Annotated in this window: 113 protein-coding genes and 3 pseudogenes (1 of these 116 only partly in view); 37 read left to right on the forward strand and 79 right to left on the reverse strand. The window is 67.9% G+C overall.

The window, feature by feature from the left end:
• Positions 1-363: pseudogene (locus tag ACFWAY_RS13270) on the forward strand (hypothetical protein); the annotation flags it as partial.
• A gap of 44 nt (positions 364-407) precedes the next feature.
• On the opposite strand, the gene ACFWAY_RS13275 reads toward ACFWAY_RS13270, so the two are convergent.
• A complete protein-coding gene (locus tag ACFWAY_RS13275; RefSeq protein WP_378455181.1) occupies positions 408-812 on the reverse strand; it encodes a DUF5997 family protein in 405 nt (134 codons plus the stop codon).
• 58 nt (positions 813-870) lie between these two features.
• Here ACFWAY_RS13275 and ACFWAY_RS13280 point away from each other — a divergent pair, with 58 nt between their 5' ends.
• Positions 871-1620, forward strand: coding sequence for a LysR family substrate-binding domain-containing protein (locus ACFWAY_RS13280; protein WP_378455182.1), 750 nt, complete (start codon positions 871-873; stop codon positions 1618-1620).
• Between the two features lie 9 nt (positions 1621-1629).
• Here ACFWAY_RS13280 and ACFWAY_RS13285 read toward each other — a convergent pair whose 3' ends face one another.
• Positions 1630-2553, reverse strand: a complete 924-nt coding sequence (locus ACFWAY_RS13285; protein WP_378450391.1) for a LysR substrate-binding domain-containing protein — start codon at positions 2551-2553, stop codon at positions 1630-1632.
• A 110-nt stretch (positions 2554-2663) separates the two neighbouring features.
• On the opposite strand from ACFWAY_RS13285, the gene ACFWAY_RS13290 reads away from it, so the two are divergent.
• Complete coding sequence (locus ACFWAY_RS13290) at positions 2664-3344, forward strand: PhzF family phenazine biosynthesis protein (RefSeq protein ID WP_378450390.1); 681 nt, start codon at positions 2664-2666, stop codon at positions 3342-3344.
• Here ACFWAY_RS13290 and ACFWAY_RS13295 read toward each other — a convergent pair.
• Positions 3330-4046 (reverse strand): hypothetical protein, encoded by a 717-nt coding sequence (locus ACFWAY_RS13295; RefSeq protein ID WP_378450389.1) that lies wholly within the window; start codon positions 4044-4046, stop codon positions 3330-3332. The two genes, ACFWAY_RS13290 and ACFWAY_RS13295, sit on opposite strands and share 15 nt — an antisense overlap.
• Before the next feature lie 18 nt (positions 4047-4064).
• Between ACFWAY_RS13295 and ACFWAY_RS13300 the strand changes: the two genes are divergently transcribed.
• On the forward strand, positions 4065-4367 hold the full coding sequence (locus tag ACFWAY_RS13300) for a hypothetical protein (RefSeq protein ID WP_378450388.1): 303 nt from the start codon (positions 4065-4067) through the stop codon (positions 4365-4367).
• Here ACFWAY_RS13300 and ACFWAY_RS13305 read toward each other — a convergent pair.
• Together ACFWAY_RS13305 and ACFWAY_RS13310 are read right to left on the reverse strand one after the other, a co-directional pair.
• Positions 4331-5563 carry an aspartate aminotransferase family protein gene (locus ACFWAY_RS13305; protein WP_378450387.1) on the reverse strand — a complete coding sequence of 411 codons (1233 nt, stop codon included), beginning with the start codon at positions 5561-5563 and terminating at the stop codon, positions 4331-4333. The two genes, ACFWAY_RS13300 and ACFWAY_RS13305, sit on opposite strands and share 37 nt — an antisense overlap.
• Positions 5564-5626: 63 nt before the next feature.
• Positions 5627-6991: an MFS transporter gene (locus ACFWAY_RS13310; RefSeq protein WP_378510911.1), complete on the reverse strand. Its 1365-nt coding sequence runs from the start codon at positions 6989-6991 to the stop codon at positions 5627-5629.
• Positions 6992-7304: 313 nt separating this feature from the next.
• Here ACFWAY_RS13310 and ACFWAY_RS13315 point away from each other — a divergent pair, with 313 nt between their 5' ends.
• Entirely contained in the window at positions 7305-7529 is a 225-nt protein-coding gene (locus ACFWAY_RS13315) for a VOC family protein (protein ID WP_378510912.1), read from the forward strand.
• Here ACFWAY_RS13315 and ACFWAY_RS13320 read toward each other — a convergent pair.
• Both ACFWAY_RS13320 and ACFWAY_RS13325 read right to left on the reverse strand, forming a co-directional pair.
• Positions 7491-8570 carry an alpha/beta fold hydrolase gene (locus tag ACFWAY_RS13320; protein WP_378450384.1) on the reverse strand — a complete coding sequence of 360 codons (1080 nt, stop codon included), beginning with the start codon at positions 8568-8570 and terminating at the stop codon, positions 7491-7493. The genes ACFWAY_RS13315 and ACFWAY_RS13320 overlap by 39 nt on opposite strands.
• Positions 8571-8667: 97 nt before the next feature.
• Positions 8668-9312 carry a Pr6Pr family membrane protein gene (locus ACFWAY_RS13325; RefSeq protein WP_378510913.1) on the reverse strand — a complete coding sequence of 215 codons (645 nt, stop codon included), beginning with the start codon at positions 9310-9312 and terminating at the stop codon, positions 8668-8670.
• Between the two features lie 70 nt (positions 9313-9382).
• Here ACFWAY_RS13325 and hrpA point away from each other — a divergent pair, with 70 nt between their 5' ends.
• Entirely contained in the window at positions 9383-13270 is a 3888-nt protein-coding gene (gene hrpA, locus ACFWAY_RS13330; RefSeq protein ID WP_378510914.1) for an ATP-dependent RNA helicase HrpA, read from the forward strand.
• Positions 13271-13337: 67 nt separating this feature from the next.
• On the opposite strand, the gene nrdR is transcribed toward hrpA, so the two are convergent.
• Positions 13338-13802 carry a transcriptional regulator NrdR gene (nrdR, locus tag ACFWAY_RS13335; protein ID WP_015890458.1) on the reverse strand — a complete coding sequence of 155 codons (465 nt, stop codon included), beginning with the start codon at positions 13800-13802 and terminating at the stop codon, positions 13338-13340.
• A 180-nt stretch (positions 13803-13982) separates the two neighbouring features.
• Positions 13983-14495 (reverse strand): LysM peptidoglycan-binding domain-containing protein, encoded by a 513-nt coding sequence (locus ACFWAY_RS13340; protein WP_378510915.1) that lies wholly within the window; start codon positions 14493-14495, stop codon positions 13983-13985.
• A 292-nt stretch (positions 14496-14787) separates the two neighbouring features.
• Here ACFWAY_RS13340 and lexA point away from each other — a divergent pair, with 292 nt between their 5' ends.
• Entirely contained in the window at positions 14788-15519 is a 732-nt protein-coding gene (gene lexA, locus ACFWAY_RS13345; protein ID WP_378450380.1) for a transcriptional repressor LexA, read from the forward strand.
• Positions 15520-15607: 88 nt separating this feature from the next.
• Here the strand turns inward: lexA and ACFWAY_RS13350 are convergent, their stop codons facing one another.
• The 3 genes from ACFWAY_RS13350 to ptsP form a co-directional block, all read right to left on the reverse strand.
• The gene (locus tag ACFWAY_RS13350; RefSeq protein ID WP_378450379.1) at positions 15608-16750 is read right to left on the reverse strand and encodes an acyl-CoA dehydrogenase family protein; all 1143 of its coding nucleotides are present in this window, start codon (positions 16748-16750) and stop codon (positions 15608-15610) included.
• A gap of 111 nt (positions 16751-16861) precedes the next feature.
• Positions 16862-18178: a uracil-xanthine permease family protein gene (locus ACFWAY_RS13355; RefSeq protein WP_378510916.1), complete on the reverse strand. Its 1317-nt coding sequence runs from the start codon at positions 18176-18178 to the stop codon at positions 16862-16864.
• A 69-nt stretch (positions 18179-18247) separates the two neighbouring features.
• On the reverse strand, positions 18248-19918 hold the full coding sequence (ptsP, locus tag ACFWAY_RS13360) for a phosphoenolpyruvate--protein phosphotransferase (RefSeq protein ID WP_378510917.1): 1671 nt from the start codon (positions 19916-19918) through the stop codon (positions 18248-18250).
• A gap of 196 nt (positions 19919-20114) precedes the next feature.
• On the opposite strand from ptsP, the gene ACFWAY_RS13365 reads away from it, so the two are divergent.
• From ACFWAY_RS13365 to ACFWAY_RS13380, 4 genes are read left to right on the forward strand one after another with little or no spacing between them, the layout of a single operon-like run.
• Complete coding sequence (locus tag ACFWAY_RS13365; protein WP_378450411.1) at positions 20115-20882, forward strand: DeoR/GlpR family DNA-binding transcription regulator; 768 nt, start codon at positions 20115-20117, stop codon at positions 20880-20882.
• Entirely contained in the window at positions 20879-21859 is a 981-nt protein-coding gene (gene pfkB, locus ACFWAY_RS13370; RefSeq protein ID WP_378450376.1) for a 1-phosphofructokinase, read from the forward strand. The genes ACFWAY_RS13365 and pfkB overlap by 4 nt, the downstream gene beginning before the upstream one ends.
• A 16-nt stretch (positions 21860-21875) precedes the next feature.
• Positions 21876-23966, forward strand: coding sequence for a fructose-specific PTS transporter subunit EIIC (locus tag ACFWAY_RS13375; protein ID WP_378510918.1), 2091 nt, complete (start codon positions 21876-21878; stop codon positions 23964-23966).
• A gap of 57 nt (positions 23967-24023) precedes the next feature.
• The gene (locus ACFWAY_RS13380) at positions 24024-24281 is read left to right on the forward strand and encodes an HPr family phosphocarrier protein (RefSeq protein WP_005261132.1); all 258 of its coding nucleotides are present in this window, start codon (positions 24024-24026) and stop codon (positions 24279-24281) included.
• Between the two features lie 13 nt (positions 24282-24294).
• On the opposite strand, the gene ACFWAY_RS13385 is transcribed toward ACFWAY_RS13380, so the two are convergent.
• The 7 genes from ACFWAY_RS13385 to ACFWAY_RS13415 all read right to left on the reverse strand — a co-directional run bounded on the left by ACFWAY_RS13385 (position 24295) and on the right by ACFWAY_RS13415 (position 31724).
• A complete protein-coding gene (locus ACFWAY_RS13385; RefSeq protein WP_378510919.1) occupies positions 24295-25617 on the reverse strand; it encodes an alpha/beta hydrolase in 1323 nt (440 codons plus the stop codon).
• Positions 25618-25685: 68 nt separating this feature from the next.
• Positions 25686-26801 carry a hypothetical protein gene (locus ACFWAY_RS13390; protein ID WP_378450373.1) on the reverse strand — a complete coding sequence of 372 codons (1116 nt, stop codon included), beginning with the start codon at positions 26799-26801 and terminating at the stop codon, positions 25686-25688.
• Positions 26794-28248, reverse strand: coding sequence for a GTPase HflX (hflX, locus tag ACFWAY_RS13395; RefSeq protein WP_378450372.1), 1455 nt, complete (start codon positions 28246-28248; stop codon positions 26794-26796). The genes ACFWAY_RS13390 and hflX overlap by 8 nt, the downstream gene beginning before the upstream one ends.
• 58 nt (positions 28249-28306) lie before the next feature.
• A complete protein-coding gene (dapF, locus tag ACFWAY_RS13400; protein WP_378510920.1) occupies positions 28307-29176 on the reverse strand; it encodes a diaminopimelate epimerase in 870 nt (289 codons plus the stop codon).
• Between the two features lie 60 nt (positions 29177-29236).
• Positions 29237-30085: a TrmH family RNA methyltransferase gene (locus tag ACFWAY_RS13405; RefSeq protein ID WP_378510921.1), complete on the reverse strand. Its 849-nt coding sequence runs from the start codon at positions 30083-30085 to the stop codon at positions 29237-29239.
• Positions 30082-31011, reverse strand: coding sequence for a tRNA (adenosine(37)-N6)-dimethylallyltransferase MiaA (gene miaA, locus ACFWAY_RS13410; RefSeq protein ID WP_378450369.1), 930 nt, complete (start codon positions 31009-31011; stop codon positions 30082-30084). Before miaA ends, ACFWAY_RS13405 begins: the two co-directional genes overlap by 4 nt.
• A complete protein-coding gene (locus ACFWAY_RS13415; RefSeq protein WP_378450368.1) occupies positions 31008-31724 on the reverse strand; it encodes a class III extradiol dioxygenase subunit B-like domain-containing protein in 717 nt (238 codons plus the stop codon). Before ACFWAY_RS13415 ends, miaA begins: the two co-directional genes overlap by 4 nt.
• Positions 31725-31927: 203 nt before the next feature.
• Between ACFWAY_RS13415 and ACFWAY_RS13420 the strand changes: the two genes are divergently transcribed.
• Positions 31928-33313 carry a DUF349 domain-containing protein gene (locus ACFWAY_RS13420; protein ID WP_378450367.1) on the forward strand — a complete coding sequence of 462 codons (1386 nt, stop codon included), beginning with the start codon at positions 31928-31930 and terminating at the stop codon, positions 33311-33313.
• A 6-nt stretch (positions 33314-33319) separates the two neighbouring features.
• Here the strand turns inward: ACFWAY_RS13420 and ACFWAY_RS13425 are convergent, their stop codons facing one another.
• Positions 33320-33940 carry a hypothetical protein gene (locus tag ACFWAY_RS13425; RefSeq protein WP_378510922.1) on the reverse strand — a complete coding sequence of 207 codons (621 nt, stop codon included), beginning with the start codon at positions 33938-33940 and terminating at the stop codon, positions 33320-33322.
• Positions 33937-35454, reverse strand: coding sequence for a tRNA (N6-isopentenyl adenosine(37)-C2)-methylthiotransferase MiaB (miaB, locus tag ACFWAY_RS13430; RefSeq protein WP_378510923.1), 1518 nt, complete (start codon positions 35452-35454; stop codon positions 33937-33939). The genes ACFWAY_RS13425 and miaB overlap by 4 nt, the downstream gene beginning before the upstream one ends.
• Positions 35455-35664: 210 nt before the next feature.
• Between miaB and ACFWAY_RS13435 the strand changes: the two genes are divergently transcribed.
• The 4 genes from ACFWAY_RS13435 (at position 35665) to ACFWAY_RS13450 (ending at position 38977) form a co-directional block, all read left to right on the forward strand.
• Positions 35665-36393 (forward strand): amino acid ABC transporter ATP-binding protein, encoded by a 729-nt coding sequence (locus ACFWAY_RS13435; RefSeq protein ID WP_378450410.1) that lies wholly within the window; start codon positions 35665-35667, stop codon positions 36391-36393.
• Positions 36394-36475: 82 nt separating this feature from the next.
• A complete protein-coding gene (locus ACFWAY_RS13440; protein ID WP_378510924.1) occupies positions 36476-37309 on the forward strand; it encodes a glutamate ABC transporter substrate-binding protein in 834 nt (277 codons plus the stop codon).
• A 91-nt stretch (positions 37310-37400) separates the two neighbouring features.
• Positions 37401-38081 (forward strand): amino acid ABC transporter permease, encoded by a 681-nt coding sequence (locus tag ACFWAY_RS13445; protein WP_005261143.1) that lies wholly within the window; start codon positions 37401-37403, stop codon positions 38079-38081.
• Positions 38078-38977 (forward strand): amino acid ABC transporter permease, encoded by a 900-nt coding sequence (locus tag ACFWAY_RS13450; RefSeq protein WP_378450363.1) that lies wholly within the window; start codon positions 38078-38080, stop codon positions 38975-38977. The genes ACFWAY_RS13445 and ACFWAY_RS13450 overlap by 4 nt, the downstream gene beginning before the upstream one ends.
• 91 nt (positions 38978-39068) lie before the next feature.
• Here the strand turns inward: ACFWAY_RS13450 and recX are convergent, their stop codons facing one another.
• The 13 genes from recX to pgsA form a co-directional block, all read right to left on the reverse strand.
• The gene (recX, locus tag ACFWAY_RS13455) at positions 39069-39584 is read right to left on the reverse strand and encodes a recombination regulator RecX (RefSeq protein ID WP_378510925.1); all 516 of its coding nucleotides are present in this window, start codon (positions 39582-39584) and stop codon (positions 39069-39071) included.
• A 10-nt stretch (positions 39585-39594) separates the two neighbouring features.
• On the reverse strand, positions 39595-40638 hold the full coding sequence (gene recA / locus ACFWAY_RS13460; RefSeq protein ID WP_378450361.1) for a recombinase RecA: 1044 nt from the start codon (positions 40636-40638) through the stop codon (positions 39595-39597).
• A gap of 145 nt (positions 40639-40783) precedes the next feature.
• Complete coding sequence (locus tag ACFWAY_RS13465) at positions 40784-40978, reverse strand: DUF3046 domain-containing protein (RefSeq protein WP_073359969.1); 195 nt, start codon at positions 40976-40978, stop codon at positions 40784-40786.
• A gap of 33 nt (positions 40979-41011) precedes the next feature.
• Complete coding sequence (locus tag ACFWAY_RS13470) at positions 41012-42160, reverse strand: glycosyltransferase (RefSeq protein WP_378510926.1); 1149 nt, start codon at positions 42158-42160, stop codon at positions 41012-41014.
• 27 nt (positions 42161-42187) lie between these two features.
• On the reverse strand, positions 42188-43732 hold the full coding sequence (locus ACFWAY_RS13475; protein WP_378510927.1) for a glycerol-3-phosphate dehydrogenase/oxidase: 1545 nt from the start codon (positions 43730-43732) through the stop codon (positions 42188-42190).
• Positions 43729-44361: a TetR/AcrR family transcriptional regulator gene (locus ACFWAY_RS13480; protein ID WP_378450358.1), complete on the reverse strand. Its 633-nt coding sequence runs from the start codon at positions 44359-44361 to the stop codon at positions 43729-43731. The genes ACFWAY_RS13475 and ACFWAY_RS13480 overlap by 4 nt, the downstream gene beginning before the upstream one ends.
• 236 nt (positions 44362-44597) lie before the next feature.
• Positions 44598-45314 carry a PIG-L deacetylase family protein gene (locus ACFWAY_RS13485; RefSeq protein WP_378450357.1) on the reverse strand — a complete coding sequence of 239 codons (717 nt, stop codon included), beginning with the start codon at positions 45312-45314 and terminating at the stop codon, positions 44598-44600.
• A gap of 16 nt (positions 45315-45330) precedes the next feature.
• Positions 45331-45507, reverse strand: a complete 177-nt coding sequence (locus tag ACFWAY_RS13490; RefSeq protein WP_378450356.1) for a hypothetical protein — start codon at positions 45505-45507, stop codon at positions 45331-45333.
• A 191-nt stretch (positions 45508-45698) separates the two neighbouring features.
• Positions 45699-46529, reverse strand: a complete 831-nt coding sequence (locus ACFWAY_RS13495) for a hypothetical protein (RefSeq protein ID WP_378450355.1) — start codon at positions 46527-46529, stop codon at positions 45699-45701.
• A gap of 15 nt (positions 46530-46544) precedes the next feature.
• Positions 46545-47372 carry a PspA/IM30 family protein gene (locus ACFWAY_RS13500; protein WP_009480014.1) on the reverse strand — a complete coding sequence of 276 codons (828 nt, stop codon included), beginning with the start codon at positions 47370-47372 and terminating at the stop codon, positions 46545-46547.
• Between the two features lie 157 nt (positions 47373-47529).
• Entirely contained in the window at positions 47530-47916 is a 387-nt protein-coding gene (locus ACFWAY_RS13505; RefSeq protein ID WP_378450354.1) for a helix-turn-helix domain-containing protein, read from the reverse strand.
• A gap of 71 nt (positions 47917-47987) precedes the next feature.
• The gene (locus ACFWAY_RS13510) at positions 47988-48488 is read right to left on the reverse strand and encodes a CinA family protein (protein WP_378510928.1); all 501 of its coding nucleotides are present in this window, start codon (positions 48486-48488) and stop codon (positions 47988-47990) included.
• The gene (gene pgsA / locus ACFWAY_RS13515) at positions 48485-49147 is read right to left on the reverse strand and encodes a CDP-diacylglycerol--glycerol-3-phosphate 3-phosphatidyltransferase (RefSeq protein WP_378450352.1); all 663 of its coding nucleotides are present in this window, start codon (positions 49145-49147) and stop codon (positions 48485-48487) included. Before pgsA ends, ACFWAY_RS13510 begins: the two co-directional genes overlap by 4 nt.
• Positions 49148-49264: 117 nt before the next feature.
• Between pgsA and ACFWAY_RS13520 the strand changes: the two genes are divergently transcribed.
• Both ACFWAY_RS13520 and ACFWAY_RS13525 read left to right on the forward strand, forming a co-directional pair.
• The gene (locus ACFWAY_RS13520; RefSeq protein WP_005240737.1) at positions 49265-49789 is read left to right on the forward strand and encodes an amino-acid N-acetyltransferase; all 525 of its coding nucleotides are present in this window, start codon (positions 49265-49267) and stop codon (positions 49787-49789) included.
• Positions 49790-49863: 74 nt separating this feature from the next.
• Positions 49864-50148 carry a YciI family protein gene (locus ACFWAY_RS13525; protein WP_005240736.1) on the forward strand — a complete coding sequence of 95 codons (285 nt, stop codon included), beginning with the start codon at positions 49864-49866 and terminating at the stop codon, positions 50146-50148.
• 43 nt (positions 50149-50191) lie between these two features.
• Here the strand turns inward: ACFWAY_RS13525 and ACFWAY_RS13530 are convergent, their stop codons facing one another.
• The 6 genes from ACFWAY_RS13530 to thyX all read right to left on the reverse strand — a co-directional run bounded on the left by ACFWAY_RS13530 (position 50192) and on the right by thyX (position 58392).
• Positions 50192-51175: a TerC family protein gene (locus tag ACFWAY_RS13530; protein WP_378510929.1), complete on the reverse strand. Its 984-nt coding sequence runs from the start codon at positions 51173-51175 to the stop codon at positions 50192-50194.
• 209 nt (positions 51176-51384) lie between these two features.
• Positions 51385-53955: a DNA translocase FtsK gene (locus ACFWAY_RS13535; RefSeq protein ID WP_378510930.1), complete on the reverse strand. Its 2571-nt coding sequence runs from the start codon at positions 53953-53955 to the stop codon at positions 51385-51387.
• Between the two features lie 80 nt (positions 53956-54035).
• A complete protein-coding gene (locus tag ACFWAY_RS13540) occupies positions 54036-54659 on the reverse strand; it encodes a TIGR03085 family metal-binding protein (RefSeq protein WP_378510931.1) in 624 nt (207 codons plus the stop codon).
• Positions 54660-54684: 25 nt separating this feature from the next.
• Entirely contained in the window at positions 54685-56691 is a 2007-nt protein-coding gene (locus tag ACFWAY_RS13545) for an RNase J family beta-CASP ribonuclease (protein ID WP_378510932.1), read from the reverse strand.
• The gene (dapA, locus tag ACFWAY_RS13550) at positions 56688-57596 is read right to left on the reverse strand and encodes a 4-hydroxy-tetrahydrodipicolinate synthase (protein WP_378450347.1); all 909 of its coding nucleotides are present in this window, start codon (positions 57594-57596) and stop codon (positions 56688-56690) included. Before dapA ends, ACFWAY_RS13545 begins: the two co-directional genes overlap by 4 nt.
• 43 nt (positions 57597-57639) lie before the next feature.
• Positions 57640-58392, reverse strand: coding sequence for an FAD-dependent thymidylate synthase (gene thyX / locus ACFWAY_RS13555; RefSeq protein WP_378450346.1), 753 nt, complete (start codon positions 58390-58392; stop codon positions 57640-57642).
• 193 nt (positions 58393-58585) lie between these two features.
• On the opposite strand from thyX, the gene ACFWAY_RS13560 reads away from it, so the two are divergent.
• The 3 genes from ACFWAY_RS13560 to ACFWAY_RS13570 all read left to right on the forward strand — a co-directional run bounded on the left by ACFWAY_RS13560 (position 58586) and on the right by ACFWAY_RS13570 (position 60439).
• Positions 58586-59398 (forward strand): tyrosine-protein phosphatase, encoded by an 813-nt coding sequence (locus ACFWAY_RS13560; RefSeq protein ID WP_378510933.1) that lies wholly within the window; start codon positions 58586-58588, stop codon positions 59396-59398.
• A 27-nt stretch (positions 59399-59425) separates the two neighbouring features.
• On the forward strand, positions 59426-59902 hold the full coding sequence (locus ACFWAY_RS13565) for a toxin-antitoxin system HicB family antitoxin (RefSeq protein ID WP_378510934.1): 477 nt from the start codon (positions 59426-59428) through the stop codon (positions 59900-59902).
• Positions 59903-60004: 102 nt separating this feature from the next.
• A complete protein-coding gene (locus tag ACFWAY_RS13570; RefSeq protein ID WP_073359988.1) occupies positions 60005-60439 on the forward strand; it encodes an SRPBCC family protein in 435 nt (144 codons plus the stop codon).
• A gap of 4 nt (positions 60440-60443) precedes the next feature.
• On the opposite strand, the gene ACFWAY_RS13575 is transcribed toward ACFWAY_RS13570, so the two are convergent.
• The 5 genes from ACFWAY_RS13575 to ACFWAY_RS13595 form a co-directional block, all read right to left on the reverse strand.
• Positions 60444-61676, reverse strand: a complete 1233-nt coding sequence (locus tag ACFWAY_RS13575; RefSeq protein ID WP_378510935.1) for a winged helix-turn-helix domain-containing protein — start codon at positions 61674-61676, stop codon at positions 60444-60446.
• Positions 61677-61721: 45 nt separating this feature from the next.
• Positions 61722-62180 carry a flavodoxin family protein gene (locus ACFWAY_RS13580; RefSeq protein WP_378450342.1) on the reverse strand — a complete coding sequence of 153 codons (459 nt, stop codon included), beginning with the start codon at positions 62178-62180 and terminating at the stop codon, positions 61722-61724.
• A 29-nt stretch (positions 62181-62209) separates the two neighbouring features.
• Positions 62210-62689, reverse strand: coding sequence for a hypothetical protein (locus tag ACFWAY_RS13585; protein ID WP_378510936.1), 480 nt, complete (start codon positions 62687-62689; stop codon positions 62210-62212).
• Complete coding sequence (dapB, locus tag ACFWAY_RS13590; protein WP_378450340.1) at positions 62686-63444, reverse strand: 4-hydroxy-tetrahydrodipicolinate reductase; 759 nt, start codon at positions 63442-63444, stop codon at positions 62686-62688. Before dapB ends, ACFWAY_RS13585 begins: the two co-directional genes overlap by 4 nt.
• Before the next feature lie 103 nt (positions 63445-63547).
• Entirely contained in the window at positions 63548-64165 is a 618-nt protein-coding gene (locus ACFWAY_RS13595) for a TIGR03086 family metal-binding protein (protein WP_378510937.1), read from the reverse strand.
• A gap of 90 nt (positions 64166-64255) precedes the next feature.
• Here ACFWAY_RS13595 and ACFWAY_RS13600 point away from each other — a divergent pair, with 90 nt between their 5' ends.
• A complete protein-coding gene (locus ACFWAY_RS13600) occupies positions 64256-64741 on the forward strand; it encodes a MarR family winged helix-turn-helix transcriptional regulator (protein WP_378450338.1) in 486 nt (161 codons plus the stop codon).
• 14 nt (positions 64742-64755) lie between these two features.
• Here ACFWAY_RS13600 and ACFWAY_RS13605 read toward each other — a convergent pair whose 3' ends face one another.
• From ACFWAY_RS13605 to ACFWAY_RS13620, 4 genes are all read right to left on the reverse strand, one after another.
• Positions 64756-65862: a zinc-binding dehydrogenase gene (locus ACFWAY_RS13605; protein ID WP_378450337.1), complete on the reverse strand. Its 1107-nt coding sequence runs from the start codon at positions 65860-65862 to the stop codon at positions 64756-64758.
• A 34-nt stretch (positions 65863-65896) separates the two neighbouring features.
• Positions 65897-67243 carry a M16 family metallopeptidase gene (locus ACFWAY_RS13610; RefSeq protein WP_378450336.1) on the reverse strand — a complete coding sequence of 449 codons (1347 nt, stop codon included), beginning with the start codon at positions 67241-67243 and terminating at the stop codon, positions 65897-65899.
• Positions 67244-67316: 73 nt separating this feature from the next.
• Positions 67317-67445, reverse strand: coding sequence for a hypothetical protein (locus ACFWAY_RS13615; RefSeq protein WP_378450335.1), 129 nt, complete (start codon positions 67443-67445; stop codon positions 67317-67319).
• Between the two features lie 69 nt (positions 67446-67514).
• Positions 67515-68186: a HemK2/MTQ2 family protein methyltransferase gene (locus ACFWAY_RS13620; RefSeq protein WP_378510938.1), complete on the reverse strand. Its 672-nt coding sequence runs from the start codon at positions 68184-68186 to the stop codon at positions 67515-67517.
• A gap of 156 nt (positions 68187-68342) precedes the next feature.
• Between ACFWAY_RS13620 and ACFWAY_RS13625 the strand changes: the two genes are divergently transcribed.
• Positions 68343-68738 (forward strand): SRPBCC family protein, encoded by a 396-nt coding sequence (locus ACFWAY_RS13625; RefSeq protein ID WP_378510939.1) that lies wholly within the window; start codon positions 68343-68345, stop codon positions 68736-68738.
• Here the strand turns inward: ACFWAY_RS13625 and ACFWAY_RS13630 are convergent.
• From ACFWAY_RS13630 to ACFWAY_RS13645, 4 genes are all read right to left on the reverse strand, one after another.
• Positions 68735-69991, reverse strand: a complete 1257-nt coding sequence (locus ACFWAY_RS13630; RefSeq protein WP_378450332.1) for a serine hydrolase domain-containing protein — start codon at positions 69989-69991, stop codon at positions 68735-68737. The two genes, ACFWAY_RS13625 and ACFWAY_RS13630, sit on opposite strands and share 4 nt — an antisense overlap.
• A 64-nt stretch (positions 69992-70055) precedes the next feature.
• Positions 70056-70613: a DinB family protein gene (locus ACFWAY_RS13635; protein WP_378510940.1), complete on the reverse strand. Its 558-nt coding sequence runs from the start codon at positions 70611-70613 to the stop codon at positions 70056-70058.
• 49 nt (positions 70614-70662) lie between these two features.
• On the reverse strand, positions 70663-71268 hold the full coding sequence (locus ACFWAY_RS13640) for a YdeI family protein (RefSeq protein ID WP_378450330.1): 606 nt from the start codon (positions 71266-71268) through the stop codon (positions 70663-70665).
• The gene (locus tag ACFWAY_RS13645) at positions 71268-71684 is read right to left on the reverse strand and encodes a VOC family protein (protein WP_378510941.1); all 417 of its coding nucleotides are present in this window, start codon (positions 71682-71684) and stop codon (positions 71268-71270) included. Before ACFWAY_RS13645 ends, ACFWAY_RS13640 begins: the two co-directional genes overlap by 1 nt.
• A gap of 87 nt (positions 71685-71771) precedes the next feature.
• Between ACFWAY_RS13645 and ACFWAY_RS13650 the strand changes: the two genes are divergently transcribed.
• A complete protein-coding gene (locus ACFWAY_RS13650) occupies positions 71772-72734 on the forward strand; it encodes a helix-turn-helix transcriptional regulator (RefSeq protein ID WP_378510942.1) in 963 nt (320 codons plus the stop codon).
• A gap of 7 nt (positions 72735-72741) precedes the next feature.
• Here the strand turns inward: ACFWAY_RS13650 and ACFWAY_RS13655 are convergent, their stop codons facing one another.
• The 8 genes and pseudogenes from ACFWAY_RS13655 to ACFWAY_RS13690 all read right to left on the reverse strand — a co-directional run bounded on the left by ACFWAY_RS13655 (position 72742) and on the right by ACFWAY_RS13690 (position 81538).
• Entirely contained in the window at positions 72742-73038 is a 297-nt protein-coding gene (locus ACFWAY_RS13655) for an MTH1187 family thiamine-binding protein (protein ID WP_378510943.1), read from the reverse strand.
• A gap of 903 nt (positions 73039-73941) precedes the next feature.
• A complete protein-coding gene (locus ACFWAY_RS13660; protein ID WP_378510944.1) occupies positions 73942-75030 on the reverse strand; it encodes a DUF2332 domain-containing protein in 1089 nt (362 codons plus the stop codon).
• Positions 75031-75041: 11 nt separating this feature from the next.
• A complete protein-coding gene (locus tag ACFWAY_RS13665) occupies positions 75042-76232 on the reverse strand; it encodes a hemerythrin domain-containing protein (protein ID WP_378510945.1) in 1191 nt (396 codons plus the stop codon).
• 29 nt (positions 76233-76261) lie between these two features.
• Positions 76262-76921: a TetR/AcrR family transcriptional regulator gene (locus ACFWAY_RS13670; protein ID WP_378450324.1), complete on the reverse strand. Its 660-nt coding sequence runs from the start codon at positions 76919-76921 to the stop codon at positions 76262-76264.
• A 358-nt stretch (positions 76922-77279) separates the two neighbouring features.
• The gene (locus ACFWAY_RS13675) at positions 77280-78158 is read right to left on the reverse strand and encodes an AMP-binding protein (protein ID WP_378510946.1); all 879 of its coding nucleotides are present in this window, start codon (positions 78156-78158) and stop codon (positions 77280-77282) included.
• A gap of 157 nt (positions 78159-78315) precedes the next feature.
• Positions 78316-79875, reverse strand: a pseudogene (locus tag ACFWAY_RS13680) (alpha/beta fold hydrolase); the annotation flags it as partial.
• A complete protein-coding gene (locus tag ACFWAY_RS13685; protein WP_378510947.1) occupies positions 79875-80744 on the reverse strand; it encodes an alpha/beta fold hydrolase in 870 nt (289 codons plus the stop codon). The gene ACFWAY_RS13685 and the pseudogene ACFWAY_RS13680, both read right to left, overlap by 1 nt.
• Positions 80741-81538: an SDR family NAD(P)-dependent oxidoreductase gene (locus ACFWAY_RS13690; RefSeq protein WP_378510948.1), complete on the reverse strand. Its 798-nt coding sequence runs from the start codon at positions 81536-81538 to the stop codon at positions 80741-80743. Before ACFWAY_RS13690 ends, ACFWAY_RS13685 begins: the two co-directional genes overlap by 4 nt.
• 254 nt (positions 81539-81792) lie before the next feature.
• Between ACFWAY_RS13690 and ACFWAY_RS13695 the strand changes: the two genes are divergently transcribed.
• The 7 genes and pseudogenes from ACFWAY_RS13695 (at position 81793) to ACFWAY_RS13725 (ending at position 89436) form a co-directional block, all read left to right on the forward strand.
• On the forward strand, positions 81793-82647 hold the full coding sequence (locus ACFWAY_RS13695; RefSeq protein WP_378450320.1) for a CoA transferase: 855 nt from the start codon (positions 81793-81795) through the stop codon (positions 82645-82647).
• On the forward strand, positions 82644-83819 hold the full coding sequence (locus ACFWAY_RS13700; RefSeq protein WP_378510949.1) for a thiolase family protein: 1176 nt from the start codon (positions 82644-82646) through the stop codon (positions 83817-83819). The genes ACFWAY_RS13695 and ACFWAY_RS13700 overlap by 4 nt, the downstream gene beginning before the upstream one ends.
• Positions 83820-83828: 9 nt before the next feature.
• A complete protein-coding gene (locus ACFWAY_RS13705) occupies positions 83829-85496 on the forward strand; it encodes a long-chain-fatty-acid--CoA ligase (RefSeq protein ID WP_378510950.1) in 1668 nt (555 codons plus the stop codon).
• Positions 85493-86281, forward strand: a complete 789-nt coding sequence (locus ACFWAY_RS13710) for an enoyl-CoA hydratase/isomerase family protein (protein ID WP_378450317.1) — start codon at positions 85493-85495, stop codon at positions 86279-86281. Before ACFWAY_RS13705 ends, ACFWAY_RS13710 begins: the two co-directional genes overlap by 4 nt.
• An 8-nt stretch (positions 86282-86289) precedes the next feature.
• Positions 86290-87450, forward strand: coding sequence for an acyl-CoA dehydrogenase family protein (locus ACFWAY_RS13715; protein ID WP_378450316.1), 1161 nt, complete (start codon positions 86290-86292; stop codon positions 87448-87450).
• Positions 87451-87495: 45 nt separating this feature from the next.
• A complete protein-coding gene (locus ACFWAY_RS13720) occupies positions 87496-88254 on the forward strand; it encodes a 3-hydroxyacyl-CoA dehydrogenase (protein WP_378450315.1) in 759 nt (252 codons plus the stop codon).
• A gap of 28 nt (positions 88255-88282) precedes the next feature.
• A pseudogene (locus tag ACFWAY_RS13725) lies at positions 88283-89436 on the forward strand (acetyl-CoA C-acetyltransferase).
• A gap of 92 nt (positions 89437-89528) precedes the next feature.
• Here ACFWAY_RS13725 and ACFWAY_RS13730 read toward each other — a convergent pair.
• Positions 89529-90146 carry a TetR/AcrR family transcriptional regulator gene (locus tag ACFWAY_RS13730; protein WP_378510951.1) on the reverse strand — a complete coding sequence of 206 codons (618 nt, stop codon included), beginning with the start codon at positions 90144-90146 and terminating at the stop codon, positions 89529-89531.
• A 150-nt stretch (positions 90147-90296) separates the two neighbouring features.
• Here ACFWAY_RS13730 and ACFWAY_RS13735 point away from each other — a divergent pair, with 150 nt between their 5' ends.
• Positions 90297-91022: a class I SAM-dependent methyltransferase gene (locus tag ACFWAY_RS13735; protein ID WP_378450312.1), complete on the forward strand. Its 726-nt coding sequence runs from the start codon at positions 90297-90299 to the stop codon at positions 91020-91022.
• Here the strand turns inward: ACFWAY_RS13735 and ACFWAY_RS13740 are convergent.
• Positions 90988-91194, reverse strand: a complete 207-nt coding sequence (locus ACFWAY_RS13740; RefSeq protein WP_025432377.1) for a hypothetical protein — start codon at positions 91192-91194, stop codon at positions 90988-90990. The genes ACFWAY_RS13735 and ACFWAY_RS13740 overlap by 35 nt on opposite strands.
• Positions 91195-91502: 308 nt before the next feature.
• Positions 91503-93716: a serine/threonine-protein kinase gene (locus ACFWAY_RS13745; RefSeq protein ID WP_378510952.1), complete on the reverse strand. Its 2214-nt coding sequence runs from the start codon at positions 93714-93716 to the stop codon at positions 91503-91505.
• Between the two features lie 320 nt (positions 93717-94036).
• Between ACFWAY_RS13745 and ACFWAY_RS13750 the strand changes: the two genes are divergently transcribed.
• Positions 94037-95392 carry an MCE family protein gene (locus ACFWAY_RS13750; RefSeq protein ID WP_378510953.1) on the forward strand — a complete coding sequence of 452 codons (1356 nt, stop codon included), beginning with the start codon at positions 94037-94039 and terminating at the stop codon, positions 95390-95392.
• Between the two features lie 43 nt (positions 95393-95435).
• On the opposite strand, the gene ACFWAY_RS13755 is transcribed toward ACFWAY_RS13750, so the two are convergent.
• The 4 genes from ACFWAY_RS13755 to ACFWAY_RS13770 all read right to left on the reverse strand — a co-directional run bounded on the left by ACFWAY_RS13755 (position 95436) and on the right by ACFWAY_RS13770 (position 98583).
• Positions 95436-96059, reverse strand: coding sequence for a maleylpyruvate isomerase family mycothiol-dependent enzyme (locus ACFWAY_RS13755; RefSeq protein ID WP_378450309.1), 624 nt, complete (start codon positions 96057-96059; stop codon positions 95436-95438).
• Between the two features lie 105 nt (positions 96060-96164).
• Positions 96165-96620, reverse strand: coding sequence for an SRPBCC family protein (locus ACFWAY_RS13760; protein ID WP_378450409.1), 456 nt, complete (start codon positions 96618-96620; stop codon positions 96165-96167).
• Between the two features lie 427 nt (positions 96621-97047).
• Positions 97048-97194, reverse strand: coding sequence for a hypothetical protein (locus ACFWAY_RS13765; protein WP_378450308.1), 147 nt, complete (start codon positions 97192-97194; stop codon positions 97048-97050).
• 87 nt (positions 97195-97281) lie between these two features.
• On the reverse strand, positions 97282-98583 hold the full coding sequence (locus ACFWAY_RS13770) for an MFS transporter (protein ID WP_378510954.1): 1302 nt from the start codon (positions 98581-98583) through the stop codon (positions 97282-97284).
• An 11-nt stretch (positions 98584-98594) separates the two neighbouring features.
• On the opposite strand from ACFWAY_RS13770, the gene ACFWAY_RS13775 reads away from it, so the two are divergent.
• Genes ACFWAY_RS13775 through ACFWAY_RS13785 form a run of 3 tightly spaced genes read left to right on the forward strand, consistent with a single transcriptional unit; the run spans position 98595 to position 100598 of the window.
• Positions 98595-99509, forward strand: a complete 915-nt coding sequence (locus ACFWAY_RS13775) for a LysR family transcriptional regulator (protein WP_378510955.1) — start codon at positions 98595-98597, stop codon at positions 99507-99509.
• Positions 99506-100144, forward strand: coding sequence for a 2-phosphosulfolactate phosphatase (locus tag ACFWAY_RS13780; RefSeq protein ID WP_378510956.1), 639 nt, complete (start codon positions 99506-99508; stop codon positions 100142-100144). Before ACFWAY_RS13775 ends, ACFWAY_RS13780 begins: the two co-directional genes overlap by 4 nt.
• A gap of 10 nt (positions 100145-100154) precedes the next feature.
• A complete protein-coding gene (locus ACFWAY_RS13785; RefSeq protein ID WP_378510957.1) occupies positions 100155-100598 on the forward strand; it encodes a protein-tyrosine phosphatase family protein in 444 nt (147 codons plus the stop codon).
• Positions 100599-100679: 81 nt separating this feature from the next.
• Here the strand turns inward: ACFWAY_RS13785 and ACFWAY_RS13790 are convergent, their stop codons facing one another.
• The 3 genes from ACFWAY_RS13790 to ACFWAY_RS13800 form a co-directional block, all read right to left on the reverse strand.
• Positions 100680-102953, reverse strand: a complete 2274-nt coding sequence (locus tag ACFWAY_RS13790) for a polyribonucleotide nucleotidyltransferase (RefSeq protein WP_378450303.1) — start codon at positions 102951-102953, stop codon at positions 100680-100682.
• Between the two features lie 312 nt (positions 102954-103265).
• A complete protein-coding gene (gene rpsO, locus ACFWAY_RS13795; protein WP_015890377.1) occupies positions 103266-103535 on the reverse strand; it encodes a 30S ribosomal protein S15 in 270 nt (89 codons plus the stop codon).
• A gap of 110 nt (positions 103536-103645) precedes the next feature.
• Complete coding sequence (locus ACFWAY_RS13800) at positions 103646-104620, reverse strand: bifunctional riboflavin kinase/FAD synthetase (RefSeq protein WP_378510958.1); 975 nt, start codon at positions 104618-104620, stop codon at positions 103646-103648.
• A gap of 176 nt (positions 104621-104796) precedes the next feature.
• On the opposite strand from ACFWAY_RS13800, the gene ACFWAY_RS13805 reads away from it, so the two are divergent.
• Entirely contained in the window at positions 104797-105510 is a 714-nt protein-coding gene (locus ACFWAY_RS13805) for a metal-dependent transcriptional regulator (RefSeq protein WP_378510959.1), read from the forward strand.
• Between the two features lie 4 nt (positions 105511-105514).
• On the opposite strand, the gene truB is transcribed toward ACFWAY_RS13805, so the two are convergent.
• The 8 genes from truB to infB all read right to left on the reverse strand — a co-directional run.
• A complete protein-coding gene (gene truB / locus ACFWAY_RS13810) occupies positions 105515-106432 on the reverse strand; it encodes a tRNA pseudouridine(55) synthase TruB (RefSeq protein WP_378510960.1) in 918 nt (305 codons plus the stop codon).
• 38 nt (positions 106433-106470) lie between these two features.
• Positions 106471-107154 carry a 4'-phosphopantetheinyl transferase Npt gene (gene npt / locus ACFWAY_RS13815; protein WP_378510961.1) on the reverse strand — a complete coding sequence of 228 codons (684 nt, stop codon included), beginning with the start codon at positions 107152-107154 and terminating at the stop codon, positions 106471-106473.
• Positions 107151-108080, reverse strand: coding sequence for a metallophosphoesterase family protein (locus ACFWAY_RS13820; RefSeq protein ID WP_378450298.1), 930 nt, complete (start codon positions 108078-108080; stop codon positions 107151-107153). Before ACFWAY_RS13820 ends, npt begins: the two co-directional genes overlap by 4 nt.
• A gap of 1 nt (position 108081) precedes the next feature.
• On the reverse strand, positions 108082-109470 hold the full coding sequence (locus ACFWAY_RS13825; protein ID WP_378510962.1) for an MATE family efflux transporter: 1389 nt from the start codon (positions 109468-109470) through the stop codon (positions 108082-108084).
• Positions 109471-109482: 12 nt separating this feature from the next.
• Positions 109483-110484: a bifunctional oligoribonuclease/PAP phosphatase NrnA gene (locus tag ACFWAY_RS13830; RefSeq protein WP_378510963.1), complete on the reverse strand. Its 1002-nt coding sequence runs from the start codon at positions 110482-110484 to the stop codon at positions 109483-109485.
• Between the two features lie 11 nt (positions 110485-110495).
• Positions 110496-110984, reverse strand: a complete 489-nt coding sequence (rbfA, locus tag ACFWAY_RS13835; RefSeq protein ID WP_378450295.1) for a 30S ribosome-binding factor RbfA — start codon at positions 110982-110984, stop codon at positions 110496-110498.
• Between the two features lie 114 nt (positions 110985-111098).
• Positions 111099-111389 carry a DUF503 domain-containing protein gene (locus ACFWAY_RS13840; protein WP_072937879.1) on the reverse strand — a complete coding sequence of 97 codons (291 nt, stop codon included), beginning with the start codon at positions 111387-111389 and terminating at the stop codon, positions 111099-111101.
• A 101-nt stretch (positions 111390-111490) separates the two neighbouring features.
• Positions 111491-113955: the 3' portion of a translation initiation factor IF-2 gene (infB, locus tag ACFWAY_RS13845; protein ID WP_378510964.1), read on the reverse strand. Its footprint extends 487 nt past the window's final position; only the last 2465 of its 2952 coding nucleotides appear in the window; its start codon lies off the right edge, out of view — the gene reads right to left on this strand; the stop codon is at positions 111491-111493.

The raw sequence follows: 113955 nt of genomic DNA on the forward strand, positions 1-113955 counted from the left end.
GACACCCTGATCACCCGCCTGCTCACACCCCACGACACACAACGGGAAGCAGCCCTGCACAGCCGCCGAGGCGGTCACCGGCAAACCGCGAAAGGACCCGGCCGTCGCCCCACCCTCACCCTCGCCGACCGAGTCGTGCTCACCCTCATCCACGACCGATTCCGCCTGCCGGTCAAGGCCATCACGAAACTCTTCGACATCGGCCAGACCACCGCCAACAAGGTCATCCGCGACACCCGCCAACTCCTGAACCAGATCGACCACACCATCGACCCCGCAGAACCACTCACCACGCTCGCCGAGTTCACCACCTACATCACCACCACAGGCATCACACCCAACCCGCCAAATGAAACACCGTAATAATTTATCTGCAAGCCCTAACTACGCGGCATTGGGGTTAGCGGTCAGGAACGCGGCCGGCGGGGCTGATCACGCCGCGCCGCGTTCTTCTCCTTGATGCGGACGGTCTCTTTGCGGACCTCGGCCTGGGTGGCGCGTTCCTGCTGCAGCCACTCGGGACGATCCGCCATGAGCGCGTCGATCTGCTCGGTGGTGAGCGCCTCGGTGACGCCGCCTCGGCCGAGGCCCGCGATGGATACCCCCAGCTTCGCCGCGACCACCGGCCGCGGGTGCGGGCCGTTTCGGCGCAGCTCGAGCAGCCACTCCGGCGGATCGCTCTGCAGTGCACTCAGCTCGTCGCGGGAGACGAGACCCTCCTGGAACTCCGCGGGGGTGGCCTCGAGGTACACACCCAGCTTCTTCGCCGCGGTGGCGGGCTTCATAGTCTGAGGGCTCTTGTGCGACGTCATGGTGTCAAGAGTAACGAGCGTGTGCGATGCCGTTGACCAAGGCCGGTAGCCTGACGGAGTGACAGACGCGGATGCATCCCCTTCGTTCCGGCTCGCGTATGTCCCGGGCGTGACCCCCACCAAGTGGGTGAGGATCTGGAACGAACGACTGCCCGACGTCCCGCTCACTCTCGTCCCGGTGGCGGCCGCCGACGCAGCCGTGACGTTGCGCGGCGGCGGCGCGGACGCGGGCCTGGTGCGGCTGCCGATCGACCGGACCGGTCTCAGCGCCATCCCCCTGTACACCGAGATCCCCGTGGTCGTGGCGCCGAAGGACCACGTCGTGGCGGCGGTGGACGAGGTGTCGATCGCGGATCTGGCCGACGAGATCGTGCTGCACCCGCACGACGACGTCCTCGTCTGGGACAGCTTGCCGGGACTGCCCGCCCAGGACCGCCCCGCCACGACGGCCGACGCGATCGAACTGATCGCCGCGGGGATCGGGCTGCTCGTCGTCCCGCAGTCGCTCGCGCGGCTCCACCACCGCAAGGACCTCGTCTACCGGACGGTGTCGGACGGCCCGGAGTCACGGATCGCACTGTCGTGGCCCGAGGACGACACCACCGAACTGGTGGAGGAGTTCATCGGCATCGTTCGAGGCCGGACCGTCAACAGCTCCCGGGGCCGCACCCCGACTCCGGCTCAGCCGAAGAAGAAGCGTCCCGCCGCGGCGGCTGCACGCCAGAAACCGGCCGCGGGGGCCAGGACGTCACGGTCGGGCTCCGGAACGAAGGGCGGCAAGAAGGGCAAACCGCGGCGGCGGTCCTAGGCCCGACCGTCAGGTCGGCGCGCCGACCGACGCCGTCTTCGTGAGCAGGCCGGCGAGTTGCCCGTAGCCGTCCGCGCGGGCACTGGACGAGCGGAACACGAGGCCGATCGTGCGGCCGGGTGCCGGAGCCGCGAAGCGGGCGGTCGCGAGCGGCCCCCGTCCCGTCTCCACCTTGACGGCGCATTCCGGCACCAGGGTCACGCCGAGTCCGCCCGCAACGCACTGCACCACCGTCGACAGCGACGTGGCGCGGGTGTCGCCCGCCACCGGGTGCGCGTCGACGGAGCGGCACAGATCGAGGGTCTGGTCGCGCAGGCAGTGCCCCTCGTCGAGCAGCAGGAGGGGAAGCGCGTCCAGCATCTGCGGCGAGACGTCGGTGCGACCCGCCAGCGCGTGCCCCTCCGGGACGACCATCACGAAATCTTCTGTGTACAAAGGAATGTCGACGAGTCCGCTGACACCGCTCGGCAACGCCAGCACCGCGACGTCGAGCGCGCCCACCCGTAACGCCTCCAGGAGTCGCGCCGTCTGGTCCTCGATGACCTGCGGCTCGAGGGCGGGCATCTCCGCGCGCAGCGCCGGCAGCAGGGCAGGCAGCACGTACGGGGCCACGGTGGGGATCAGCCCGATACGCAGCGGTCCGGCCAACCGGTCGCCGACACCCGCGGCCGTCGCGACGAAACCGTCCGCGGCCTCGAGGATGACCTTGGCCTGACCGAGGAGCCGCTCCCCCGCCGCGGTGACGAGGACGCGACGGGTGCTGCGCTCGATGAGCTGCACGCCGAGCCCGTTCTCCAGGGCGGCCAGCGACTGCGACAGTGTGGGTTGACTCACACTCAATCGTGCTGCTGCCGTGCCGAAATGGCGGTATTCCGCGACCGCAACGAACGCACGCAGCTGCGACAGTGTGGGTTGATAACTCTGATCAGCCATGCCTATCAGTTTAGCGTTATCCATCACCGCCGCCTTTTGACCCGGGGCCGCTGGCGACCACTCCACGGTCGACGCACTTCCTCGAGGTCGACGAGCGATAGGGTGCGTCAATGCCCATCCACGTAGACGTCGTCCGGGTGTTCACCGACGACAAAGGACGCCACGGCAATCCGCTCGGCATCGTCGACTCCTCAGCCGTCCCGCCCGAGGACCGGCAGTCCGTCGCCGCCGCACTCGGATACAGCGAGACGATCTTCGTCGACATCCCCGGATCCGGTGACGAGCACGCGCGCGCGCAGATCTTCACCCCCACCACCGAACTGCCCTTCGCCGGACATCCCACCGTCGGGCTGTCCTGGTGGCTGCACGAGCGCGGCGCGGCGGTCAACACGCTCGACGTGCCCGCGGGCCCCGTCGCCACCCGCCGTTCCGGCGCCATCACCTGGGTGCGTGCCCGGCCCGAGTGGGCACCCGAGTTCTCGCTGTACCCCATGAACAGCGTGCGCGAGGTTCAGGCAGCCGACCCGAAGAAGTTCGGTGCCGGACACCACTATCTGTGGGCCTGGACCGACAAGGTCGAGCATTCGATCCGGTCGCGAATGTTCGCCCCGGACATGGGCATCACCGAGGACGAGGCCACCGGAGCCGCCGCCGTCCGGATCACCGCACACCTTCGGCACGCACTCCTGATCACCCAGGGCAAGGGATCCGAGCTGCGCACCACCTACGATCCCGCCGGCTGGATCGAGGTCGGCGGACGGGTCGTCCCCGAGAAGTCACGCACCCTCTGACGACGGCCGCCGGCCTCGCCCCGCGGTGAGGTCGGCTTCGCTCAGGGTCACCTCGATCTCCCGGCCCAGCGTCACCCCCGGAGCGAGGGGGAGCCTGTCGCCGCTCCAGAACTTGCCGGGGTCGTACCAATTGGTGCGCCTGCGCCCGCTGATCAGACCCATCTCCTCGTACGTCTGCGCGACCACCTCGGCGCAATAGGCGCTTTCGAGGCTGCCCGACTTCTCGTGCCGGCGCCCCGTCCCCGGCAGGCGCCCGCCGAACCACCGTGACGCGAGTTTCGCGGTGGACGGGAACGGGGTTCCGTCGAGCCGCGCGATCGTCCGCAGCAACGCGTCCTCCTGCTGCGACGTCGCGGGTTCGGCGAGCTGGCGCAGCCATCCCCGCTGCCCGTACCGCGCACCCCACACCTGGACCGCGGCGCGCAGGTCGTGGAGTTGCACACCGCGCTGGAAGCGTCCCGTCCACATGTCCTGCAGCGAATGTCCGAGTTCGGCGTGCCACATGAGCGGCGGGAGGTCCTCGAGGACCACCGACATGCCGACGTGGTTGACCGGACTGTTCGTCAGCGTCTGAATCGCCCTGTCCGCCGGAGACTCTCCGCGGAAGATCCAGATGTCGCCGGTGCGGGTGACCTCGACCGCGGTGTCGAGGTCGATGGTGGAACCGTGTCGTCGTGCGTCCGTGTGCCGTGGCGCGTCCATGGGCCCTAGCCTAGAAGGATGCGACCTCGTGGCAGGCAATGGTGGAAACTTCTCGGACTTGCCGGTGTGGTGGGTGTCGCCGCGACCGGGGTCGTCGCGGTGCGGGCGGATCGGCAACGCAAGGCGTACACGCCCGACGAGGTTCGGGCGCGTCTCCACGAGCGCTACACCCGCGCGTACGCGGCGCACGACGGGCAGAAGGAGATCGATCTGACCCCGCCCACCTGGCGGGACCGGGTCACCGGTGCCGTGCGCCGCTTTCGCAGGCGGGGCACCGGGACCGATCAGCCCAGGGCCCGGCGGATCCCGTCCGCGAGCTGAGCGACCTGCTCGTCCGTCATCACGAACGCCGGCGAGATCTGCATGGCGCCCTGACCGGCGGCGCGCCCCGAGATCCCGTGTTCACGCAACGTGTTCACGAACGGGAGCGCTTCCGCCGGATCGGCCAGCTGCACCGCCGCGACCGCACCGAGACCGCTGCGCACCTCCTCGACCCGCGGGTGGTCGGCGAGGGGTGCGAGGTGCTCGTGCAGTGACGACTCGAGCCGCTTCGACTCCGCCAGCAGGTTCTCGCGCTCGATGATGTCGAGGTTGGCGAGAGCCGCCGCGGCGGCACCCGCGTGCCCACCGTAGGTGTAGCCGTGTCGCCACCAGACCCCGCCGGCGAAGAACGGCTCGGCCACGCGCGGGGCGATGAACACCGCACCCATCGGGACGTACCCGGAGGTGAGCCCCTTCGCGGTCGTCATCATGTCGGGCTGCAGATCGAATCGCGTCGACGCGAACCACTCGCCACCGATGCGGCCGAATCCCGTGACCACTTCGTCGACGACGAACAGGATGTCGTGCTCGCGGCAGATGTCGCGGACCTCCGCGAGGTAACCCTCCGGCGGCAGGTAGACCCCGCCCGCACCGATGACGGGCTCGCAGAAGAACGCGGCGATCGTGTCGGCACCGATCTTCTCGATCAGTTCGAGCAGGCTCTTGGCATCGTTCCAGGCGACGGTGGCGGCGTCGGCCATCAACTCACCGTAACCCTCACGGTTAGCGGGAATTCCCGCCAGCGCGGTGCCCGCCACGTGCATCCCGTGATAGGCCTTCTGGCGGCCGACCACGATCGTCTTGGACGGCTTGCCCATCTCGTGCCAGTAGCGGCGGGCGAGCTTGGCCGCCGTGTCCACGGAATCCGAACCACCGGATGTGAAGAAAATCTTGCTGCCCGGCACCGGCGCGATGGTCGCGAGACGATCTGCCAGGGTCGCGGTGGTCTCGGGTACGAAGTCACCGAAGTTCGAGAAATGGGCCATTGTCCGCAACTGCTGCGCGACGGCGTCCGCGATCTCAGCACGACCGTGCCCCACGTTGGTGAACCACAGACCGGCCGTCGCATCGAGGTAACGGTTGCCTCGATCGTCCCAGATGTACGCGCCCTCGCCGCGGGACACCACGAAGGCACCCTTCTGTTCCACCGCACCCATGTCCGCGAATCCGTGCCACAGTGCCGACGCCATGCTCATCCCTTCGTGAAACCCCGCCCGAAGGCGACTATGCCACGACGCCTCGCAGAGGATCGTGCCGCGTCACTTCTCCGCCAGGGCGGTGGGGTGTGGCTGGGTGTCGATTCCCGGTATCCCGCGACCGCGGATGGACGCGCCCGCCGTCTCGGCCACGAAATACAGCGCGACGAGGCCGATCGCGCACGCAGCCATCATGTAGAACGCCGGCATCAGTGTGTTGCCGGTCCATTCGATGAGTAGTTCGTTGACTGCGGGGGCCGTGCCACCGAACAGCGACGTCGACACGTTGTACGCGATGGCGAAACCCGCAAACCGCACATGCGTCGGGAACATTGCCGGGAACGTCGCCGAAATCGTGGACAGCTGCAGGACGTACAGCAACCCGAGCACCGAGAATGCGAGGACTGCCCATCCGAAACCCTGACGCATCAGCAGGTACATCGGGACGGCGAGCACGATCAATCCCACAAGCGAGCCGTACCACAACGGTTTTCGGCCCACCCGGTCCGACAACCCGCCTGCGAACGGAATGACCGCCATCATGACGAGCTGTCCGACGATGAACAGGGTCAGCGACGCGGTGGACGTCAGGCCGATCTGTGTCTCCAGATACGTCGGCATGTAACTGAGCAGGGTGTAATTGGTGACGTTCAACGCGATGACGAGGCCGCCGAGCAGCAGCAACGGCTTCCAGTACTCGGTCACCAGGTCCTTGAACTCGTGGGTCGTCCCCGGCTCAACCTCGCCCTCCGCGTCCAATTCCCGGAACACGGGTGTCTCCTCGAGCTTGGTGCGCAGATAGAGGCCGATCAGACCCATCGGTCCCGCGATCAGGAACGGGATACGCCAGCCCCAGGTGGACATGAACGGATCGGAGGAAAACGACTCCACCACCAGGACCACGATCGCACCGAGCGCGTAACCGCCGAGGGTGCCGAACTCGAGGAAACTTCCACAGAAACCGCGCTTGCGATCCGGCGAATACTCGGCCATGAACGTTGCCGCGCCGCCGTATTCGCCGCCGGTCGAGAAGCCCTGGATCATGCGCAGCAGCACCAGCAGCAGAGGCGCCCAGAAACCGATGACGTCGTATCCCGGCACGAGGCCGACGCAGAACGTCGCACCCGCCATCAGGATGATCGTCAGTGCCAGAACCTGGCGGCGTCCGAGCCGGTCACCCAGTGGACCCCACACGAGGCCGCCGAGCGGTCGCACGACGAACGACACCGCGAACACGAGCAGGGCGTAGAGGGTGGCCGAACCGGTGTCGCCGGGGAAGAACGCGGCCGAGATGTACGACACGGTGAACGCGTAGACACCGTAGTCGAACCATTCGGTGGCGTTGCCCATCGCCGACGCCGCGATCGCGCGACGGAGAACACCTGGTGGGAGGGCTTCCTGCTCGGCTGGCGAACTCGCAGATGCCATTGATCCCGCCTCCTGGGGCCGGTTTCGCGTTCACTCATTGTGGCCCGAGTGGCACGTGTTGTCGCGCGTTTGCCGTTTACAGACACGGCGCGGAGGCGCGCCCGAGCCGTCCCCGTGACGGTGTGCGATCACCGGCGCGCGGGTATCCGCAACCCATGACCAGCCGAATCATCGCCATCGGCATCGACTGCCGTGACGCGGAGTTGCTGGCACGATTCTGGGGCGACGCCCTGGGCTATCCGTCGACCCGCCGATGGAAGGACTCGTACGGGCTCGAGTACGTCGAATCGAACGCACCGGGTCCCCGTGACTGGTGTTTCAGCCCGTCGACGACCCGAAGTCCGGGAAGAACCGCCTGCACCTCGACATCGCGCCGTCGTCCGGATCCCGGGACGAGGAGGTCCGGCGGCTTCTCTCGCTCGGCGCCCGCCGGCTGGGCGACGACCCGAACGTCCCCTGGGTGGTTCTCGCCGACCCCGAGGGCAACGAATTCTGCGTGCTACCGGAACGTGGGGCCGACGACGGGACGATTGCGTGAGCCTCGCCACCAGGCGGCGGGCCCGCCGTGGGCGATCCAGTGCCGTGCGTGGTCGACGTAGTCGGTGATCGCTCGGACCCACTCGTTCCAGGCACTCGGTGTGGGAAGAGTTTCGACGGAGCGGGTCAGGAGACGATCGATCGCATCCGAGACGAGGTCTGCGCGTTCCAACTGCACCATGTGCCCAGCGCCTGGCACCTTCACCAGTTCCGTGTCCGGCAACTCCCCGGCGATAGCCTTCGAATACCGGAATGGGGTCAGGAGGTCACGATCGCCGCACACGATCAGTGTCTCGATCGGTGCCAGCAACGGCACGGCCGCCGTCTCGTCGTGATTCTTGAACGACGGCAGGAAATCGACGAGTGTCTTGAGGGACGTGTCGTTGATCATCTGCTCGGAATGCCACATGATGGCCGGGCTGATCCTGCGGTCGCCGAAGGACGCCGACCTCAGGATCGGCGCCAGCACCCTCTTGCTCGCGCCGCGACCGCTCTGCACCACGCGCGGCAGGTGCCGGGCCGCGGTGCTGAATCCGGCGACGACCGGCGTGTTGAGGGTACGCGCGAGTCCCACGTCCCCCAGCTTCTCCGCGGCGGTGGCGATCAGGCCCACCCCGACGATGCGGGAACCGATCAGATCGGGATGCTGCCCGACGTACGAGAGGACGGCCATGCCGCCCATGGAGTGGCCGACCAGCACGATCGGCCCCTCGGGCACGAGCGCCCGGATCACGGCGTCCACGTCCCGCGCGAGATGCGGGATCGTGCACGTGTCGCGGCGCGGCACCCCGGAATTGCCGTGCCCCCGTAGGTCGAAGAACACCATGCGGATCGTGGAGCCCCATGTCTCCTCGAGTTGGACCCGCTGGAAGTGCCACCCCGTCATCCGGTTGCAGAAGCCGTGAACGAACACCACCGTTAGGGGGGCGAACGCCGGGCCCACCTCGCGCACCGCGAGGGGCACTCCGTCGTCGGCGGCGACCACACTGCCGCGGTCGCGGCTGAGCAGGTCGAAAGTCTCGCCTGCGAACTCGTCGAACATAATCTCCCAGCCGTTGCCGAAGTCACGGAGGATCCCGCGGACGCCTGTCCAGTGGAGGATAGCGCGGCCCGCGAATCGTACGCGCGCAACTTCACCGCTACCGGTCCTCCCCGTACCGGCAGCGCGCACCGAGACGTCCCACCGCGTTCACGGCGAGCGCCATCAACGCCATCGCCAGCAACAACACGACCGCCGTGACGGCGAGCTGGAGGTACCCCTGCTGTCTGGGATCCAGGAAGGGATACGGGTACCAGCCGACGATCGGACCCCGCATCAGGGAATAGGCGCCGTACACGGCCGGGAACACCAGCCAGCTGAGGCTCTGCGCGTCGGAGATCCGCACCCGGGACGGCGCGATCACCCAGTCGAGCAGCAGGACGAGCGGCAGCAGGCGGTGCAGCGCCGTGTTGATCCAGTCGTCCTGCAGCATCACGTCGATGTTCGCCAGCAGCACCGCGTACACGATTCCGGTGATGACCATGTACAGAGTCGTCGCACCCCGGAACAGCTGCCAGCCCCGCGACTGCGGATTCCGGATCGCGCCGATCAGGAGGACGACGACGGCGAGCATATTGCTCTCGATGGTGAAGTAGCTGAGGTAGTTGGCCAGTGAGAAGTCACCGCTGCCTGCGCTGCGGAGCGGAATCCACAGCAACGCGATCAGTCCGTAGACGGCGAACACCGCCCGCAGAACCCGAACGACCCTGTGACCTCGCAGGTCCGTGACGACGGCAGCGTCCATGCGCCGATATTCGCATACGGGCGGGCGCGGCACAGGGCGATCCACCGGGTTGGCTAGGCTGGGGTCCAGCATGTCCACCACAGCACCCAGCCGGCGGGAACTGAAGAACAGCCTCGGCGAACTCACTCTGCGCGACGAACACCGGCTCCGCCGGCGACTCGACCGTGCGCGCACACCCGAAGCCCTCGCGTCCCTGTCGGACGAGATCGCCGCCGCACGCGGACGCATCACACGAAGACTCGACAGCGTCCCCGTCATCGACTACCCCGACTCGCTGCCGGTCAGCCAGCGCCGCGACGACATCGCGAAGGCGATCGCCGAGAACCAGGTCGTCATCGTCGCCGGCGAGACCGGATCCGGCAAGACGACGCAGATCCCGAAGATCTGCCTCGAACTCGGCCGTGGTGTCCGCGGCCTCATCGGACACACCCAGCCCCGCCGTCTCGCGGCGCGGACCGTCGCCGAACGGATCGCCGAGGAACTCCGCAGCGAACTCGGTGAGACCGTCGGCTACACCGTGCGATTCACCGACCAGGTGTCGGACGGCACGCTGGTGAAGCTGATGACCGACGGAATCCTGCTCGCCGAGATCCAGCGCGACCGGATGCTGCGCCGGTACGACACGCTGATCATCGACGAGGCCCACGAACGCAGCCTCAACATCGACTTCATCCTCGGATACGTGAGGCAGCTCCTCCCCCGCCGGCCCGATCTGAAAGTGATCATCACGTCGGCCACGATCGACCCGGAACGCTTCGCGCAGCACTTCGCCACCGACGGGGTGCCCGCACCGATCGTCGAGGTGTCCGGGCGCACATTCCCCGTCGAGATGCGGTACCGCCCACTCACGGTGGAAGTCGGCGACCAGACCTTCGACCGCGACCCCGTCGACGCGGTGTGTGAGGCAGTCGAGGAGCTCTCCGGCGAGGGCGAGGGCGACATCCTGGTCTTCCTCTCCGGCGAACGGGAGATCCGCGACACCGCCGACGCGCTGCGCGACCGCAGGCTGCGCGGCACCGAGATCGTGCCCCTGTACGCCCGCCTGTCGGCGGCGGAACAGCACAAGGTGTTCACGCCCCACACCGGGCGGAGGGTCGTGCTGTCGACGAACGTCGCGGAAACGTCCCTCACCGTGCCCGGCATCCGGTACGTCGTGGACCCGGGAACCGCCCGCATCTCCCGCTACTCGGTGCGCACCAAGGTGCAGCGTCTGCCGATCGAACCGATTTCGCAGGCGTCCGCCCGCCAGCGTTCGGGACGTTGCGGCCGTGTGGCCGAGGGCATCTGCATCCGGCTCTACTCGGAAGAGGACTTCGAGGCGCGGCCCGCGTTCACCGAACCGGAGATCCTGCGCACCAACCTCGCATCCGTCATCCTGCAGATGACGGCGCTCGGCCTCGGCGACATCGCCGCGTTCCCGTTCCTTCAGCCGCCCGACCCGCGGGCCGTCCGCGACGGCATCGGCCTGCTCGAGGAACTCGGGGCGATCGAGCGGCAAACCCAGAACGAGCAGCCCGTCCTCACCCCGGTCGGACGCGAACTCGCGCAGATCCCCGTCGATCCGCGCATGGCCCGGATGCTCGTCGAGGCGCACCGGAACGGCTGCCTGTCCGAGGTGCTGGTCATCGTCTCCGCCCTCTCGATCCAGGACGTGCGGGAACGTCCCGCCGAGTTCCAGCAGGCGGCGGACGAGAAGCACGCCCGGTTCACCGTGGAGAACTCCGACTTCCTCGCGTTCCTCGAACTGTGGAAGTACCTGCGCGAGCAGCGGAACGATTTGTCGTCCAACCAGTTCCGGAAAATGTGTCGAAACGAGTTCCTGCACTGGCTGCGCATCCGCGAGTGGCAGGACCTGCACGGTCAGCTCCGGCAGATCACCCGCGGACTGGGCTGGGACACCACCGACACCCCGGCAGGCGAGGCGGCGATCCACCAGTCCCTCCTCGCGGGACTGCTGTCGCACATCGGACTGCGCGAGGGTGACAAACGAGACTTCCTCGGGGCCCGCGGAAGCCGATTCGCGATCTTTCCAGGCTCGAGCCTGTTCAAGAAGCCCCCGCGATGGGTCATGGCCGCCGAGCTGGTCGAGACGTCGCGGCTGTGGGCGCGGATGTCGGCCAGGATCGAACCCGAGTGGGCGGAGAAGCTGGCGCCGCACCTCGTGAAACGCACCTACTCCGAGCCGCACTGGTCGTCGAAGCGCGGCGCCGCGATGGCCTACGAACGCGTGACGCTGTACGGGATCCCGCTCGTCGCCCGGCGTGCGGTCACCTACAGCACCATCGACCCCGAGACGTCCCGGGACCTGTTCATCCGCCACGCTCTGGTGCAGGGCGAATGGCAGACGCAGCACAAGTTCTTCCACGCCAACCGCGCACTCCTCGAAGACGTCGAGGAACTCGAGCATCGCGCCCGCAGGCGCGACATCCTCGTGGACGACGACACTCTCTACGACTTCTACGACCAGCGCGTCGGCCCGGAAGCGGTCTCCGCCCGGCATTTCGACTCCTGGTGGAAGGCCGCCCGCCGCAAGAATCCCGACCTGCTCACGTTCACCCAGGCGACGGTCGTCAACGCCGAGTCGGCCGCAGTACTCGGCGGCGAATACCCCGACGCCTGGCGTCAGGGCGACATGCAGTTCCCCCTCACCTACCAGTTCGAGCCCGGCACCGAGGACGACGGCGTCACCGCCCGCATCCCGATCGCGTTGCTGGCAGGCCTGCGCCCGGTCGGCTTCGACTGGCTGGTCCCCGGCATGCGCGTCGAACTGGTTACCGCCCTGATCAAGACACTCCCGAAGACCCTTCGCCGACAGGTGGTTCCGGCACCGGACTACGCGACCGCCGCGCTGGCCGCCGTGAAACCCCGCTCCGAACCGCTCGCCACGGCGATGGCACGCGAATTGTCGCGGCTCGGCGCCTGTCGCATCGACCCCAAGGACTTCGACGTCACCGCGCTCCCTGACCATCTGCGCATGACGTTCGCTGCCGTGGACGAGAAGGGCGCCGTCCTCGGCCGGGACAAGGACCTCGTGTCGCTGCGCAAGTCGCTCGCTCCCCGCGTCCAGGTGGAAGTGGCAAAAGCGGCCTCGAACTCGGAGCGGCCGCCTGCACTCACGTGGACCCCCGCCACCCTCGGTTCGCTCGAGGCCACCGTGACACGCGAACTCGGCGGCCAGAAGGTCACCGGCTACCCCGCCCTGGTCCCGGAGGGTGACGGTGTCGCCGTCCGCGTGCTCAGCACCGCCGCGGCGCAGCGAGGCGCGATGCGCGCCGGAACGCGCCGGCTGCTCCTCGCCGCCGTTCCCACCCAGGCGAAGACGGTCACGTCCGGCCTGAGCAACGCACAGCGATTGGCGCTCGGGCAGAACCCCGACGGCAGCCTCGACGCCCTGATCGACGACTGCCGCAACGCCGCCGCGAACCAGCTGATCGTCGCGCACGGCACTCCGGTGCGCACACCGCAGGAATTCGACGCCCTCGTGGCGACGGCGCGCGCGGCGATGGCCCGGAATGTGGCGGTGCTCCTGCGACTGGTGTCGCCGGTACTCGAGGCGGACCATCGGCTCGCCGTCGTGCTGGACCGTGCCACCGGTGAGGCCGCCGACGACGTGCGGGAACAACGGCAGTCGCTGCTGTTTCCCGGATTCGTCGCCGACATCGGTGCAACACGCCTCCGCGACCTGCCCCGCTACCTCGCCGCCGCGGTGGCACGTCTCGAAGCCCTTCCCGCGAGCGCACCGCGCGACCAGAAGGGGATGGACGTTCTCGACCGGGTGTACGCCGGATACGAACGCATGCTCGCGGGTCTGCCGGAAGAACGACAGCACTCACCCGAGGTCGATGCGATTCACTGGATGATCGAGGAGCTGCGCGTCAGCCTGTTCGCTCAAACGCTCGGGACACCGATCCCGGTCTCGGAGAAGCGCGTGCTCAGTGCCATGGAGAAGGTGCGCTGACGCGCGGGGCCATGGAGAAGGTGCGCTGACGCGCGGGGCCATGGAGAAGGTGCGCTGACGCGCCGGCTCAGGCGTCGTCTCGGGACTCGCGATGTTCGCGTAGCTCTTTGATCTCGCGCGCGAAGTCCTCGGCGGAGCTGAACGACCGGTACACGGACGCGAAGCGCAGGTACGCCACCTCGTCGAGATCACGAAGCGGACCGAGAATGGCGAGGCCCACCTCGTTGCTCGGGATCTCCGCGGACCCCGACGCCCGGACCGCGTCTTCGACCTGCTGGGCAAGAAGATTCAGTGCGTCATTGTCCACCTGCCGGCCCTGGCAGGCGCGTCGCACACCCCGCACCACCTTCTCCCGGCTGAACGGCTCGGTGACACCACTGCGCTTGACCACCGACAGGACGGCGGTCTCGACGGTGGTGAATCGGCGACCACACTCGGGGCACGAACGGCGGCGACGGATGGCCTGTCCTTCGTCGGCTTCTCGCGAATCGACCACACGTGAATCGGGGTGCCGGCAGAACGGGCAGTGCATGGCGATTCCTTCGTCGTAGCCGTCGTGGCCGCAACTGTTCGCCTCCCCCGATGGCGAACCGACGAAAACGGATTCACGCAGCGGATGCACGATCTCGACGCGACCACACGAAGTGGTGGGACTGACAGCATCCGAGACTACTCGGCCGGCCGATGGGACAGTCATGCAGAGCCACCCCCGTCACCGGGTAGAGGACGACGGGACGATCAGACTCTGGCCCGGGTGGAGCGCCGAATTGGACATGGCATTCAGCTCCATGATCCGCTCGACCACCTGTGCCACCGGCAATTCCGGGGAGATCCGCGCCGCGACCGCGGCCAGGCTCTCCCCCTGCTGCACCTGCACGACCTCCGTGGCCGCCGAGTTGCTCACACCGTCGGTGGTGGCCAGCTGAGCCACCCCGACGAGCCCGCACAACACACCCGCGGTGATCACGACGCTCGCGAGCACCATCCGCCAGCCGACGTCGTTCGCCCCGCGCGCGTGATCGGCGCGGGAGACACCGGCGTGGGTGGGCCGGTACGCGACGGCGCCGGACGACGGACGTCGCAGCTCGCCGTCGGTGCGACGCCGAGGCTCGGTCCGGTACGACCGTGCGGCCCCGGAACGGACGACACCCCGTTCGAGTGCCTGCCGGTTCAGCACTGCCTGCCGGTTCAGCACTGCCTGCCGATGGAGAACTGCGTTGCTCATCGGTACCTCCGCTGCTCGTATCCGTTGTCAGATCCGTTGTCTGTCAGATCCGTTGTCGTATCCGCTACCGCCCCGGTCGGCGTCCGACCCCGCCGGGTGTTCGATCACGCGTTCGAAAGAACACATGTTCGATTTCTACCACGGCACTCCGACAATGTCTCTACTTCTCGCGACACGTGTCGAACAGATGTTTGAAACTCCGAGGAAAGCGGGATAGATTCGTGTCACGCGGCACAGCAGTCACATGCGACCCATACCGAGAAGATCCACATACAGACGGAGGCACCTCGCCATGAAGGACGACAGCTCGACCGACGGTTCGACTCCACGTGTGAGCGGTGGCTCCGCCGCCGGGTTGACCGACCGGCAGCGCCGCGTCCTCGAGGTGATTCGCACGTCCGTGAACGAGCGCGGATATCCGCCGAGCATCCGCGAGATCGGCGACGCCGTGGGGCTCACCTCCACGTCCTCCGTCGCTCATCAGCTGCGCACGCTGGAGCGGAAGGGTTTCCTCCGCCGGGATCCCAATCGTCCGCGCGCCGTGGACGTGCGCGGTCTCGACGAGGTGGCGGCGGGAGCGGCAGCGAACGCGAGCGCCGCCGTCGGGCTGGCCGCGGTCAAGTCCGGCGCCGACGGCGCCCCCCTGCCGGAACCCGCGTTCGTCCCGGTTCTCGGCCGGATCGCCGCCGGTGGCCCGATCCTCGCCGAGGAAGCAGTCGAGGACGTCTTCCCCCTACCCCGTGAACTGGTGGGCCAGGGCTCGCTGTTCCTGCTCAAGGTCGTCGGGGAATCGATGATCGATGCCGCGATCTGCGACGGCGACTGGGTCGTGGTCCGTCAGCAGAACGTGGCAGACAACGGAGACATCGTGGCAGCGATGATCGACGGCGAAGCCACCGTCAAGACGTTCAAGCGCACCGAGAACGAGGTGTGGCTGATGCCGCACAATCCCCTGTTCGATCCGATCCCCGGCAACGACGCAGTCATTCTGGGCAAAGTCGTCACGGTCATGCGCAAGATCTAGTCACTGCCGCTTGCAGACACGAGGAGGCCCCACGGCGATTGCCGTGGGGCCTCCTCGCATCCACCCCGGATACGCAGGTCGTGCCTCGTCAGAGATTGAGGCCGCGACCGATGATTTCCTTCATGATCTCGGTGGTACCGCCATAGATGGTCTGGACACGAGAATCCATGTACGCCTTGGCGATCGGGTACTCCTTCATGTATCCGTAGCCGCCGTGCAGCTGCAGGCACCGGTCGATCAGCCGGACCTGCGCCTCGGTGGTCCACCACTTGGCCATCGCCGCTTCCTGGACCGACAGCTTCTCGTCGTTGAGCAGTTCGATGAACTTGTCGACGAGGACTCGGACGGCCGTTGCCTCGGTGGCGAGTTCGGCGAGCACGAAGCGGGTGTTCTGGAAGCTGCCGATCGACTTGCCGAAGGCCTTCCGGTCGCGGCAGTACTGGATCGTCATGTCCAGTGCCGATTCCATTGCGGCCGCGGCCACCACTGCGATCGACAGCCGCTCCTGGGGAAGGTTCTTCATCAGGTAGAGGAAGCCCATCCCCTCCTCGCCGAGAAGGTTGGCGGCGGGAATACGGACGTCGGTGAAGCTGAGTTCCGCGGTGTCCTGCGCCTTCATCCCGATCTTGTCGAGGTTGCGGCCGCGTTCGAAGCCCGGCATGTCCCGTTCGACGACAAGGAGGCTGAATCCCTGCGCCCCCTTGTCGGGATCGGTACACGCGACAACGATGACGAGGTCGGCGTTGATGCCGTTGGTGATGAAGGTCTTGGAACCGTTGAGGACCCAGTCGTCGCCGTCGCGCACGGCGCGCGTCTTGATGCCCTGCAGGTCGCTGCCGGTGCCCGGTTCGGTCATCGCGATGGCCGTGATCAGCTCGCCCGACGCGAAGCCGGGCAGCCAGCGCTGCTTCTGCTCCTCGTTGCTCAGTTCGAGCAGGTACGGCGCGACGACGTCATTGTGCAGGGTGAAGCCGATGCCGCTGTATCCGCCGCGGGTGGTCTCCTCGGTGACGATCGCGTTGTACCGGAAGTCGCGCACGCCGCCGCCGCCGAATTCTTCCGGCACGGCCATACCGAGGTAGCCCTGTTTGCCGGCCTCGACCCACAGGCTGCGGTCGACGATGTTCTGCTCTTCCCACTTGGCGTGGTTCGGCTCGGCGTGCTGTTCGAGAAACTTGCGGTACGACTCCCGGAACAGTTCGTGCTCCGGTTCGAACAGGGTGCGCTCCACGCCGACTCCTCGTATCAACTATCCGGGTACGTCTCGTTCGACGGTAGAGGCGAGGAACTATGTGGTGAATGACCCAGGTGATCGGGATTCGTGACCCATCCGGTCACAGTGTCAGGGCTTGCGGAACCGCGCGAGCGAGCGCATTACCGGGTAGGCGACGAGGATGCCGACCGAACCCCACGCGATGCCACCGAGTTCCACGGATCCGATCGTCAGCGTGAGGTCGCCGATGCCGGCGACGAGCGCCGCGGCGACCACGGTGAGGTTCACGGGGTCGGTGAAATCCACCTCGGCGTCCATCCAGATGCGCACACCGAGGACGCCGATCAGTCCGTACAGCACGAGGGTGGCGCCGCCGATGACCCCGTTCGGCACGGTGAACACGAGAGCTCCGAACTTCGGTGAGAACGCGAGGACTACGGCGGTGCCGGCCGCGACCCAGTAGGCGCTGGTGGAGTAGACCCGCGTCGCGGCCATCACTCCGATGTTCTCGGCGTAGGTGGTGGTTCCGGAGCCGCCGCCGAATCCGGCGAGAGTGGTGGCCAGCCCGTCCGCGACGAGAGCGTCGCCGGCGACGTCGTCGAGCGAACGACCCGTCATGGCAGACACCGCCTTGACGTGGCCGACGTTCTCGGCGATCAGGACGATCACCACCGGGAGGGTCAGCGCGATCACGGACCATTCGAACGTCGGTCCCCGCAGTTCGGGGACGCCGAACCAGGCCGCATCCCGCAGCGCCGTCACCCGCTCCTCGGCGAGCCCGCCGATCACGGCGGCGAACACCCAGCCGACGACGACACCGACGAGGATGCCGAGACGGCCCAGCAGTCCCGGACCGAGCACTGTCACGAGCAGGATCGCCAGCAGCGTCACCCCGGCGATCAGCGGTTGCGATTCGAACGAATCCACCGCGGTGGGTGCGAGATTGAGCCCGATCAGGGCGACCACGGCGCCGGTGACGACGGGCGGCATGACGGCGTCGATGACCCGCGATCCGGCCAGCTTCACCGCGATACCCACCACGAGCAACAACAGACCCGCAGCGGCGACACCGCCGAGTTGCGCGGCGGGACCGGAACTCTGCGACGCCGTCAGCGGCGCGATGAACGCGAACGACGACCCGAGATAGCTGGGGATGCGGCCGCGGGTGATGAGCAGGAACAGGGCCGTCCCGATACCCGAGAACAGCAGTGTCGTCGTGACCGGAAACCCGGTGATCGTCGGCACCAGGAGGGTGGCGCCGAACATCGCGATGACGTGCTGCATCCCGATTCCGACCGTGCGCGGCCAGGTGAGGCGCTCGCCGGGAGCGACCACCTCACCCTCACCGATCCGCCTGCCGTCGCCGTGCAGCGTCCACCCGAACACCCGCGTGGGAGTGGACGGGCCGGCAGAGCCGCCGGGGGCGTCGGTTTCTTCTTTCGTCACAGTTCGCCAATAGTAGGCACGATCTGGGAGGTTCGCGCCTTCGGGACCGGATCCCGTCGCAAACCGGGACTACGCGCCCAGCACCCGTACCGCCGCGGCGCGCGCCTCCGTGGGATCGCTCGTGGCGAGCACGTCCTCGGCGGCACGACGGCAGTCGTCCAGCGTGACCGATTCCACCTTCGCCCCCACACCGGACACGGCAGCACCCGCGCAGGACAGCGACGTGACCCCGAGTCCGATCAGCACGCAGGCGAGCAGCGGGTCGGCGGCCGCCTCGCCGCAGACGCCGACCGGTTTGCCTGCCGCGATGCCCGCCTCGGCCGTGCGGGCGACGAGCGCGAGGACCGCCGGTTGCCAGGGGTCGGTGAGCGACGCCAGATCGGAGGACATCCGATCGGCGGCCATCGTGTACTGCGCGAGGTCGTTCGTGCCGATGGACAGGAAGTCGACGTGGCGCAGGAGACGGTCGGCCAGAAGCGCGGCGGCCGGTACCTCGACCATCACGCCGGGCACGAGTCCACGAGCGCGGACCTCCGCCGCGAAGGATTCGGCCTCGGCGGGAGTCGAAATCATCGGTGCCATCACCCACGGGTGCGACTGCGTCTGCTTCGCCGCGGCGGCGACGGCGTCGAGTTGCCTGCTGAGGATGCCCGGGTTCTGTTCGGCGATCCGGATTCCGCGGACCCCGAGCGCCGGGTTCGCTTCCTCGGCGTGGTTGGCGAAGCGCAGCGGCTTGTCCGATCCCGCGTCGAGGGTTCGGATCACGACTTTCTTTCCGGCGAACGCGTCGAGCACCTCGCCGTAGATCTCGGCCTGCTCGTCGACACCGGGCTCGGAATCTCGGTCCAGGAAGCACAATTCGGTGCGGAACAGTCCCACGCCGGCGGCAGCCGTCGCGCTCGCCGACCGCGCACCGGCCCCGTCCTGAACGTTGGCCAGAATCGATACGGAATGTCCGTCGCTCGTGCGGCCGGGACCCTCCCACGACTGAATGCGGACCCGTTCGGCGCGGCCGTGTTCGACGGCGGCGCGGGCCTCGACGGGGTCCGGTTCCACCACGAGTTCGCCCGCCGAGCCGTCGAGGAGGACGGGGGTGCCCGATACGACGGATTCGAGGTCACGAACCGCGACGACACACGGGATTCCCAGCTGCCGCGAGATGATCGCGGTGTGGCTCGTGGGGCCGCCGAGGACGGTCACGAGTCCGACGATCAGCTCGGGATCGAGACCGGCGGTGTCGGCGGGCGCGAGGTCCTGGGCACACAGGATCGACGGTGTCGTCGGCACGGGGATGCCGGGTTCGGGCAGGCCGAGGAGTTCGGACACGACGCGGTCCCGGATGTCGCGCAGGTCGGTCACCCGTTCGGCCATCAGCCCGCCCATCTTGGTGAACAGGGTGGCGAACTGTTCGGTGGCCTCGGCTGCCGCTTCCTCGGCCGGGGTTCCACCGGCGATCAGCTTCTGCGCGGCACCGAGCCAGCCGCGGTCGGCCGCCATCGCCGCGTTCGCCTGCAGCACCTCGGCTGCGGCGCCGGAGACGCTCGCCGCACGGTCGCGCAGTCGTTGCGACACCACGGCGGCCGCTTCCTCGAAGCGGACCTTCCCCGCGGCGCGCGACGCCTCGTCGATCCGGGCCGATCCGGGTGCGACCTCCGGCCGCGGAGCCGGCCAGATCACCGGCGCGTAGGCAATGCCCGGTACCACCGGCGTACCTCGCACGATTTCACGGTCTTCGGTCATCGGGTCCTCCTGGCCGGCTTGTTCTGCTTCACACAGTCGGAAATGCGAATCGACTATGTGACGGAGATTACTCTCAACTCTTGACATGTCAACACACTCGGGCGTAAAACAACATGACACAACATTTCGTGTGATGCAGACCATAACGGATCACGTCACCGAACACTTCACCGACGAGAACAGGAACGGGGTCACGGTGTATCCGGAAGAACGCCAGCAAGCGGTCACGACGCTGATCTCGCAGCGGGGACGCATGTCGGTCGCCGACCTCTCCGACACGTTCGGCGTCACCACCGAAACCGTGCGCCGTGACCTCGCGCTTCTCGAGCGTCTCGGCCACATCCGCCGCGTGCACGGCGGCGCGGTGCCTGCGGGGTCCCTCACGGTCACCGAGCCCGGCATGACGGAGCGCGATCACACCCGCGCCGAGCAGAAGGACCGGATCGCCAAGCGCGCCGCCGCCTACCTGCCGCCGTCCGGTGGCAGCGTGCTGTTCGACGCGGGAACCACGACGGGGCGCATCATCCCGGAACTCCCGTCCGATCTGGACCTCACCGTCATCACCAACTCCGTGCCGATCGCAGCCCGGCTCGCGGGACTCAATTCGGTGACGCTCCACATGCTGGGCGGCCGGGTGCGCGGCATCACGCAGGCCGCCGTCGGCGAGGAGGCGCTGCGCATCCTCGACGTCCTCCGCGTCGACGTCGCGTTCATCGGCACCAACGCGCTCAGCGTCGGCCACGGCCTGTCCACACCGGACACCGAGGAGGCCGCGGTCAAGCGCGCGATGGTCCGGTGCGCCAACCACGTCGTCGTGGTCGCCGACTCGTCGAAGGTCGGCCGGGAGCACCTCGTGAGCTTCGCCCCCATCCACAGCGTCGACATCCTCGTCACCGACGCCGACATCAGTTCCGCAGACCGAGCCCACTTCCACGACCAGGGAATCGAGGTGGTGATCGCATGATCGTCACGCTGACCGCCAATCCGAGCATCGACCGCACCGTCAACCTGGCGGGGCGCCTCGAACGAGGAACCGTCCTGCGCGCGGCCGCCACCCACAGCGACCCCGGAGGCAAAGGCGTCAACGTCGCCCGCGCGCTCACGTCGGCGGGTGTCGCCGCTGTCGCCGTACTTCCGGGCAACGAGGGCGACCCCCTGCTCACCGCCCTGTCCGAGCACGGGATCGAGCACGTGACCGTGGCGACGTCCGGTCCGGCGCGCACCAACATCACCATCACCGAACCCGACGGCACCACCACCAAGGTCAACGAACCCGGCGTCGCGATGACGGCCGAGTCGCTCGCCGATCTGCAGTCGGAGATCATCGAACGCGGCTCGCGGGCCGAGTGGGTGGTGCTGTCCGGTTCCCTTCCCCCCGGCATTCCCACCGACTGGTACGCCACGCTCGTCGAGGCACTGCGCTCGGCGTCGTGCCGGGTCGCCGTCGACACATCGGACGCCCCGCTGCTCGCGCTCGCGGAACGGTTCCCCGCGGCCGCCCCCGACCTCGTGAAACCGAACAGCGAGGAACTCGCGCAGCTCACCGGCGCCGACGGGCAGTTGCTGGAGGAGTCCGCGCTGCGCGGAGATCCGACAGCCACCGCCCACGCCGGCAGGCAACTCGTGGACCGCGGGGTCGAAGCCGTCCTCGCCACGCTCGGCGCCGCGGGTGCGGTTCTCGTGACAGAGGCCGGCGCCTGGTGGGCCACGCCACCACCGATCGTCGCCCGCAGCACCGTCGGCGCCGGCGACTCGTCGCTGGCGGGCTACCTGGCAGCGCACATGTCCGGTGCAACGCCCGCGGACTGCCTCCGATCCGCCGTCGCCTACGGCAGCGCGGCGGCAGCCCTTCCCGGCACCACCCTGCCGACCCCCGAACACGTCGACATCGACGCCGTCACTGTCACCGCCCTCAGCTCCCCCGCCCCCGATCCGGCCTGAACCAGAAGGAAACACCATGTCTCACTCGACACCCGCCCGCGATCCGGGGCCGCAGATCATCAGCGAGGATCTGATCTCCCTGGACACCGACCTCGGAGCCTCCAAGGAGGACGTGATCTCCGCGCTCTCCCGGCGTCTGGCCGACGCCGGTCGCGCCACCGAAGCGGACGCGCTCCGCGACGCCGCACTGGCGCGTGAATCACAATCGGCGACAGGACTTCCCGGTGGGATCGCGATCCCCCACTGCCGTTCCGAAGCAGTTGTGGCGGCGTCCCTCGGATTCGCCCGGCTCGCCCCGAAGGTCGACTTCGGCGCCCCCGACGGACCCGCAGATCTGGTGTTCCTCATCGCCGCGCCCGAAGGTGCCGGCGCGGAGCACATGAAGCTGCTCTCCTCGCTCGCACGGGCGCTGGTGCGCCCCGCCTTCGTCGGGGCCCTCCGTGATGCGAAGACCCCCGCCGAGATCGTCACCCTGGTGAACGACGTCCTGGCACCCGCACCCGCCGCCGCACCGGCGGCCGCGGCTCCCGCCGCCGCAGCACCCGCGGCGGCCGCCGCTGCAGCTCCGGAGCCCGAGCCGGTCACCCCGGAGAAGGAACCCGAGCCCGAAGAGGGACCGAAGCACATCGTCGCGGTCACGGCCTGCCCGACCGGCATCGCCCACACCTACATGGCCGCCGACTCCCTCGTCGCCGCCGGCGAACGCGCAGGCGTCGTCGTCCACGTGGAGACGCAGGGTTCGAGCGGAAGCACGCCGCTGGCACCCGGAGTGATCGCGGGCGCGTCCGCCGTCATCTTCGCCACCGATGTCGGGGTGAAGGGCAAGGAACGCTTCGCAGGCAAGCCGGTGGTGGCGTCGGGCGTCAAGCGCGCCATCAACGAGCCCGACACCATGATCACCGAGGCACTGCGCGCGGGCATGAACCCGTCCGCGGCCACCGTGGACGCGGGTAGCGCCGGCAGCGCGGCGGACGAGCCGGCCGGATCGATCGGCTGGGGCACCCACCTGCGCCAGGTGCTGCTCACCGGTGTCAGTTACATGATCCCGTTCGTCGCCGCCGGCGGTCTGCTGATCGCCCTCGGCTTCCTGCTCGGCGGATACGAGATCTCCGGTCCTGCGGAGGACATCGTCCTCAGCAACTCCCTCGGCCAACTCCCCGACGGTGGCCTGGCGACGTACCTGGGCGCGGTGCTGTTCCAACTGGGTTCGCTGGCGTTCAGCTTCCTCGTGCCCGCTCTGGCCGGTTACATCGCCTTCGCCATCGCCGACCGGCCCGGCCTGGCACCGGGCTTCACCGCGGGTGCCGTGGCGGTCTTCGTCGGCGCCGGATTCATCGGAGGCCTCGTCGGTGGTCTGATCGCCGGTGTGGTCGCGCTGTGGATCAGCCGGATCCCGGTTCCCCAATGGTTGCGCGGCCTGATGCCGGTGGTGATCATCCCGCTGTTCGCGACTCTGATCGTCGGCGCCCTCATGTTCCTGGTCCTAGGCCGTCCGCTCGCCTCGATCACGTCGGGCCTGACGAACTGGCTCAACGGTCTGTCCGGCAGCTCTGTCATCTTCCTCGGCATCATCCTCGGTCTGATGATGTGCTTCGACCTCGGTGGCCCGGTGAACAAGGCCGCATACGCATTCGCGGTGGCCGGCCTCAACGTCAACGATCCCGCCTCGCTGCGGATCATGGCGGCCGTGATGGCTGCGGGCATGGTCCCGCCGCTGGCGATGGCTCTCGCGTCGACCGTCCTGCGTCCCAGCCTGTTCAGCGAGGCGGAACGTGAGAACGGCAAGGCGGCCTGGCTCCTCGGCTCGGCGTTCATCTCCGAAGGTGCCATTCCGTTCGCCGCCGCCGACCCCCTGCGCGTCATCCCCTCGATGATGGCCGGCGGCGCCGTCACCGGCGCCCTGATCATGGCGTTCAACGTCACCCTCAGCGCACCGCACGGCGGAATCTTCGTCTTCTTCGCCATCGGCAACCTGCTCTGGTTCCTGGTGGCGCTGGCCGCCGGTGTCGTCGTCGCCGCACTGTGCGTCGTCGGCGCGAAAGAATTCATCAAGCCCGGCGCGTCCGACGCCGAACTCGACCCCGACGTTGCGACAGTCGCAGCGTAAGAGAAACAGATCGACCCGCTCGCCCCGCATCAACCCCACCGACAGAGGAGAGAGTCCATGCCCAGCACCACAGTCGCCGTCGGTTCGTCCATCGGCCTGCACGCCCGTCCCGCCGCCGTCATCGCCGAAGCGGTTGCCGCCGCCGGTGTGCCCGTCACGCTGGCCGTGGCGGACGGCGAACCCGTGGACGCCGGTTCCGCACTGCTCATCATGACGCTCGGCGCCACCAAGGGCACCGACGTCACGGTCACCAGCGACGACGCCGACGCCGTCGAGAAGGTGGCCCAGCTGGTGGCGGCCGACCTCGACGCCTGACCGGCACCCGCCGTCAGCTGGTGAGACCCAGCTGACGGCCGGTCCAGTCCATCTCCCGTTCGAGCGCCGCGCCCCAGGTGGCGCCCTCGTGGCCACCGGGGAGCTCGTAGTACCGCACGTTCAGACCGGCCGCCCGCGCGGCAGCGAACATCCGCTGCTGCTGCGGGCGGTATTCGTCGTCTGCGGCCCCGGCGACGAACACCCCGGTCACTTCCGGGAACTGCCGCGTCCTCAGCACGTCGACCGGATTGACCGCCGCGAACGCACGCTCGTCGCCGGCGAACGTCGCCGCGACCGTCCCCGCGTGATCGCCCAGCGAGGGCTCGTCCTGACCGAGGAAGTCGAGAAAGGTCGGGTAGATCCGCGGATAGTTCACGGCGAGCTGGATCGAACAGGTTCCCCCGTAGGAGAATCCGCCGATCGCCCACTGCGCCGGATCGTGCGACACCTGCAGGGACTTCTCGATCCACGCGGGGACGTCGCGGGCCACGTAGGTGGCAGCATTGCCCAACACCGAATCCAGACAGAGCGGATTCGCGTCCTGCGCCCCCAGCGCGTCGACCACCACGACGACCGGCGCGAGGCCGTCGTGCCGCGCGGCATACGCATCCACCGTGGACCCCAACCGTCCGCTGCTGAACCAGTCCTGGGGCCGTCCCGGCTGCCCGGCGATCATCACCATGACGGGGAGCACCGCGCGGGGTAACGTCAGGTACGCAGGCGGCAGATACAGCACAGCCGGCCGGGCCGAGAATCCGGATTCGGTGCCCGGGATCTCCACTTCCGTCACCACACCGGATCCGGGTGTGCGCACCGGACGTGTCCACACCGAGTCCATCGGAATTCCGGACTGCACCATCGGCTCGAAGCCGGGGACGTCACCGAACGACACCGGCTCGACCACCGTCGACGGGCGGTGCCCGACCAGCGAACCCACGGTCGGGAAGACGCCGACCTCCGCATTGACCTGCCCGACCGCCGCGGCCGCGACCATGGCCCCCGCCATCCCGATCACCACCGCGCGCCGGACCCCGGGCTTTCGGAGCAGGAGAGCCGCGGCGAGTACGAGGATGCCGACGGCGAGCCAGATCCAGGCGTATCCCGCCGGCGGTATCTGATTGGGAAGCGGCCGGTATGTCGCCCACACGGCACCCCCGATCACCGCGGTCACGGGCACCGCGACCGCGGCGGCGCGGAGGATCGGCGGCCGGGCGGAACGCGACGCCGCGAGCATCACGACGGTGCCCGCCACCACGGCGACGGTCGATGCGGTCTGGGCGCGACCGTGCTCGAGCGACAGGTGGGCGATACGCGACAACAACTCGTGGGCCTGCACCCCGCCAGTATTCACACCGTGCCGGCCACCGAAAGAATCAGGCTCGCAACATTTCTCACAAAACAGACCTATCGGGCACGGCGGCGGACCAGGAAGCCGGCGCCGACCACGAGCACGACTGCGCCGCCGGCGACGCCGATCCCCCACAACGTTCCCGGCGACTGCGCCGACACCTCGTCCGCGGCTGTCTGCGTGCGGGCCTGCTCCTGCACCCTCGACACCGCCCCGGGCAGCATCTGAATCGGCGGAACGGGCCCCTCCCGCGCCTCGGAGGCGATCAGCAGGTCGCCGCTCTCGGTGAACGCGATCGACTCCCCCTGCGGCTGCTGCGGCACGTGTGCGCGCACCACAGGCCCCGCGGCGAACGCCGCGGCCAGGTCGCCGTCCGGCGCCGAGAACAGGAACACGTCGGAATAGCTGCGGACGGCGGCCACGGTTCCGTCGGCGGACACGGCGCCGCCGGTGAACATCGTCGAATGCACTGCCGGGGCCGTGGTGCCGCTCCCGGTGGTGGCGTCGTCGGCGCCGTTCGTCTCCGCGACGTCCAGCGTCCCCACCTTCTCGAGCGGGGTCGGGCCGGGGCTCGCGAGGTCGCCCACAGCGGCGCCCCCCGCAGGCCGGTACACGTTGCCCGCCCCGAACACTTCCTTCGTGACGATCAGCGGGGTGCCGTCGCGCTGGACGAGAACGGTCTCGGCGTCGTGTGGGCCGTCCGGATACGTCAGCCGATGCAGTTCTCCCGCGCCGGTGGCACGGTCCATCGCGATCAGTGCCACCGTGTCGCGTCGGCGGCCGTTGTCCCCGGTGTCGGCGAGCCACAGCCGGCCGTCGGGGCCGGACGATATGTCCTCGACGTCGTACGGATCGACCGGCAGCGGAAGCCACCGCTGGACGGCGCAGTTCCCGTCCATCTCCGCGACCGCGCGATCGGACCCGCTGTCACCGACCGCGTAGAGCAGTCCCCCCGCCGACACGAGCCCCGACAGCTCTTTCAGCGAGGCCTCGTCCGGGGTGCCGACCGCCGAATCGTCGGGAGTGCAGAGCGGACCGAACTCCGACGCGTCGACGGCCGTCTGATCGCGGAAGAAGGGCTCGGCGGACACGACCCCCGCCGAGGCGAGCGGTGTACACGCGGCGAGCACTGCGACCGCGACACGGGCCGACCACCGTGAGCGGTCAGGCACTGCCGCTGTACTGAACCAGTGCCGACGCCAGCGCTTCGGGCACCCGAGCATGGACGCGCGTGCCGTCCTCCTCGTGGGACGAGTCGAGGATCTGACCGTCCGAGTGGATCCGGGCCATCAGATCTCCCCTGTTGTACGGGAGGAGAACGCTGACCTCGATCTCCGGGCGGATAAGGACGTCGCTGAGATGCGCTCGCAACTCGGCGATGCCTTCCCCGGTCTGGGCGGACACGAACGACGCACCGGGCAGCAGGCCCCGCAACTGGGTCAACGTGACCGGGTCGGCCGCGTCGATCTTGTTCACCACGATGAGTTCCGGCGGCGCTGCGGCGTCGTTCTCCCGGATCACCTCGGTGATCACCTCGTGGACGGCCCTGATCTGATCCGTGGGCAGCGGATCGGACCCGTCGACGACGTGGAGCAGCAGATCCGCGTCCGTGACTTCCTCGAGCGTCGAGCGGAACGCCTCGATCAGCTGCGTCGGCAGGTGCCGCACGAACCCGACGGTGTCGGTGAGGACGTACTCGCGGCCGTCGTCCAGCGCCGCCCGCCGGGTGGTGGGATCGAGGGTGGCGAACAGCGCGTTCTGCACCAGCACCCCGGACCCGGTCAGCGCGTTGAGCAGGCTCGACTTGCCGGCGTTGGTGTATCCGACGATCGCGATGGACGGGGTCTCGCTGCGCAGACGCCTGGTGCGTTTGGTGTCGCGGGCGGCCTTCATGCCCTTGATCTCGCGCCGCAGCTTCGCCATCCGCTCACGGATTCGCCGACGGTCCGTCTCGATCTTGGTCTCACCGGGACCACGCAGACCCACGCCGCCGTTGCTGCCGGCGCGACCACCCGCCTGCCGGGACATCGATTCACCCCAGCCGCGCAGTCGCGGCAGCATGTACTCCATCTGGGCCAGCGCCACCTGCGCCTTGCCCTCCCTGGACGTCGCATGCTGAGCGAAGATGTCGAGGATGAGGGCCGTCCGGTCGATGACCTTGACCTTGACGACCTTCTCCAGCGCGGTCAGCTGCGCGGGAGTGAGTTCACCGTCGCAGATGACGGTGTCGGCGCCGGTCGAGAGGACGACCTCACGGAGTTCCTCGGCCTTGCCGGAACCGATGTAGGTGGCCGCGTCGGGTTTGTCCCGGCGCTGGACGAGGCCCTCGAGGACCTCGGACCCGGCGGTCTCGGCCAGAGCCGCGAGCTCGGCCATGCTGGATTCGGCCTGCGCCGCGGTTCCCTGCATCCAGACACCGACGAGCACCACGCGTTCGAGGCGCAGCTGTCGGTATTCGACCTCGGTGACGTCTGTGAGCTCGGTGGAGAGCCCGGCAACTCGGCGCAGCGCGCTGCGGTCCTCGAGTTGCATCTCGCCGACCGAAGGGCGCCCGTCGTCGTAAGCGAACTCGGTGGAGTCGGAGATCGGCGATTCTTCTGTGCGATGTGTTTTCGTCATACACCCTCATGATCCCACGGAATGTCGAGGGCGTGCACGTGCATTTCGCGCAGGGCGATCAGACGAGGCCGTTCCACCAGCCGTCGTCGAGGTTTCCGGACGCCACCAGGACGGACGGTCCACGCAACGTCGCCCGGCCGTCGGACAGCGCCACGGTGACCTGACCACCGGGAATACGGACATTCACCTCACCGGAGTCGGCCCCGTCGAAGCGCAGCGCGGCGGTGGCCGCGGCCACCGTGCCGGTGCCGCACGACCGTGTTTCGCCGACCCCGCGCTCGTGCACCCGCATGTCCACGGCACCGGAATCGATGCGGGTGAGGATCTCCACGTTGACGCCGTGCGGGAAGAAGCCGGGATCGAACCCGGGTGCGGCCGTCAGGTCGAGGGCCGAGAGGGACGCGGCCGTGAGGTGCGCATCGACACAGACCAGGTGCGGGTTGCCGACGTCGATGCCGATCCCGTTGAACACCTTGCCGTCGATGGTCGCGGCGCTGGTTCCCAGATCCCGCACCACCCCCATGTCGACGGTGACCTCGCCGAAGGCGCCGTCGGCCGAGTGCACGATCACCGGTTTGCCGCCGGCCCGGCTGCCGACCACGAACTCGTCGCGCGTCTCGAGGCCCGCCGCCCGGAGGTAGTGGGCGAAGACGCGGACGCCGTTGCCGCACATCTCCGCGATCGAGCCGTCGGCGTTGCGATAGTCCATGAACCAGTCGTCCTCGGACGTGCCGTCGGGGAGTTCGGCGAGCACACCGGCGGCAGCCAGCGCACCGGCCCTCGCGACGCGCAGGATTCCGTCGGCGCCGAGCCCGCGCCTGCGATCGCACAGCGCCGACACCCGCGGGGCCGACAGGTCGATGCGGACGTCGGGATCCGGGAGGACCACGAAGTCGTTCTCGGTGCCGTGTCCCTTGCTGAAATCCATGCGCACCACTCTAACGAATGGTCGAGAGGGTGCGGTTCATCTACGCGACCGCGGTGCGGTTCATCTTCGCTGCCGGGCGATTTCGTAGAGGGCGACGGCGCCGGCGGAGGGGGCGCCGAGGGAACTCGCTGCGCCTCCGATCGGGATGTTGACCACCGTGTCGCAGGCGTTGCGCCACGCGGCGCTCATCCCGCGCGTCTCGTTGCCGATCACGAGCACGGTGCCGCCGCCGAAGTCGTGGGCGTCGATGGTGACGGAGCCGGTTTCGTCGGTGCCGACGATGTGCAGGTCGGTTCCGGACGCGCGCCGGGCGTCGCGGAAGGCGAGGATCTCGTCGACGGACGAGACCGTGACGACGGGCATCGCGAACAGGGATCCGGTGGAGGCGCGGACACTCCGGGGGTCGAACGGATCTGCGCCGTGGCCGACCACCACGACCGCGTCGGCGCCGAACGCGTTGGCGGAACGGAGGAGGGTGCCCAGATTTCCGGGTGAGGCGGGGCGGTCGAACACGACGATCAGGGGGACGGACTGCAGTTGCAGGTCCTTCAGTCGCGGGGTTCGTGTCTTCGCGACGGCGATCAGTTCCGGCGCGGTGGTGGTCTTCTCACCCAGTTCGGCCATCAGTTCGGCACTGACCCCGATCTGTTCGACGGACCGGGTCTCGAGCAGTTCCCGCGCCCAGTCGGACAGCGGCGGGCCGTCGATGCGGTGCAGCAGCGATTCGATCGGCCAGTCGTGTTCCAGCGCGAGGTTGAGGGGACGGACGCCCTGGATCAGGAAGCGTCCCGCTTTCGTTCGTTTGGCGCGGTTGGTGAGGTACGACTGCCACTGCTGAAAACGGGCATTGCGGGTGGTCACCAGCAGGGACGGGGCCGGACGGTTGCGTCCGGACGGTGCGCGGCTCATCGTTCTCCCAGTGTTCGGGTCTCGCCGAGGGTGCGGATCGTGGTGTCCGCGAGGTCGGGGTCGCTTCCGTCGACCCAGTGGATGCGGGTGTCGCGGCGGAACCACGACCGTTGCCTGCGCACGTAGCGCCGGGTGCCGATGAATGTGCGTTCCTGCGCCTCGTCGAGGTCGTATTCGCCGTCGAGCCACGCGAGGACCTGTGCGTAGCCGATGGCCCGGGGTGCGGTGACGCCCTCGCGCAGTCCCACGTCGATCAGCCCGCGCACCTCGCCGACGAGTCCCCGTTCGAACATCAGGCGGGTGCGGAGCCGGATCCGGTCGTCGAGGTCGGCGGTATCCCGGTCGACACCGACGATGTGTGTGCCCCAGCGCGGTTCGCCGATGCTAGGGGCCGACGCCGCGAACGGCTTCCCGGTGATCTCGACGACTTCGAGTGCCCGGACCAGGCGCCGGCCGTCGGTGGGGAGGATCGACGCCGCGGCGTCGGGGTCGACCCGGCCCAGTTCGGCGTGGACGGCCGCGACGCCCTTCTCGGCGAGGACGGTCTCCCAGCGCGCCCGGACCGACGCATCGGTGGCGGGGAAGCTCCACTCGTCGAGCAGCGACTGCACGTACATCATCGATCCGCCGACGATGACCGGCACGGCGCCGCGCGCGGCGATCGCCTCGACGTCGCGGACCGCCGCCTGCTGATAGTTCGCGACGGTGGCCGTCTCCGTCACGTCGAGCACGTCGAGCTGGTGGTGCGGGATTCCGCGGCGTTCGGCAGGAGCGAGTTTGGCGGTGCCGATGTCCATGCCCCGGTACAGCTGCATCGCGTCGATGTTGACGATCTCGCCGCCGAGACGTTCGGCCAGGTCCAGTGCGAGATCCGACTTTCCGGTGGCGGTCGGTCCGACGACGGCGATCGGCACGGGTGACGTCACGGACGCCACTCCCCCACGTGGTAGCCGACTCCGTACGGTGCCGCGCTGTACAACGTCCGGCAGGAGGCGGGCGTCGCGTCGAACACGCCGGCGAGAACCTGCCACGGGACGCGCCCGCCGATGCCGAGGGAATCGCACTCCGCGGGGTCGAGGGCCAGCAACGCGTCGCGGTCGCCGGTGTCGAGCGCCGCGTCGATCCTGGCCTGCACGCCTTCCGCACGCGGGTCGAACGCGCCCGGCGCCTTCGCCGTGAGGGTGTTCGCCCCGTCCGCGACGATCACCAGCCCCCGCGGTTCGGGGTCCCGGTCGAGAAGCGTGCGCAGTTCCGCGCCGTACTCGGCGCACTGTTCCGGCGACAGGTCGGCGGCGAGGATCCGCGCGTCGACGACGGCGTCCGGCGCGCACGTCCCCCGGATCCACCCGGCCGTGAGCGCAGCGAGCGGGAGGTCCGAGTCGGGTTCGCCTGCCGGACCGGGCCGCAGCGTGACTCGCACGTCGACGCCGTAGCCGCGATAAGTGCCCTGGGCGTCGGGCCGCACGTCCACCGCGGCGGGTGCCGCTCCGACCGCCACCCACTCGGTGGCGAGCGCGGACAACGCCTTCGCCGCCGTCTGGACCGCATCCCGCAACGGCGCCGTCTCCGCAGCGGCCGCCCCGGTCAGTTCGGGTACCAACAGCGGTGGGGACGGCACGAGGATTGCGGCGGTGAACACACAGTCACGCTAGTCGACCGTCCGCGCGGACCCGACATCCGATTCGGGCGCTGCCGTCAATCGGTACCAACGCGGACCGTCCGACCTGATTCAATAGTCCACAGGGCCCGTACCGGGTTGAATGGAGCCAGCACCCGTCCCGGGTCGTATGGAGCCAGTATTGCGTTCAGGCAGCCGTGACGCGCGGCAGAGATGAGGAACCGATGACCGACAGCAGCGACGCGAAGCCCGCCGTGGAGCCTGCCGCTCAGCAGCACGACACACCGAAGGCCAGCGTCCCGAAGCCCGGTGCCGCCGCGAAACCGGGCGCACCCAAGCCCCACCCCACACCGACACACGCCCTCTCCGCCCCCGCCGTCGCCGCCCCCGCCCACAGTGACCCGAGCAAGTTCGGCCGAGTGGACGACGACGGCACCGCCTGGGTGAAGACCGCAGACGGCGAACGGCAGATCGGGTCGTGGCAGGCCGGAGACGCGGCGGAAGGTCTGGCGCACTTCGGTCGGCGCTTCGACGATCTGGCAACGGAAGTGGCGCTCCTCGAAGCTCGGCTCAGCTCCGGCGCGGGCGACGCGAAGAAGACCAAGGCGGCCGCGCTCGCGCTCGCCGAATCCCTGCCGACCGCCGCGGTGATCGGTGACATCGATTCACTCGCGGCGCGACTCGATGTCATCATCGCCGGATCCGACGAGGCAGCCGCCCACGCCAAGCACGAGAAGGAACTGTCGCGGCAGGCGCACACCGAACGCAAGGAAGCGCTGGCCGCCGAGGCGGAACAGATCGGTGCCGAATCCACGCAGTGGAAGGCCGCCGGCGACCGGTTGCGCGAGATCCTGGACGAATGGAAGACGATCCGCGGTATCGACCGGAAGGTCGACGACGCCCTGTGGAAGCGGTACTCGAAGGCGCGGGAGGCGTTCAACCGGCGCCGCGGAGCCCACTTCGCCGAACTCGACCGCGAGCGCGCCGCCGCCAAGACCAAGAAGGAAGAGCTCGTCACACGGGCCGAGGCACTGTCCGACTCCACCGACTGGGGCCCCACGGCCGGGGCTTTCCGTGATCTGCTCGCCGAGTGGAAGGCCGCCGGCCGCGCACCGCGAGAAGCCGACGACAACCTGTGGAAGCGCTTCAAGGGCGCCCAGGACGTGTTCTTCGCCGCCCGCAACTCCGCGTCCTCCGAACGCGACGCCGAGTTCGAGGAGAACGCGGTCGCCAAGGAAGAGTTGCTGAAGAACGCCGGCCACATCGATCCGGCCAAGGACATCGACGCGGCGCGGGCCGCCCTCCGCGACCTGCAGGAGAAGTGGGACGCCATCGGCAAGGTGCCCCGCGAGCGAATGCACGACCTCGAGGGCAAGCTGCGGGCCATCGAGAAGCGTGTCCGCGACGCCGCCGACGAGGAATGGCGCCGCACCGACCCGGAGGCCCTCGCCCGGGCCGCGCAGTTCCGGGAGCGGGTCACGCAGTTCGAGGAGCAGGCCGCCAAGGCCACCGCGGCGGGCAAGACGAAGGACGCGGAGAGCGCCCTCGCGCAGGCCCAGCAGTGGCGCGAATGGGCCGACGCGGCCGAGGGCGCCGTCAGCGGCCAATAGGCACGATCAACCGACGTTCCAGTCGCCGCGTCGCTCCGCTTCGGCGGCAGCGGCGCGGCGTTCCTCTTCCGCGGCAAGCTGCAGCGCGGTCCGGCTCCAGACCACCTTCAACCAGTGGAACGTGAGCACGATGACGGTGAGCCAGCCGATGATCAGACCGATCCCCGGTCCGGCCGCCTCGACCCCGGGCGCTGGTGTCTGCCGCGACCAGATGGCGAGCATGCCGAACACGATGGACACGGCGGTTCCGGCGAGGGCAACCCAGGCGAGGGCCCAGCGGCGGGTGACGAGCGCCAGCATCGACACGACGACCCCGAACACCACCTCGAACCACACGAACAGCCGCGACGGCAGCGCAATCGTCTCCGCGCGGGCGTCGTCCCCGTACACCAGCACCTCCCAGCCGTTGGCGATGCCGGAGTGCGGCAACGTCAGCGAGCCGAGGAGCACGACCACCGCGACCGCGACGACGAGCGCACGCGCGCCCGGGTCGATCTCACCGGCCACCTTCTTCTCGGCGGCGTCGAAATCCTTCAGGTAACTCTCGATCGGCTCGTTCTCGGCACTCGAACCGTTGTCGCCGGCCCGGTTTTCGTCGTGCCGCTTGTCGTCGAACGGGGAGGTCATGCGTTGCATCCCATCTGGGCGGGTAGTGGTGCGGGCGCACCGATCTGCGGAAGTCCGAGTCCCACGCCGATCGGCGGGGTCTTCGGGGTGACACCCTTCTCGAAGGAGTCGCCCGCGCGGGTGCGGCGGTGGGTCAGGACCGAGGTGTCGGCGACGAGGTGGTGCGGGGCGGCGGCACTGACGACGACGGTGACGACGTCGCCGGGCCGGACGTTGCCGTCGAGGTTGCCCTCCGGCCGGAAGTGGACGAGCCGGCCGTCGCGGGCGCGCCCACTCATCCGGGCGGTCGCCGCGTTCTTGCGACCCTCCCCGGCGGCGACGAGCAGTTCCACCTCGGCACCGACGAGCTTCTGGTTCTCCTCGAGGGTGATCTGTTCCTGCAACGCGATGAGACGCTCGTACCGTTCCTGGACGACGGCCTTGGGCAGCTGCTCGTCCATCTCCGCTGCCGGAGTGCCGGGCCGCTTCGAGTACTGGAAGGTGTAGGCGCTGGTGAAGCGCGCCTGCCGGACCACGTCGAGCGTGTCCTGGAAGTCTTCCTCGGTCTCACCCGGGAAGCCAACGATGATGTCGGTGGTGATCGCCGCGTGCGGCATCGCGGCGCGGACCTTGTCGATGATCCCCAGGAACCGCGACTTCCGGTAGGAGCGGCGCATCGCCTTCAGCACCCTGTCCGAACCGGACTGCAGCGGCATGTGCAGCTGGGGACACACGTTGGGGGTCTCGGCCATCGCCTCGATGACGTCGTCGGTGAATTCGGCCGGGTGCGGAGACGTGAAGCGCACCCGCTCGAGCCCGTCGATCTCACCGCACGCGCGCAGCAGCGCGGCGAACGCGCCACGGTCGCGGGGCTGGTCGGGATCGGCGAAGGACACGCCGTACGCGTTGACGTTCTGCCCGAGCAGGGTGACCTCGACGACGCCCTCGTTCACCAGGGCCTGCACCTCGGCCAGAATGTCGCCGGGCCGCCGGTCGACCTCCTTGCCGCGCAGCGCGGGCACGATGCAGAACGTGCAGGTGTTGTTGCATCCCACCGAGATCGACACCCAGCCCGCATACGCCGACTCCCGCTTGGCGGGCAGCGTCGACGGGAACGCCTCCAGCGCGTCGAGGATCTCGACCTCGGCCCGCTGGTTGTGGCGGGCCCGGTCCAGCAACGCGGGGAGCGAACCGATGTTGTGGGTGCCGAACACGACGTCCACCCACGGCGCCTTCTTCACGACGACGTCGCGGTCCTTCTGCGCCAGGCACCCGCCGACCGCGATCTGCATGTCGGGGTTCTGTTCCTTCGCCGGCGCCAGGTGGCTCAGGTTGCCGTACAACTTGTTGTCGGCGTTCTCCCGCACCGCGCAGGTATTGAAGACGACGAGGTCGGGCGCCTGCCCCGCGGCCGCCTTCGTGTAGCCGGCGTCCTCGAGGAGCCCCGACAGGCGCTCGGAGTCGTGCACGTTCATCTGGCAGCCGTACGTGCGCACCTCGTAGCTGCGGTGAGGGGTCTGGTCGATCGTGTCCACGTATGCCAGGGTACGGCCCGCGCCAAATCGCCTCGTCGCGGCCGGTGTGCGCCCGGACACACGCCCGAAGCCGGACAGTAAAGTTTCCGTGACATCCCGAGGATTCTCGGAGCAAATGGCAGGTGCTCCCGCTCCCAACACATAGGGTCATCGACTATGACGCAAGCCGACGACGCGACGCCGACACCCTCCACGGGCGCGGCCCCGTCCATGATCTCGATGAAATCGGTGAACAAACACTTCGGCGCCCTCCACGTCCTCCAGGAGATCGACCTCGAAGTCCCTCGCGGACAGGTTGTGATCGTCCTCGGACCATCCGGCTCGGGTAAGTCGACGCTGTGCCGCACCATCAACCGCCTCGAGCCCATCGACTCCGGTGAGATCGCGGTGGACGGCAAGGTACTACCGGCCGAGGGCAAGGCCCTGGCGGCGCTGCGCGCCGACGTGGGCATGGTGTTCCAGTCCTTCAACCTGTTCGCCCACAAGACGATCCTCGAGAACGTGATGCTCGCACCGGTCAAGGTGCGGAAGAAGAGCAGCGCCGACGCGAAGGCGAAGGCCTACGAGCTTCTCGAGCGGGTCGGCATCGCCAACCAGGCGGACAAGTACCCGGCGCAGTTGTCGGGCGGTCAGCAGCAGCGCGTCGCGATCGCACGCGCACTCGCCATGAACCCCAAGGTCATGCTGTTCGACGAGCCGACGTCCGCACTCGACCCGGAAATGGTCAACGAGGTCCTGGACGTCATGACCTCGCTCGCCAAGGAAGGCATGACCATGCTCGTGGTGACACACGAGATGGGCTTCGCCCGCAAGGTCGGCCACCGGGTTCTCTTCATGGCCGACGGCCAGATCGTCGAGGACTCCGAGCCCGCCACGTTCTTCACCGCTCCCAAATCCGAGCGCGCGAAGGACTTTCTCGGCAAGATTCTCAGCCACTGACCCGAAGGAGTGCCGCCGCGGCGCTCTCTCGGTCCACCGTGCTCCACACGCAAAACCCGTCATTTTCAATTGGAGGAACTCGATGAGGATCAACCGCTCGATTCGCGTGGGAATCGGCGTCATGGCGCTCGCCGTCGTCGCATCTGCCTGTGGCGGAGGTGAAGAGAAGAGCGCCTCCCAGAGCGCGTCCGAGGGAAAGCTCACGGTCGGAATCAAATACGACCAGCCCGGCCTCGGATTGCGCAACCCCGATGGTTCCTTCAGCGGCTTCGACGTCGAGGTCGCCGAGTACGTGGCCGGCAAGCTGGGTGTCGCGCCCGAGAACATCGAGTTCAAGGAGTCCCCGTCGGCTCAGCGCGAGACGTTGATCCAGAACGGTGAGGTCGACTACATCGTCGCCACCTACTCGATCACCGACGCCCGCAAGGAGAAGGTCGACTTCGCCGGTCCGTACTTCATCGCCGGACAGTCGCTCCTGGTGAAGTCCGACAACACCGACATCACCGGCCCCGATTCGCTCAACGGCGGAAAGAAGCTGTGCTCCGTCACCGGGTCCACCCCGGCGCAGAAGGTCAAGGACACGTACGCGCAGGACGTGCAGCTGCAGGAGTTCGACACGTACTCGGCGTGCGTCGAGGCGCTGCGTAACGGTGCGGTGGACGCCGTCACCACCGACGACATCATCCTCGCCGGCTACGCGGCGCAGTACCCCGGCGAGCTGAAGGTGGTCGGCGAGCCGTTCACCGAAGAGCGCTACGGCATCGGCCTGGCCAAGGGCGACGACGAGACCCGCGCCAAGATCAACGACGCCATCGAGGCGATGATCGCGGACGGCTCGTGGGAGCGTGCGTTCAACGAGACCGTCGGCGCGTCGGGCTACCCGATCCCCGCCCCGCCGACCGTCGATCGGTACTGAGCAACTCACTCATCCGGGTCGGACGACTTCCATTCGTGGAGTCGTCCGGCCCGGTTCGACACCAACCACCGGTGACCTGGGGAGACGGTAAGTGGACCTACTGAGCAAATACAGCGATCAGCTGATCGACGCATTCTGGACGACGGTGCAACTCACCGCCTTCTCGGCTGTCGGTGCTCTGATACTCGGCACCATCCTCGCGGCGATGCGGGTGTCACCGATCCCGGTCGCGCGTGGCGTCGGCACGGCGTACGTGACGATCTTCCGCAACACTCCCCTGACGCTCATCATCATTTTCTGCTCCTTCGGGCTCTTCCAGACGATGGGTGTCAAGCTCGCCCCCGAACAGTCGCCGACGTTTTTCGAGGAGAACAACTTCCGGCTCGCCGTGCTCGGACTCAGCGTCTACACCGCGGCCTTCGTCTGCGAGTCGCTGCGGTCCGGAATCAACACCGTGCACGTCGGCCAGGCGGAGGCGGGCCGGTCGCTCGGCCTCACGTTCTCCCAGAATCTGCGGCTGATCGTGCTGCCGCAGGCGTTCCGCGCGGTGACCGCCCCGCTCGGCAGTGTGCTGATCGCCTTGACCAAGAACACGACGATCGCCTCGGTGATCGGTGTGGCGGAGGCGTCGCTGCTGATGAAGGAAATGATCGAGAACGAGGCCGCCATCTTCGTCGTCGGTGGCATCTTCGCGCTCGGGTTCGTGATCCTGACCCTGCCGATGGGGCTTCTCTTCGGATACCTGAGCAAGCGATTCGAGGTTGCACGATGAGCAATTCCGCCACCGTCCTCTACGACGCGCCGGGCCCGAAGGCGAAGAACATCTACCGCCTGATTTCCGTCGCCGTCGCCGTCGCCCTACTGGTAATCGGCTACTTCGTCTACGCCGCGCTCGACGACAAAGGCCAGCTGACGTCGGCGAAATGGGATCCGTTCCTCGAATCGACGTCGTGGACGACGTATCTGATCCCCGGCATCCGCGGCACCCTCGTGGCGGCCGCCGTATCGATCCTGTTCGCGTTGATCCTCGGCGCGATCCTCGGCATCGGACGCCTGTCGGACCACCGGCCGGTGCGATGGGTGGCCGGTGGGATCGTCGAATTGTTCCGCGCCATCCCGGTGCTGATCCTGATGATCTTCTCGTACCAGCTGTTCGCCGAGTACGAGGTTTTCAAGTCAAAATACCTTGCGCTCGCCGCGGTCATCGTGGGTCTCACGCTGTACAACGGCTCGGTGATCGCCGAAATCGTCAGGGCCGGTATCAACTCGCTCCCCAAGGGACAGAGCGAGGCCGCCAAGGCGCTGGGTATGCGCAAGGGCCAGGTCATGCGCACCATCCTGCTTCCTCAGGCCGTCACGGCGATGCTCCCCGCGATCATCTCGCAGATGGTGGTGGCGTTGAAGGACTCCGCACTCGGTTACCTCATCGGCTACGTCGAAGTGGTGCGGTCCGGCCAGCAGCTCGGTGCGTTCTACGGCAATTACCTGCCCGCCCTGATCGTGGTGGCGATCATCATGATCGTCCTCAACTACACGCTCACCGTGGTGGCGACCAAGGTGGAGAAGCGACTGCGGGCCAGCCGGAAGGGCGGAGGCCCCAAGGGAGCCGTTCCCGAGCTTCCGGCGGTGTCGGTTCCGGGCATGGACATCACCGACAAGCGGGTGTGACATGACGCGGTTGTGACATGACACTGCGGTCGGACGGAAATTACATTCCGTCCGACCGCAGTGTTGTTGTCTTGTCGTCGTCTCGTCGGCGTCAGGTCTCGTCGAACAGGCCGTCGGTTTCCGCACCGACTCGATCGAGTTGTTCCTTGACCACCTCGAAGGCCATGCCCTGGGGGAATCCGCGGCGCGCGAGCATGGACACCAGCCGGCGGACCGCACGGTCCCGATCGTCCGCGGACACCGTGCGCAGTTTCTTCGCGACCAGTTCCGTGGCCCGCGCTCGCTCGTCCTCGCTGTCGATCTGAGCGAGCGCCTCGGTAGCGTCTTCCTGACCGATCCCCTTGCGGCGCAGTTCCAGTGCGAGCGCACGTTTCCCCTTGCCGGAGTACGTGTGCCGCGAATGCACCCACTGCTGGGCGAAGTCGGCGTCGTTGACGAGTCCGACCTCGGTGAGGCGATCCAGCACACGCTCGGCGATGTCGGCCGAGTAGCCCTTCTTCGCCAGGCGCTCGGACAACTCCGCTCGACTCCGGGCACGATCCGTCAGGAGACGCAGGCACAAATCCTTGGCCTGCGTCTCCGTTCCACCTTCGCCCGTAGGACGCACGGCGGCGCCTTTAGAATTCGACCGGGGCGGCGTCATCCGTAGCAGCAGTGACGTCGGCGCCGATTCCGAGCTTTTCCTTGATCTTCTTCTCGATCTCGTCCCGGACGTCGGTGTTCTCCAACAGGAACTTGCGGGCGTTCTCCTTGCCCTGCCCCAGCTGGTCGCCTTCGTAGGTGTACCAGGAGCCCGACTTGCGGATGAACCCGTGCTCGACACCCATGTCGATCAGCGAGCCTTCCTTGCTGATTCCCTGACCGTAGAGAATGTCGAACTCGGCCTGCTTGAACGGCGGGGCGACCTTGTTCTTGACCACCTTGACGCGGGTACGGTTACCCACCGCGTCGGTGCCGTCCTTCAGGGTCTCGATACGCCGCACGTCGAGGCGCACCGACGAGTAGAACTTCAATGCCTTACCACCGGTGGTGGTTTCGGGGGAACCGAACATGACGCCGATCTTCTCGCGCAGCTGGTTGATGAAGATCGCTGTGGTGCCGGAGTTGCTGAGCGCACCGGTCATCTTGCGCAGCGCCTGGCTCATCAGACGCGCCTGCAGACCGACGTGACTATCGCCCATCTCGCCCTCGATCTCGGCGCGGGGGACGAGAGCCGCCACGGAGTCGATCACGAGGATGTCCAGGGCACCCGAACGGATCAGCATGTCTGCGATCTCGAGTGCCTGCTCACCGGTGTCGGGCTGCGACACCAGCAGCGCGTCGGTGTCGACGCCGAGTTTCTGGGCGTAGTCGGGGTCGAGGGCGTGCTCGGCGTCGATGAACGCCGCGATGCCGCCGGCCGCCTGAGCGTTGGCGACGGCATGCAGGGCGACCGTGGTCTTACCCGAGGATTCCGGGCCATAGATCTCGACGACGCGGCCGCGGGGCAATCCTCCGATGCCGAGGGCGACGTCCAGCGCGATGGAGCCGGTGGGGATGACGGCGATCGGCTGACGCACACCTTCGCCCAGGCGCATCACCGAGCCCTTGCCGAAGTTCTTGTCGATCTGCGCCAACGCCAGGTCGAGTGCCTTGTCGCGATCGTGTGCCTGTGGTGCCATCGTCGTCCCCATTCTCGAGTCTCATCAGTGCTCTGCGGTTAGGTTAGATCCGGGTACCGACAAGAACCGTGACCACCGAACAACACCAGCATAGGGGAACGTGTGTTCGATTTGTGCGATCGGGCCCGTTCGACACGCCGGATTTCTACCTACGTTGCGGTGGGACGTCGAACTCGACGCAGAGTTCACGCCACACCTCGCGGGGTTCCCGGCCGTCCTCGATGGCTTCGGCGGCGGTCTTGCCCCCGAGATTGAGCAGCACGTGGTCGACGAGTAGTGCGTCGCCGCGCATCTGCCCGAACTCTTCGCGGACGAGTTGGTGAAATTCGGTCAGTCGCACACAGCCACGCTAGCCGAACCTCGCGCCGAGCTCTCACCGCAGCGCGTCGCGGCACACCTCCACCGGATCGGCGACATCCGCGATGCTCCGGGCGGCCCGCCGCGCGGCGTCCGCATGGGCGCCGTTCGAGAGCACCAGTTCGACCGCCGCGCGGAGTGCTTCCGCACTCGGGGGACGCACCAGGACGGCGCTCCCCTGCCGCACGGCTCGATTCGCGAGCTCCCACTGATCGCCGCCGCCGGGAACCACCACCACCGGGACCCCTGCGAGCAGAGCCTTCGCCAGCATTCCGTGTCCACCGCCGCAGACGACGGCCGAGGCCTCGCGCAGCATCGCGTCCTGACGGCCGAGCCCGGCTCGCGCCCAGGGCGGAACCGTGGCCGGCGATCCGTCCAGTATCGACGCGATCACGCGGACGCCAGCCCCGTCGAGTCCCGCGAGCGTCGTCTCGAGCATGCCCTCGGCGCCGGTGAATGCGGTCGACGGAGCCACCACGACCAGAGGGTCGGCGCCGTCCGGCGCCCCGAGCACCTCGTTCGTGGGTTCCCACAGCAGCGGCCCGACCACGTGCGCCTCGGCGGGCCAGTCCGGCCTCGGCACCTCGAGCGCGGGGAGTGTCGCGATCAGCCGGCGCACCGGTCCCGGGTCCTTCGCCGGCAGTCCGACGCCGACCCGGGCCTCGGAGCGTTGCCGCTCACCCTGCCGGATCGACCGCGCCGTCGCGGTGCGCATGAGCGTGTCGCGGACCCTGCCCCGAATTCCGACGCCCGGAGCCAATCCGCTTCCGATGGGCGGCAATCCCCTGGACGCGGCGTACAGCGGGTGGGGGGACAGCTCGACCCACGGGATCCCCAGCCGCTCCGCGGCCATACCCCCACCTGCGGTGAGGATGTCCGAGACCACGAGGTCGGGTCCCATCGCGCGCAGGTCGGGGAGCAACTCGGTGGAGATGTGCGCGGCGCGGGCGTGAATGCGCGCTCCCGCATCGCGGTCGTCGTCCGTCGGTCGGGGCGCGAGACCTTTCAGCAACTCGGCCGGCACACCGGCCGCCCGTGCGGGCTCGACCCACCTTGTGCCGGTGAACAGGACCGGTTCGTCCCCGGCCTCGATGAAGGCGAGGCACAACGCAAGGGCAGGAAAGGCATGTCCGGGATCAGGCCCGGCGACCACGGCGACTCGCACGAACCACAGAGTCTCACACGGTCGGCGTCACCGTTTCTCGAACACCGCCTCGGCGGCGCCGAGCGACCGGGCACGGTCGGCGGGGACGAGTCCGATCCGGGTGCGCCGGTCGAGCAGGTCGTCGACGTCGAGTGCCCCCTCGTGGGTCACCGCGAACTCGAGTTCGGCGCGGCTCACGTCCACACCCTCGGCGATCGGCGCCAGCAGTTCGGGGTCGGCGGCGGCGATCAGCGCCGCCTCCGTTCCGTAGCGGGCGAGCAGCGCCGGCGGGGCCGAGACCTTCCGCAGCGCTTCGGGTGTCGCGGCACCGACGAGCGGCAGGGCCCGCGTCCTGCACGGGCCCGCGTCCAGTCCTGCCACCTCGACCGCGGCGTCGACGGCGTCCTCCGCCATCTTGCGGTAGGTGGTCAGCTTGCCGCCGACCACACTGACGAGACCCGTGTCCGAGCGCAGGATGGCGTGGTTGCGCGAGAGGTCCGCGGTGGATCCGTCCCCGGTGTCGAGCAGAGGTCGCAGCCCGGCGAACGTCCCGAGGACGTCCGAGCGCTGCAACGGAACCTCGAGCGCGGTGTTGACCGTGTCGAGAAGGAAGTCGATCTCCTGCTCCGATGCCACCGGAACGTCCGGAACGGGTCCCGGCGCCGCCTCGTCGGTCAGGCCGAGATACACGCGGCCGAGCTGTGCGGGCAGCGCGAAGACGAAGCGATTGGTCTCACCGGGGATCGGAACCGTGAGCGCCGCGGTCGGGTTCCCGAGCCGCTCGGCCGGGAGCACCAGATGCGTGCCGCGACTGGGCCGCAACGTGATCCCGGGATCGATCTCACCCGACCACACGCCCGCCGCGTTGACCACGGTGCGCGCCCTGATCGGCAGTTCCGAGCCGGTCAGCTCGTCGCGCAGGGTCGCGGACGTCCCGGTCACGTCGTACGCGCCCGCCCGGGTGAGCACCGTCGCACCGTGAAGCGCGGCGGTGCGGGCGAGGGACACCACGAGCCTGGCGTCGTCGATGAGCTGGCCGTCGAATGCCATCAGGCCGCCGCGCAGGCCTTGCCGCCGCACCGCGGGGGCTAGTTCGACCACCCGGTCGGCCCGGACCGTCCGTGATCGCGGCAGGACCGACGACGGTGTGCGCGCACTTGCACGCAGCAGGTCACCGGCCAGGAATCCCGTGCGGACGAGGGACTTGCCGAACAGCGTCGTCGAATCGAGGACGGGCACGAGCTGCGGGAGAGCCCGGACGAGGTGGGGGGCCGTGCGGGTCATGAGGATTCCGCGCTCGACCGCGCTCTCGCGGGCGATGCCGACGTTGCCCGATGCCAGGTACCGCAACCCGCCGTGGGCGAGTTTCGAACTCCACCGGCTGGTCCCGAACGCGAGATCCCGCTTCTCCACGAGCACGACGTCGAGGCCGCGTGACACCGCGTCGAGCGCGACACCGACGCCGGTCACTCCGCCGCCGATCACCAGGACGTCGACGACTGCACCGTCCGACAGCTGGTCGAGTTCGCGCGCCCTTCGCGCGGCATTCAGAGCCGACGAGCGGCTCACGGGCGGCGTGTTCGGGTGGTTCACCGGTCTCCTCGATCTGTCGGGTGGTTGTCGGCGGCGTCCGGTGCCAGATAGGCGCCGACAGCGTGCCGGAGTTGCTCCGTCAGGGCGTCGCCGGGAAGTTCCTCGGCCACCATCACGGCAGACTGGACCGCGGACTGTGCGATGAGCAGCACCATCGTGGCGATCTGACGGCTGTCCCCCGCGCGGATCGAGCCCTGGTCCTGCCCCGTCGACACTGCGAACGCGACCTGGTCGATGATCGCCCGCTGGCTCGTACCCAGCCGCTCGAGGATGTAGGTCGTGAACAGTTCCTGATCCGAACGCAGAATCTTCACGAACAGCGGATGGTCGCGCACCTCGGTGGACACGTCGACCACGGCGTCGACCAGCTGGCGGTGGACCGATTCCTCGGCGGAGAAATCGGGCATCACGGCAGCGATCTCGCGAGTCATGAGATCGGCGACCACGGCCCTGGTGTCCGACCAGCGCCGGTAGACGGTCGGCCTGCTGACCCCGGCGCGCCGGGCGACCTCCGCCAGTGTGGTGCGGCGCAGTCCGAAATCGAGGATGCACGAGCGTGCGGCGTCGAGAATGGAGTCCTCGACGCTCGCTGAGGTGTCGTCACGCGACGGAGAATTACGAATAGACATTGTGTGTAACACCGTAACGCATGAATCCCCTGGCGGCACCGAACCGGCACTCGAATCGCATCACGCAGGCCGGCCACGAGGCCCACCCCTCCCCGACGTCCGGGATTCGAGCAGCGCATGCACGGCCGGAGGGTGAGGTGACAGGAGGCGCTTGCGCGTTGGAGGAAAGCCGAGGAAACCACGCTCCTACGCCCGCAGAGATCGGGGCATCGTCACGATTGCGATGGCTCCCGGCCTCAGCCGAAGAAGTAGAGCTCGAATCCCACCGCGCGCTCGGCGTCGAATCCCGGTTGCGGCCCGGTCACCATCTCGACCTGGGCCCTCGCCTGCTGCCCCACCGGGACGTCGCTGAGCGCTTCGAGGTAGCGGACGTGCTCGGCCAGCGAGAGCACTGCACGATCCACCGTATGGGTGACGTCCACCGCGTGGGTGGGGGTCATCGTGTTGACCGCGACCCAGCGGACACCGCGCCACGGCGGCAGCCCGGACTCCCCCAGCTCAGGAAAGATCCATTCGTTCGCGGCGTCCGCTGTGGCGTCGAGTACGGAACGTCCGAGTGCGCGGTGGTCCGCACTGTTCAGCTGGCCGGGCCCCCAGGTGTCCGCGAAGTTCGCCGTCACCACGAGATCCGGGCGATGACGACGGATCGCCGTGGCGAGGTCGCGGCGGAGCGCGAGACTTTCCACGAGAGTGCCGTCGGGGTACCCGAGGAACGCGACATCGGTCACTCCCACCACGGCCGCGGAACGCCGCTCCTCCGCCTCCCGCAGCGGGCCCGACTCAGTGGGGTGCAGGCCCGCGATCCCCGCCTCCCCGCTGGTGGCGAGCACGTAGCGGATGTCCTTGCCCTGCTCGGTCCAGCGCGCTACGGCCGCCGCTGCGCCGTATTCGATGTCGTCGGGGTGCGCGACGACGACGAGCCCACGATGCCAGTCCTCCGGTACCGGTTCCATGGGTAGAGCATGCCTGTCAGCTCCGCGTGATGTCCGATTTCTCGCCGGATCCGGACATCGCCTTGATCAACAGGTACACGCCGAAGATCACGGCGCTGACCACGAGAATCCAGAACAGACCCTTGACGAGGGTACCGACGACCGCCAATGCGATCCAGATCGCCGCGACCGCCAGAACAATCTTCCAGAACATGATTTCCTCCACTCACGTCTCCCCGATCGATTTCTGCGCCCGACATCTGGTCGACCCCACTTATCGGGTACGCACACCAGCCTGGCACGGCGGAGCGAGTAAATCACCAGGTCAGCGTAAAGATCAGGGAAAGATCAGGGTTCTCCCCCACACGATTTCCCGGAAGTCACCGGACGGGTCGATCGACGACATCAGCGGTAGCGGCGAACGATGTCGTCGATCTCGCCGAGAGCCGCCGCGAGGCCGGCGAGCTTTTCCGTCGCCGACACCAGTTCTGCACGTTCGTACGCCAGTTCGCCGACGGCACTTGTCGTTCCGGGAACGGCGACCTCCGCGGCGGCGGCCACCAGTTCTTCGAACTGGTCGACGCCGTCGTCGAGTTGCGCGGCGGCGGAGGCGATCGCCCGGTGGAGCGGTGCTGCCGCGGCCCGGCTCCCCCGGGCGGCGTCTTCCATGGACGTGATGTCGAGGGCGACGGCCTGCAGGGCGGCGGCCGCGGAGCGGGCCGTGGAATGGGTGTCCTCGATGTCCTCGCCGCTGATGCTCCCGGACCGGGACAGCACGCCGAGAATGCCGTGCAGTGCCCGTTCGCTGTGCACGAGTCGCTCCATCGGCTCCCGGGCGGCCGAGGACGGCTCCGGAAGTACCCGACGGGCAGGCAGGCCCGGTGGCAACGTCACGGCGTCGAGCTTGCGGTAACGGCTGACGGCCAGCACGGCGGGTACCGCGAACACGACTGCGCCGCCACCGGCCATCAGCATTGACCACTCCGGTGCGGCCATGAGGGCGAGACCTGCGGCGCCGGTGGCCGAGGATCCGGACACGATGCCGTAGCGCTTCGCGCGACGCCGGGCCCGCCTCTTCTTCCGCAGCAGCCGTTCCCGGGGGTCACGCCACCTCTGCGCCGCGTCCACGACGGACTCACCGGCGTCGCGCAGCGCGCCCTGGATCCCGGCAAGCCCGGACACGACAGTGGCCGACCGGACTTCGCGTCCAGGTCGGCCACCTCGGGTGGAACTCATGCGAATACTGTTCGGCTACTGCGCAGCACCGGTCTGGCCCGCTGCCGGCGGCTGCTTGTCGAGGTTCGGGCTGGCAGGAGTCGCCGGCGCGTTGGCAGCACCGCCGGACGGCAGGGCGTCGCCCTTCATCGAGGCCCGGATCTGCTCGAGCCTGCTGTGTCCGGCCATCTGGATGCTCGCCTGCTGCACCTCCATCATGCGGCCCGACACCGAGTTCTGTGCCAGCTCCGCGGAACCGAGGGCGTCGGCGTAGCGGCGCTCGATCTTGTCGCGCACGGCGTCGAGACTGGGCGTGTTGCCGGGAGCCGAGAGGGTGCTGTCCATCGAGCGCAGCGACTCGCTGACCCGTTCCTGCATTTTGGCCTGCTCCAGCTGGCTGAGCAGCTTGGTGCGCTCCGCGACCTTGGCCTGCAGAGCCATCGCGTTCTGCTCCACGGCCTTCTTCGCCTGTGCGGCGGCCTGCAGCGATTGGTCGTGCAGTGCCTTGAGGTCCTCGACTCCCTGCTCGGCGGTGACGAGCTGCGCGGCGAACGCCTCGGCGGCGTTGGTGTACTGGATCGCCTTCTCGGTGTCGCCCGCGGCCTGGGCCTGGTCGGCCAGGTTGACGGCCTGACGGGCGTTGGCGTTGAGCTTCTCCACCTCGTCGAGCTGGCGGCTGAGCTTCATCTCGAGCTGGCGCTGGTTGCCGATGACAGACGCGGCCTGCTGCGACAGGGCCTGGTGCTGGCGCTGCGCATCCTCGATCGCCTGCTGAATCTGAACCTTGGGGTCAGCCTTCTCATCGATCTTGGAATTGAAGAGCGCCATCAGGTACTTCCATCCCTTGACGAAAGGATTAGCCATGGGTTTGATCCTGCCTCCATCTGTTGCGCCGCGCGATGCGCGACCCGATACGCGACCGTCACGCACCGGAACAAGGGCTGCGCCCCGACTGCCTGTCTGACCCGCCGACAACGAGATCGGCGGTTGATTGAAATCTATCGGTTCGGCACGGGTGTTGCTACGCGGCAGCCAGCGCCTGCGCGGGTGCAGGGATGACCACCCGGGTGTCGCGGGCGATGGTCGTCGAACTCGGTCGTGCGCTCGCGGCGGGAGCCTCGGCGGGCGCGGATTCGACCGCGTGCCGCTGTGTGCCCGCACGCTTGGCCGAAGAACCGTCGGACAGCGATTCGCTGACGTCGACGAGCACATCGGAGAGTGGGACCGCCAGCGCGTCGCAGATCGCCGCCAGGAGCTCACTCGAGGCTTCCTTGCGTCCTCGTTCGACCTCGGACAAGTACCCGAGGCTCACGCGAGCACTGTTGGAGACCTCACGCAGGGTCCGGCTCTGCGAAACGCGCGTACGCCGAAGACTGTCACCGATTGCCTCACGCAATAGCAGCGCCATCTCGCTCCTCCTTCATCCGTCACCTGTCTCGCCTATCTCAACGCGCGAACAGGACCGATTGGTTCCCGACCTTAGCCTGCGGATGTTTCCTGCACACGATCGAGGAGTCCCGACACGGCGGCGGAAACCGCAGATTTACGGATCTGCCACCGGTCACCTGTCAATCGGAGCTCGCGGACGGCCGTACCGGACGCCCCGGAAATGCTCAGGAACACGGCGCCGACCGGATGTCCGTCCTGCAGGTCGGGGCCCGCGACACCGGTCAGTCCGACGCCCCAGTCGGCGCCGCAGCGGGCGCGGGCACCGTCCGCGAGTGCGCGTGCCGTGGACGCGGCCACGGGCCCGTCCGCGGCGAGCCGGGTGGGATCGACCCCGGCGAGGGTGGCCTTCAGGTCGGTGGCGTAGACGACGAGCCCGCCGCGGAGCACGTTGCTGGCGCCGGGCACTCCGGCGATGGTCGCGGTGAGCAGTCCCGCGGTGAGCGATTCCGCGGTGGCCACCGTCTCGCCGCGCGCGGCGAGCACGGCGACGAGGTCGCCGGCCCGCGTGCCGTCCACCAGCGGATCGGTCACGCCCCGGTGCTCGCGTTCGCCTCGACCTTGTGCACGCCGGCTCGCAGGCGGGCCGCCTGCACGACGTAGTCCAGCCCCGTTACCACCGTCAGCAGCACGGCGGCACCCATGAGAACCCAGCCGGCGACCTCGAACCCGTCGGGCAGCGGCAGCAGGTAGTAGCCGATTGCGATCGTCTGGACGAGAGTCTTGAGCTTGCCTCCCCTGCCTGCAGGGATGACGGCGTGTCGCAGGACCGCGAACCGGAGCAGGGTGATGCCCAGTTCCCGGACCGCGATCACCGCTGTCACCCACCAGGGCAGGTCGCCGAGAATCGACAGCCCCACGAGGGCCGCTCCGATCAGCGCCTTGTCGGCGATGGGATCGGCGAGCTTGCCGAAATCGGTGACGAGACCGTACTTGCGGGCGAGTTGCCCGTCGATCCGGTCGGTGATGGCCGCGACTGCGAACACACCGGTGGCGATCAGGCGCCACGTCGTCGAGTGTCCGTCGCCGACGAACAACACGACCAGGAAGACCGGGACCAGCAGGATCCGGAGAATCGTCAGGATGTTCGCGATGTTCAGAAGTGGTACGGCCGTCTCACTCGCGGGTTCCACCGACGGATCCGGGACCGCCGGTTGGTCGGCGGCCGTCCAATCCTCGCGCTGCGTGCTCATCGGAGCACCGCAGCGTCGAACTGCACCCCGGAACGCAGCGGGGAGTGGGGAGGATTCACAGGTCGTACCGGCACGTGCCTAAGAATATCGGTACGGCCGTTGGCTAATGTTCACGACATGACTTCTCGGACGCCGGACACCGCCGACAATCAGCTGATCGTGCGGCGAGCACGAACCTCCGACGTTCCCGAGATCAAGCGCCTGATCGATATCTACTCCGGCAAGATCCTGCTCGAGAAGAACCTCGTGACCCTGTACGAATCCGTCCAGGAGTTCTGGGTGGCCGAACGCGACGGCAACGTGATCGGTTGTGGCGCAATGCACGTGCTGTGGGCAGACCTCGGCGAGGTGCGCACCATCGCGGTCGATCCGTCGGCCAAGGGCCAGGGCGCGGGCCACCACGTGGTGGCCAAGTTGATCGAGGTCGCGCGGGAACTCGAACTCGAGCGTCTCTTCGTTCTCACGTTCGAGGTCGACTTCTTCGGCAAGCATGGATTCGTCGAGATCGACGGCACACCCGTGACCGCCGAGGTCTACGCCGAGATGTGCCGCTCGTACGACACCGGTGTCGCCGAATTCCTCGATCTGAGCTACGTCAAGCCGAACACCCTCGGCAATACCCGAATGCTTCTCACCCTCTGAAATCCCAGCGTGTGAGACAGAAGTGCCCTGATCCCATTTTTTGTTCGACGAACCCGTCCCGAGAGAGCGAGAACATGTCCCTGTTCGTAGTGGAGTACACGTATTCGGCCGATACCGTCGCCGGACGCGACGAGCATCGCCCCGCTCACCGCGAGTGGCTCGGTGAGCTCGCCGAGCGCAAGACCGTCGTGTCGTCCGGCCCGTTCGCCGACGGCAGCGGCGCATTCATCATCGTCGACGCCGCCGACGCGGAGACCGTGGAACTGCTCTTCACCCACGACCCGTTCGCCCGGAACGGACTCGTGGCGGCCTCGCGGATCGTCGAATGGGTTCCGGTGCTCGGCGAATTCAGTTCCTGACTCGACGAGCACCGGACACCCTCGAGCACGACGCCCGGCGGACCTACTGCGCCGGCGTCGTGTTCCGCGTCTTGAGAAGGCTGGCGACGGTGGTCACTGCCAGCACGCCGAGGATGACGGCGAGCGAGAACACCGTCGACACCTCCGGCACGGCCACGTGCTCGCCGCCGTTGAGGAAGCCCAGCGTGTTCTCGTGCAGGGCGTGCAGCACGAGCTTGACGCCGATGAACGCGAGGATGATCGACAGGCCGTACGACAGGTACACCAGGCGGTCCAGCAGACCACCGATCAGGAAGTACAGCTGACGCAGACCCATCAGCGCGAACGCGTTGGCCGTGAAGACCAGGTACGGCTCCTGGGTGAGTCCGTAGATCGCGGGAATCGAGTCGAGTGCGAACAGCACGTCGGTGAAACCGATGGCGACCAGCGCGAGCAGCAGCGGCGTCACGACGCGCTTGCCGTTGATCCGCGTGACGAGCTTGTCGCCGTCGTAGGTCTCCGTGGTGGGGAGGATCTTCTTCGCGACGGCGACGATCTTGCTGTCGCGTTCCTCCTCCACCTCCTTCTCGTGCCCGTGATCACGTACCAGCGTGTACGCGGTGTAGATGAGGAACGCACCGAACAGGTAGAACACCCAGCTGTAGGTGTTGATCGCCGCGGCACCGACCCCGATGAAGATTCCGCGCATCACCAGCGCCATCACGATGCCGATCAGCAGCACTTTCTGCTGGTATTCCCGCGGCACAGCGAATGTTCCCATGATGATGACGAATACGAAGAGGTTGTCGACCGACAACGCCTTCTCGGTGACGTAACCGGCGAAATACTCGCCGCCGTACTGACTTCCCCACAACCACATCACGACCAGGCCGAACAGGATCGCGATACCGATGTAGACCGACGACCAGAACGCCGACTCACGGAACGTGGGGGCGTGCGGTGTGCGCACGTGCGCGAAGAAGTCGAAGACGAACAGTCCGAGAATCACCACACAGGTGATGACCCAGACCAGCAGTGACACATGCATGAACACAGACCTCCGGTAGACCTAGCGGGTACCGGAGGTCTCTCCCGCCGCGCCGGAACCTTCTGTCCGAGCGACTGACAGCCCCGGATCGGCAATGGTGCCGATCGTGTTGACGATGCTGTCACAGAGGTGGGGATACTCCCCTCCAATTCGGTGACCATTCAACCACACTGCGCGAGAATCGCCCATTTCGGACACGCGCACGCGGGCTACTCCTGGTCGGACGGCGCCTCGTTCGGGTCGCCGCCACGGATCGACCACAGCAGACCGTCGAGTTCCTCGGGCTTGATGAGCACCTCACGAGCTTTCGAACCCTCGCTGGGGCCCACCACTCCCCTGGTCTCCATCAGGTCCATCAGGCGGCCGGCCTTCGCGAATCCGACACGCAGTTTGCGCTGCAGCATCGACGTGGACCCGAACTGACTTGAGACGACGAGTTCCACCGCCTGCAGCAGCACGTCCATGTCGTCGCCGATGTCGGGATCGACGTCCTTCTTCTCCCCGACCTTGGCGGCGGTGACGCCGTCGGTGTATTCCGGCTCCGCCTGGTTCTTGCTGAAATCGACGACCGCGGAGATCTCTTCGTCGGTGATGAACGCGCCCTGCAGGCGTGTCGGCTTGCCTGCGCCCATCGGCAGGAACAGCCCGTCACCCATACCGATCAGTTTCTCGGCGCCGGGCTGGTCCAGGATGACCCGCGAGTCGGTCAGGGACGACGTCGCGAAAGCGAGCCGTGACGGCACGTTGGTCTTGATCAGACCCGTCACGACGTCCACCGACGGCCTCTGTGTTGCCAGCACGAGGTGGATACCGGCGGCGCGCGCCTTCTGGGTGATCCGGACGATCGCGTCCTCGACGTCGCGCGGCGCGGTCATCATGAGGTCCGCGAGTTCGTCGACGATGGCGAGAATGTACGGATACGGCCGGTAGACCCGTTCGCTACCGAGTGGCGCGGTGATCTCACCCGACTTCACCTTGGCGTTGAAGTCGTCGATGTGACGCACGCGGTTGGCCTGCATGTCCTGGTAGCGCTGTTCCATCTCCTCCACCAGCCAGGCCAGGGCGGCCGCGGCCTTCTTCGGCTGGGTGATGATGGGCGTGATGAGGTGCGGAATGCCCTCGTAGGGCGTCAACTCCACCATCTTGGGGTCGATGAGGATCATCCGCACTTCGTCGGGTGTCGCGCGGGACAGCAGCGACACCAGCATCGAGTTCACGAAGCTCGACTTACCGGAACCGGTGGAACCCGCCACCAGCAGGTGCGGCATCTTCGCGAGGTTGGCGCTGACGAAGTTGCCCTCGATGTCCTTGCCGAGACCGATCACCAGCGGGTGGTGGACCTTGCGGGTGCTCGGGGCGGTGAGCACGTCGGCGAGGCGCACCATCTCGCGGTCGGAGTTGGGGACCTCGATGCCGACCGCGGACTTGCCTGGGATCGGCGCGAGGAGGCGCACGTTGTCGGTGGCGACGGCGTATGCGATGTTGCGGGCGAGCGCAGTGATCTTCTCGACCTTCACGCCCGGTCCGAGTTCCACCTCGTAGCGGGTGACGGTCGGGCCGCGGGTGAATCCGGTGACGGCTGCGTCGATCTTGAACTGCTCGAGGACCTCGGTGATGGCCTCGATCATCGCGTCGTTGGCGGAACTGCGCTTCTTCGGCGGATCGCCCTCGATGAGCAGCGATGTCGGGGGCAGCGTGTAGTCGCCCTCGACCACCCGGTCGGTCACGAACTTGTCGACGTCGGGCAGCGGTTCGGGTTCCGGCTTCGGGGCGACGACCGGCTTGGCCTTGGCGCGCGCCGGTTTCGGCGCCGGCGCAGGCGCCGGTTCCGTGGCGGGCTCGGTGTCCCACAGTCCGAGCGCCTCCGTCTTCGCGGTATCGCTGACGTCGTACTCGTTGGTCGGATAGTTGTCGGCGGGGGCACCCCGGGCCCCAGTCTTGTAGTCGTCGACCGGGTAGCCGTCGGCGTCGAACAGCGTGGGGTCGTATTCGCCGTCCTCGTAGTACTCGCTGTCGTAGTCGGCGTAGTGGTCGCGGCCGAACGACGTTCCGAAGTACGACTGCAGCTTGCCGGGCACTTCGCGGACCGTGGTTCCGGTCAGCAGCAGGACACCGAACAGTGCCGCCATCAGCAGCAGCGGTGCGGCGAGCCAGACGGTCAGGCCGTCCGTCAGTGGACCTCCCGCCGCGTACCCGACGAATCCGGCGCCGCGGGTCCTGCCCGCGGTGTCGGTGGCTGAACCGGTTGCGATGTGCCAGAGACCGAGGGCGGGCAGACCGACCAGCAGCGATCCCAGGACCAGCCTCGGCTGGATCTCGGGTTTCGGCTCGGTCCTTATCAGGATCACCGCGACGGCGACGCCGATCAGGGGCAGGACGCCGGACGCGCCACCGAACACGGCACGGACTCCGGTCTCGATCCACTCGCCTACCGGACCGCCCGCGGAGAACCAGATTCCGCCGGCGACCACGACGCTGATCGCGATCAACCCGAGCGCGATGCCGTCGCGCCGGTGACCCTGTTCGATCTCGGCGGCCTTGCCGACGGTGCGGGTCGTGGCCCCGACGCCCTTCGCCATCAGCGACCAGCCGGCACCGATCCCCCGGCCCACCGACTTGAGGGGGCCAGATGTAGACGATTTCTTCGAGGTGGACTTACGCGGGGCGCTGACCGTCCGGGTCGTGCGGGACTTGGGCTTGGACGTCGTCGAGCCGCCTCGCACGCCCGTCCTCGCCGTGGACGTCGTGCTCGAACCGCGGGCGCTCGCCTTACCTGCCATGGCTCTCAGATTAGTCGCTACGGCACCTTCCGGACCATCCGCAACACCCGTAACACGGGGAGACCTGCGGCGAAATGCCCTCAGAACCCTCGGTCGAGGGAGGTCACGGCCTCGATGTCGGCGGCCTCACCTTCGGTCTCGATCCGTACCTGATCCCGGCCGAACGCGTGCAGGGCGAGTTCCGACGGTTCACCGCGCAGGATCACCCGGCCTGCACCGGCCTTGCGGACGGTGGCCTGCTCCCCGGACGGCCGCTCGAGCACCACCGTCACCGGGGAGTGGCGGTAGCCGAGCTTTCCGACCTTGCGCGCGAGACCCCACAGCGCGTCCTGGCTCTTGTCGGGGAGGACCCGCGGTTCCCACCCGTCGTGGGCGCGGCGCACGTCCTCGTGGTGGACGAACATCTCCCCCAGGTTCACCTGTGCGTCCACCCAGTACATCGGTGACCACATCGGCGGACCCGACCGGACCTCGTCCAGCAGGCGGCTCCACGGACGTTTCGCCGTGTCGTTCTGGACGTGTTCGGTGTAGCCCGCGAGCCGACCCACGACGATGCCGGGGGCAGCGTCGAGGCGTCGTTCGCGCACGATCAGGTGGGCGGCCAGGTCCCGGTTGGTCCACGTCCCGCAGAGGGTCGGGGCGTCGGGACCGAATTCGGCCATCGAGTCGACGAGGGCGAGGCGTTCATCTCGGGCGAAGGTCACCCGACCGAATCTACCTGCCGGAGAACTACTTGCCCTCGGCCGACGGAACCGCGATGACGGTCGGGACGATCATCGGCCGGCGACGGTACTTGTCCGCCACCCATTTGCCGACGACGCGCCGGATCGCCTGGGCGATGCGGTGAGCATCGTTGATGCCCTCGGTAGCCAAGCGCAGGAGTTCCGCCTCGACCAGCTGAGCCGCATCCTTGAGGGCCGTGGGGTCGTCGGAGAATCCGCGTCCGGACACCTCGGGGGTGCTGACCGCACGACCCGTGTGGTCGTCGATGACGACGTTGATGGCGATGAACCCGCCCTCACCGAGGACCAGCCGGTCCGACAGCGTGGAGTCGCCGACGTCGCCGACGGACAATCCGTCGACGTACACGTGTCCGACGGGAACCTGTCCGACGATCTCGGCGAGACCGTCGACCATGTCGACCACCACCCCGTCCTCGGCGAGCACGATCCGCTCCTCCGGCACGCCGGTGGCCTTCGCGAGGGCGGCGTTGGCTCGCAGGTGACGCCACTCGCCGTGGACCGGCATGGCGTTGGTGGGCCGGACCGCGTTGTACAGGTACAGGAGCTCTCCCGCCGACGCGTGACCGGAGACGTGCACCTTCGCGCTCTGCTGGGTGACGACGGTGGCGCCGCGCTTGGCGAGGCCGTTGACGACGGCGAACACGGAGTTCTCGTTGCCGGGGATCAGCGAGGACGCCAGCACGACGAGGTCGTTGGCCCGGATGTTGATCTGCCGGTGCTCACCGCGGGCCATCCTCGACAACGCCGACAGCGGTTCACCCTGCGAGCCGGTGGAGATGAGGACGAGCCGGTCGTCGGGCAGGTTGGCCGCGGTGTCGATGTCGACCACCAGGCCGTCCGGCACGCTCAGGTATCCGAGATCCTGCGCGATCTGCATGTTGCGGACCATCGACCGGCCCACGAACGCGACCCGCCGGTTGTACCGGTGGGCGACGTCGACCACCTGCTGGATGCGGTGCACATGGCTGGCGAAGGAGGCGACGATCACGCGCTGTTTGGCCTTGCCGATCACGTTGTCCAGCACTCCCCCGATCTCACGTTCGGGGGTGACGAATCCCGGCACCTCGGCGTTGGTGGAGTCGACGAGGAACAGGTCGACGCCCTCGTCGCCGAGACGGGAGAAGCCGGCGAGGTCGGTGAGTCTGCCGTCGAGCGGGAGTTGGTCGAGCTTGATGTCACCGGTGTGCAGCACGACTCCGGCGTCGGTCCGGATCGCGACGGCGATGGCGTCGGGGATCGAGTGGTTGACGGCGAAGTACTCGCACTCGAACGGACCGTGCTCCGTGCGCTGCCCCTCGACGACCTCGACGAGGTTGGGGCGCTGGCGGTGCTCCCGGCACTTGGCGGCGACGAGCGCGAGCGTGAACCGGGAACCCACCACGGGCAGGTCCGGCCGCAGGCGCAGCAGGAACGGGATGGCGCCGATATGGTCCTCGTGGCCGTGGGTCAGGACGACGGCCTCGACGTCGGCCATCCGGTCCTCGATGTGCCGGAAGTCCGGCAGGATCAGGTCGACACCCGGCTGCTGGTCTTCCGGGAACAGCACACCGCAGTCGACGATGAGCAGCTTGCCCTGGTGCTCGAAGACGGTCATGTTGCGACCGATCTCGCCGATACCGCCGAGCGCCACCACCCGCAGACCCTTGAACGGAGCCTTCGGCGGGGCGCCGAGACGGGCCGTCGGGTCGACCGAAGCCGGCCGCGTGTCCTGACGCTTGTTACCGCCGCCACGCCTGCCGGAGCGCGACGACGACTTGTTCGCGGCGCCGCCCTTCGTGGAGGAGGTCTTCACGGGCGCGGACTTGGCCTGCTCCGATTTCGGCGCCGTCGGCTGGTCCGCGACAACGGGCGCCGACTTCGGCGGCTCGGCGACGACCGGCGCCGACTTCGGCGGCTCGGTGGCCGGGGGCACCGACTTCGTCGGCTCGTTCGCTGTGGGGGAAGGGGGACCGGCCTGGCGGCTGGCGCTGCGACGACGAGGCGGTCGAGTCACGCGAGCACCCCCGCAGCGTGCAGATCGGCGGCCAGGAGGTCGAGCTGATCGTGGGTGGGTGCCACCTGCGGCAACCGGGGTTCGCCGACGTCCAGGCCGATCAGGCGCAGACCCGCCTTCGACGCGCTGACGCCGCCGAGACGCGCCACCGAGCGGATGACCGGGATCAGGCTGAGGTTGATCGCGCGGGCGCGGGCGATGTCACCGGCCGCGAACGCCGTGTGCAGTTCGCGCAACCGGCCGGGCACGAGGTGCCCGATGACGCTGACGAATCCCGTCGCGCCCACCGACAGCCACGGCAGGTTGAGTGGATCGTCACCCGAGTAGAACTGGAGGTCCGTGGTGCCGATCAGCTCGGCGCCCGCGTTGAGGTCGCCCTTGGCGTCCTTGACCGCGACGATGCGCGGGTTCTCGGCGAGGCGCCGGATGGTTTCCGTCTCGATGGGGACCACGGAGCGGGGTGGAATGTCGTAGAGCATGACCGGAAGGTCGGTGGCGTTGGCGACGGCGGTGAAATGCGCGAACAGTCCGGCCTGCGGCGGACGCGAGTAGTAGGGGGTGACGACGAGGAGGCCCTGCGCGCCCGCGCGGGCGGCGTCACGGGCGAGTTCGACGCTGTGCGCGGTGTCGTTGCTGCCCGCGCCGGCGATGATCTTCGCGCGGTCGCCCACCGCGTCGATCACTGCCCGGAGCAGCTCGAGCTTCTCGTTCTCGGTGGTCGTCGGCGACTCACCGGTCGTACCGGCGAGGACAAGGGAGTCGCACCCGTTGTCGACGAGGTACGCCGCGAGGCGGACACCGGCGTCGACGTCCAGCTTTCCGTCCGAGGTGAACGGCGTCACCATCGCTGTGGACACGGTGCCGAACGGACGCTCGACTGGAGAAGCGGAATCACCGTAGGTCATGGTCAGAAGGCTACCCGGTGACCCAGGTACTTTTGCACACCAGTCACGCGTCGGCGGAAAACGTGCTCCGCGCCACCTCCGTGCCGTCGCCCCAGTCCAGTACCTCGAAGTCGCCGAAGACATTCGGCGCGGCGGCCTGCAGCTGCCTCAGGCACTCGACCGCGACGCGGCGAATCTCCACGTCGGCGTGCTCGGTGGCCCGCATCGAGACGAAGTGCCGCCACGCGCGGTAATTGCCGGTGACCACCACGCGGGTCTCCGTCGCGTTGGGCAGGACAGCCCTCGCGGCCTGCCTCGCCTGCTTGTTGCGCAGCGGCACGCTGGAGGTGTCCGCCAGTTTCGTTTCGAGGGCCTCGAGGAGTTCGTCGTACGCCGCCCGGCTCGCGTCGGTGGCCTTCGCGAACAGCTCCTCGAGTACCGGGTCGCCCGCGATCGCGGGCGGGACGACGACGTTGCCGTCGTTCTCGCGCACGAAGCGCTGCGACAGCTGCGAGTAGGAGAAGTGGCGGTGCCGGATCAACTCGTGGGTGCAGGACCGGGAGATGCCGGTGATGTAGAAGCTGACGGTGCCGTGTTCGAGGACCGACTCGTGCCCGACCTCGAGCAGATGGCGCAGATATCCGGCGTTGGTTGCGGTGCGGGGGTTGGGTTTGGACCAGCTCTGGTAGCACGCCCGGCCCGCGAACTCCGCCAGCGCTTCGCCGCCGTCGGCGTCGGTCTCCCACGGAATGTCCGCCGGCGGAAAGAACTCCGTCTTCGCGACGAGTTGCACCCTGAGCGGCACGGTCTGCGGCACTGCGCTGTTCCTCCTACCGAACTCCCTGGTCGGGAGTCCCTCCTCAATGCATCGACCCTAGTCGCAGCGTTGATCGGGGGCTCGGCGTGCCCCGTCCCGGAACAGCCCGGTTCCCGTGAGTTCACCCGCGCGTGTCAGTCTTCGTCTCACCCACTCTTTCCGTGGTGTCGCAGATCCGCGAGGGAGACTTCCTGTGCAGTACCGGACCGGCCGCGCACGCCGCGCCGTCGTGATCGCAGTTCTCGGGACAGCAGTTCTCGGGGCCGCTCCCCCGGCGTTCGCCGGACCGCCCGCGGCGGGACCGTCGGTTGCCGAGAGGCCGGCACAGGCGGCGACCGCGCCGCGTTCGCTCGGGCTCGAGGGTGCCCGAAACGCCCGTGACGTCGGCGGATACCCGACGGCCGACGGTGCGGTCGTCCGTTCCGGTCTGGTGTTCCGCACGGACGCGCTGGACAGGCTGACCCCGCGCGACCTCGCGCAACTCGAATCCTCGAACGTGACGGTCGTCGACGACCTCCGCACGACATACGAGCGGGCACTCGCGCCGGACCGGCTTCCGGCCGGAGCAGCCGGGAACTGGCACGACGTGCTCGGGCAGTCACCGATCACCACTCTTGTCGACATGCCCGCCGCCTACCGCGCCTTCGTGTCGGGCCCGGGGGCGAACGAGGCGTTCTCGGCGGTTCTGCACGACATCGCGGCGTCCGACGGCGCCGTGATCTACCACTGCAGCGCAGGCAAGGACCGCACCGGATGGGCGACGGCTGTGCTGCTCACCATCCTGGGCGTGCCTCGCGACGCGGTGACTGCGGACTTTCTGCTCAGCAACACCTACCGCGGCGCCGATCCGGGGCATCCCGGACTGGACGGCGTCGACCGAGCGTGGCTCGACACCGCGTTCGACACGGCCGTCGCCACCTACGGCAGCTTCGACGCCTATGTGTCGGAGGGACTGAAGTTGTCCGACGGCGACATCTCTCAGCTGAAGTCACGACTGCTTGACTGACGTCACCAATGACGCCATGCTGGCGTCATGGACCTCGGCATCTACGTCTCCCGGCTGCGAGACGACCTGAACGCAGCAGCTGCACTCGGCGACGAGCAGACTCGGGCGACCGCCGCGGCGCTCGCCGCCGCGGTCGAACCCGCCGCGCGCCTGCTGCTCCTTTCGGCGCTCACCGATTTTGCCGGTGAGGTGTCGTCCGAACTGGGCAATCGCACCGTCGGTGTGCGTCTGAACGGCAGCGAGGTGGGCGTCGACGTGCACCGCACACCTGCCGCTCCCGGGCCGCAGGGCGAACGGACCGCGAGCGCCGAAGACCTCGGTGCCGCCTTCGATGACGTCACCGGTGACATCAGTCGCGTCACCCTGCGTCTCATGGATCAGATCAAGTCCAAGGCCGAGGAGGCCGCCTCCGAGAACGGTGTGTCGCTCAATTCCTGGGTGTCGCAGGCGGTCCAGGGTGCGCTCAAGGACCAGATGCGCCACACCGGGCGAGACAATTTCTGAGCACCACAGCACTCACTCCACGCTCCTCTCGGCGGCGGTGATGTAATTACGTCGCATCAGCCACACGGTGAGAGTCGCCAGAGGCTCGAAGGAGCGAAGAACATGGCCGTTTCCGGCGTCAAGGAATTCGAGATCAAGGCCGATCCGGCCACGGTGATGGCCGCGATTGCTGCGGTGGATCGCCTGCCCGAGTGGTCCTCGGCCCACAAGTCGGTCACCATCGAGAGCACACACGACGACGGCCGCCCCCACCGCGTTCGCATGAACGTCTCGATCCTCGGCATCAGCGACGAGCAGGTGGTCGATTACACCTTCGAGGGCGACGACACCGTGTCGTGGCACCTCGTCGAGAGCGGCCAGCAGAACGCGCAGGACGGCTCGTACGTTCTCACCGAGTCGGGCGCCGGCACCAAGGTGACGTTCGAGTTGACCGTCGACCCGAAGATCCCGCTGCCCGGGTTCCTCGTGAAGAAGGCGCAGAAGACGGCACTCGAGACCGCGAGCAAGGGCCTGACGAAGTTCGTCGAGAGTCTGTAGTTCCTCACTCTCCTCGCGGCCTCGCCGCCGCGGCCGCGAGGAGGGCACCGAGGTTGCCGCGATCGTCCACCCGGATGTCGTCCAGACCCAACCACGTTGCCATTCTTCGCAGTTCCGGGAGCAGCGCCTCCACCACGCGCCCCGGACTCCGGTCGGGTTCTACGAATGCGGATCGCACGTCGAGCGTTCCCGACGCGCGGTCGGCCTTGAGATCGACCCTCGCGACCAGTTCACCGTTCAGCAGGAACGGAAAGACGTAGTACCCGTGGACCCGTTTGTGTGCGGGGGTATAGATCTCGAGGCGGTACCGGAAGTCGAATATCCGCTCGGTCCGGGGACGGCAGAAGATCAGCGGATCGAACGGGCACAACAGCGCGGCTCCCTCCACCTTCCGGGGAACCCGGACGTCGCGGTGGACGAATGCGGGCACATCCCAGCCGCGGACCCCGACCCGTTCGAGCACCCCGTCCTCGACGAGTTCCTCGATGGCCGAGGCGGTCTGCGCCGGCGACAATCGGTAATAGTCACGTAGATCGGGTTCGGTGGCCACACCGAGGGCCCGCGCGGACCGCTGCACGAGGCCACGGACGGCGTCCTCCTCCGAGACTTCCTCGGCGAGAATCGCTTTCGGCAGCACACGTTCGCTCAGGTCGTAGTGACGGGTGAAGGCGACCCGTTTGTCCACTGCGAGCGCGCCGGACGCGAACAGTTGCTCGCACACCACTTTGGTGTCGCTGCGATCCCACCACGGCCCCTTGTGGTCCGGTCGGTCGACCTCGAGGTGTTTCTCCACATCTCTCGCGCTGCACGCACCGACGGCACCGATCACGTCGAGCACGTCGGCGGCGAGCGTGGGATTGCGGTCGAGTACGCGGGATTCGCCGGACCAGCGACCGTGCCGGTACCGGTGCATCCGCCAGCGCAGCAGGGGCCAGTCCTCGACGGGGATGAACGCCGCCTCGTGCGCCCAGTACTCCGCCAGCATCCGGGGTGCACGGGCGGAGTGCGACCACGCTGCCGAATCGACCAGCCCGCGGTCGTACACACCGAGACGGCTGAACAGCGGGACGTAGTGGGCGCGCACGGCCACTGACACCGAGTCGATCTGGAACAGCCGCACCCGGTCGAGGACCGAACGGACGTGCCTGCGCGTCGGCGCCCCGGCCGGTTTCCGGTCGGCGAAGCCCTGCGCCCAGAGCGCCGATCTCCGGGCCGCGGCGGCGGTCATCTCACGCATGCCCGCAGCCTGCCATCAACCACCGACACAGTCACGGCAGCGACGTCAGGCGCCCTCGGCCAGCGTCACCGCGACCGTCGCACCGAGTTCGTAGCACCGCTCCCGCGCGCTCGCGTCGAGCGATCCGGTCAGTTCCAGGATCTCGGCCACCTGGGTGAGCGCCAACCCGGTCACGATCTTCTGCACCGACTTCACGGCGCCGGCGGTGTCGTTGTTGCCGTGCACCCAGAGCCCGTAGGGACGTCCGGCGACCGCGTCGAGGCACGGGTAGTAGACGGTGTCGAAGAAATGCTTCAGCGCACCGGACATGTAGCCGAAGTTGGCCGACGTCCCGAACAGGAACCCGTCGGCTGCCAGGACATCGGGCACGGTCGCGCCGAGAGCGGGGATCGACTTCACCTCGACGCCGTCGATGTCGGGGTCCCGCGCGCCTTTCAGCACGGCTTCGAGGCACTCACGGGTCACCGGCGACGGCGTGTGGTGGACGACGAGTAGTGACTTCACAGTCGTCAGCGTACGACCGGGTCCGTTTACTACCGGCCGGGTTCGCCTTCCCGTTCGACGCGTTCGAGTTCCACGGCCCGCTTCATCGTCTCCCGGGCCCTGCCGCGGTCGCCGGCGTAGTCGTAGGCGCGGGCGAGCCGGTACGAGTTCCGCCAGTTGTCCGGGTCTGCTTCCCACTCGGATTTGACCTGCTGGAACAGTGCGTCGGCCGCGTCCCGGTCGATGCGGCCCGAGGGGCGCTTCGGCAGATCGCCGACTTCCAGTTCGAGTCCCTCGTCGGCGATGCGGCGGGACAGATGCTGATGCTGGAATCCGGCACGGAGCGTGGCGTAGACGATCCAGGCGCCCAGGAACGGCAGGATCAGGACGCCGACACCCAGGCCGATCGGGGCTGCTCCGCCGTCCTGGATCAGCTCGATCCCCCGTCGGCCGAGAAGGACGAAGTAGAACGCCAGCGCCGCGACCAACAGTCCGATCGTGACGGCGGTCCTGGTCGAGCCGTCCTTCACAGGTCGAGGAGGGGGTCGATACCGACGGTCAGGCCGGGTCGGGAGCCGATCTCCCGCACCCCGAGCAGGACGCCGGGGGCGAAGGAGTTGCGGTCGATCGAATCGTGCCGGATGGTCAGCGTCTCGCCCTGCGTGCCGAGGATGACCTCCTGATGGGCGACGAGACCCGCCAGCCGCACGGAGTGCACCCGCACGCCGTCCACGTCGGCGCCGCGCGCACCGTCCAGTTCGGTGGTCGTGGCGTCGGGGCTCGGTCCCACACCCGCCTTGCGGCGGGCCTCCGCGATGAGCGCGGCGGTTCGGTAGGCGGTGCCGGACGGCGCGTCCGCCTTGTTGGGGTGATGCAACTCGATGACCTCGACGGAATCGAAGAATCGTGCCGCCGCCTCGGCGAAGCGCATGGAGAGCACGGCACCGATCGCGAAGTTCGGGGCGATCAGGACGCCGACCTCGGGCCGCTCCGACACCCACGACCGCACGGTGTCGAGCCGGGCCTCGTCGAACCCCGTCGTGCCCACGACCGCATGAATACCGTTGGACACGAGGAACTTCAGGTTGTCCATCACCACGTCGGGGTGGGTGAAGTCGACGACGACCTGCGTTCCGGCCTCGACGAACGTCTCCAGCCTGTCGCCGTGATCGACCTCCGCGACGAGTTCGAGGTCCGGTGCCTGCTCCACCGCCTCGCAGATCGCTCGGCCGACCTTGCCCTTGGCCCCGAGAACCCCGACCCTGATGGGTGCTGCTGCGCTCACTTCTCCACGCTCCGTCCAGTCACAACGATTCGCCCGAAAGCCTACGCAATCGCCGCGTGCCGACCGGTGCGCAGGGGCGGGGCGGGAGACCTGCGTCTCGTCGTCAGACGCGGCCGGCCTCGTACTCGGGGTGCCACTGCGGTGATCGGCCGAGCAGCGACAGCACCGCGCCGAAATCGGCGGAGTCGGCGGCGGTCGGCAGTCCGGGCGCGAACGCGGTCCCCTCGCGCAGCCGGTCCGCCCCGTCCGGCACGAGACGTGCGATGGGGAGAACCGCGGCCACCATGCCGGATTCGGGCGCGAAGTCGAGGCCGAGCGACCGGGCGACGTCCCACGAATGGACGACGTAGTCGAGGAAGTGGAACCCGACGGCCGTGGCTGCGGGGAACGGGAACTCGATGCTGATCTCCGGCAGCCAGAACTGCCGCTCGCCGACGCCATCCTGGGCGAAGGCCTCGATGACGGTGTCGGCCGCCGAGCGATACGCGGCAACGGGATCCGCCGACGCGTGCGGTTGCCAGTTCGACAGGTCGGGACCGCCGCCCCCGGCCGCTGCGGCGAATCCGAGGTGCTGCACGGTCATGTGGGCCAGCAGTTCGCCGAGAGTCCACTGCGAACACGGTGTCGCGCGCTGCAGATCGTCGCGCGTCACCTGCGACACGAACTCCACACTCGATTGCACGGCGCGGGTATCCCAGCGCCGGACCTCGTCCACATCCATCGTCGACACCTCGTCACTCGAATCGAATTGATATGCGTCCGCTTATCATCTACCTCAGTAGATGATCGGTCAAGGTGTATTTTCTGCGATATGCCCAGCCTCGACCCGACGAACGGACAGCACGAACGCACCCGCCCCGACCTCGCGGCGATGACGACAGCCCTGAACCGGTCGCTGGTGGCGGCGGAACTGCCCGTGCTCGCGGAACACGGGCTGACCATGTGGGGATACGTCGTGCTCCTGGCACTCGACGAGCACCCGCTGCGCACCCAGGCCGCGCTCGCGGAAGTGATCGGCGCAGACAAGACCCGGATCATCGGCGTGCTCGACGACCTGCAGGACCGCGGCCTGATCGACCGTCAGCGCGATCCCGCGGACCGCCGGGCCCGGCTGCTGTCGCTGACCCCGGACGGGCACGACGTGCGCGACTCCGCGCAGGCGGCGATCCGGCGGGGCGAGGAGCGACTCTTGGCCAGATTGCCCGCGCGCGACCGCGAGGGTTTCCTGTCCGCCCTGATCGCGCTGTCGGCACTGCCGGTCGACGACGTCACCGGGCGCCCGGGCGACACCACCTGACGGAATTCGCGCGATCAGTCGAACACGATGATCTGCCGGATCGCCTTGCCGTCGGCGAGTTCGTCCATGCCGCGGTTGATGTCGTCGAGCGTGATGCGGGAGGAGATGAGTTTCTCCACGGGAAGCTTCCCGTCGCGCCAGAGGTCCTCGTAGATCGGGATGTCCCGGGACGGCACCGCCGACCCGAGGTAGCTGCCGATGATCGTGCGGGCCTCGGCCACCAGGGTGAGCGGGGAGATCGACGACCGCGCGTCGGGGGACGGCAATCCGACGGTGATCGTCTTGCCACCGGGAGCGGTTGCGCGAACAGCCGATTCGAATGCACGCGCATTCCCGGCCGCCTCGATGACGATGGGTGCCCGGACACCGGCTTCCTCGAGCTCCGCCGGGGTGTAGACGGCCGTCGCGCCGAGTTCACGTGCGGTCTGCAGCTTCTCGGGAACGGCGTCGACGCCGATGACCTCGCCGGCACCCCGGGAGACCGCCGTCAGGATCGCGGCCATCCCCACCCCGCCGAGCCCGACGACCATCACGGCCTGGCCGGGTTGCGGGTCGCCGGCGTTGAGGACGGCACCGCCACCGGTGAGGACCGCGCATCCGAGCACCGCCGCCACATCCGCGGGAACGTCGTCGCCGACGGGAACGACCGAGCGGCGGTTGACGACCGCGTGCGTCGCGAATCCAGACACCCCGAGGTGGTGGTGCACGGCGTCGTCGCCGCGGTGCAGTCGCGCTCCCCCGTCGAGCAGGGTTCCGTCGTTGTTCGCACTGGTCCCCGGGACGCACGGCATGCGGCCGTCGGTGGCGCAGCCTTCACATTCACCGCAGCGAGGGAGGAACGTCATGACCACACGCTGTCCGACCGCGACGTCGTCGACGCCGGCGCCGAGCTGGGTGATCCGCCCCGCAGCCTCGTGCCCGAGCAGCATCGGGACCGGGCGCACCCGGTTGCCGTCGACGACGGACAGGTCGGAATGGCACAGGCCCGCCGCCTCGATCCGGACGAGGATCTCGCCCTCGCCGGGCTCGTCGAGGTCGAGTTCGGAGATCGTGATCGGTGCCGACTCGGCGAACGGGCGTGTTCTCCCGATCTCCTCGAGTACCGCTCCACGGATCTTCATCTCGGGCTTCTCCTCTTGTTTCGGCGAATCCTCGTTACCGGACGATGCCGCGCACCGAGGCCGGCAGGTCACGCTTGCGACGATACGGTCCGACGACGGCGGCGCCGAACGGGCGCTGCAGCAGGACTCTGGCGACTTCGCGCACCTCGTCGGTGGTGACCGCGTCGATCTTGCTCAAGGTTTCGGTGATGCTGCGGTGATTGCCGTAGTTGAGCTCGCTGCGACCGATGCGGTGCATCCGGGAACCCGAATCCTCCAGTCCCAGAACCAGTCCGCCCCGCAGCGATCCCTTGGCGCGGGCGCACTCGGCGTCGGTGATGCCTTCGGCGGCCACGTTCGACAGCACCTCCCGGATCACCGTGGTGACCTCGCCGAGGTTCTCGGGCTGGCACCCGGCGTAGATCGAGAACGCACCCGTGTCGGAGAACGTGTCGATGCCCGAGTACACGGAATACGCGAGGCCCCGGATCTCCCGCACTTCCTGGAAGAGCCGGGAACTGAGTCCGCCACCGACCGCGGCGTTGAGCACCGACAGCGCCCAGCGGTGCGACTCGTGCCGCCCGAACGCGCGCACCCCGAGGGAGAGGTGGACCTGTTCGCTGTCCCTGTTGGTCAGGCTGAGTGTCGGCTCCGTCCGCAGGCGCAGGGTGCCCGCGCGTCGTGGGGCGGGTTCGGACGCCGATTCGAGGTGCCCGGCGAACGCACGCCGGACCAGCTCGACCGTCGGTTCGTGCTCCACGTTGCCGGCGACGGCCACCACCATGCGCGGCGGTGTGTAGCGCCGCACGTGGAACGAATGGAGTTGGGTGCGAGTCATCGATTCGATCGATTCGATGCTGCCGATGACGGGCCTGCCGACGGGATGGTCGCCGTAGAGCGCGGTCAGGAACGCGTCGCCGAGGAGGTCTTCCGGGTCGTCGTCGCGCATCGAGATCTCTTCGAGGACCACCTGCCGTTCCACGTCGACGTCGGAGGACCGGCAGCGGCCCCGCAGGACGACGTCACTGACGAGGTCGATGGCGAGGGGCAGGTCGTCGTCGAGCACGTGCGCGTAGAAGCAGGTGTGTTCCTTGGACGTGAACGCGTTGAGCTCGCCGCCGACGCCGTCCATCACCTGCGCGATGTCGAGGGCGCTGCGCGACGGCGTGGCCTTGAACAAGAGGTGCTCGAGGAAGTGCGCGGCCCCCGCAACGGTGGGCTGCTCGTCACGCGATCCGACACCCACCCAGACGCCCACGGACGCGGATCGGACACCGGGAACGTATTCGGTGACCACCCGGAGCCCGCCCGGGAGCACGGTGCGCCGGACGCCGGCATCCGGCTCGTGGAGGGTCGGCGCTTGGGTCAGTGTGGCAGTGCGGCTGCGATCGATCTTGGCCATGTAGTGGTTCAGCAGTCCTCGAAAGCTGGGCGTCGTCGAACGGCAAACTTTACACGCGGCACCCGACAGTCGTTCACCAGCGTCGACGATGTGGTTGCGAGCCGATCAGCTCGCCGTTCCGGGCGACGTCGCGGCTGCGGTAGCCGACCGTTCCCGCGACACCGAGGAAGAATCCGAAGACGAGCAGCAGCACCCCATCCATGGAATCGCAGTTGCCACGAGATCGTGGCAACTCGGACAAACCTCCGGAAACGCGGACGCCGTCGGCGGGTCAGCGTAGGGCGTCGCCGGACCGGAGGTCGGCCGCGGCCAGCACCGCGATGCGCTCGGTGCGCTGGCCCGGCCGGATCATCTCCCGCGCCTCCAGCATCCTCGTGCGGGACGAGAGAGCGGGACCGAACGGCACGTCCTCCGACGCGACCACGTCCACCCGCAGTCCCCGTTCCTCCAGCATCGCCCGCGTCTTGTCCACTCCGTTGAGCGTCGACTGGACGAGGAGCAGGGTGCCGCCGGGGGCGAGAAGGTCCGGGGCCTCGCTGCAGATCCGATCGAGCACGGCGCGCCCGTCGACGCCGGCATCCCATGCCCGCGCGAGCACCCGGCCCGGCCTGCCGTCGTCCGTCGCCGGCGCGTAGGGCGGGTTGGCCACGACCACGTCGAAGCGAAGCGTCCGGACGGAGTCCACCAGGTCGCCCCTCACGACGCGGATCGTCCGGCGGTTCAGTTTGGCGTTGAGCCACGTACTGATCGCGGCCCGGCGTGACACGTCGACCGCCGTCACCCACCCCGCTCCCGCCGCGCACGCCTCGAGACTCAACGCCCCTGTGCCACAGCAGAGATCGAGCACACGGGTGCCCGGTCCGAGATCTCGGGCCGCCAGCACCTCGGCGAGCAGCCAGGTGTCACGCTGGGGCCGATACACCCCGGGTAGACGAACGAGCATGATCGGCTCCCTCCCTCGCCGTTCCCCACAAGCGTGGCCAGTACCCCGAGTTACATGCAACTCGACACGGGCCAATTCACCCGGTGTTCACGTCCGCCCCCTCCCCGAGCCGCATCTGCGGTGTCTGCCGGGGTCGAAACCGGGTATTCCTTCGCCGTGCCGCATTCCTTCTCAGCTGATTCCGACGCCTCGGTGGACGTCGCGTGGGCGCTCATCTCTCGGCCCTCACGCTGGCCCGAGTGGGCGCCGCACGTTCGCGGCGCGTGGGGTCTCGGATCCCCCGAAATTCAGGCCGGCCGGCGTGGAGCGGCGCGACTGCTCTGGATCGTGCCCGTTCCCGCATCGATCTCGGCCAAGACACCGGGCCGTTCCTGGACCTGGCGGGTGGGACCGATGGCGCTCGAGCACGCCGTCGCACCCCGCGGTGCCGGCTCGCGGATCACGATGACGATGTCCGCTTCCGGACCCCTCGACTCCATACTCGCGGCGACCTACGGCCCGGTGGTGCGGACTCTCGTCCGTCGACTCGCCCGGGTCGCGGGCGAACGCTAGCCGACGGCCATCGGCGGCGCGTCGTTCGGAGCGAGTTGAGCGCCGATCTTCCGGAACAGCCTGTCCGCCTCGTTCTTGTAGGACCCCGCGTCGTCGAAGGCGGCCTGCTCGTAGGTGACGGCGACGGCGATGGCGATCTTCTGCGAGGGCAGATACGCCTCGGCCGCCGCGGATCCGCTGAACAGCGGGTTCTGCATCAGCCAGTTGCCCACGATCGGCAGTCCGAGCCCGTAGGTGTAGCTTTCCGATTGCGGAAAGCAGGTGGTGCAGCCGGGCAGCGCGGTCGTCTTGCCGCGCAGGTCCGTCGACACCATGGCCTCGTAGGACTCGGGCGAGAGCAGCTCACCGGTGCCGATGGCGACAGCCGTGTCGTGGAGATCGTAGATGTTCGTGGTCTGGATGGCTCCGTGAGTGATGGTCCACGACGGGTTCCAGTACGTGGATTCCTCGTAGAACGGTGCACCGGGCGGGATCTGCAGGGCCTCACGCCGCTCGGACGAGAACGCGTGCAGGACGGGTTCGGTGATCGCCGCCGTCCCCGGATCCGTGGTGTTGTCGAGGCCGAGCGGACCGAGCACCTTGTCCTGCATGAGTTTCGTCATCGGCTGACCGGTGATCTTCTCGAGAGCCAACCCGAGGATGACGTAGTTGGTGTGGGCGTAGTTCCAATTGGTCCCGGGTTCGTAGAGGAGAGGCTTGGACGTCGCGAACGCCAAGAGTTCCTCAGGCGTCCAGTTGCGGAACGGCTCCGCGTAGAGGGCGTCGGCGAATTCGGTGTTGCCGATGACGTAGTCGACGTAGCCCGACGTCATCTGGGCGAGCTGTCGGAGCGTCACGCGGTCGGCGTTCGGAACGTCGGGCAACCACTTCGACACCGTGTCGTCGAGACTCACCTTCTTCTCGTCGACGAGTTGGAGCAGCAACGTGGAGACGTAGGAGATGGCGACGGCTCCGTTGCGGAAGTGCATGTCGGTGGTCGCCGGCACCCCGGTCATCGACTCCCCGACCGCCTGGGTGACGATTTCCTTGCCGTCGACCGTGACGCGCACGATCACCGCCTTCAGGTGGCTCTCCGCCATGGTGTCGCGCACGATCTTCATCACGACGTCGGCCTGCGCCGGATCCGCCGCCGCGACGGCAGAACCGCTGCTCGCGTCAGAAGAGGACGAATCGGAGGACGAGGTGTTCGACGTGCACGCGGCCAGGAGAGCGAGGACGCACACCAACAGGAGAACCCGCCGATTCGGTGCCATACCCGAGCTTCGCAGATCCGGGCGGCCCCGGGAGTGAAACCTGTGGAGCCGACCCGGATTCCGGTCAGGGTATCGGCCGGTGCAGATAGAGATCGCGGAGCAGCGCCACCTCGGCGCCGTGATGGATGACCTCCCGGTTGATGTGCAACACCAATGCCGCCATCGAATAATCCGCGAACGGTCCCTCGCTCGGGCCGCACGGCCGGGCGAAACCCTCGACTCCGAGGCTTCGGACACCTGCAGACCAGGCCGCATAGTTGTCGTCGAGTCGTGCAAGCGCCTCAGCCGCGGTGCCGGCGTAGTCGAACGTCTGATAGTCGACCGGCGGCCCGCCGAAGTGACTGGCGATCCGCATGCCGAAGACGCCGACGATCACGTGCCCGAGCCGCCACGCGATGGTGGTGACCGGTGGCGGGTCCGGTTCGGGAAACGCGAAGTCGATAGTGAACGCGCCAGTTCCGGCCTGAACCGGCGCCTGCGACTCGCCGCGCGGGCGAACACTCCAGCCGTCCGGCGCGGGTTCCCAGAAATACTCCTCGTCGGTCAGCCCCTCCAGCCGGGGACGCAACTGCTGCTCCCAGTGCCAGCCGAGCTGATCGGCGAGTTCGTGCGGCCAGTCCATGTCGTCTCCCGTCTCCCCTGTCGCCGATCGGACACCGGTCCCGCGACGGCTACCGCACACCGTCCGGGACCCGGACCCCCGGATGATTGGCCCGGAGGTTCATCGCCGCCAGCGTGACCGTCCGCTCGATCCGCCGCTGCCTCGTGTCCGGCTTCCTGGCTGACGCTATCCACTCCAGGATCAACCGTGTCGAAGACGGCGGAAACTTTTCGAAGTTCGCGCGTGCAGCGTCGTTTCGCCCGAACGCTGCCCGCAGATCGCCGGGGACGACCGCGCTGTCCCCATTCGCCATGTTCTCCCAGGTGCCCTTGGCCTTGGCCAGATCGATGGCGGCATAACCGTGCTCGGTCATCAGTCCCTGCTCGATCATGTCCGCCGCGCGCCGCCGGTTCACCCGGCTCCAGATGCTGCGCGGGGTGCGCGGGGTGAAACGCAGTTGAGAACTGTCGGTGTCCCGTCTGCGGTGCAGGCCGTCGATCCACCCGAAGCACAGGGCCTGCTCGATCGCCTCGTGGTATCGCACGCCCGGCGTTTCGCTGTCCTTGTGGTGGATGATCAGCCAGACCTCGTTCTCGGTCCGGGAATTCTCCGAAAGCCAGGCACGCCACTGGGCGGTCGTGCGAGCGACGACGGTGTTCACGTCGTGGGTGTCCATCAGGCGCCTGCCTTCGCAGCCAGAATGTCCAGGTAGTGCTGATTGAACATCACGCCGAGGATGTTCCCGAACGGGTCGGCCACGGACGCGGTGACGAATCCCGGCCCGTGTTCGACCGGCTTTCCGTGCAGGGTGGCACCCAGCGACAGCAGCCGCTCGACGCTCGCCTCCAGATCGTCGACGTGCCAGTAGGTCATCGTGTTCTCGGCTCCGCATGACCGGTCGGGCGCCGCGAACCGGCTGTCGATGATGCCGAGTTCGTGCTGGTAGTCGCCGATCCGGAACTCGATGTAGGCGGGCGCCCCCTCCACCGAGCGCACGAAGTACGGCTCGACTCCGAGTAGTTCGGTGTACCAGGTCTGGGCGGCCGTGAGGTCGTCGGCGGAGAAGTTGACGGTGGTGAGTCCTCGCAACATGGGTGGTTCCTCCTCGGTCGGTGACAACACCCATCCTCCGACTCAAAGTGCTCACCAATTGAGCACTTTCCGGGGGAGACTCGAGACATGCGCGCTGACCGACTCGTCGCGACCCTCCTGCTGATGCAGTCCCGGGGTCGGGTGACCGCCGCCGAAGTGGCCGACGAACTCGAAGTGTCCGTCGCCACCGCTCGCCGTGACCTGGAGGCGCTGTCCGCTGCGGGCATCCCCGTCTACCCGCAGTCCGGGCGCGGCGGCGGGTGGTCGCTCGTGGGCGGCGCTCGCACCGACCTCAGCGGGTTGTCCGCGACCGAGGCGCAGGCCCTGTTCCTGCTGGTCGGCCCGGCCGCCGCTGTCTCGGGCGAGGCCAAGGCGGCGCTGCGCAAACTCGTTCGGGCACTGCCGCAGACCTTCCGGGCCGATGCCGAGGCCGCCGCCAGTGCCACCATGATCGATCCCACCCGGTGGGGCGAGCGCGATCGCCGCAGGCCCGAGATGGTCGACCTGCTGCAGGCCGCCGTGATCCGGCGGCGGAAAGTGCGCCTGACCTATACGAACAGCGCCCGGCAACGGTCCGAGCGGCTGGTCGATCCGTGGGGTCTCGTCGACAAGGACGATATCTGGTATCTCCTGGCCGGGACCGAACGGGGGCAGCGGACCTTCCGAGTCGACCGGATCGTCCACGCCGAATCGACGGAGCAGCCCGCCGAGCGCCCCGACGACTTCACACTCGCCGCGGCGTGGGAAGACGTGGTCGGCGAGGTGGAACAGCGGCGCTCGACGATCTGGGCGACCGTGCTCATCGACGCCAGGTTCGTGCCGATACTGCGCGATCAGTTCGGGCGGCACTGCCACACGGACGGTGCGGACGACGACGGTCGCGCCCGGGTCCGGCTCGCCGCACCGACCCCGTTGGATATCGCCCGGAACCTCGCCGGCTGGGGTGCGACGGTCGAGGTGCTCGAACCGCGATCGGTCCGGGCCGAGCTCGCCCGGATCGGCGCGGAACTCGCCCGCAACTACGCCGGCGAACACGGTGAGGGCGCATGACCGAGCCTCAGTCGGTCAGGTAGCGCTCGACCGACTCGACCTTCGCTCGCAGCTGATCACTGCGCCCCGGCCGGATATCCGCTTTGAGAACCAGACTGACCCGCGGAAACTGTTCCAGCAGAACGTCCGTCGCACGCTTCACGACGGCCATCACCTCGTCCCACTCACCCTCGACGGTAGTGAACATCGACGTGGTCTCATTGGACAGCCCCGACTCGCGGACCACCCGCACGGCAGCGGCGACCGCTGCACCGACGCTGTCGGAATCCCCGCCCATCGGGCTGACACTGAATGCCACCAGCATGCGCTCTCCTTCTCTGTGGATCGATGGGCACCATCGAATCACCTCGTCCAGGTTTCCGCTGCACCCCGATCGCCCACCCGAACAGGTCGTTCCACAGACACACGTCGGGCGGCGCCCCTGATCAAGGGGGCGCCGCCCGCGAGCACGAACGTCTGGTTACCAAGCTGCATGGTTGCGCGGGGTGAAATGTGGCCTCGGCGTCAGACATCCCCCCGTCTGACGCAAGCCCACCGCGCTGAGCCCAGTTAGTGGGCCGTGCTTTTGCGTGGGTGCCTACAACTCGTGCTGGGCGCCACGACCGAGAGGTGGAATCTTCTCTTCCGGTCCAACCTTGGTCTGCCGTGGTCCGTACCTCAGGTCTACCCCGCAAATCCGGATAAGGCAACGAACGTGAGCTCGAGCGCCGGCCGATACTTCCAATTCGCCCAGTAGGCGAGCCGCGAGGTCACCGACCCGGTCCGCTGGGCACGACGGACCTCACTGCTGAGGCGTACAAAGGAAAGACACGGCTCGGCAGTGGCAAGACAGGCCGCCAATCGCGCGATCTGACGTGACGGGAAGCGCGATCTCCTCCACCACGCGCACAGAGAGGACATCGCATGGGAGTTCCGTGGGCATCACGGGCACGATCGGATTCGTACTGGGAGCAACAAGTCTCCGGCGAAGCGCGCGGCTGCGACAGTAGCGAAGCGAGAAAATCCTCACCCGCCGACACACGCCCGACCCTGGCCGACCACAGCCTGACTCACCGCAACACTGACGCCCCACCCGCCGATCACAGCGAGTAAATTCGCCGACCTCGGGAGACGACGCCGACCTCCGTGCTTCGCCGGTGAGCGGCGATCGTGCGATCAGGATTCGACCCGGACGATCCCCACATCGTTGCCGGCGCCGGGCACTCCGTCAGGAGTCTGCCAGCCACGCCAGCAAGCGCCCCTGAGACCAGCAGCGGCCGATGGCCTCGGCGTGCAGAGCCGACCCGTCGAACACTGCCAAACCGATGATGCTGTGGCCGGAGGCGCGGCGATCGCCAAGTGTCGGTATCGTCGGCGCGACTCCGACTCCCTCCGCTGACACCCACGCCACCGGCCGGCCGGCCGCCGCTTCGTCGAGGCGGTGCAGGAAGCGCAGCCGGTTCTCGAGCGGGAAGCGCGACAGCGCCCACGTCGTGGTGACGACAGGCAGGGCGTCCGGGGGCACACGGGCGACGGCGTCCGGCATCACCTCGACGGCGTCACCGTGCAGCAGCAGCGGAGGGCCTGTCGCCGCCAACGCCATCTCCGCCTCGAGCCTCGCGGTCCGCTCCGGCTGATCCGGCCACAGGCAGGCGCGCAACCATCGGGCCTCATCCGCGTCGGTCACGTCGACCGGATCGAGGTCGACGCCGACCCGGGCGACCACCTCGGGCATTGCCCGCGTCGGGACGGGCCTGTCCCCCACGATCGACGCCGACAGCTGCACGGGAGAGGACGGGTCGCCCAGCGACTGTCCGTTGCCGTACGTGATGCCCACGCGATCGACATTGAGATTGAGCCCGGCCGAACAGTCCACGTCGATCAGCCCCACCGAATTCGCGCCGACCCGGCGCGCCGCCTCGGCAATGGCCGGATACAGCACGGCGCAGCGTCCGGTCTCGTTGGCCCGCATCTTCCGACGCACGGCAAGGGCCACGACCGAGTCGGTCATTCGCAGCAGCGTGTCGATCGCCGCAGCGGCGGCAGCGTCGCCGTCCGCCGCGGCAAAGGCCGCGGCCAGCGCCGGGGCGCGTCCCGAGAGGGCGAGGTCGTGCAGCGCGGCGAGGATCACCGTGGGGTGCCGCTTGCGCGCCGGCGCCGCCTCGATGGCGCGCAGCGCCTCGTCGGATTCACTCAGGGCGACGGCGACCCGCTCGTACAGCGGCGACGTGTCGGCGGCGTCGACCTCACCGAAGCGTCGGTACACCTGAGCGAGTGTGCGGGCCCTACCCACGAATACGGCGCTTCCTGCAGTCACCTGGCATCACATCAAGCCGTTCGGGGCAGGGGCCCGGTCGGCGTGCCGGCGAGCGCCTGCCGTCGCAGCGCCTCCAGATTCTGCCGTATCTGCGGCCGCATGTCCCGGTGCTGCGGCTGCAGGCGTGAGTAGAGCGAGAGCAGCGGGCGGTACGGCAGTACGTCGATCCGATACGAGTGCGTCACCCGTGTCCTGTCGCCGTCCGCTCTGAAGGTGTATGACCAGGTGGTCGAGTCGTGGTACAGCGGGTTGCGCCGATCCGACACCGTGTGGAATTCGAACTTCCTGCCCGGATCGGCGGCGGTCACCTCGCAGACCCGGGACCAGCGCATGTGATGTGCGCGGTTGTGCCCCCGGAATCGGGCGCCCACGCTCCCCGGCGGCCGTCCCGGTAGCCATGCGCAGCTGCGGCACTCGGGGCTGCGTTCGCTGATACGGGTGACGTCGGCGACCGCGTCGTACAGCTGCCGAGCCGGGACGTCGATCCACAGTTCTGCCGAGCCCTCGGTGCGGGGTGGCCGGTGAAGCCGCGCGCTCACGTCCAGATCGGCGCCCCACCGGGCGGCGCATGCCCGCCGATATGGTCGTTTGAACGTATGGATCAGCATGAACCGGGTCGCGGGATCGACTTTGCCGACGGTGACGTCGTAGTCTTCCCGATCGACACCGTCGACAATCCAGTGAGCTTCGACCCCCAGCTCCCGCTTGGTCTTCGAGGCGATGAACACCTGCTGCTCCACGTCATCCCACTGACGACGGGTCAGGGTGCGGGCGACGACAGGCATCATCTCGTCCTCTTCGCGCTGCAGATGCGGCAACAGAACCTGTTCGAGAGCGATGAGGGAATGCGAAAGGTCTTCTCGGGCAGCCGGATGCGCACGATATTCGGTTGCCGCAGCGGTGACGTGCTCCATCTCGGGGCCGATTCGCGCGTGGTCCGCGTCCATCGCGTCGAGCAGTGCTCCGGCGGCCGGGTTCAATTCACGGACCAGCGGCCAGAGCCCACGGTCCTCTCCGCTGTGGTGCAGGTACAGGAAATGCATCATCCACACGAGATGATCGGCGAGGGCGACCCGCTGGGTCTGCGCGGGCGGAGGTGCTGTGCGCAGCACCTGCGCGGCGCGAGCGATATCGCGGCGCAGCGCGCTGTGGACGATGCGCATGATCCGAGTGTCGGCGGGCGGCAGAGTGTCGGTTGTCATGACCTACTCCAGACAATGGCGCCCGTGTGTCACACCGGACGGTCGAGGATTTCTTCGATGCGGTCGATCAACCATGACTCGTAGCGGACGCGACTCCAACCGCATTCGTCCACGAGCAGGGCGTAGACCTGGTCGCCGGTCTGGACCCACAGTTCGTCGACCTGACCGGTATCGGCGTGACGGCCCATGATGAGGTTTGCGACGTCGGCGACCGAGCGCCTGCGCTGCCCCTCCAGGTCGGCGGCCACCGCTGCGAGCGTGGCATCCGCCGTCGCACCCTGGCGGATTGCCACGGCCAGGCGGTAGATGCGCTCGTTGATCCTGGCGATCATGCGCGCACCCGTCTCGGTGCGGTCGCCGGTCGTGCGCCCTGTACCGATCGCCGTGTAGACGGGCCGGTCGGCCAACGGCACCTGAGCGTCATCGCCGACGATCGCGACCTCCAGCGCCGCCTTCAACAGGTGGGCCTTGGATCCGAACGTCGTGTAGACGGTTTCGACTGAAACCGCCGAGGCCCGCGCGACATCCCTCATGCCGGTGCCGACCCAGCCGTGCTCGGCGAACAACCTGGTGGCGGCCTCGAGTACGACCGCCCGGGTCTGAGCTGCCTGCATCCGACGCAGCGGAGAGCGGTACCGGCGGGTCCCCGATCCGCCCGGCTCCGCCGAGTCGTACTCGACCGTTGCCATACCCCCATTCTAGAACGCATGAGTTTTCAATACAACACTGTTCAAGGGATTTTCGGGCCCGGCCCGTCCCGACCCGAACACGTTCAGGGAGCACCCCTTCCCGCACACTGTGGCCGGTCGGAGAACCGCGACCGGCCGGGTGCGTCGCCCGCCGGCGAGATAGGCGAGGCGGGAGCGAGCCGTCGCTCGCGCGGTGGGGCCGATCCAGATCCTGGACGCCTGCCGTCAGCGCCGGCGCTCAGGCGGTCTCAGTCGAACCGACGGGTCGGCTCTGGCGCTGGATGCCCAGGTGAAACGCCACCACACCGCACAGCCGGAGTCATTCGGGCGCCCTCGTTCAGGTCGCACTACGGAGGGTTCAGCTGGTGGCAGCCTCCACCGTCCCGAGTTCGAGGAGGCACACGTCGGGCTGTTCGGTGACGCCGGGCATCGAGGTCACGAACCAGAAGTCACCGTCCCGGTCGACGCGAAACAGGTCGCCGGTGGCCATCCACTCGTCGTCCCCGCCGAACACACCGCGCAGCGCGATGTCGTTGCCGGCGAATATCTTCCCCGAGGCGTCGACGAGCAGTTGGCCGACCTCTCCGGGCCGGGCAGGCACCGCGTAGCCGTCCTCGCCGGTGCGGATCCGGCCGTCCTCCATCTCGACGACGCACACTCGTGGCGTCCCCGGCAGCGGTTTGCCCACCGAACCGATCTTGCGGCCGCTGACATTGCCGAGGATGGCGTCCGAACGCGTCGAGGCGTACATCTCCAGCACGCCGATCGATTCGAACCGGTCACTGACCCGCCGCCACAGGTCGGCCGGCATCGCCGAGCCCACGAAGAGCCGAATGGGGTGGTTCTTCCGGATTCGCTCCGGCGCGTCGACCAGCGGCTCGAGCATGTCCCGGGTATAGGTCACCACCGTGGCCCGGTACCGGCGCACCTGAGACCAGAACGTCTCCGGGTCGAACTCGTCGATCAGTGCCACGCGGGCACCGGACGCGGTTGCGGCGGCCGTCGCCAGCAGTAGGCCGGTCGGGTGGTGCAGCGGGCTGCTCGAGTAGATCGTGTCGCCCGGGGTCAACGCGCACGCGGTCGAGGCTGCCAATGCGGAGATCACCCACCGCCCGTTGGTGATCAGATCGGCGCGGGTCTGCTCCCCCACCCCGCCGAAGAGTACGAACGCGACGTCGCCGGCGCACCCCGGGTTCGCCCGGTACCAGGCGGGCAGGCGCACGTGGTCGGGATCCACCTGCTCCAGGTCGACCGCGCCGGAGGGGATGACGCGGTCTTCGTGGACTGCGCCGCACGAACACCGGCAGCGCGGTTGTTGTCGCGGTCGCCGCGTGCTCGGGGTCGGCCAGGATCTTCGTCACGTGCCCGAGCCGTACCTCTTCGTCGAGGTCGTGCCCCGGGCGGTGTAACACGGCGACCGCACCGATGCGGTTGAGGGCCGCGATTGCGACGAGTGAGCTCGGGCGGGTGTGCATGAGCACTCCGACGCGCTCGCCCTTGCGAACTCCCGCCGACACCAGCCCGCAGACCACGCTGTCGATGCGCTGTTTGGTTTCCGCGTGGGTGTGCACGCGATCGGCGAACAGGAAGGCCGCCTTGTCAGGTCGCGAGCGGGCCAGGCCGTCGAGCAGCGCACCGTAGGAGATCTTCGTGCGCGGACCCATCGATTCGAGCCGCACCAGGCGGGGCGCAGCAGCGACCGCCTCCCTCGACAGCTCGACGACCGTGTTTGCCAGGTGCTTCCCGGCGCGCGACAGGGTGGCGGGGAGGCTGAGCCCGGTCTCGGCGACGAGACCGGCGCCGTAGGTCAGTCCAGCGACGCTTCCGCGTGGGGCCGGCTGCTCGTTGCCGGAGGACGGCTCGAGTTCGTGTATGAAGTCCGGCAGGTCGCCCTCGCCGTTCGTCCAGCGCACCCACGCACCGATGCCGGGCCAGGTTTTCTGTTTGGCGTGCGAGCTGACGGGCAGCCCGAAATGTCCGACGGGCAGCGTGCATTCGTGGATGTCGGCGTTGGGTGCCGCCCGCCGGACGGCGCGCACCGTTGCCGGCGGTGCCAGAAAGTCGGCCTCACCGACGAAGGTGAGGATCGGACAGGTGATATCCGCGAATCCGACGGTGCGGTCACCGATCACGACGCCGCCCTCGACCAGGCGGTTGTCCGCGAGCAATTCGAGCAGTTCGACGAGAGCCGGACCGGACCAGCTGACCCACGCACCGGTCTTGAGGAATTTGCGTTGCGGTTCGCGTGGCAGCAGCGACTCGCGGTCGTGCAGGGCGAGCAGGAACTCGATGTCGTTGCGGATGTTGCGATGCGGGCTCGACCAGTTGAACAGCTGCGTGACGAACCATCGGGGAAGGCCGGTCTTGCCGATGATCTTGCTCTCCAGCCCGACGATGCCCCAGAACAGGTCCTGCGGAACGATGCGGTCGATGTCGAGGGTCGTCAGAGGGCTGCCCAGGGCGATCACGCTCGCAACCCCGGCATTGCCGAGATATGCGGTCGCCGCGTAGCAGAAGATGCCGCCCTGGCAGTACCCGACGAGGTGCACGTCCCGACCGGTCGCCTGCCGCACCCGCTGCACCGCGTCGACCACGGCGAGCACGTGGTCACCGAAGGTGCGCGCGTTGCCGCCCGGCTCGACCGCCGGATCACCGAAGTCGACCACCCACGGGTCGAGGCCCTGCTCGCGCAGCATCGCGACCGCACTGGTCTGCGGCGAAATATCCCACACGACGGCAACCTGCGACAGCGGCGGTACGAGAATGACCGGCGACAGCCCGGCCGGCGAGTCCGGGTAGTAGTGCCGGAGCCGGTACACCGGTTCGTGCGCGACGACGTCGTGCGGTGCGGGATCCTCCTCGGTCTTGAGGCCGCCGTACCTGGCGACCTCGATGCCGTTGACGATGGTTGCGATGACGCGATCGATGTTGCTCGCGCTCGGGGTGGAGCCCATTAGCTTTCTGCTTTCGGTTTCGGTTGGTTGCAGGGGGTGGACAGGATCAGGTCGGCGATGCGGCCCGGTTCCTCGAGTTGCGGGCAGTGGCCGCAGTTGTCGAGGGTTTCGAGCGTTGCGGTGGGCACCGTGGCCAGGAAAGCGGGCGCGCTGTTCGGATCGGCCAGCCTGTCCTTGCGGCCCCAGATCAACAGGACCGGTATGCGGATCCGGTCGGTCCGCAGGGGGTCGCGATCACCCTCCCGACTCAGCGCGAGCAGATCGCCGCGCAACCTGCCCACATCGCGCATGCCCTGCACGTGCTCCGCGTACCGCAGCGCGAGCCCCGCCTCGCCGCGGCCCGCGGCTAGGCCACGCGCATAGAACCGCGCGGCGCCGCGGCGGACCAGCGTTGCGGGGACGGGTGCCCGGTCGACGAACTGCAGCATCGGGTCCAGCCAGCGTAGGACCGCCGTGAGATATCGCAGCCGCCAGCCGTAGGCCAGGCCTGCCGGCCCGATGCCGACCACGGCGCTCAGCGATACCTCGCTGCGCGCGGCTGCGCGCAGCGCGAGCAGGCCGCCGAGCGAGTTTCCCACCGCAACCGCATCGCCGTGCTCGGCGTAGGCACGCACGAATCCGTCGACGAACGCGTCGTGGTGGGGCAACGCCGGGCGGGCCAGCCGATCGGCGCGACCGCTGCCGGGCAGATCGACCGCCACGGCGCGGCGCCCCCGGCTCGCGAACACCTGCATGAGCGGGCGCCACGAGTCTGCCGAGTCGGTGAAACCGTGCAGCAGCAGGATCGGCGGCCCGTCTCCGTCGACTTCGAGCACTCGTGTGGATACGCCGGCGACGACGACCGGCCGCTCGCTGATCGGGTGACTCATGAGAGCAGCAACCCACCGTCCACCACGAGCTGGCTACCGGTCATGTAGCTGCTGGCATCGGAAGCGAGGAAGACCATCGCCGCGGCGAGTTCGGCCGGATCGCCGAGGCGGCCCATGACGAGTCGGTGACCGATGAGTTCGCCGGGGAGGCCGTCGGTCATCTCCGAGGGGAAGAACCCCGGGAGCAGTGCGTTGACCCGAATTCCCTTGCGCCCCGACCACTGTCGTGCGAGCGACCTGGTGAGACCGATGAGCCCGGCCTTCGACGCCGAGTACGCCGTCGTCGGGGCGTCGAGCGTGGTGTGCGCCATGACGCTGGCCACGTTCACGATCGACGAGCCCGGCGCCATCGCCGGGGCGACCGCCTGAGCCATCGAGAAGCATGCCGTGAGGTTCACCGCGACGACACGTTCGAACTCGGCCAACGACAGCCGCGAGGCGGGGGCGTGGTCTTCGATGCCGGCGTTGTTGACCAGAACGTCGACGCGCCCGAACCGCTCCACGGCCGCATCGACCACCTTGCGGCAGTCGTCTGCGTTCGAGACGTCCGCGGCCACAGCGAGGCCACGGCGACCGGTGCCGGTCACCGTGTCGAGGGTTTCTTCCAGCAGGTGTGCGCGCCGTGCGGCCACCACCACGTCCGCACCGGCCTCGGCACATGCCGCGGCGAACGCGACCCCGAGCCCCGACGACGCTCCGGTGATCACGACCACCTTGTCCTGGAGGCGGAACTTGTCGGCCAGGACGGGCCGGGTACCTGCTGCACCGGCGACGGTGAGTTGGGCATTGCTCATGACTGATTCCCTCAGTTGTGGTGATTGCGTGCTGCGGTTGAGCCCGGTTGCGACAACGGCACTCGACTCTCACCGCACCGCCCGTGTTGGCATCACATCCTACTATACAACCGCATCGTAAAACATTCTTATGTAAAGCCCACCGCATTGCGCACTCCGAGTCGCCCCGACGTGGGCGCCGCAATATCGGCGACCAGTTCTATTTACAAACAAATATTTTCCGATACAGTTGTATAGCAACGAAGGGAATGTTGATGCGCGAATCCAAGTCGCTCGACGGCGTGCGAGTCGTCACGCTTGCCGTGAATCTGCCGGGACCACTCGCCGTCGCCCGCCTGCAGGCGATGGGAGCGGCGGTCACCAAGATCGAACCGCCCGAAGGGGATCCGCTTCACAGCGCGTCACCGCAGTGGTATCGCGAACTCACGCAGGGCCAGAAGGTTCTCACGCTGGACCTGAAGGATCCGGCGGCACGCGAACGCCTGGACGCCGAGTTGGCTGCCTCCGACCTACTGGTGACCGCCATGCGGCCCTCCGCGCTGCGCCGACTCGGGCTCACCGAGCTGCAGTCGGTCCACCCGCGACTCGCGCACGTGGAGATCGTCGGCCACGACGGCACGCTCGAGGACCTACCCGGTCACGACCTGACCTACCAGGCGGTGAACGGCACACTGCAGCCGCCGCTCATGCCCACCGTCCCCGTCGCCGACATGCTCGGCGCCGAACGTGCCGTGTCGGCAGCGCTACTCGCTCTCGGTGCGTCGTCGAAAACATTTGAGGGACAACGCTACCGAGTAATACTCGCGGATGCGGCAGCCGATGCGGGCGCCGCGGTGCGCCACGGCCTGATGGGGCATTCCTCGACCCCGCTCGGTGGCGCCGTCCCCGGATACGGCATCTACGCCACCTCCGACGGGCACATCGCCCTCGCGGCGCTCGAACCGCATTTCTGGTCCCGCACCCGCGACGCCCTCGGCGTCGCGGGGGAACGCGACGAACTCGAGCGCATCTTCGCCACCCGCACCAGCAAGGAATGGGAAGAACTCGCCGAGCGGGTCGACATACCCCTCATCGGAATTCAGACACCTGAACAAGGAGTACCAGCATGACCGTTCGCGAAGCCGTGATCGTCGGCGCCGTCCGCACCCCGGTCGGGCGGCGAGGCGGGGCGCTGAGCGCCTGGCACCCGGTCGACCTGCTAGGACAGACGCTGCGGGCGCTGGTCGACCGCACCGGCATCGATCCCGCCCGGATCGACGACGTGATCACCGGTTGCGTGCTGCAGCAGGAACAACAGGCGGGCAACATCGGCCGGCACGCCGTGCTCGCCGCCGGCTTTCCGGAGTCGGTGCCCGCGGTGACCGTCGACCGGCAGTGCGGGTCGGGTCAGCAGGCGGTCAGCTTCGCCGCGCAGGGCGTGCTCGCGGGCTCCTACGATCTCGCGATCGCCTGCGGTGTCGAGTCGATGTCGCAGGTGCCGATGCCGGCCGCGATGGTGCCCGGGGCGCCGCTCGGACCGCACTACAGCCCGCGCGAACTCGCCCGCTACGACGGCACCCTCGTGGTGCAGGGCCCGTCGTCGGAGCTGATGAACGAAAAATTCGACCTCGGCCGGGCTGCCCTGGACGCCTTCAGCGCCCGCAGCCATAGGCGCGCTCTCGCCGCGACCCGGGCAGGAAAGTTCCGCAAGCAGCTGGTACCGGTGCGGGTGAACCCGGACGATCCGGCCAGCGCGCTCGTCGACCGTGACGAGGGCATCCGCGAGCACCTCGACCGCGACAAGATGGCATCGTTGAAGACGGTGTTCGCCGCCGACGGGCGCACCACCGCCGCGAACTCGTCGCAGCTCAGTGATGGCGCCGCAGCCCTGCTGATCGCCGACCGCGCGTTCGCCGAACGCCACGGACTGGTCCCCAGAGCACGGTTCCGCGCACTGTCGGTGGCAGGCGCCGACCCGGTCCTCCAGTTCACCGCGGTCCTCGACGCCACCCGCAAGGCCCTGGAGTTCTCCGGTCTCGGGGTCGACGACATCGATCTGTTCGAGGTCAACGAGGCCTTCGCCGGGGTCCCGATCATGTTCGCGCAGGAATTCGGGGTCCCCGACGACAAGCTCAACGTCAACGGCGGATCGGTCGCCATCGGCCATCCCCTCGGATCGACCGGCGCCCGGATGCTCACCGACCTGCTGTGCGAGCTCGAGCGCACCGGCGTGTCGGTTGGGCTGCAGACCATCTGCGAGGCGACCGGCACCGCCAACACCACCATCATCGAACGCATCTGAGGAGCAGTGATGACGAACGCGATCATCCAGGGCTTACCGTCCACACACGGTGACCACTACCAGCTGAACACCACCACCCTGATCCGGCACTCGGCCCGCACCTACCCGGAACAGCAGATCGTGTTCCGCACCGCGGACGGCGGGTGGGACCGCTACACCTACGCCGACGCCTACCGCCGGATCCAGCAGGCGGCGAACGTCCTGACCCGGCTCGGGATCGGGCCGGCCGACATGGTCGGCATCCTGGACTGGAACAGCAAGCGGCACTACGAGTTGTACTGGGCGATACCGGGTATCGCCGCGGCGATGCTGCAGATGAACCTGCGGCTGTCGTCCGAGGGCCTCGCGTACGTGGTGGGCCACAGCGACGCGCGCTTCATCTTCGTCGACGAGTCCCTGCTGCCGGTCGCCGAAGCCCTCGCCCCGAACGCACCGAACGTCAAGGGCTGGGTGCTGATGTCGGACAAACCGATGTCGCAGATCAGCACCACGCTCGAGAACGTCCACCACTTCGAGGACCTCATGGCCGAAGCGAGCGAGGTGTACGACTGGCCCATGATCGACGAACACGCCACCTACAGTGCGTGTTACACCACCGGAACCACGGGGCGGCCCAAGGGAATCTACTACTCCCACCGCGGAATCTACCTGCACACCATGAGTCAGGCCGCCGCGCTCGGCATGAGCGCGGACGACGCCGTCATGCTCATCACCCCGATGTTCCACGGACAGTCGTGGGGGCTACCGCAAACCGGCACCTACACTGCCGCGAAGATCGTGCTTCCCGGCCGGTACATGGCCGAGGACACGTCGGTACTGGTCGACGAGATGATCGCGGAAGAGGTCACCGTCGCCAACGGTGCGCCGGCGATCTTCGAGCCGATGCTCGACTACATCAGGACCCTGCACGTCAAACCCGATTTCCGGCGGACGAAATTGCTCTCCGGCGCCACCGAACCGCCCCTGTCGATGATGCGCGGCTTCCACGACCTGACCGGGGCCGACATCCTGCACGGCTACGGCGCCACCGAGACCACGCCCTTCGTCACCGCCAACGGTGCGATCAAGCCGTCGCTGCGCACCACGCTGACCGACGAGCAGAAGTGGGATCTCAAACGCTCGCAGGGTCTTCCGGTCAACGGCGTGGACATCCGGATCGTCGACGCCGACGGCAACGACCTCCCGCACGACGGACAGGCGCAGGGTGAGATCCTGCTCCGCGGGCCCTGGATCATCGAGCGCTACCACAAACTCGACGACGACAGCGACCGCTTCCAGGACGGGTACTGGCGGAGCGGAGACGTCGGCAAGATCGATGCCCATGGTTACCTGAAACTGACCGACCGGATCAAGGACGTCATCAAGAGCGGCGGCGAATGGATCTCGTCCATCGACATGGAGAACGCGATCGTCGCCCACCCGAAGGTCGCCGAAGCCGCTGTTGTCGGCGTCCACCACCCGCGCTGGCAGGAACGGCCGGTGGCACTGGTCGTCACCACGAACGGCGACGACCTGCCGATCGAGGAGATCCACCGCGTCCTCGACGGGTCGTTCGCCAAGTGGCAGCTGCCGGACACGGTCGTCTTCCTCGACCACCTACCGCGAACCAGTGTCGGCAAGCTCGACAAGAAGGCGATGCGCGCAGCGCACGCCGACATCTACAAGGACACCCTGTGAGTGACACACCGGCAATTCTCGTCACAACCCGGCAGGGCGGCATCGCGATCCTCGAGATCAACCGCCCCGCTTCGAAGAACAGCATGAGCAACGATCTGCTCGCCGCGATGGCCGCAGAGTTGCGCGCCCTCCGGCACGACGACGACATCCGCGCGGTGATCATCACCGGGGCAGGCGGAACCTTCTGCGCCGGCGCCGACATCACCGGCTTCGACACTCTCCGCGACGCCGCGCTGCTCGGCGCGCGGGAGGAGTTCGGGGGCACGTTCTGGTCCGACCTGGCGGCCTTCCCCAAACCCGTTGTCGCCGCCATCGAGGGGTTGGCGCTGGGCGGCGGGTGCGAACTGGCCCTCGCCTGCGACATCGCCATCGCCGGCGAATCCGCGAAATTCGCAGTGCCCGAGGTCAAGCTGGGAGTGATCCCCGGCGCCGGGGGCACCCAGCGTCTGGTCGGTGCGGTCGGAAAGTCGAAGGCCATGGCAATGTTGCTGTCCGGTGACTTCCGCACCGCCGACCAAGCCTGCGCCGCGGGCCTGATCGCCGAGACGGTCCCGGACGGTGAGGCGCTGGCGCACGCCGTTGCTCTCGCGCAGCGGATCGCGAAGAATTCCCCACTGGCGGTGGCGCTGGCCAAGGACGCCGCCCTGCGCGCACTCGAGACGTCTCTGAGCCAGGGCCTCGAACACGAAAAACGCAACTTCCACATCGCCGTACGGTCTGCGGACTGTCACGAGGGGCAGTCCGCGTTCCTCGCCAAACGCGCTCCCGCCTTCACCGGAAAGTAGAACCCGACATGTCTGAACTGTTTCCCGACTACCGCTCCCCGTGGGAGAACGAGGACCAGCAGGTGCTGCGGAAGCACGCCGCCGAGTTCTTCGGCAAGGAATGCACACCCCACCAGGAACGCTGGGCCGCGCAACACCAGGTCGACCGTGACTTCTGGAACAAAGCTGGTGCCGCCGGTCTGCTGTGCCTCGACCTTCCCGAGGAATTCGGTGGTGGCGGTGGCAACTTCGGCCACGAAGCAGTCGTCCAGCAGGAGTTGACGTTCGCCCACGATTCCGCCTTCGGGTTCGGGGTGCACTCCACGATCGCCGCCCACTACATCTCGGCGTTCGGCACCGCCGAGCAGCGGGCGCGGTGGCTGCCGAAACTGGTCACCGGTGAGCTGGTCCTCGCCATCGCGATGACCGAACCCGGCACCGGATCGGATCTACAGTCGGTGCGAACCACCGCCATCCGCAACGGCGACGACTACGTGATCAACGGGTCGAAGACGTTCATCTCCAATGGCTCGCATTGCGATCTGCTGATCATCGTCGCAAAGACCGACGCCGCCCTCGGAGCGAAAGGCATCTCGCTGCTCGTCGCCGAAACCGATGGCCTGCCCGGCTTCGAACGCGGTCGCGTCCTGCAGAAGATCGGTCAGCACGGTCAGGACACCCGCGAGCTGTTCTTCACCGACATGCGTGTTCCCGTCGGCAACCTCCTCGGTGAGGTCGAGGGCCAGGGCTTCTACCAGTTGATGCAGCAACTTCCACGGGAACGGCTGAGCATCGGCATCACAGGAGTCGCCATGGCCGAGGCCGCCGTCACCGAGGCCATCCGCTACGCCAAGGATCGCTCCGTGTTCGGCAAGTCGGTCCTCGACTACCAGAACACCAAATTCGTGCTGGCGGAGTGCAAGACGGAGGTCCTGGCCGGCAAGACGCTGATCGACCACTGCATCCAGCGGGCCATCGACGGCACCCTCGACGCCGCGACCGCGTCGATGGCCAAGCTGTGGGGATCGGAGAAGCAGTGCGAGATCGTCGACCGCTGCCTGCAGATCTTCGGCGGCTACGGCTACATGATGGAATACCCGATCGCCCAGATGTACACCGCGGCACGCGTGCAGAAGATCTACGGCGGCACCAACGAGGTCATGAAGGACCTCATCGCCCGCACCCTCTGACCCGCCCACTTCGTTCGTCCCTCATTACTTCACAGGAGTACACCCATGAACATTTCCGGCACCACCGCCCTGGTCACCGGCGGCGCATCCGGCCTCGGTCTGGCCACCGTCACCGCGCTGGCGAAGTCCGGCGCCCGAGTGATCGCGCTCGACCTGCCGTCCGCCGACCCGGCCGACCTCACCGCACTCGGCGAGTCCGTGCAGTTCGTGCCCGCCGATGTCACCGACGAAGCCGCGGTCACCGAGGCCGTTGCACTGGCCAATATCGACCGCGGACTGCGGATCGTGGTGAACTGCGCCGGAATCGGCAACGCCGTCAAGACTGTCGGCAAGGACGGGCCGTTTCCCCTCGACGCGTTCGAGCGCATCATCAAGGTCAACCTCACGGGGACCTTCAACGTTATTCGCCTCGCCGCCCACGCGATGTCGCAGAACGAGCCGGTCGCAGGTGAGCGCGGAGTCATCGTGAACACCGCGTCGGTCGCGGCGTTCGACGGGCAGATCGGACAGGCCGCCTACTCCGCGTCGAAGGGCGGCGTCGTCGGGGCCACCCTGCCCATCGCGCGCGACCTGGCGTCGCTGCAGATCCGGGTGAACACCATCGCCCCCGGTCTGTTCAAGACCCCGCTGCTCGCCACCCTCCCGGAGAAGGCGCAGCAGTCGCTCGGCGCCCAGGTCCCGCATCCCAGCCGACTCGGGGACCCCAGCGAATATGCCCACCTCGTCGAGGCGATTGTCACCAACCCGATGCTCAACGGCGAAACCATCCGCCTCGACGGTGCCATCCGCATGGCACCGCGGTAGCGAAGTCCCGGCAACGAAGGAGCAGCACGTGGCAGAGGCATACATCGTGGACGCAGTTCGGCCCCGGTCGGCCGACGCGGGGGTGGCCTCGCCGGCGCGCACCCGGTCGACCTCGCGGCGCATGTCATCCGAACCCTGATCGGGCGCAACGATTTCGACCCAGCTGTGGTGGACGACGTGATCCTGGGGTGCCTGGACACCATCGGGGCACAGTCCGGCGACATCGCCAGGATCGCTGCGCTCGGCGCCGGATTGCCGGAGTCGGTGCCGGGGGTCACCGTCGACCGGCAGTGCGGGTCCTCCCAGCAGGCGGTGCACTTCGCGGCGCAGGCCGTGATGAGCGGGACCGCGGACATCGTCGTGGCCGGCGGCGTCCAGAACATGAGCCAGATCCCGCTGATGTCGTCCGTCACGGCCGGCGAGCCGTACGGCGCCACCGACCCGTACTCGGGTTCGAAGACGTGGACGGCCCGGTACGGCGGCGAAGAGATCTCCCAGTTCCGGGGCGCCGAACTGATCGCCCGGCAATGGAACTTCGACCGCTCCGCGATGGAGGCCTACGCCCTCGAAAGCCACCGCCGGGCCGTGCACGCCCTCGATCAGGGGTACTTCGAGGCCGAAATCGAACCCTTCGACGGCGTCGCCGTGGACGAGTGCCCGCGCGCGGACACCACGGCGGTGAAGATGGCCACACTGCCCACGCTGACCCCGCGGGGGCAGCTGACCGCCGCGGTGTCCAGCCAGATCAGCGACGGCGCCTCGGGGATGCTCATCGCCTCCGAGTCGGCGGTGCACCGATTCGGCTTGACCCCGCGCGCCCGCGTGCACCACATGAGCGTGCTCGGGGCGGATCCGATCATGATGCTCGCCGCCCCCATCCCGGCGACGCGCCGGGCCCTGGACCGGTGTGGTCTGTCCATCGACCAGATCGACGCCTACGAGGTCAACGAAGCCTTCGCGCCCGTCGCGATGGCCTGGCTCCACGACATCGGAGCAGATCCGGAACGGCTGAATCCCAACGGCGGCGCGATCGCCCTCGGCCACCCGATCGGGGCGACAGGCACCCGGCTGATGACCAGCCTGCTGCACGAATTGGAACGCACCGGCGGGCGGTACGGACTCCAGACCATGTGTGAGGGCGGCGGCCAGGCGAACGTCACCGTCATCGAACGGCTCGGCTGACGTCCCTCGGCCGGAACGACAGTGCGGGTGCACCGGAGGGTGCACCCGCACTGGTTTCTGTCGTGGTCGGTGACCGGCGGGCCGTGCCGAGGTCACGACTTCGGATCAGGAGACTCCATGCCCACCACCAGAACCGGCCGATCCGCGACCGGCGCATCCGGGCCGGCCAACTGCTCCCACATCGTGTTGATCATCGGCGCGAGGAACAGCTGCCCGAGTTGACGCACGAGGACCTCGACCACCTGCACGCTGTCCCGCTTCTTCGTCGAGGCGACACCGGAGTCCCGTAACTTCGTGATCTCCGCGTACGTGAGGTCGGTCAGACGCTCGACTAGACGACCCCTCGGGCCGGCCGGATCGAGCAGTGCACGCCGAATGTAGTTCACGACAGTCGGATTCGCCTCCAGCATCCGGCCGACCGCCTCGTCGCGCGCCGACGCCACCTCGGCCGGCGACCCCGCACTCGCCGCCCCCGCGATCGCCGTCGCGAAATAGTCGATGACCAACTGCTCGACGGCATCTCGGATACCGGCTTTGGTCTTGAAGTGATGCTGCACCAGCCCCACCGTGACTCCCGTGGCCGCGGCAACCGCCCGCATCGACACCCGATCCTCCCCGTCGCGGGAATACAGATCGAGCGCCGCATTACGAATACGGGCTTTCGCCGTCAGGTCCGCATCGCTGGCACGTGGATCAACCAGGGGTTCCATCGTTCACCTCACCTCTCCTCCGCGTCACTATACAGCTGATCAACAACCAATACGATTGGAAGCGCTTCCGCCACGCGTAGCCCGCTCGCCCCACGGGGATAGCGCGACGGTTGGGGCCCCACGGAAGCTCCGATCGGACATGATCAGATCGTGGCGACCTTCAACGACTACGACACGTACGCGTCGGCGTATCACGCCGACACCGAGGACAACGTGTACAACGCGTTGTACGAGCGACCCGCGACGTTGGCGCTGGTCGGCGACGTCGCAGGCAGGAAAGTACTGGATGCGGGATGCGGCAGCGGTGCGCTGTCGCAGGCACTCGTCGCCGCCGGTGCCGCCGTGACCGGCGTCGATCTCAGCACGGGCCTGCTCGCGATCGCCCGGACGCGCCTGGGTCCCGACGCGCCGTTGATCCGGGCGGATCTCAACCAGCAGTTGCCCATCCGGTCATCGACCTTCGACGTCGTCGTCGCATCGTTGGTGATGCACTACGTCCACGATTGGTCGAGACCGTTGACCGAATTTCGCCGGGTACTCGTGCCAGGCGGGTTCGTGGTCATTTCGACGCATCACCCGTTCGTGGACTTCAGGCTTGCCGGGCACGGCGACTATCTCGGAACGTACGAGTTCACGGAGGAATGGGTGAAGTCCGGCGAGACCTTCCACATGAAATTCTGGCACAGGCCGTTGCACGCCATGTTCGACGCATTCACCGCAGCAGGATTCACCGTCGAACGCATTTCGGAGCCGCGGCCCGGTCCAGCGGTGCGCGATCGCTCCCCCGAACACTTCGAGCTGCTCAGCCGTGAGGCGCCGTTCATCTTCTTCACCCTGCGCGTCAGGGAAGATGCATCAGCTTCCTGGCGAGGGTGAAGAGGCGGCGCGCCAGCCTCACCACGGGCAGGCCCAGAGGAAGCAGGATGACCGTCACGCAGAGCACCCCACCGACGAGCCATACCACCGCCGCGACGATGCCCAGCACCGTGCCGAGTATGGCCGTGAGTATCCCGAGTACCACGTCGAGCAGGCCCCGTAGTAATCGCATGACGACCTCCTGACCTCCCGGTTCCAGTCTGCGCGCCGACGGGCCGAAGCGCACCTCTGAAGCCGCCCTCCGGGGCGGGAATACCGCTGCACCGAACACCGTTGAAGGGCGCGACGGTGTTCGACCCAATGCCCCGGGTACCACATGAAAAATTGTCGCTTCGAGCGACCACTTGCCGAGAGGCGCACTGGCGGGCACCGTCACCCCTATCGTGTCAGACCTACATTGCGTAGCGTGCCAGGGAAGGAAGTGAAGCCGCTGACACCGTCAGGTGCCGGCGGCTTCTTGCGTGCGCTGGGCATGTTGCGCTACGCCACCCGCTCCAGCGCGCGCACGTCGGCATCGAGCTTCCGGTACAGCCAGTACACGGCGACGAACGCGAGGCCGGAGGCCGCGCACAACCCCAGGACCGAATCGCGCACGAGGGGAAGCTCCGCAGGCTCAAGGGTGCTGAATCCGGCGAGCACCCCGACGAGCGGCACGGACGCCGTCACCGCCAGATAGACCGTCGTTCTTCGACGCAGACCGCGAAGGACGACGGCGTCGTGCGCAGTCGTGAGGCCGTGGCGCAGATAGATGGGGTAGACACAGCGAACGACGTAGAACGTCGACAGAAAGAACGTGTAGGCGACGGAGATGGTGCCCGCCACCAGAACAGTCGTCGCCGCATGGACCATCAGCCGGGCCGGGAGGTCGGTGAACCAGCGAAGAAACGTCACCCCCGCCACGGAAGCGCAGACCGCGAAGACGAAGGTGTTCAGCGCACACATATCGCCCCAGACCAGTGTTCGCGACCGCACCCGCGCGAGGACGGCCTCGTCGTAGCGTTTGCCCTTACGCAAACCGCGAGGAACCGCGAGCAGATCACGCGACATGTAGGCGTAGATGAGGACCGCCAGCGGCCAGGCACAGAGATTGAAAACGATAGTGCTCGTGTAGAGCCTCGAGTAGGTGGCATCGGAGAGGCGCTCGTTGAGCAGTTCCTGGAGGTGCACAGCCAGATAGATCGTCGCCAGGCCGATGCCGACCAGCGAGGACGACCACAGGACGGGAGTGGGAAATCGCGACAGTCGCGCCCGCCAGCTGTTCGGGGGCGGATACACCAGGTCGCGGGACCGCTCTTCGAGGCACAGGTCGAGTTGCTGGGCCAGTTCCGAACCGGACGGGTAGCGGTCGTCGCGGTCCGGCGACAGACACTTCAGAAGCACGCGGCGCAGCGCCATGGGGCAATCCGGCGGAAGCTCCGACAGGAACTTCGCCTCGACGGGCCTGCGCCGCAGTTCGAGCATGCGGCCCAGCGACGTCTCCGACTCGCCGGCGGACGTCTCGTCCGCGAAGGGACGGCGTCCCGTGAGCAACTCCCACAGCATGACAGCGAGCGCGAAGATGTCGCTTCGCGTGTCGAGGTCGGCGGCGGTCGCCGGCGAGCCCGGATGGCAGGCTTCGAGCTGTTCGGGCGACATGTATGCCAGCGACCCCCCGAAGTACGCCAGCGGACTCGTACCCTTGATGCGATTGCTGGCGCTGACGTTGAAATCGGCCAGCTTCGGAATTCCCTCGGCGCTCAGCAGCACGTTCGCGGGTTTGATGTCTCGATGCAGCACCCCCCGCTCGGATGCGTGCTGAAGCGCGTCCGCGAGTCGGCGGCCCAGCCAGGCGACAGTCTCCGGCCACGTCAGTGAGGCGGCCCGTGTTCGAACAGCGGATTCGCTGGGCCGAACTTCACCCTTGGCGGCAAGGACCCCGTCGACGGCGTCGAGCAGTAGTTGACCACTGCGGTGTTCCGCAGGCGTCGAGCGCAGCAAGTGCACCACGTCGAGCAGCGTTCCTCCCGGTAGGTACTGCATGTAGAGCAGCTTCAGCTCGCCGTCGGCGATCAGTCGCTGGTCGAAGATCCGCACGATGTATTCGTGGTCCAATTGGGCGAGCGTTTGAGGCTCGATGCCGTGGTTATGGGAAATCTTGACCGCGACCAGTCGCTGCATCGACTGTTGCCGAGCCAGATACACCTGAGCGAAGGCGCCGGACCCGATCTTCATCAGGAGGTCGAAATCGTCGACACGGTCGCCGACATCGATGTTGCCCAGAACAACTTGCGCCCTGGGGCGAGCAATCATCGTGCTGCAGTAGTCACCCATGAGCGCGTCGAACTCCGGGCCACCCGCCGTGGTGGCCGCCTCAGCGGCCACGGTTGCCGTATCGACTCCGTGCGCACTTCGGCGCAGGGCGTGGAATTCCTCGTAGACCAGGTCGGCAGGAAGCGGACCCTCCTGCAACTCTGAGAACTCCGCACGGTATTCGGTCAGTCGTTTGGGGAAGCAGTGGCGAACCCAGCGGTATTCGAGGTCGATCTTGATCAGTTCGATCAGAATCGAACGCCGCTCCGCCTGTTCACGGGGTAAGAACGCGGACAGGTCAGGCGGAGACCCGGACCCCCAAGCCTCTGAAAATCGTGCCACGACGGTGGCAAGCGCTGTGCGGGTTCGTTCGGCTGATTCGACCAGATCGGTCGGCTCGTACATCGGTCGCTCGGAGTGCGGCCCGGGCGATCACACGGCGACTACGCGCGATGTGGCCTTGTGTCGTTGTCGACCCACATTGTGTCCTTCCGCCGAATCCCCGCTCAAGGGTATCGCTCCGATACGAGCGCATGGGCGGCGAAAGTGGATCGGCCACGGCAGTGGCGACTGCACAGCCGAAGCCGACCGTCGTCGAGTGTTTGCCGGCACCTGCGCCGATGCAGCACCAGACCCACCGTGTGCGAGGCACGATAGATCGGGAGGTTGGCGCCGCGGACACGGTCTCAGCGGCAACCACCGACGGCGATCGTGAGGGTGGTCGAATGAGCAACACGACTTCTGTCGTGGGCCGACGGGTGCTGGGGCTGGTGTTCTTCCTCGTCCTCGCGCTGTTCCTGGCACTCTCCGTGGGAATGTTCGACAAGACCTTCACCAAGGTCGTCAAGGTCGACCTCGTCACCGACACCGCCGGAAACGCACTGCCGCCCGATGCTGACGTGAAGGTCCGTGGCCTCATCGTCGGCGAGGTGCGCTCCGCGTCCTCCCAGGAGGACGAGGTCACCCTGGCTCTCGCGATCCAGCCGGACAAGGCGCAGCTGTTTCCGTCCACCGCGACGGCGCGGCTGCTGCCCAAAACGCTGTTCGGTGAACGGTACGTGTCGCTGATCGTTCCGGACGGCGACACCGCTCCGCCGATCCAGGCCGGAGATACGCTGCGTCAGGACACGAGCGGCAACGCCGTCGAGGTCGGCGAGGTTCTCGACGGTCTGCTGCCGCTCCTGCAGGCGATTCCGCCGCACGAGCTGGCGAACACGCTCGGCGCGCTGTCCCAGGGATTGAGTGGCCGCGGCGCCGAACTCGGCCTGACACTCGACCGGCTCGAGGAGATCTTCGGCGGCCTCGACACGGAACTTCCCGCCATCCAGGAGGATCTGCGCGGTCTGGCGGACTTCTCGCAGACGTATTCCGAGGCGGCACCCGACCTGGTCGACGCCCTCGACAACCTGCGTACCACCGGGAACACGGTCGTCGAGAAACGAGGTGAGATTGCGCAGCTGCTCGCGACACTCACCGGAACGAGTTCGTCCACCGCGGACCTCTTGCAGACCAACGCCGAATCGATTGTCAGTATCGCCGCAGATTCGCGTGAGGCACTGCAACTCCTCGGCCGCTACTCGCCGAGCTTCGGCTGCACTCTGGCGGACTTCGTGAAGGCCGAACCGATAGCCCGAGAACTGCTCGCCCTGGACGATCCATATCCCGGCGGTCGCGGTTCTGTTCAGTTCATCAACCCGAAGGGTCGGTACCTGCCCAACCAGGACGAGCCGCGCCTGCTCGACAACCGCGGACCGGCTTGCTACGACGACGTCACCGCACCCGGCGGGAATTTCCCGCAATACCCGGGCGGATCGTTCAATGACGGCTCCTACCAGGTGCCCTCGCGGAATCCCGGCCGCTCGACCATCGACTTCTTCCCGGCGCCCGGCGGGGTCCCCGATCAGGTCCCGGGGTACGGAGCCCAGATCACGCCCGCAAGTTACGCGGGTTCGACGATGGAGCAGGACACGCTGGACGTCGTCTACGGCGAGGCCGGTGGCATGGCGCCGGAGGACGTGCCGAGCTGGACGACACTCGTGGGCGCCCCGACCATGAGGGGAACCGAGGTGGCCTTCAAATGACGACGTTCCGGGGACCGTCGCCCGGCCCCCGGAAGGCAGATCGTCAGATCGCCGCCGCGAGGACCTCGACTCCAGGTCCGTCGAGGTCGTCCAGCGCCACCCTCCGACCGGAGACGGCCAGGAGGAGTGAAAGTGCGGCGCCGCTCACCTCGGGACCGTCGCCGATCGACACGTCGGCGTCCGCTGCCGTCAGCCGGACACGGGCCACGAGTCCTTTGGCGCCACCGAAGGACGCCGGGGTGCGCGTCTGTAGGCGGAGCGATCTGCCGACGGCCTCCGCCGGGTAGACGCGGGTGAGTCCCAAGGGCCGACGAATGTCCTCACCGTGGACGATCTCCTCGACGAGCCGGCTGTCGAGGGATGCCGGAGGCGTCGACGTGCGCGACGCCACCTGACGAAGCCGCTCCAACGTCTCCCGCGGTGAGGCACCGCGCTCGCGTTCCACGCCGCGTGCGTTCTGCCGGTCGAAGTCGAACCGCGCGCGAGCGAGGCCGATCATGAAACCGAGGCGCGTCGTCCGAGCCGTGTCGACCAGGTGGGCGACCACGTCGTGCACGCTCCACTCGCCGCAGAGCGAAGGCTCGTCCCACCGCGCGGCGTCGAGGTTCCCGAGGTCGTCGATCAGCGCCGCACGCTCCGCGTGCACCATCGACCAGACATCTTCCACAGTTCGCTCCTTCGGTCGGCCACATCGTGTGCAAGGTACGACCCGTCGAGCCGCGGAAACTCATCGCTGCTCGAGGAACAAACGAATGAGAGCCGACCCACGTGGTCAGCTGTCGATGGTGAGCAGGTCTGCGAGGTTGTCCAGGCTTGCCCGCACCGTGCGTGAGTACGCCTTTGCGACTATCGGGTCAGCCAGCTTGCCGAAGATGCCTCCGAGGCCACTTTCGCTGTCGGTCCGATAGGTGAACAGGGTGCCGCCGTCGACTTCCTCGAGCCTCGTCGTCGCAGTGAAGCCGACCTTGCTCTCCACCGACTTGGACGTGGCCACCTTCAACGGCTCGTACTCGACGAATTCGGTAACCCAGTCGAGCCGCCTACCCAGAATGCGGGTTACCCCGCGCCACCGGGTACCCACCCCGAGTTCCCCGTCGGTGAGCTGCTCGCATTCAACGGTGGACGCCTCCCACGACGGCCAGTTCTCCGCAACGGTGACAAAGCTCCACACTTCCGACGCAGGACGGGCAATGACAACGGACTGCTCGACAACCGGCATGGTGATCATCCCTTTGTTGGTGGCTGGATCGGATTCGACCTGCCTCTTCCCGCTCCTCACTCGATGTGGGGCCAGAAGACTCGAGACCGGTCTGTTTGATCTTCCCCTCTGTGCCGGGTCGCTGTCACTGATGGTTAGCGCATCAAAGCGCTGGTAGACGGCGTTGACGAAAGAGGTCGCACAAGGGACGGCCACCTCGACCTTGTCCAATCACATCGCCAAAGCGAAGTGGCAACGGGAACGGCTCTACAGCGAGACTCGTCGCCGACTTGCCGAGCGGCCCGAACACCGCATCCGGCGGCACTTCGGTGCGCCTCCAGGGAGTCGGTGTGATTTGGGCGAATCACGCTGTCCCATGCCTCGAGCGGAACGGCGACACTTGTATTTCTTCACGCACTTTCGGGTCTGACGGCCGAGGACCCGACCGACTCTCGGGTCAAGGCTGGGGAGCGTCACAGGCTTCGGTGTGGCCGTCGAACGCGCACAGGTGGCTTGGCTCCGGTCCCCCGAACAGTGCGATCGCCAACCCCAGAACGCCTACACCGCCGGCCAACGCCGCACCGAGCATGAACACCTCGCTCATCAGACCCTCCCCTCACGTCCTGTCCCATTACAGCAGGCCCCCATTCGGCCTCGGGCTCCGGCCTGCCGGAGAGATCGCAACTCCCCTTCAGCAGGATTCGACGGCATCGACGCGACGTGCGGTTGTCGACGGGAGGAGCGCGAGGACGAGTGCCAGCACCATCAGCACGAGGACGAGCACGGCCACGTAGACCCATTGTCCGCTCGCCCAGGCGATTCCGCCGATCCAGCCGAACAGGCTGGACCCGGCGTAGTACGAGACGTTGTACAGCGCCGTCGCCTGTGCGCGACCCGTTTTCGCGTGGGCGCCGACCATGCCGGATGCGACGGCATGGCCGACGAAGAGTCCACCGGTGATCGCGGCCACGCCGAGGAGTATCAGGACCAGCGGTCCGGCGACGCTCAGCAACGTCCCGCCGGCCATGAAGGTGCACGCCAACACGAGCACAGTGCGGTGACCGAGCCGGCCCACCAACCAGCCGGCGGCGCGAGAGCCCGCCGTGCCCGCCAGATAGGCGAGAAAGATCAGCGACACCACCGTGGGCGCGAGGTGGTACGGAGCCGCCTCGAGGCGGAAGGGGAGGTAGTTGAAGACAGCCACCATGCCACCGACGAGAAGCGCACCGATGCCGAACAACGCCAGCAGACGGGTATCGCGCAGGTGGATGGCAAGAATCCCCGCGGACGGGACCGGCGATCGCCGGCCCCGTCCGGTCGGTAGCAGCGCGATCAGGATCGTCATCAGGATTGCCAGACCTACGCCGAGGATCGCCAGTGCCGGGCGCCACCCGAGGTGGTCGGCGACCGGGACGACCAGAAGGCGACCGCTCAAACCACCCAAAGATGTTGCTGCAATGTAGGAACCGGCCAATGCTGCGGTCCGCGCCGGTGCCCCGACCTCGTGGAGCAGTGTCATCGCCAGCGCTGGTAGCCCACCGAGCGCCACGCCTTGGACGAACCGTCCCGCCACCAGGGCGTCGAACGTCGGGAGCCACGGGACGGCCACGGCGAGCAGTCCCGCGGTTGCCGCCGAGTACCGCATCGCGGTGGGGCGCCCCACTCGATCCGAGAACCGGGCCCACGGCAGAACCGACAGCGCCAGCCCGAGCGTTGCGGCCGAGACCAGGAGAGAAGCCTGTGCCGGGCTCACGGACGCGTCGTGCCCGATCTGTGTAAGCAGCCCTTGAGGCGCGTACATCAAGGCAAAGGTCGCCACTCCGGCACACCACAGGGCCGCCGAGAGTCGGCGGTCCGGATTTCCCGGCGGCGGCGTGTTCTGGAGGGCAGCCGCTGCGCGGATGTCCTTCTCCGTGAGGTGTATGGCGGACATGAAGTCGACGTTAGATCCGAGGCACTGATGAATCCAATGCAGAACTATCCACCTACTCATACAGTTGAGTTATGAATAGCGAGGCCGTCAAGGCGCTGTTGCCGCATCTTCCCGTCCTCGTCGCGCTCGGCGAAGTCGAACATGTGACTGTCGCTGCCGCGATGCTCGGGATGCCCCAGCCCACGGTCAGCCGGATAGTCCGCCGACTCGAAAAGCAACTCGACATCCCGCTCCTGGAACCGGACGGCCGCGGCGTGCGCCTGACCGACGCCGGCCGGACACTGGTGCCCTACGCGCAACGCGCACTCGAGGCGGTGGTGGACGGCCTCGACGCCGTGCAGTCCGAAGACCGACAGGCGCGGGCCACGGTTCGCGTCGCCTTTCAGATGTCGCTCGGCGAGCACCTCGTGCCCGAGTTGATTCGCACCGTCCGCGCGACGGATCCGACGATCCGGTTCGTCCTCAGCCAGGGCGCGCGCCGCACGTGCCTGGACGCCCTCCTCAACCGCGAGGCCGACATCGCGCTCGTCTCCCGTCTCATCCCACCGCCGGAGGGCCTGACGGTCACGCCGCTGTTCGAACAGCCGCTCGTCGTCCTGGTGCCCTCCGAGCACCCGCGAGCCGCCTCGACCTCGACGACGATCCGTGACCTTGCCTCCGAGCCGATCGTCACGCTCAAGCCAGGCTACGGACTCCGAGGATCCCTCGACGACCTGTTCGCGCGAGCCGGCGCCCTACCCACGATCGCGTTCGAAGGAGAGGACCTGCACACCGTGCACGGCCTGGTCGCATCCGGCTTGGGCGTGGGCATCGTGCCGGCCACGGACACCTCCCCACCCGGGTGCGCGCAGATTCGCCTCGACGATCCCCGAGCCTTCCGCGACATCGGTGCCGCGCGCCTACCCGGTCCCCCGAGCGCCGCGGTCACCACGGTTATCGCCGCCCTCACGACGCTCACCTCGACCGAGAGCAGGGAGACGACGTGAATCGCGAACATCTCCAGCTCGATTACGGCCTCCGTTTCGACTGGGGCCTGCCGGGGGCGAAAGCCATCGGCACCGCCGCCGACGTCGCGGTCGTGGTCGACGTCCTGTCGTTCACCACCACCCTCACCGTTGCGGTCGACGCCGGCATCGACGTCCTGCCCTACCGGTGGAACGACGATTCCGCGGAACGCTACGCCCGTGATTCGGACGCAGTCCTCGCCGTCGGACGCAGTCGGACTGCGAACGGGCAGATCAGCTTGTCGCCGAATACGATTCGACGGACCGCGGCTCCGCGCAGGTTGGTGCTTCCCTCGCCGAACGGGTCGACCATCAGCTTCGAGCTCGGCGCCGGAACCGGCGTGTGCGTCGGAGCGTCCCTACGGAATGCGACCGCGGTCGCCGGCTGGATCGCCCGGCACTGCACATCGACGTCGGTGGTGTCGGTGATCGCCGCCGGGGACTCCGCCCGGCGTGGCGTCGCGGACACCCTCCCTCAATCCCTCACGGTGTGTGCGTCGGGACGGGAGTTGTGTGCCGCGGGATACCCGGAAGACGTCGCAATCGCCGCCGAGGTGGACCGGAGCACCGCCGTCCCGGTCCTCGAAGATCGGGTCTTCCGAACGGCTTCGCCATAGAGTGAGCGCCATGTTCGATACCTGGGACGCCGACGCTCCCGGAGTCCTGCGCCTGCCCTCCGGGCGTCTGGTTCGCGGCCGGGCGCTGAGGCGACCACTCCCGGACGGTCCCCTACCCGATTTCGCCGTGTACCTGCTGGGGCGGACGCCGCCGCCGGTGCAATGGGACTCACGGTGGGTCCGCTGGCCCGATTTCGCATTGCCGCGGGGCCGCGACGACACCCTCGAAGCGCTGGGTGAGGTGTGGCGCCGCGCCGCGACGGAGCGGGTGGAGGTGGCGTGTGGGGGCGGTCGCGGCCGCACGGGCACAGCCCTCGCCTGCATCGCGGTGCTCGACGGGGTCCGGGCGGAGGACGCCGTCGCGTACGTCCGGCAGCACTACCACCGTCATGCGGTCGAGACGCCGTGGCAGCGGCGGTATGTCGGACGGTTCACCGCGGCACCGACCTCCTGACACACCCACCGACACACGAAGACGCCGACGGCCCCGCACGAGAATTCGTGCGGGGCCGCCGACGTGATGACTGGGAGAAGGCTACTTCTCGGCAGCCGCCTCTTCGCTCTGCTCGGCCGGAGCCGCAGCGCCGTCCTCTTCGACGGGGATCAGCGAGATCTTGCCGCGGTTGTCGATATCGGCGATCTCGACACGCAACTTCGAGCCGACGCTCACGACGTCTTCGACCTTGGCAATGCGCTTGCCGCTGCCCAGCTTCGAGATGTGCACCAATCCGTCGCGGCCGGGGAGGAGCGACACGAACGCACCGAAGGCGGTGGTCTTGACGACCGTGCCCAGGAAGCGCTCGCCGACCTTCGGCAGCTGCGGGTTGGCGATGGCGTTGATCATGTCGATCGCGGCCTGCGCGGACGGGCCGTCCGTCGCACCGACGAACACGGTGCCGTCATCTTCGATGGAGATGTTGGCGCCGGTCTGCTCGGTGATGGAGTTGATCATCTTGCCCTTGGGGCCGATGACCTCACCGATCTTGTCGACGGGGACCTTGATGGCCGTGACGCGCGGGGCGAACGGGCTCATCTCGTCGGGGGTGTCGATGGCCTCGGCCATGACCTCGAGGATCGTCGCGCGCGCGTCCTTGGCCTGCGACAGCGCGCCGGCGAGGACCTTGGACGGGATGCCGTCGAGCTTCGTGTCGAGCTGCAGGGCCGTGACGAAGTCCTTCGTGCCCGCGACCTTGAAGTCCATGTCGCCGAACGCGTCCTCGGCACCGAGGATGTCGGTGAGTGCGACGTAACGGGTCTCACCGTCGACCTGGTCGGAGACGAGGCCCATGGCGATACCGGCGACCGGAGCCTTCAGTGGCACACCGGCGTTGAGCAGTGCGAGCGTCGACGCACACACGGAGCCCATCGAGGTGGAGCCGTTGGAGCTGAGTGCCTCCGAGACCTGACGGATGGCGTACGGGAATTCCTCGACGCTGGGCAGGACGGGCATGAGGGCCCGCTCGGCCAGCGCGCCGTGACCGATCTCGCGGCGCTTCGGCGAACCGACGCGTCCCGTCTCACCGGTGGAGTACGGCGGGAAGTTGTAGTGGTGCATGTACCGCTTGGTCGTCTCGGGTCCGAGAGAGTCGACCTGCTGCGCCATCTTCACCATGTCGAGGGTGGTGACACCCAGGATCTGGGTCTCGCCGCGCTCGAACAGAGCGGAACCATGTGCACGCGGAACGATGGCGACCTCGGCCGACAGCGAACGGATGTCCGTGATGCCACGGCCGTCGATGCGGAACTGGTCGCGCAGGATGCGCTGACGGACCAGCTTCTTCGTCAGCGAGCGGAATGCCGCGCCCAGTTCCTTCTCGCGACCCTCGAAGTTCGGGGCGACCTGCTCGAGGACCTCGACCTTGATCTCGTCGGTCTTGTCGTCGCGCTCCTGCTTGCCCGCGATGGTCAGTGCCGCGCTGAGCTTCTCCGCTGCGGCGGCCTCGACGGCTGCGAACACGTCGTCCTGGTACGCCGGGAAAACGGGGAAGTCACCGGTGGGCTTGGAGGCCTTGGCCGCAAGCTGCTGCTGCGCGGTGCAGAGGCGGGCGATGAACGGCTTGGCGGCCTCGAGGCCCTCGGCCACGATCGACTCGGTGGGAGCCTGCGCGCCACCGTCGATCAGGGAGATCACGTTGTCGGTGGCCTCGGCCTCGACCATCATGATCGCGACGTCGGCGTCGTCACCGCTGCCGGAGACGATGCGGCCGGCGACGACCATGTCGAAGACGGCGTTCTCGAGCTGCTCGACGGTGGGGAATGCAACCCACTGGCCGGCCTTGTTCTCGTCCGACGTGATGAGCGCGACACGCACACCACCGACGGGTCCGGAGAACGGCAGTCCGGCGATCTGGGTGGAGGCGGACGCGGCGTTGATCGCGACCACGTCGTACAGGTCCTGCGGGTTCAGGCTCATCACCGTGACGACGACCTGGATCTCGTTGCGCAGACCGTCGACGAACGACGGGCGCAGCGGGCGGTCGATCAGGCGGCAGGTCAGGATCGCGTCCGTGGAGGGGCGGCCCTCACGACGGAAGAACGAACCGGGGATGCGGCCCGCCGCGTACATGCGCTCCTCGACGTCCACCGTCAGGGGGAAGAAGTCGAAGTGCTCCTTGGGGTGCTTGCTCGCGCTCGTCGCGGACAGCAGCATCGTCTCGTCGTCCAGGTAGGCGACGACGGCGCCGGCGGCCTGCTGCGCGAGGCGGCCGGTTTCGAAACGAATGGTGCGGGTTCCGAAGGACCCGTTGTCGATCACGGCGGTGGATTCGAACACGCCCTCATCGACCTCTACTGCGGAATTCTCTGTCATCTCTTCTTTTCACTTCCCTCTCGTCTTCGCCGTACCCGCGGGGGCGTTCTCACCCTCCTGGCGAGAACTGCGCACCTGAGGGACATCCCCCTCTCGAGTTCTCGGGATGTCGCTGTGCGGAGGCGGCCGTCGATCGAAGTCCCCCGGACCGTGTCCGGAAGACCACTACCGAAGACCGACACCACATTCTCGGGTGCATACGGTAGTGCTGCCCTCGGCAGCTAACGCCGATAGCCAGCGAGGCCCAGTCTAAGCAAGGCCCCGCCGGCTACCGGAGTGATTTGCGATCGAAATGACCGCTGTGTGCGAAACTCAGCGACGCAGGCCGAGACGCTCGATCAGCGAGCGGTAACGCGCGATGTCGACCTTCTGGACGTACTTGAGCAGACGACGACGGCGTCCGACCAGCAGCAGGAGGCCGCGGCGGGAGTGGTGGTCGTGCTTGTGCATCTTGAGGTGTTCGGTGAGATCGACGATGCGCTTGGTGAGCATGGCCACCTGCGCCTCCGGCGAACCGGTGTCGGTCTCGTGCAGGCCGTACTCGCTCAGAACCTGCTTCTTTTCTTCGGTGGTCAATGCCACTGGTTCACTCCTGGTGATGACGTTCGCGTGCAAGGATCGAAACTCGGCGCGGCCACCGCGAACCGCAGCGCACGCCAGCGGTCTACTTTACCAGCTGAAATGGGACGGCTTTACCGCACGTCCTCCGACGCCGCCAGGATCGCGCGCGCACGCTCGGCGTCCTTCCCCATCGCGACGATCAGGTCGTCGACCGAATCGAATTTTTCCATCCCGCGGAGGCGCTCGACCAGATCGACGGCCACGTGCTGGCCGTACAGGTCGGCTTTGCGGTCGAGGACGAAGGCCTCCACGGTGCGCGTCCGCCCGGAGAACGTGGGATTGGTGCCCACCGAGACGGCAGCCATGTATCGCTCGCCTGAGGTGACCATGCCCAGGTCGACTCCGTGTCCGAGCACGGTGAACCAGGCGGCGTACACGCCGTCAGCGGGAATCGCTGCGTACATGGGCGGCGCGACGTTCGCGGTCGGATAGCCGAGCTGCCGTCCACGACCGTCTCCGTGGACGACGACACCCTCGACGCGGTGCGGGCGGCCGAGGGCCTCCGTCGCGGCCGCCATGTCGCCGGCGTCCACGCACGAACGGATGTAGGTGGACGAGAACGTGACCGCATGCTCTGCGAGCAACGTCACACCGTCGACCGCGAACCCGAACCGGTCGCCGATCTGACGCAGCAGGTCGACGTTGCCCGCGGCCTTCTTCCCGAACGTGAAGTTCTCACCGACGACGACGTCCGCCACGTGCAGGCGCTCCACGAGGATCTCGTGGGCGTAGCGCTCCGGCGTCAGCTTCATGAATTCGGCGGTGAACGGCATGACGCAGAACACGTCGATGCCCAGCTCCTCCGCGAGCTCCGCCCTGCGGGCGAGCGTCGTGAGCTGGGCGGGATGACTGCCCGGACGAACCACTTCCATCGGATGAGGATCGAAAGTCATGAGCACGCTGGGTATTCCACGCGTGCGGGCAGCCGCCACCGCTCGACTGATCAGTTGGGCGTGACCTCGGTGCACGCCATCGAATACGCCGATCGTGAGAACACAACGACCCCAGTCGGCAGGAACCTCGTCGAGACCACGCCATCTCAGCACGAGTGGCAGCCTACGGTGCCGCGCGCCGATGTTCATCTCCGGACCGGGTGTCCGGCCGCCCCGCGCGCCGGGGAAGCGCCACGACCTCGCGGTTCGCGGTCGCCGGGGCCGTCACCCGGCAACGGATCAGGTGTGTCGATGTGTCTCGCCGGTAAGACTTGCCTAAGCTCGTTGGCGTGGCCGTGAACAAGAATGACCAGAGCGTGACCGAGGATTCGACCTCCGAGACCGGGGCTCTCTCGGCAGTGGCGCAGGACTACCTCAAGGTCATCTGGACCGTTCAGGAGTGGTCGCAGGAGCGGGTGTCCACGAAATTGCTCTCCGAGAAGATCGGGGTGTCGGCGTCCACCGTGTCGGAGGCCATCCGGAAGCTGTCCGACCAGGGCCTCGTCGATCACGCCCGGTACGGGTCCATCGCCCTCACCGAGGCGGGGCGCGTCGCCGCCGTCGGAATGGTCCGCAGGCACCGCCTCATCGAGACGTACCTGGTACACGAACTGGGGTACGGCTGGGACGAGGTGCACGACGAGGCGGAGGTACTCGAACACGCCGTCTCGGATCTGATGATCTCCCGGATGGACGCCAAGCTCGGCCATCCCGAACGCGATCCGCACGGCGATCCGATTCCCGCGGTCGACGGCTCGGTGCCCACTCCCCCGGCGCGTCAGCTCAGCGACTTCGTCAACGGCGAGAGCGGCCGCATCGCCCGGATCTCGGACTCCGACCCGGCGATGCTGCGGTACTTCGACTCGGTCGGGGTGGCACTGGACGTCACGGTCACGGTGCTGGAGCGACGCGACTACGCCGGAACCGTGTCGATCCGGCTCGGCGCGCATGAGGACTCCATCGAGCTCGGAAACCCCGCAGCCCAGGCCATCTGGCTGGTGTGAGCCGCTACCTCAGGGTCGCGGGGCGGACCACCATCACCGAACTGGCCCGCCGTCCACGTTCCTGGAGCAGCGCGATCGTGTGCCCGCTCGGATCGATGGCGGCGTAGACACCTTTGATTCCGATCGGCTCGAGCCACCGGCCGTGACTGATCGATTCGGCCTCGTCCGCGTCGACCTGCCGGTGCGGGAACGCGGTCTGCGCGGCGGCGTCGATGTCGAGACTGACCCCCGGCTCCTCGGCCAGCTGTTCCAGTGTGCGCGCGTGCTCGAGCGTGAACGGTCCCACCCGGGTCCGTCGCAGCGAGGTGAGGTGCCCGCCGACGCCGATCAGCGCGATCCCCAGATCACGCGCGAGCGCCCGGACGTAGGTGCCGGAGGAACATTCCACCTCGACGTCGAGGTCGACGAACGTGCCCTCGGTTCGCCTCGCCACGACCTCGAACCGGGACACCGTGACCGACCGGGGAGCGAGTTCGAACTCCTCGCCCGCACGGATCAGTGCGTGCGCCCGCCGGCCGTCCACCTTGATGGCGCTGACGCTCGACGGGATCTGCTGGATCTCCCCGGTGAGGGTGTGCACCTGCGCGGCGATCTCCTCGTCCGTCACGCCGGACGCATCGGCGGATGCGACGACCTCGCCCTCGGCGTCGTCGGTCGTGGTGGCCTGACCCAACCGGATCGTGGCCGTGTACGCCTTGGTGGTCAGCGCCAGGAGCCCCAGCAGCTTCGTCGCCCGCTCCACACCGAGCACCAGCACCCCGGTGGCCATCGGGTCGAGAGTGCCCGCGTGCCCGACCTTCCGGGTGCCGAGCAGCTTGCGGCACCGGGCCACGACGTCGTGGCTGGTGACGCCCGCGTCCTTGTCGACGATGAGCAGTCCGGCGCCGACGAGACCGGAAGAGGGCTTTTCACGTGCAGACACGAGGTCCGATTCTGCCAGCCGTCGTCACCGCACCGAAATCAGTGCACCGCAATGGCGGTGATGATCAGGCCGTCGGACACCATCCACCGCCCGTCGAACGACGCCAGCGGCGGCCCGTGGACGGTCTCTCCGGAGATCAGAAGATCCGAGTGGAACGTGCCCGTGCCGTCCCCGGACGCCTCGAACGTGATGTGCGCGTCCTCGAACCCGAGCCACCGGGCCGTGAGCGGGAACCACGCCTTGTACGTGGCCTCCTTGGCACAGAACAGCAGCCTGTCCCGGTGCACTTGACCCCCGGTGGCGGAAAGCCACTGCCCGGAGTCCGCCGTTCCCGACAGCCAGTCGCGTTCGGCGGGCAGGCTCACCGCGTCCAGCACGCCGTCGGGCAGCGCCTCGTGCGGTTCGGCGTCGATCCCCACGGACCGCACCTGCATGGCGTAGCCGAGCACCGCGCCGCGGTAGCCGTCGCAGTGCGTGAGGCTTCCGACCACGCCGCGCGGCCACACGGGGGAACCCTTGTCGCCCCGCAGAACAGGGGCCTGGTCCACGCCCAGCTTCGTCATCGCCAGGCGCGCGCAGTGACGTGCGGTAGTGAATTCGCGGCGCCGCTTCTCCACGGCCCTGCCGATCAGCGCCTCCTCCTGAGGGTGCGGACGCAGGCCCGGCGGATCCTCGAACAGCTCCGACGACACCACTCCGACAGGCAGAATTCTCTCGATCACAGGGCCCCCCTCGCCCGCATCTTCTCCACTTCGGCTTCCTGTTCGGGAGTGACCTTGAAGTGGCCTCCCCACTTGTTCAGCGTTCCCGGCGGATACTCCGGCACCGGGAGAATCTGCCGCAGGAGCCGGTCCGGGAGTCCCCTCCTCTGCCACTCCCGTGGGTAACCCAGCGACACCTCTTCGAACCGCACGCCGTCGTAGTAGGTGGTGCGCGGAATGTGCAGATGCCCGTACACGGCGCAGACGGCGTTGTACCGGGTGTGCCAGTCCGCGGTCAGTTCGGTACCGCACCACAGGGAGAACTCCGGGTACCACAGCACCTGCGTCGGTTGACGAACCAACGGGAAGTGGTTGATCAGCACGGTGCGGGTGCCGGCGGGCAGGGCGTCCAACCTGGCCTTCGTCGTCTCGACGCGGTTGCGACACCAGGCATCCCGGGTTCCGTACGGTTCACTCGACAGCAGGAACTCATCCGTGGCCACCACGTTCTTCTCGCGCGCGATCGCGAGACCTTCCTCCTTGGTGGTGGCGCCGTCGGGCAGGAACGTGTAGTCGTACAACAGGAACATCGGGACCAGCGTGATCGGGCCGTCCTCGGCCTCCCACACTGGAAACGGGTCCTCGGGGGTGATGACGCCGATCTCGCGGCACATGGTGACCAGGTAGTCGTAGCGGGCGGCGCCGTGGATCTGCACCGGATCCTTCGCCGTCGTCCACAGTTCGTGGTTGCCGGGGACCCAGATGACCTGGGCAAAACGACTCCGCAGGAGTTTGAGCGCCCACCGGATGTCGTCGGTCTTCTCCGAGACGTCGCCCGCGACGATCAGCCAGTCGTCGGGCGAGTCGGGATAGATGTCCTCGGTGATCGGGCGGTTGCCCCGGTGCCCCACATGGGTGTCGCTCACCGCCATCAATTTGGGTGCCACGTCAACCACCTTTCCGATCGTGTTCCGCCGCCGGATCGATGTCCGATCCGTGCCGTGCCTGCAGGTCGGCCCCGACCACTGCCCAGCGGCCCGTTCCGACGCGCCACACGACCGCGAGCATCCGAGGAATTATGAACACCGTGAGCCCCGTCCAGATTCCCGCCAGGCCCCAGTCGCGCAGCATCGACAGCCAAATCAGTGGCAGGAATCCGACCAACGCGCAGGACAGCGTGGCATTCCGGAGGAAGGCGACGTCGCCGGCCCCGAGCAGCACTCCGTCGAGGGCGAACACCACTCCGGCGACCGGCATGATCGCGACGAAGAACCACCAGGCCACCGCCATCTCGTCGAGCACGGCCTGATCGGAGGTGAACAGTTCGGGGATTACCCCGTGGCCGAGAGCGAAGATCAGGGCGAGCCCTGTCGCGAGGATCGTGGACCATCGAGTGATGCGCCACGACAGCCGCGTGGCGCCCTTGGCGTGCCCGGCGCCCAGCGCGGCACCGACCAGCGCCTGTGCGGCGATCGCCAGGGAGTCGAGGGTGAGGGCGACGAGGTTCCACAGCTGCAGCACCACTTGGTGGGCGGCGACCGCGGCGGCGCCGAACCGGGACGCGACGGCGGCGGCCGAGAGGAAGCACGCCTGGAAGGCCAGGCTCCGTAGGATCAGATCGCGGCCGAGCACCATCTGGGCGCGCATGACGTGCCACCGCGGACGCAACGGCACCCGCTCGACCACCAGCGATCCGACGAACATGCTCGCGGACACTGCCTGCCCGATCACGTTTGCGACCGCCGAACCCTCGAGTTCGAGCCGCGGCGCACCCCACAATCCGTGCACCAGCACCGGGCAGGCCACGGCCGACACGACGAGACCGACGATCACGAAACGGAGGGGCCGCACAGTGTTCTGCACACCGCGCATCCACCCGTTGCCCGCCATCGCGACGAGGATCAGCGGGGCCCCGAACACCGCGATCCGCAGCCAGCTCTCGGCGGCCGCCGCGATGTCCGAGCCGCCGGCGATCGCCGACGTGACCGGCCGCGCGAACAGGTGGGCCAGCGCGATCACGAGCGCGCCGATGCCCAGTGCCAGCCACGTGGCCTGCACGCCCTCCCGGACCGCGCCGCGCTCGTCGCCGGCCCCGTGCAGGCGGGAGGCGCGCGCCGTCGTGCCGTAGGACAGGAACGTCAGCTGCGTGCTGACCTGGGCGAGGATGAGACCGCCGACGGCGAGACCCGCGAGCGCCAGAGCGCCCAGCCGGCCGACGACGGCGATGTCGAAGAGCAGATAGATCGGTTCGGCTGCGAGGACGCCCAGCGCGGGCAGCGCCAGACCGAACACCGTCCGGGCGGTCGCGTCGCCCGTCACTTCCGAGACGTCAGCCAACGAATTCGGACCTCAGCCGAGCGATTCGACGAGCGAGGTCACGATCTCGTCCGCAGAGTTGTCGGCCGTATAGCCGGCGGCGAACCGATGACCGCCGCCGCCGAGATACCCGGCGACGACCGAGACGTCCACGTCGGACTTCGATCGCAGCGACACCGACCACGTGCCGTCCACGGCCTCCTTGAGGACCGCGGCGACCTCGGCCTCGGACGTCGTCCGGACGATGTCGATGACGCTCTCGATCTCCTCCGAGCGGAGGTCGCCGATGTAGGCCTGCCGGATGACGGCGTAGACCAGTCCACGCCCTCCCGCTGCGTCGGGGACGAGCGTCGCCGATCCGAGCACCGAGGACAGCATGGGCAGCCAGCCGAACGGGTGGGTGTCGAGCAGACGCCGGGCGATGCGGGCTCCGTCGATTCCGGTGGCGAGCAGCCTCTCGGCGAGTGCGTGAGTGCCGGGCTGCACCCAGCGGAACGAACCGGTGTCGGTCACGAGTCCCGCGTACAGGCAGTGCGCGAGGTCGGCGTCGATGTCCACACCCCACAGGTCGAACATCTGCGCCACGACAGCGGTCGTCGACTCCGCGGACTCGTCGATCAGGTTCATGCGACCGAAGCGGGTATTGGACCGGTGGTGATCGATGACGAGGGTCTCCCCCGCGTTCGCGAGCCGGTCGGCGAGCTTCCCGAGACGCCCGGCACTGCCGCAGTCGACGGTCACGAGCAGATCGACGTTGCGGCGCACCTGATCCGCCGGCACCAGCAGATGGGTGCCCGGCAGTTCGCGCATCGACTCCGGCAGTTCGTCGGGCGCGGCGAACGCGACCTGCACCGGAATCCCTTTGCGCTCGAGCACCAACGCCAGGGCGAGTCCGCTGCCGATCGTGTCGGCATCGGGTTGGACGTGACACAGAATCGTCACCGACGTCGCGTTCTCGAGAACGGCGACCGCCTGCGGTAGAAACACCTCGTGACGATCGAGATCAGACAGGGACGTCTCCTGAGTGTGGGTCATGTCGGTTCGTGTCAGTCCGCCTGGCGGGAACCGGTGGGCTCGTCGACTTCGGCGTCGTCCGCGTCCTCGGCTCGGGGCTCCTTGTACGGGTCGGGGTCGCCGGCCGGCGACGCACCGGCTGCGACACGCGCGACCTCGTCGTCGGCGGCGCGAGCGCGGGCGAGGAGTTCTTCCATGTGCCGTGCCGTGTCGGGGACCGTGTCCGCGACGAACGTCAGCGTCGGAGTGAACCGGACTCCGGTGCCTGCACCCACCTTCGAGCGCAGAACGCCCTTCGCCTTCTCCAGCCCTGCGGCTGCGGAGGCGACGTCCGGTTCGGACTCGAGGTCGGCGCCCATCACGGTGTAGTACACGGTGGCGTCGTGGAGGTCTGCCGTCACCTTGGTATCGGTGATCGTGACGAACGCCAGGCGAGGGTCCTTGATTTCGTGGTCGATCGCCGTCGCGACGATCGTGCCGATGCGCTTGGCGAGTTTGCGTGCCCGGGCGGGATCCACCATGACAATCAGACTCCTCTTCCTGGCCGCTGGATAAGTTGTGAAGTTGCGTGTGTAGCTGTAGTTCATTCTGCACGCCGGGCCGCAGATGCGGCGGGGCGGGCAGGGCACTCCGAGTCAGTCCTCGGGGCCGAAAATCCTTCGCCGGACCGCAAGGAGTTGCAGTTCCGGCAGCCCGGCGACGTGCCGCTCGCACGTGTCGAGTACCTCGTGTACGTGATCGACCGCCGAGCTCGCCATCGTGACGCCGAGCATCGACCGGCGGTACCGATCCTGTTCTCCGGTCTCCGCCGCCGAGACGCCGTAGCGTCGCAGCTCCGCCAGAACCGGTTTGACCATTGCACGCTTCTCTTTCAGAGATCGCACGTCACCGAGCAAGATGTCGAGCTCGAGCGCACCGACGTACAAACTTTCCTCCTTCGGGGAGACGTGCGCTCCCCCGGCCGATCGAGTCGGCCGGAGAAGCGCACGCCGGATGACGCTGCTGCGTCACCCCAAACGGATGGCGACTAGTCGCGCGGCTTTTCCCGAAGCTCGTAGGCCTCGATGACGTCACCGACCTTGATGTCGGTGTAGGTGACCGTCAAACCGCACTCGTACCCCTCGCGTACCTCGACAGCGTCCTCCTTCTCCCGCTTCAGCGAGGAGATGGTGACGGTCTCGGCGACAACCGTGTTGTCACGCAGCAGCCGGGCCTTCGCATTGCGACGGATGGTACCCGAGGTGACGAGGCAACCGGCAATGTTGCCGACCTTGGACGAACGGAACATCGCGCGGATCTCCGCCTTGCCCAGCTCGACCTCTTCGTAGATCGGCTTGAGCATGCCCTTGAGCGCCTTCTCGACCTCGTCGATGGCCTGGTAGATCACCGAGTAGTACCGGATGTCGACGCCCTCGCGGTTCGCCAACTCGGTCGCCTTGCCCTCGGCGCGCACGTTGAACCCGATGATGATCGCGTTCGACGCAGCGGCCAGGTTGACGTTGGTCTCGGTGACGCCACCGACACCGCGGTCGATGACCCGCAACTGCACCTCGTCGTCGATCTCGATGCCGTGCAGTGCCTCTTCCAAGGCCTCCACGGTTCCCGAGTTGTCGCCCTTGAGGATGAGGTTGAGCTGCGACGTCTCCTTGAGAGCCGAATCCAGGTCCTCGAGGCTGATGCGCTTGCGGCTCTTCGCGGCCATAGCGTTGCGCTTACGCGCATTGCGCCGGTCGGCGATCTGACGGGCGATGCGGTCCTCGTCGACCACGAGCAGGTTGTCGCCTGCACCGGGGACCGACGTGAAGCCGACTACCTGGACGGGACGCGAGGGCAGGGCCTCGAGCACGTCGTCGCCATGCTCGTCGACCATGCGGCGCACACGTCCATATGCGTCGCCGGCCACGATCGAGTCGCCGACCCGCAGCGTTCCGCGCTGGATGAGCACGGTCGCGACGGGGCCGCGTCCACGGTCGAGGTGCGCCTCGATGGCGACACCCTGAGCGTCCATGTCCGGGTTGGCCCGCAGGTCCAGGGCAGCGTCCGCCGTCAACAGCACGGCTTCGAGCAGTGCGTCGATGTTGGTGCCCTGCTTCGCCGAGATGTCGACGAACATGGTGTCTCCGCCGTATTCCTCGGCGACCAGTCCGTACTCGGTGAGCTGCTGCCGGATCTTGTCCGGGTTCGCGCCTTCCTTGTCGATCTTGTTCACCGCGACCACGATCGGCACGTCGGCCGCCTGGGCGTGGTTGACCGCTTCCACCGTCTGCGGCATGACGCCGTCGTCGGCGGCGACGACCAGGATCGCGAGGTCGGTGGCCTTGGCACCACGGGCACGCATGGCCGTGAAGGCCTCGTGACCGGGGGTGTCGATGAACGTCACGAGACGCTCGTTGCCGTCGAGCTCGGTCAGCACCTGGTAGGCACCGATGTGCTGCGTGATGCCGCCGGCCTCGCCCTCACGGACGTTGGCCTTACGGATCGTGTCGAGCAGTCGGGTCTTACCGTGGTCGACGTGGCCCATGACGGTGACCACCGGCGGACGGGACTCGAGGTCCTCTTCGCCACCTTCGTCTTCGCCATAGGTGAGGTCGAAGCTGTCGAGCAGCTCGCGGTCCTCGTCCTCCGGGCTGACGACCTGCACGACGTAGTTCATCTCGCCGCCGAGCAGTTCCAGCGTCTCGTCGTTGACCGACTGGGTCGCCGTCACCATCTCGCCGAGGTTGAACAGTGCCTGCACCAACGCTGCGGGGTTCGCGTCGATCTTCTCCGCGAAGTCCGACAGGGATGCACCGCGGGCGAGGCGAATGGTCTCGCCGTTGCCACGGGGCAACCGCACGCCGCCGACGGCGGGCGCCTGCATGGAATCGTATTCCTGGCGCTTCTGACGCTTCGACTTGCGACCACGACGCGGGGCACCACCGGGACGACCGAACGCACCTGCTGCCGCACCACGCTGACCGGGGCGTCCACCGCCACCGGGACGACCGCGGAAACCACCTGCGGGTGCTCCGCCACCGGGCGCACCTGCGCCGGCACCGGGGGCTCCGCCACCGCGGTATCCACCGCCGCCGCCGCCGCCACCGGGACGACCGCCTGGGGCTCCGCCGGGACGGCCGGGACGACCGCCGGGAGCGGGACGTGCCGAACGAGCAGGCATCGCGCCTGGGTTCGGGCGAGGAGGCATCGAGCCGGGGCTGGGACGGGGTCCACCCTGACCGGGAGCCGGACGGGGACCGCCCTGACCCGGTGCCGGACGAGGTCCACCCTGACCCGGTGCCGGACGGGGACCGCCCTGACCCGGTGCCGGACGAGGTCCACCCTGACCGGGAGCCGGACGGGGTGCACCCGGACGCGGGGCGCCGGGAGCGGGACGGGGCGCCGGACGCTCGGCGGGAGCCGAGGAGTACGGGTTGTTACCGACACGCGGGGCCTTCGGGCCCGGGCGGGGTCCGCCGGGCTTGGCGCCCGTGGACGGAGCCGCGGGGGCACTGG

The sequence above is a fragment of the Rhodococcus sp. NPDC059968 genome (assembly GCF_042738615.1).
In the GTDB taxonomy this organism is placed as follows: Bacteria; Actinomycetota; Actinomycetes; order Mycobacteriales; family Mycobacteriaceae; genus Rhodococcus_F.

Excerpts from the sequence above, each read along its gene's own strand:
- ACFWAY_RS13275 (WP_378455181.1), bottom strand. The coding sequence starts at position 812 with ATGACGTCGCACAAGAGCCCTCAGACTATGAAGCCCGCCACCGCGGCG.
- ACFWAY_RS13285 (WP_378450391.1), bottom strand. The coding sequence starts at position 2,553 with ATGGCTGATCAGAGTTATCAACCCACACTGTCGCAGCTGCGTGCGTTC.
- ACFWAY_RS13290 (WP_378450390.1), top strand. The coding sequence starts at position 2,664 with ATGCCCATCCACGTAGACGTCGTCCGGGTGTTCACCGACGACAAAGGA.
- ACFWAY_RS13295 (WP_378450389.1), bottom strand. The coding sequence starts at position 4,046 with ATGGACGCGCCACGGCACACGGACGCACGACGACACGGTTCCACCATC.
- ACFWAY_RS13300 (WP_378450388.1), top strand. The coding sequence starts at position 4,065 with ATGCGACCTCGTGGCAGGCAATGGTGGAAACTTCTCGGACTTGCCGGT.
- ACFWAY_RS13305 (WP_378450387.1), bottom strand. The coding sequence starts at position 5,563 with ATGAGCATGGCGTCGGCACTGTGGCACGGATTCGCGGACATGGGTGCG.
- ACFWAY_RS13310 (WP_378510911.1), bottom strand. The coding sequence starts at position 6,991 with ATGGCATCTGCGAGTTCGCCAGCCGAGCAGGAAGCCCTCCCACCAGGT.
- ACFWAY_RS13320 (WP_378450384.1), bottom strand. The coding sequence starts at position 8,570 with ATGTTCGACGAGTTCGCAGGCGAGACTTTCGACCTGCTCAGCCGCGAC.
- ACFWAY_RS13325 (WP_378510913.1), bottom strand. The coding sequence starts at position 9,312 with ATGGACGCTGCCGTCGTCACGGACCTGCGAGGTCACAGGGTCGTTCGG.
- hrpA (WP_378510914.1), top strand. The coding sequence starts at position 9,383 with ATGTCCACCACAGCACCCAGCCGGCGGGAACTGAAGAACAGCCTCGGC.
- nrdR (WP_015890458.1), bottom strand. The coding sequence starts at position 13,802 with ATGCACTGCCCGTTCTGCCGGCACCCCGATTCACGTGTGGTCGATTCG.
- ACFWAY_RS13340 (WP_378510915.1), bottom strand. The coding sequence starts at position 14,495 with ATGAGCAACGCAGTTCTCCATCGGCAGGCAGTGCTGAACCGGCAGGCA.
- lexA (WP_378450380.1), top strand. The coding sequence starts at position 14,788 with ATGAAGGACGACAGCTCGACCGACGGTTCGACTCCACGTGTGAGCGGT.
- ptsP (WP_378510917.1), bottom strand. The coding sequence starts at position 19,918 with ATGACCGAAGACCGTGAAATCGTGCGAGGTACGCCGGTGGTACCGGGC.
- pfkB (WP_378450376.1), top strand. The coding sequence starts at position 20,879 with ATGATCGTCACGCTGACCGCCAATCCGAGCATCGACCGCACCGTCAAC.
- ACFWAY_RS13375 (WP_378510918.1), top strand. The coding sequence starts at position 21,876 with ATGTCTCACTCGACACCCGCCCGCGATCCGGGGCCGCAGATCATCAGC.
- ACFWAY_RS13380 (WP_005261132.1), top strand. The coding sequence starts at position 24,024 with ATGCCCAGCACCACAGTCGCCGTCGGTTCGTCCATCGGCCTGCACGCC.
- hflX (WP_378450372.1), bottom strand. The coding sequence starts at position 28,248 with ATGACGAAAACACATCGCACAGAAGAATCGCCGATCTCCGACTCCACC.
- dapF (WP_378510920.1), bottom strand. The coding sequence starts at position 29,176 with ATGGATTTCAGCAAGGGACACGGCACCGAGAACGACTTCGTGGTCCTC.
- ACFWAY_RS13405 (WP_378510921.1), bottom strand. The coding sequence starts at position 30,085 with ATGAGCCGCGCACCGTCCGGACGCAACCGTCCGGCCCCGTCCCTGCTG.
- ACFWAY_RS13420 (WP_378450367.1), top strand. The coding sequence starts at position 31,928 with ATGACCGACAGCAGCGACGCGAAGCCCGCCGTGGAGCCTGCCGCTCAG.
- ACFWAY_RS13425 (WP_378510922.1), bottom strand. The coding sequence starts at position 33,940 with ATGACCTCCCCGTTCGACGACAAGCGGCACGACGAAAACCGGGCCGGC.
- ACFWAY_RS13435 (WP_378450410.1), top strand. The coding sequence starts at position 35,665 with ATGATCTCGATGAAATCGGTGAACAAACACTTCGGCGCCCTCCACGTC.
- ACFWAY_RS13440 (WP_378510924.1), top strand. The coding sequence starts at position 36,476 with ATGAGGATCAACCGCTCGATTCGCGTGGGAATCGGCGTCATGGCGCTC.
- ACFWAY_RS13450 (WP_378450363.1), top strand. The coding sequence starts at position 38,078 with ATGAGCAATTCCGCCACCGTCCTCTACGACGCGCCGGGCCCGAAGGCG.
- recA (WP_378450361.1), bottom strand. The coding sequence starts at position 40,638 with ATGGCACCACAGGCACACGATCGCGACAAGGCACTCGACCTGGCGTTG.
- ACFWAY_RS13480 (WP_378450358.1), bottom strand. The coding sequence starts at position 44,361 with ATGTCTATTCGTAATTCTCCGTCGCGTGACGACACCTCAGCGAGCGTC.
- ACFWAY_RS13485 (WP_378450357.1), bottom strand. The coding sequence starts at position 45,314 with ATGGAACCGGTACCGGAGGACTGGCATCGTGGGCTCGTCGTCGTCGCG.
- ACFWAY_RS13490 (WP_378450356.1), bottom strand. The coding sequence starts at position 45,507 with ATGTTCTGGAAGATTGTTCTGGCGGTCGCGGCGATCTGGATCGCATTG.
- ACFWAY_RS13495 (WP_378450355.1), bottom strand. The coding sequence starts at position 46,529 with ATGAGTTCCACCCGAGGTGGCCGACCTGGACGCGAAGTCCGGTCGGCC.
- ACFWAY_RS13500 (WP_009480014.1), bottom strand. The coding sequence starts at position 47,372 with ATGGCTAATCCTTTCGTCAAGGGATGGAAGTACCTGATGGCGCTCTTC.
- ACFWAY_RS13505 (WP_378450354.1), bottom strand. The coding sequence starts at position 47,916 with ATGGCGCTGCTATTGCGTGAGGCAATCGGTGACAGTCTTCGGCGTACG.
- pgsA (WP_378450352.1), bottom strand. The coding sequence starts at position 49,147 with ATGAGCACGCAGCGCGAGGATTGGACGGCCGCCGACCAACCGGCGGTC.
- ACFWAY_RS13520 (WP_005240737.1), top strand. The coding sequence starts at position 49,265 with ATGACTTCTCGGACGCCGGACACCGCCGACAATCAGCTGATCGTGCGG.
- ACFWAY_RS13525 (WP_005240736.1), top strand. The coding sequence starts at position 49,864 with ATGTCCCTGTTCGTAGTGGAGTACACGTATTCGGCCGATACCGTCGCC.
- ACFWAY_RS13530 (WP_378510929.1), bottom strand. The coding sequence starts at position 51,175 with ATGCATGTGTCACTGCTGGTCTGGGTCATCACCTGTGTGGTGATTCTC.
- ACFWAY_RS13535 (WP_378510930.1), bottom strand. The coding sequence starts at position 53,955 with ATGGCAGGTAAGGCGAGCGCCCGCGGTTCGAGCACGACGTCCACGGCG.
- dapA (WP_378450347.1), bottom strand. The coding sequence starts at position 57,596 with ATGACCTACGGTGATTCCGCTTCTCCAGTCGAGCGTCCGTTCGGCACC.
- ACFWAY_RS13565 (WP_378510934.1), top strand. The coding sequence starts at position 59,426 with ATGGACCTCGGCATCTACGTCTCCCGGCTGCGAGACGACCTGAACGCA.
- ACFWAY_RS13570 (WP_073359988.1), top strand. The coding sequence starts at position 60,005 with ATGGCCGTTTCCGGCGTCAAGGAATTCGAGATCAAGGCCGATCCGGCC.
- ACFWAY_RS13575 (WP_378510935.1), bottom strand. The coding sequence starts at position 61,676 with ATGCGTGAGATGACCGCCGCCGCGGCCCGGAGATCGGCGCTCTGGGCG.
- ACFWAY_RS13595 (WP_378510937.1), bottom strand. The coding sequence starts at position 64,165 with ATGGATGTGGACGAGGTCCGGCGCTGGGATACCCGCGCCGTGCAATCG.
- ACFWAY_RS13600 (WP_378450338.1), top strand. The coding sequence starts at position 64,256 with ATGCCCAGCCTCGACCCGACGAACGGACAGCACGAACGCACCCGCCCC.
- ACFWAY_RS13605 (WP_378450337.1), bottom strand. The coding sequence starts at position 65,862 with ATGAAGATCCGTGGAGCGGTACTCGAGGAGATCGGGAGAACACGCCCG.
- ACFWAY_RS13610 (WP_378450336.1), bottom strand. The coding sequence starts at position 67,243 with ATGGCCAAGATCGATCGCAGCCGCACTGCCACACTGACCCAAGCGCCG.
- ACFWAY_RS13615 (WP_378450335.1), bottom strand. The coding sequence starts at position 67,445 with ATGGATGGGGTGCTGCTGCTCGTCTTCGGATTCTTCCTCGGTGTCGCG.
- ACFWAY_RS13620 (WP_378510938.1), bottom strand. The coding sequence starts at position 68,186 with ATGCTCGTTCGTCTACCCGGGGTGTATCGGCCCCAGCGTGACACCTGG.
- ACFWAY_RS13630 (WP_378450332.1), bottom strand. The coding sequence starts at position 69,991 with ATGGCACCGAATCGGCGGGTTCTCCTGTTGGTGTGCGTCCTCGCTCTC.
- ACFWAY_RS13635 (WP_378510940.1), bottom strand. The coding sequence starts at position 70,613 with ATGGACTGGCCGCACGAACTCGCCGATCAGCTCGGCTGGCACTGGGAG.
- ACFWAY_RS13640 (WP_378450330.1), bottom strand. The coding sequence starts at position 71,268 with ATGGACACCCACGACGTGAACACCGTCGTCGCTCGCACGACCGCCCAG.
- ACFWAY_RS13645 (WP_378510941.1), bottom strand. The coding sequence starts at position 71,684 with ATGTTGCGAGGACTCACCACCGTCAACTTCTCCGCCGACGACCTCACG.
- ACFWAY_RS13650 (WP_378510942.1), top strand. The coding sequence starts at position 71,772 with ATGCGCGCTGACCGACTCGTCGCGACCCTCCTGCTGATGCAGTCCCGG.
- ACFWAY_RS13655 (WP_378510943.1), bottom strand. The coding sequence starts at position 73,038 with ATGCTGGTGGCATTCAGTGTCAGCCCGATGGGCGGGGATTCCGACAGC.
- ACFWAY_RS13665 (WP_378510945.1), bottom strand. The coding sequence starts at position 76,232 with ATGACAACCGACACTCTGCCGCCCGCCGACACTCGGATCATGCGCATC.
- ACFWAY_RS13670 (WP_378450324.1), bottom strand. The coding sequence starts at position 76,921 with ATGGCAACGGTCGAGTACGACTCGGCGGAGCCGGGCGGATCGGGGACC.
- ACFWAY_RS13685 (WP_378510947.1), bottom strand. The coding sequence starts at position 80,744 with ATGAGTCACCCGATCAGCGAGCGGCCGGTCGTCGTCGCCGGCGTATCC.
- ACFWAY_RS13690 (WP_378510948.1), bottom strand. The coding sequence starts at position 81,538 with ATGAGCAATGCCCAACTCACCGTCGCCGGTGCAGCAGGTACCCGGCCC.
- ACFWAY_RS13695 (WP_378450320.1), top strand. The coding sequence starts at position 81,793 with ATGCGCGAATCCAAGTCGCTCGACGGCGTGCGAGTCGTCACGCTTGCC.
- ACFWAY_RS13700 (WP_378510949.1), top strand. The coding sequence starts at position 82,644 with ATGACCGTTCGCGAAGCCGTGATCGTCGGCGCCGTCCGCACCCCGGTC.
- ACFWAY_RS13705 (WP_378510950.1), top strand. The coding sequence starts at position 83,829 with ATGACGAACGCGATCATCCAGGGCTTACCGTCCACACACGGTGACCAC.
- ACFWAY_RS13715 (WP_378450316.1), top strand. The coding sequence starts at position 86,290 with ATGTCTGAACTGTTTCCCGACTACCGCTCCCCGTGGGAGAACGAGGAC.
- ACFWAY_RS13720 (WP_378450315.1), top strand. The coding sequence starts at position 87,496 with ATGAACATTTCCGGCACCACCGCCCTGGTCACCGGCGGCGCATCCGGC.
- ACFWAY_RS13730 (WP_378510951.1), bottom strand. The coding sequence starts at position 90,146 with ATGGAACCCCTGGTTGATCCACGTGCCAGCGATGCGGACCTGACGGCG.
- ACFWAY_RS13740 (WP_025432377.1), bottom strand. The coding sequence starts at position 91,194 with ATGCGATTACTACGGGGCCTGCTCGACGTGGTACTCGGGATACTCACG.
- ACFWAY_RS13745 (WP_378510952.1), bottom strand. The coding sequence starts at position 93,716 with ATGTACGAGCCGACCGATCTGGTCGAATCAGCCGAACGAACCCGCACA.
- ACFWAY_RS13750 (WP_378510953.1), top strand. The coding sequence starts at position 94,037 with ATGAGCAACACGACTTCTGTCGTGGGCCGACGGGTGCTGGGGCTGGTG.
- ACFWAY_RS13760 (WP_378450409.1), bottom strand. The coding sequence starts at position 96,620 with ATGATCACCATGCCGGTTGTCGAGCAGTCCGTTGTCATTGCCCGTCCT.
- ACFWAY_RS13765 (WP_378450308.1), bottom strand. The coding sequence starts at position 97,194 with ATGAGCGAGGTGTTCATGCTCGGTGCGGCGTTGGCCGGCGGTGTAGGC.
- ACFWAY_RS13770 (WP_378510954.1), bottom strand. The coding sequence starts at position 98,583 with ATGAGTAGGTGGATAGTTCTGCATTGGATTCATCAGTGCCTCGGATCT.
- ACFWAY_RS13775 (WP_378510955.1), top strand. The coding sequence starts at position 98,595 with ATGAATAGCGAGGCCGTCAAGGCGCTGTTGCCGCATCTTCCCGTCCTC.
- ACFWAY_RS13785 (WP_378510957.1), top strand. The coding sequence starts at position 100,155 with ATGTTCGATACCTGGGACGCCGACGCTCCCGGAGTCCTGCGCCTGCCC.
- ACFWAY_RS13790 (WP_378450303.1), bottom strand. The coding sequence starts at position 102,953 with ATGACAGAGAATTCCGCAGTAGAGGTCGATGAGGGCGTGTTCGAATCC.
- ACFWAY_RS13830 (WP_378510963.1), bottom strand. The coding sequence starts at position 110,484 with ATGACCCACACTCAGGAGACGTCCCTGTCTGATCTCGATCGTCACGAG.
- rbfA (WP_378450295.1), bottom strand. The coding sequence starts at position 110,984 with ATGGTGGATCCCGCCCGGGCACGCAAACTCGCCAAGCGCATCGGCACG.